At 66.5% G+C, this 114,943-nt stretch carries 102 protein-coding genes and 1 tRNA gene (2 of these 103 only partly in view); 36 read left to right on the forward strand and 67 right to left on the reverse strand.

Annotated features, from left to right (window positions below):
* The 3 genes from PFY01_RS12025 to alr form a co-directional block, all read left to right on the forward strand.
* Positions 1-363 carry the 3' portion of a hypothetical protein gene (locus PFY01_RS12025; protein WP_271041440.1) on the forward strand. The gene continues 114 nt to the left of window position 1, outside the view, so only the last 363 of its 477 coding nucleotides appear in the window; its start codon lies off the left edge, out of view; its stop codon occupies positions 361-363.
* 111 nt (positions 364-474) lie between these two features.
* Complete coding sequence (locus PFY01_RS12030) at positions 475-1,965, forward strand: replicative DNA helicase (protein WP_055808408.1); 1,491 nt, start codon at positions 475-477, stop codon at positions 1,963-1,965.
* A gap of 38 nt (positions 1,966-2,003) precedes the next feature.
* On the forward strand, positions 2,004-3,050 hold the full coding sequence (gene alr, locus PFY01_RS12035; RefSeq protein ID WP_271041441.1) for an alanine racemase: 1,047 nt from the start codon (positions 2,004-2,006) through the stop codon (positions 3,048-3,050).
* On the opposite strand, the gene PFY01_RS12040 is transcribed toward alr, so the two are convergent.
* On the reverse strand, positions 3,044-3,691 hold the full coding sequence (locus PFY01_RS12040; protein ID WP_271041442.1) for a Yip1 family protein: 648 nt from the start codon (positions 3,689-3,691) through the stop codon (positions 3,044-3,046). The two genes, alr and PFY01_RS12040, sit on opposite strands and share 7 nt — an antisense overlap.
* A gap of 172 nt (positions 3,692-3,863) precedes the next feature.
* Here PFY01_RS12040 and radA point away from each other — a divergent pair, with 172 nt between their 5' ends.
* From radA to PFY01_RS12060, 4 genes are read left to right on the forward strand one after another with little or no spacing between them, the layout of a single operon-like run.
* On the forward strand, positions 3,864-5,234 hold the full coding sequence (gene radA, locus PFY01_RS12045; protein WP_055754949.1) for a DNA repair protein RadA: 1,371 nt from the start codon (positions 3,864-3,866) through the stop codon (positions 5,232-5,234).
* A 31-nt stretch (positions 5,235-5,265) separates the two neighbouring features.
* Positions 5,266-5,862, forward strand: coding sequence for a CvpA family protein (locus tag PFY01_RS12050; RefSeq protein WP_271041443.1), 597 nt, complete (start codon positions 5,266-5,268; stop codon positions 5,860-5,862).
* 26 nt (positions 5,863-5,888) lie between these two features.
* A complete protein-coding gene (gene purF, locus PFY01_RS12055; RefSeq protein ID WP_271041444.1) occupies positions 5,889-7,394 on the forward strand; it encodes an amidophosphoribosyltransferase in 1,506 nt (501 codons plus the stop codon).
* A 56-nt stretch (positions 7,395-7,450) separates the two neighbouring features.
* Positions 7,451-8,203 (forward strand): SDR family NAD(P)-dependent oxidoreductase, encoded by a 753-nt coding sequence (locus PFY01_RS12060; protein ID WP_271041445.1) that lies wholly within the window; start codon positions 7,451-7,453, stop codon positions 8,201-8,203.
* Here PFY01_RS12060 and PFY01_RS12065 read toward each other — a convergent pair.
* The 8 genes from PFY01_RS12065 to PFY01_RS12100 all read right to left on the reverse strand — a co-directional run bounded on the left by PFY01_RS12065 (position 8,200) and on the right by PFY01_RS12100 (position 14,922).
* On the reverse strand, positions 8,200-8,685 hold the full coding sequence (locus tag PFY01_RS12065) for an NUDIX hydrolase (protein WP_271041446.1): 486 nt from the start codon (positions 8,683-8,685) through the stop codon (positions 8,200-8,202). The two genes, PFY01_RS12060 and PFY01_RS12065, sit on opposite strands and share 4 nt — an antisense overlap.
* A gap of 4 nt (positions 8,686-8,689) precedes the next feature.
* A complete protein-coding gene (gene der, locus PFY01_RS12070; RefSeq protein WP_199060368.1) occupies positions 8,690-10,309 on the reverse strand; it encodes a ribosome biogenesis GTPase Der in 1,620 nt (539 codons plus the stop codon).
* Positions 10,310-10,340: 31 nt separating this feature from the next.
* On the reverse strand, positions 10,341-11,723 hold the full coding sequence (locus PFY01_RS12075; protein ID WP_088582173.1) for a PQQ-binding-like beta-propeller repeat protein: 1,383 nt from the start codon (positions 11,721-11,723) through the stop codon (positions 10,341-10,343).
* A 26-nt stretch (positions 11,724-11,749) separates the two neighbouring features.
* Positions 11,750-12,550, reverse strand: coding sequence for a tetratricopeptide repeat protein (locus tag PFY01_RS12080; protein ID WP_271041447.1), 801 nt, complete (start codon positions 12,548-12,550; stop codon positions 11,750-11,752).
* Positions 12,551-12,629: 79 nt separating this feature from the next.
* Positions 12,630-13,466, reverse strand: coding sequence for a 3-methyl-2-oxobutanoate hydroxymethyltransferase (gene panB, locus PFY01_RS12085; RefSeq protein ID WP_271041448.1), 837 nt, complete (start codon positions 13,464-13,466; stop codon positions 12,630-12,632).
* Between the two features lie 69 nt (positions 13,467-13,535).
* A complete protein-coding gene (locus PFY01_RS12090) occupies positions 13,536-13,952 on the reverse strand; it encodes a hypothetical protein (RefSeq protein WP_017506107.1) in 417 nt (138 codons plus the stop codon).
* Complete coding sequence (locus PFY01_RS12095) at positions 13,942-14,499, reverse strand: RNA polymerase sigma factor (RefSeq protein WP_055808384.1); 558 nt, start codon at positions 14,497-14,499, stop codon at positions 13,942-13,944. Before PFY01_RS12095 ends, PFY01_RS12090 begins: the two co-directional genes overlap by 11 nt.
* Positions 14,500-14,523: 24 nt before the next feature.
* Complete coding sequence (locus PFY01_RS12100) at positions 14,524-14,922, reverse strand: DUF6249 domain-containing protein (protein WP_055808381.1); 399 nt, start codon at positions 14,920-14,922, stop codon at positions 14,524-14,526.
* Positions 14,923-15,097: 175 nt separating this feature from the next.
* On the opposite strand from PFY01_RS12100, the gene PFY01_RS12105 reads away from it, so the two are divergent.
* Together PFY01_RS12105 and PFY01_RS12110 are read left to right on the forward strand one after the other, a co-directional pair.
* Entirely contained in the window at positions 15,098-15,337 is a 240-nt protein-coding gene (locus PFY01_RS12105) for a DUF2188 domain-containing protein (RefSeq protein ID WP_055808379.1), read from the forward strand.
* Positions 15,338-15,344: 7 nt separating this feature from the next.
* On the forward strand, positions 15,345-16,154 hold the full coding sequence (locus tag PFY01_RS12110) for an endonuclease/exonuclease/phosphatase family protein (protein WP_271041449.1): 810 nt from the start codon (positions 15,345-15,347) through the stop codon (positions 16,152-16,154).
* On the opposite strand, the gene PFY01_RS12115 is transcribed toward PFY01_RS12110, so the two are convergent.
* The 5 genes from PFY01_RS12115 to PFY01_RS12135 form a co-directional block, all read right to left on the reverse strand.
* On the reverse strand, positions 16,147-16,494 hold the full coding sequence (locus PFY01_RS12115) for an ArsC family reductase (RefSeq protein ID WP_271041450.1): 348 nt from the start codon (positions 16,492-16,494) through the stop codon (positions 16,147-16,149). The genes PFY01_RS12110 and PFY01_RS12115 overlap by 8 nt on opposite strands.
* A gap of 62 nt (positions 16,495-16,556) precedes the next feature.
* Positions 16,557-17,624 (reverse strand): sensor histidine kinase, encoded by a 1,068-nt coding sequence (locus PFY01_RS12120; RefSeq protein ID WP_271041451.1) that lies wholly within the window; start codon positions 17,622-17,624, stop codon positions 16,557-16,559.
* Between the two features lie 31 nt (positions 17,625-17,655).
* The gene (locus PFY01_RS12125) at positions 17,656-18,591 is read right to left on the reverse strand and encodes a winged helix-turn-helix domain-containing protein (protein ID WP_091746100.1); all 936 of its coding nucleotides are present in this window, start codon (positions 18,589-18,591) and stop codon (positions 17,656-17,658) included.
* 373 nt (positions 18,592-18,964) lie between these two features.
* Positions 18,965-19,681, reverse strand: coding sequence for a hypothetical protein (locus tag PFY01_RS12130; protein WP_271041452.1), 717 nt, complete (start codon positions 19,679-19,681; stop codon positions 18,965-18,967).
* Between the two features lie 55 nt (positions 19,682-19,736).
* Positions 19,737-22,355, reverse strand: coding sequence for a TonB-dependent receptor plug domain-containing protein (locus PFY01_RS12135; RefSeq protein ID WP_271041453.1), 2,619 nt, complete (start codon positions 22,353-22,355; stop codon positions 19,737-19,739).
* Between the two features lie 171 nt (positions 22,356-22,526).
* Here PFY01_RS12135 and PFY01_RS12140 point away from each other — a divergent pair, with 171 nt between their 5' ends.
* Positions 22,527-23,615: an ABC transporter ATP-binding protein gene (locus PFY01_RS12140; RefSeq protein ID WP_271041454.1), complete on the forward strand. Its 1,089-nt coding sequence runs from the start codon at positions 22,527-22,529 to the stop codon at positions 23,613-23,615.
* A 153-nt stretch (positions 23,616-23,768) separates the two neighbouring features.
* Here the strand turns inward: PFY01_RS12140 and PFY01_RS12145 are convergent, their stop codons facing one another.
* From PFY01_RS12145 to PFY01_RS12195, 11 genes are all read right to left on the reverse strand, one after another.
* On the reverse strand, positions 23,769-26,984 hold the full coding sequence (locus tag PFY01_RS12145) for a discoidin domain-containing protein (protein WP_271041455.1): 3,216 nt from the start codon (positions 26,982-26,984) through the stop codon (positions 23,769-23,771).
* Between the two features lie 18 nt (positions 26,985-27,002).
* The gene (locus tag PFY01_RS12150) at positions 27,003-27,818 is read right to left on the reverse strand and encodes a carbohydrate ABC transporter permease (RefSeq protein WP_271041456.1); all 816 of its coding nucleotides are present in this window, start codon (positions 27,816-27,818) and stop codon (positions 27,003-27,005) included.
* Positions 27,815-28,759 carry a carbohydrate ABC transporter permease gene (locus tag PFY01_RS12155; protein ID WP_271041457.1) on the reverse strand — a complete coding sequence of 315 codons (945 nt, stop codon included), beginning with the start codon at positions 28,757-28,759 and terminating at the stop codon, positions 27,815-27,817. Before PFY01_RS12155 ends, PFY01_RS12150 begins: the two co-directional genes overlap by 4 nt.
* Positions 28,756-30,024, reverse strand: a complete 1,269-nt coding sequence (locus PFY01_RS12160; protein WP_271041458.1) for a sugar ABC transporter substrate-binding protein — start codon at positions 30,022-30,024, stop codon at positions 28,756-28,758. Before PFY01_RS12160 ends, PFY01_RS12155 begins: the two co-directional genes overlap by 4 nt.
* Positions 30,021-31,487 carry a glucoamylase family protein gene (locus tag PFY01_RS12165; protein WP_271041459.1) on the reverse strand — a complete coding sequence of 489 codons (1,467 nt, stop codon included), beginning with the start codon at positions 31,485-31,487 and terminating at the stop codon, positions 30,021-30,023. Before PFY01_RS12165 ends, PFY01_RS12160 begins: the two co-directional genes overlap by 4 nt.
* Before the next feature lie 75 nt (positions 31,488-31,562).
* A complete protein-coding gene (locus PFY01_RS12170; protein WP_271041460.1) occupies positions 31,563-34,583 on the reverse strand; it encodes a TonB-dependent receptor in 3,021 nt (1,006 codons plus the stop codon).
* A gap of 49 nt (positions 34,584-34,632) precedes the next feature.
* Positions 34,633-35,703, reverse strand: a complete 1,071-nt coding sequence (locus PFY01_RS12175) for a LacI family DNA-binding transcriptional regulator (protein ID WP_271041461.1) — start codon at positions 35,701-35,703, stop codon at positions 34,633-34,635.
* Positions 35,704-36,058: 355 nt separating this feature from the next.
* A complete protein-coding gene (gene mmsB / locus PFY01_RS12180) occupies positions 36,059-36,961 on the reverse strand; it encodes a 3-hydroxyisobutyrate dehydrogenase (protein WP_271041462.1) in 903 nt (300 codons plus the stop codon).
* Positions 36,962-36,989: 28 nt separating this feature from the next.
* Entirely contained in the window at positions 36,990-38,039 is a 1,050-nt protein-coding gene (locus PFY01_RS12185) for an enoyl-CoA hydratase/isomerase family protein (protein WP_271041463.1), read from the reverse strand.
* On the reverse strand, positions 38,036-39,172 hold the full coding sequence (locus PFY01_RS12190) for an isobutyryl-CoA dehydrogenase (RefSeq protein WP_271041464.1): 1,137 nt from the start codon (positions 39,170-39,172) through the stop codon (positions 38,036-38,038). Before PFY01_RS12190 ends, PFY01_RS12185 begins: the two co-directional genes overlap by 4 nt.
* Positions 39,173-39,179: 7 nt before the next feature.
* On the reverse strand, positions 39,180-40,682 hold the full coding sequence (locus PFY01_RS12195; RefSeq protein WP_271041465.1) for a CoA-acylating methylmalonate-semialdehyde dehydrogenase: 1,503 nt from the start codon (positions 40,680-40,682) through the stop codon (positions 39,180-39,182).
* Positions 40,683-40,793: 111 nt separating this feature from the next.
* Between PFY01_RS12195 and PFY01_RS12200 the strand changes: the two genes are divergently transcribed.
* Complete coding sequence (locus tag PFY01_RS12200) at positions 40,794-41,675, forward strand: LysR family transcriptional regulator (protein WP_271041466.1); 882 nt, start codon at positions 40,794-40,796, stop codon at positions 41,673-41,675.
* A 110-nt stretch (positions 41,676-41,785) separates the two neighbouring features.
* Positions 41,786-42,127 (forward strand): TonB family protein, encoded by a 342-nt coding sequence (locus PFY01_RS12205; RefSeq protein ID WP_091746061.1) that lies wholly within the window; start codon positions 41,786-41,788, stop codon positions 42,125-42,127.
* Between the two features lie 124 nt (positions 42,128-42,251).
* Here the strand turns inward: PFY01_RS12205 and PFY01_RS12210 are convergent, their stop codons facing one another.
* The 4 genes from PFY01_RS12210 to PFY01_RS12225 form a co-directional block, all read right to left on the reverse strand.
* Complete coding sequence (locus PFY01_RS12210; protein WP_420197073.1) at positions 42,252-43,517, reverse strand: PQQ-dependent sugar dehydrogenase; 1,266 nt, start codon at positions 43,515-43,517, stop codon at positions 42,252-42,254.
* Positions 43,518-43,555: 38 nt separating this feature from the next.
* Positions 43,556-43,981, reverse strand: a complete 426-nt coding sequence (locus tag PFY01_RS12215; RefSeq protein ID WP_066551114.1) for a DUF2231 domain-containing protein — start codon at positions 43,979-43,981, stop codon at positions 43,556-43,558.
* Between the two features lie 183 nt (positions 43,982-44,164).
* Positions 44,165-45,472 (reverse strand): pectate lyase, encoded by a 1,308-nt coding sequence (gene pelA, locus PFY01_RS12220; RefSeq protein ID WP_271041468.1) that lies wholly within the window; start codon positions 45,470-45,472, stop codon positions 44,165-44,167.
* 30 nt (positions 45,473-45,502) lie between these two features.
* Positions 45,503-46,900 carry a glycoside hydrolase family 28 protein gene (locus PFY01_RS12225; RefSeq protein WP_271041469.1) on the reverse strand — a complete coding sequence of 466 codons (1,398 nt, stop codon included), beginning with the start codon at positions 46,898-46,900 and terminating at the stop codon, positions 45,503-45,505.
* A 228-nt stretch (positions 46,901-47,128) separates the two neighbouring features.
* Here PFY01_RS12225 and PFY01_RS12230 point away from each other — a divergent pair, with 228 nt between their 5' ends.
* Positions 47,129-49,321: a glycoside hydrolase family 88 protein gene (locus PFY01_RS12230; protein ID WP_271041470.1), complete on the forward strand. Its 2,193-nt coding sequence runs from the start codon at positions 47,129-47,131 to the stop codon at positions 49,319-49,321.
* Between the two features lie 109 nt (positions 49,322-49,430).
* On the opposite strand, the gene PFY01_RS12235 is transcribed toward PFY01_RS12230, so the two are convergent.
* The 6 genes from PFY01_RS12235 to guaB all read right to left on the reverse strand — a co-directional run bounded on the left by PFY01_RS12235 (position 49,431) and on the right by guaB (position 58,028).
* Positions 49,431-52,292, reverse strand: a complete 2,862-nt coding sequence (locus PFY01_RS12235; protein WP_271041471.1) for a TonB-dependent receptor — start codon at positions 52,290-52,292, stop codon at positions 49,431-49,433.
* Positions 52,293-52,588: 296 nt separating this feature from the next.
* Positions 52,589-54,151, reverse strand: coding sequence for a glutamine-hydrolyzing GMP synthase (gene guaA, locus PFY01_RS12240; protein ID WP_271041472.1), 1,563 nt, complete (start codon positions 54,149-54,151; stop codon positions 52,589-52,591).
* Positions 54,148-54,861 carry a 5'-methylthioadenosine/S-adenosylhomocysteine nucleosidase gene (locus tag PFY01_RS12245; RefSeq protein ID WP_271041473.1) on the reverse strand — a complete coding sequence of 238 codons (714 nt, stop codon included), beginning with the start codon at positions 54,859-54,861 and terminating at the stop codon, positions 54,148-54,150. Before PFY01_RS12245 ends, guaA begins: the two co-directional genes overlap by 4 nt.
* On the reverse strand, positions 54,858-56,159 hold the full coding sequence (locus tag PFY01_RS12250; protein ID WP_271041474.1) for an RsmB/NOP family class I SAM-dependent RNA methyltransferase: 1,302 nt from the start codon (positions 56,157-56,159) through the stop codon (positions 54,858-54,860). Before PFY01_RS12250 ends, PFY01_RS12245 begins: the two co-directional genes overlap by 4 nt.
* Positions 56,160-56,168: 9 nt before the next feature.
* Positions 56,169-56,564 carry an MAPEG family protein gene (locus tag PFY01_RS12255; protein WP_271041475.1) on the reverse strand — a complete coding sequence of 132 codons (396 nt, stop codon included), beginning with the start codon at positions 56,562-56,564 and terminating at the stop codon, positions 56,169-56,171.
* Positions 56,565-56,570: 6 nt separating this feature from the next.
* Positions 56,571-58,028, reverse strand: coding sequence for an IMP dehydrogenase (gene guaB / locus PFY01_RS12260; RefSeq protein ID WP_271041476.1), 1,458 nt, complete (start codon positions 58,026-58,028; stop codon positions 56,571-56,573).
* Between the two features lie 127 nt (positions 58,029-58,155).
* Here guaB and PFY01_RS12265 point away from each other — a divergent pair, with 127 nt between their 5' ends.
* Positions 58,156-58,701 carry a DUF2061 domain-containing protein gene (locus PFY01_RS12265; RefSeq protein ID WP_271041477.1) on the forward strand — a complete coding sequence of 182 codons (546 nt, stop codon included), beginning with the start codon at positions 58,156-58,158 and terminating at the stop codon, positions 58,699-58,701.
* Positions 58,702-58,705: 4 nt separating this feature from the next.
* Here the strand turns inward: PFY01_RS12265 and PFY01_RS12270 are convergent, their stop codons facing one another.
* Positions 58,706-59,416 (reverse strand): RlmE family RNA methyltransferase, encoded by a 711-nt coding sequence (locus tag PFY01_RS12270; protein ID WP_055753232.1) that lies wholly within the window; start codon positions 59,414-59,416, stop codon positions 58,706-58,708.
* Between the two features lie 72 nt (positions 59,417-59,488).
* On the opposite strand from PFY01_RS12270, the gene PFY01_RS12275 reads away from it, so the two are divergent.
* The 3 genes from PFY01_RS12275 (at position 59,489) to PFY01_RS12285 (ending at position 62,221) form a co-directional block, all read left to right on the forward strand.
* On the forward strand, positions 59,489-59,950 hold the full coding sequence (locus PFY01_RS12275; RefSeq protein WP_017504078.1) for a peptidylprolyl isomerase: 462 nt from the start codon (positions 59,489-59,491) through the stop codon (positions 59,948-59,950).
* Between the two features lie 128 nt (positions 59,951-60,078).
* Positions 60,079-61,176, forward strand: coding sequence for a glycosyltransferase family 4 protein (locus PFY01_RS12280; RefSeq protein ID WP_271041478.1), 1,098 nt, complete (start codon positions 60,079-60,081; stop codon positions 61,174-61,176).
* The gene (locus PFY01_RS12285; protein WP_271041479.1) at positions 61,169-62,221 is read left to right on the forward strand and encodes a glycosyltransferase family 4 protein; all 1,053 of its coding nucleotides are present in this window, start codon (positions 61,169-61,171) and stop codon (positions 62,219-62,221) included. Before PFY01_RS12280 ends, PFY01_RS12285 begins: the two co-directional genes overlap by 8 nt.
* On the opposite strand, the gene PFY01_RS12290 is transcribed toward PFY01_RS12285, so the two are convergent.
* The 7 genes from PFY01_RS12290 to PFY01_RS12320 form a co-directional block, all read right to left on the reverse strand.
* Positions 62,167-63,378: a glycosyltransferase gene (locus PFY01_RS12290; RefSeq protein WP_271041480.1), complete on the reverse strand. Its 1,212-nt coding sequence runs from the start codon at positions 63,376-63,378 to the stop codon at positions 62,167-62,169. The two genes, PFY01_RS12285 and PFY01_RS12290, sit on opposite strands and share 55 nt — an antisense overlap.
* Positions 63,375-64,562 carry an O-antigen ligase family protein gene (locus tag PFY01_RS12295; RefSeq protein WP_271041481.1) on the reverse strand — a complete coding sequence of 396 codons (1,188 nt, stop codon included), beginning with the start codon at positions 64,560-64,562 and terminating at the stop codon, positions 63,375-63,377. The genes PFY01_RS12290 and PFY01_RS12295 overlap by 4 nt, the downstream gene beginning before the upstream one ends.
* A gap of 35 nt (positions 64,563-64,597) precedes the next feature.
* The gene (locus PFY01_RS12300) at positions 64,598-65,512 is read right to left on the reverse strand and encodes a glycosyltransferase (RefSeq protein ID WP_271041482.1); all 915 of its coding nucleotides are present in this window, start codon (positions 65,510-65,512) and stop codon (positions 64,598-64,600) included.
* Positions 65,509-66,657: a UDP-galactopyranose mutase gene (glf, locus tag PFY01_RS12305; RefSeq protein WP_271041483.1), complete on the reverse strand. Its 1,149-nt coding sequence runs from the start codon at positions 66,655-66,657 to the stop codon at positions 65,509-65,511. Before glf ends, PFY01_RS12300 begins: the two co-directional genes overlap by 4 nt.
* Positions 66,641-67,894 carry an oligosaccharide flippase family protein gene (locus PFY01_RS12310; RefSeq protein ID WP_271041484.1) on the reverse strand — a complete coding sequence of 418 codons (1,254 nt, stop codon included), beginning with the start codon at positions 67,892-67,894 and terminating at the stop codon, positions 66,641-66,643. Before PFY01_RS12310 ends, glf begins: the two co-directional genes overlap by 17 nt.
* Positions 67,895-67,995: 101 nt before the next feature.
* Entirely contained in the window at positions 67,996-68,409 is a 414-nt protein-coding gene (locus PFY01_RS12315; protein ID WP_066626091.1) for a DUF2177 family protein, read from the reverse strand.
* A gap of 11 nt (positions 68,410-68,420) precedes the next feature.
* On the reverse strand, positions 68,421-69,446 hold the full coding sequence (locus tag PFY01_RS12320; protein ID WP_271041485.1) for an SAM-dependent methyltransferase: 1,026 nt from the start codon (positions 69,444-69,446) through the stop codon (positions 68,421-68,423).
* Between the two features lie 344 nt (positions 69,447-69,790).
* Here PFY01_RS12320 and PFY01_RS12325 point away from each other — a divergent pair, with 344 nt between their 5' ends.
* Together PFY01_RS12325 and PFY01_RS12330 are read left to right on the forward strand one after the other, a co-directional pair.
* Entirely contained in the window at positions 69,791-70,516 is a 726-nt protein-coding gene (locus PFY01_RS12325; protein WP_017504088.1) for a CoA transferase subunit A, read from the forward strand.
* A 2-nt stretch (positions 70,517-70,518) separates the two neighbouring features.
* Positions 70,519-71,175, forward strand: coding sequence for a 3-oxoacid CoA-transferase subunit B (locus PFY01_RS12330; RefSeq protein WP_271041486.1), 657 nt, complete (start codon positions 70,519-70,521; stop codon positions 71,173-71,175).
* Between the two features lie 20 nt (positions 71,176-71,195).
* Here the strand turns inward: PFY01_RS12330 and PFY01_RS12335 are convergent, their stop codons facing one another.
* The gene (locus PFY01_RS12335) at positions 71,196-71,975 is read right to left on the reverse strand and encodes a hypothetical protein (protein WP_271041487.1); all 780 of its coding nucleotides are present in this window, start codon (positions 71,973-71,975) and stop codon (positions 71,196-71,198) included.
* A 76-nt stretch (positions 71,976-72,051) separates the two neighbouring features.
* Between PFY01_RS12335 and trmFO the strand changes: the two genes are divergently transcribed.
* The gene (trmFO, locus tag PFY01_RS12340; RefSeq protein WP_271041488.1) at positions 72,052-73,446 is read left to right on the forward strand and encodes a methylenetetrahydrofolate--tRNA-(uracil(54)-C(5))-methyltransferase (FADH(2)-oxidizing) TrmFO; all 1,395 of its coding nucleotides are present in this window, start codon (positions 72,052-72,054) and stop codon (positions 73,444-73,446) included.
* 19 nt (positions 73,447-73,465) lie between these two features.
* Here trmFO and PFY01_RS12345 read toward each other — a convergent pair whose 3' ends face one another.
* Complete coding sequence (locus tag PFY01_RS12345; RefSeq protein WP_271041489.1) at positions 73,466-74,671, reverse strand: MFS transporter; 1,206 nt, start codon at positions 74,669-74,671, stop codon at positions 73,466-73,468.
* Between the two features lie 66 nt (positions 74,672-74,737).
* On the opposite strand from PFY01_RS12345, the gene PFY01_RS12350 reads away from it, so the two are divergent.
* Positions 74,738-75,229, forward strand: coding sequence for a MarR family winged helix-turn-helix transcriptional regulator (locus PFY01_RS12350; protein ID WP_039245510.1), 492 nt, complete (start codon positions 74,738-74,740; stop codon positions 75,227-75,229).
* 1 nt (position 75,230) lies between these two features.
* Here the strand turns inward: PFY01_RS12350 and PFY01_RS12355 are convergent, their stop codons facing one another.
* Entirely contained in the window at positions 75,231-75,866 is a 636-nt protein-coding gene (locus tag PFY01_RS12355) for a squalene/phytoene synthase family protein (protein ID WP_271041490.1), read from the reverse strand.
* Positions 75,863-76,804, reverse strand: a complete 942-nt coding sequence (locus tag PFY01_RS12360) for a polyprenyl synthetase family protein (protein WP_271043061.1) — start codon at positions 76,802-76,804, stop codon at positions 75,863-75,865. The genes PFY01_RS12355 and PFY01_RS12360 overlap by 4 nt, the downstream gene beginning before the upstream one ends.
* 198 nt (positions 76,805-77,002) lie before the next feature.
* Between PFY01_RS12360 and PFY01_RS12365 the strand changes: the two genes are divergently transcribed.
* From PFY01_RS12365 to tgt, 3 genes are all read left to right on the forward strand, one after another.
* Positions 77,003-77,761 (forward strand): tRNA1(Val) (adenine(37)-N6)-methyltransferase, encoded by a 759-nt coding sequence (locus PFY01_RS12365; RefSeq protein WP_271041491.1) that lies wholly within the window; start codon positions 77,003-77,005, stop codon positions 77,759-77,761.
* 63 nt (positions 77,762-77,824) lie between these two features.
* Positions 77,825-78,298 (forward strand): hypothetical protein, encoded by a 474-nt coding sequence (locus PFY01_RS12370; RefSeq protein ID WP_161638665.1) that lies wholly within the window; start codon positions 77,825-77,827, stop codon positions 78,296-78,298.
* Positions 78,299-79,411, forward strand: a complete 1,113-nt coding sequence (gene tgt / locus PFY01_RS12375) for a tRNA guanosine(34) transglycosylase Tgt (RefSeq protein WP_271041492.1) — start codon at positions 78,299-78,301, stop codon at positions 79,409-79,411. It begins immediately after the preceding gene.
* A 3-nt stretch (positions 79,412-79,414) separates the two neighbouring features.
* Here the strand turns inward: tgt and PFY01_RS12380 are convergent, their stop codons facing one another.
* Positions 79,415-79,954, reverse strand: coding sequence for a hypothetical protein (locus PFY01_RS12380; RefSeq protein ID WP_271041493.1), 540 nt, complete (start codon positions 79,952-79,954; stop codon positions 79,415-79,417).
* 112 nt (positions 79,955-80,066) lie between these two features.
* Here PFY01_RS12380 and PFY01_RS12385 point away from each other — a divergent pair, with 112 nt between their 5' ends.
* Positions 80,067-82,496 carry a PAS domain-containing protein gene (locus PFY01_RS12385; protein ID WP_271041494.1) on the forward strand — a complete coding sequence of 810 codons (2,430 nt, stop codon included), beginning with the start codon at positions 80,067-80,069 and terminating at the stop codon, positions 82,494-82,496.
* 44 nt (positions 82,497-82,540) lie between these two features.
* On the opposite strand, the gene PFY01_RS12390 is transcribed toward PFY01_RS12385, so the two are convergent.
* Positions 82,541-82,617 (reverse strand) — tRNA-Lys (locus PFY01_RS12390).
* Positions 82,618-82,711: 94 nt separating this feature from the next.
* On the opposite strand from PFY01_RS12390, the gene PFY01_RS12395 reads away from it, so the two are divergent.
* From PFY01_RS12395 to PFY01_RS12410, 4 genes are all read left to right on the forward strand, one after another.
* Positions 82,712-83,794, forward strand: a complete 1,083-nt coding sequence (locus PFY01_RS12395) for a CaiB/BaiF CoA transferase family protein (protein ID WP_271041495.1) — start codon at positions 82,712-82,714, stop codon at positions 83,792-83,794.
* A 73-nt stretch (positions 83,795-83,867) separates the two neighbouring features.
* The gene (locus tag PFY01_RS12400) at positions 83,868-84,131 is read left to right on the forward strand and encodes a hypothetical protein (protein WP_271041496.1); all 264 of its coding nucleotides are present in this window, start codon (positions 83,868-83,870) and stop codon (positions 84,129-84,131) included.
* 44 nt (positions 84,132-84,175) lie between these two features.
* Entirely contained in the window at positions 84,176-85,966 is a 1,791-nt protein-coding gene (locus PFY01_RS12405) for an autotransporter assembly complex protein TamA (RefSeq protein WP_271041497.1), read from the forward strand.
* Positions 85,963-90,198: a translocation/assembly module TamB domain-containing protein gene (locus tag PFY01_RS12410; protein WP_271041498.1), complete on the forward strand. Its 4,236-nt coding sequence runs from the start codon at positions 85,963-85,965 to the stop codon at positions 90,196-90,198. The genes PFY01_RS12405 and PFY01_RS12410 overlap by 4 nt, the downstream gene beginning before the upstream one ends.
* 21 nt (positions 90,199-90,219) lie before the next feature.
* On the opposite strand, the gene arsC is transcribed toward PFY01_RS12410, so the two are convergent.
* Both arsC and PFY01_RS12420 read right to left on the reverse strand, forming a co-directional pair.
* Positions 90,220-90,561 (reverse strand): arsenate reductase (glutaredoxin), encoded by a 342-nt coding sequence (arsC, locus tag PFY01_RS12415; protein WP_271041499.1) that lies wholly within the window; start codon positions 90,559-90,561, stop codon positions 90,220-90,222.
* The gene (locus tag PFY01_RS12420) at positions 90,561-91,103 is read right to left on the reverse strand and encodes a hypothetical protein (protein ID WP_271041500.1); all 543 of its coding nucleotides are present in this window, start codon (positions 91,101-91,103) and stop codon (positions 90,561-90,563) included. Before PFY01_RS12420 ends, arsC begins: the two co-directional genes overlap by 1 nt.
* Before the next feature lie 96 nt (positions 91,104-91,199).
* Here PFY01_RS12420 and PFY01_RS12425 point away from each other — a divergent pair, with 96 nt between their 5' ends.
* From PFY01_RS12425 to PFY01_RS12445, 5 genes are read left to right on the forward strand one after another with little or no spacing between them, the layout of a single operon-like run.
* Positions 91,200-92,450: a hydrolase gene (locus PFY01_RS12425; protein WP_271041501.1), complete on the forward strand. Its 1,251-nt coding sequence runs from the start codon at positions 91,200-91,202 to the stop codon at positions 92,448-92,450.
* 1 nt (position 92,451) lies between these two features.
* Complete coding sequence (locus PFY01_RS12430) at positions 92,452-93,459, forward strand: arginine N-succinyltransferase (RefSeq protein ID WP_271041502.1); 1,008 nt, start codon at positions 92,452-92,454, stop codon at positions 93,457-93,459.
* The gene (gene astD / locus PFY01_RS12435; protein WP_271041503.1) at positions 93,456-94,871 is read left to right on the forward strand and encodes a succinylglutamate-semialdehyde dehydrogenase; all 1,416 of its coding nucleotides are present in this window, start codon (positions 93,456-93,458) and stop codon (positions 94,869-94,871) included. Before PFY01_RS12430 ends, astD begins: the two co-directional genes overlap by 4 nt.
* Positions 94,868-96,205, forward strand: coding sequence for an N-succinylarginine dihydrolase (gene astB / locus PFY01_RS12440; protein WP_271041504.1), 1,338 nt, complete (start codon positions 94,868-94,870; stop codon positions 96,203-96,205). The genes astD and astB overlap by 4 nt, the downstream gene beginning before the upstream one ends.
* Before the next feature lie 25 nt (positions 96,206-96,230).
* Positions 96,231-97,499, forward strand: coding sequence for an MFS transporter (locus tag PFY01_RS12445; protein ID WP_271041505.1), 1,269 nt, complete (start codon positions 96,231-96,233; stop codon positions 97,497-97,499).
* 6 nt (positions 97,500-97,505) lie between these two features.
* On the opposite strand, the gene phhA is transcribed toward PFY01_RS12445, so the two are convergent.
* Both phhA and hspQ read right to left on the reverse strand, forming a co-directional pair.
* Positions 97,506-98,381, reverse strand: coding sequence for a phenylalanine 4-monooxygenase (phhA, locus tag PFY01_RS12450; protein WP_271041506.1), 876 nt, complete (start codon positions 98,379-98,381; stop codon positions 97,506-97,508).
* A gap of 55 nt (positions 98,382-98,436) precedes the next feature.
* Positions 98,437-98,745 (reverse strand): heat shock protein HspQ, encoded by a 309-nt coding sequence (hspQ, locus tag PFY01_RS12455; RefSeq protein ID WP_271041507.1) that lies wholly within the window; start codon positions 98,743-98,745, stop codon positions 98,437-98,439.
* Positions 98,746-98,890: 145 nt separating this feature from the next.
* On the opposite strand from hspQ, the gene PFY01_RS12460 reads away from it, so the two are divergent.
* Positions 98,891-99,991, forward strand: a complete 1,101-nt coding sequence (locus PFY01_RS12460) for a Ppx/GppA phosphatase family protein (RefSeq protein WP_271041508.1) — start codon at positions 98,891-98,893, stop codon at positions 99,989-99,991.
* Here PFY01_RS12460 and PFY01_RS12465 read toward each other — a convergent pair whose 3' ends face one another.
* The 5 genes from PFY01_RS12465 to gyrA are packed head-to-tail and all read right to left on the reverse strand — an operon-like array spanning position 99,992 to position 105,967.
* Positions 99,992-100,873, reverse strand: coding sequence for a peptidylprolyl isomerase (locus tag PFY01_RS12465; protein WP_271041509.1), 882 nt, complete (start codon positions 100,871-100,873; stop codon positions 99,992-99,994).
* A 26-nt stretch (positions 100,874-100,899) separates the two neighbouring features.
* On the reverse strand, positions 100,900-101,763 hold the full coding sequence (locus tag PFY01_RS12470) for a peptidylprolyl isomerase (protein ID WP_271041510.1): 864 nt from the start codon (positions 101,761-101,763) through the stop codon (positions 100,900-100,902).
* Positions 101,764-101,776: 13 nt separating this feature from the next.
* Complete coding sequence (gene coaD, locus PFY01_RS12475; RefSeq protein ID WP_017504115.1) at positions 101,777-102,262, reverse strand: pantetheine-phosphate adenylyltransferase; 486 nt, start codon at positions 102,260-102,262, stop codon at positions 101,777-101,779.
* A 53-nt stretch (positions 102,263-102,315) separates the two neighbouring features.
* On the reverse strand, positions 102,316-103,155 hold the full coding sequence (locus PFY01_RS12480; RefSeq protein WP_271041511.1) for an aminotransferase class IV: 840 nt from the start codon (positions 103,153-103,155) through the stop codon (positions 102,316-102,318).
* A gap of 34 nt (positions 103,156-103,189) precedes the next feature.
* Positions 103,190-105,967: a DNA gyrase subunit A gene (gyrA, locus tag PFY01_RS12485; protein WP_271041512.1), complete on the reverse strand. Its 2,778-nt coding sequence runs from the start codon at positions 105,965-105,967 to the stop codon at positions 103,190-103,192.
* Between the two features lie 122 nt (positions 105,968-106,089).
* Here gyrA and PFY01_RS12490 point away from each other — a divergent pair, with 122 nt between their 5' ends.
* A complete protein-coding gene (locus PFY01_RS12490; RefSeq protein WP_271041513.1) occupies positions 106,090-106,665 on the forward strand; it encodes a superoxide dismutase family protein in 576 nt (191 codons plus the stop codon).
* 39 nt (positions 106,666-106,704) lie between these two features.
* Here PFY01_RS12490 and PFY01_RS12495 read toward each other — a convergent pair whose 3' ends face one another.
* The 9 genes from PFY01_RS12495 to PFY01_RS12535 all read right to left on the reverse strand — a co-directional run.
* The gene (locus PFY01_RS12495) at positions 106,705-107,238 is read right to left on the reverse strand and encodes a DUF1003 domain-containing protein (RefSeq protein ID WP_271041514.1); all 534 of its coding nucleotides are present in this window, start codon (positions 107,236-107,238) and stop codon (positions 106,705-106,707) included.
* A gap of 29 nt (positions 107,239-107,267) precedes the next feature.
* On the reverse strand, positions 107,268-108,206 hold the full coding sequence (locus PFY01_RS12500; protein WP_271041515.1) for a DMT family transporter: 939 nt from the start codon (positions 108,204-108,206) through the stop codon (positions 107,268-107,270).
* Between the two features lie 118 nt (positions 108,207-108,324).
* A complete protein-coding gene (gene ssb / locus PFY01_RS12505) occupies positions 108,325-108,822 on the reverse strand; it encodes a single-stranded DNA-binding protein (protein WP_017504124.1) in 498 nt (165 codons plus the stop codon).
* A 168-nt stretch (positions 108,823-108,990) separates the two neighbouring features.
* Positions 108,991-109,413 (reverse strand): hypothetical protein, encoded by a 423-nt coding sequence (locus PFY01_RS12510; protein WP_271041516.1) that lies wholly within the window; start codon positions 109,411-109,413, stop codon positions 108,991-108,993.
* Positions 109,413-110,084, reverse strand: a complete 672-nt coding sequence (locus PFY01_RS12515) for a hypothetical protein (RefSeq protein ID WP_271041517.1) — start codon at positions 110,082-110,084, stop codon at positions 109,413-109,415. The genes PFY01_RS12510 and PFY01_RS12515 overlap by 1 nt, the downstream gene beginning before the upstream one ends.
* A gap of 82 nt (positions 110,085-110,166) precedes the next feature.
* A complete protein-coding gene (locus tag PFY01_RS12520; protein WP_271041518.1) occupies positions 110,167-112,872 on the reverse strand; it encodes a transcriptional regulator in 2,706 nt (901 codons plus the stop codon).
* Positions 112,873-112,932: 60 nt separating this feature from the next.
* Entirely contained in the window at positions 112,933-113,811 is an 879-nt protein-coding gene (locus PFY01_RS12525; RefSeq protein ID WP_271041519.1) for a flagellin, read from the reverse strand.
* Positions 113,812-113,946: 135 nt separating this feature from the next.
* Positions 113,947-114,171 (reverse strand): hypothetical protein, encoded by a 225-nt coding sequence (locus PFY01_RS12530; RefSeq protein ID WP_271041520.1) that lies wholly within the window; start codon positions 114,169-114,171, stop codon positions 113,947-113,949.
* Between the two features lie 136 nt (positions 114,172-114,307).
* A protein-coding gene (locus tag PFY01_RS12535) for a flagellin (protein WP_271041521.1) crosses the window boundary here: on the reverse strand, positions 114,308-114,943 show its 3' portion. It continues 132 nt past the right edge of the window; only the last 636 of its 768 coding nucleotides appear in the window; the start codon falls outside the window, past its right edge; the stop codon is at positions 114,308-114,310.

Below are 114,943 nucleotides of genomic sequence, written 5' to 3' on the forward strand. Positions count from 1 at the left end.
CCGGGCGACGGCGTCGTTCCCGACGCAATGGATCGCCTTTCCCCGTTCGTCCTGGCGGCGATGGGTTTTGCCGTAATGGCCGTCGAGGCGGCCGTCTTCACGCTGCTTCCGGCCGAACTTTCTAGGCGGTTCTTCAAATCAGTCTGGCCCGGCCTGGCGCTCGGCGGCGGCACCTATATCGTCGGCATCCATTGGGACAACGGCTGGCTGGGATTGGCGACATCCGCTTGGATCTGGATAGTCGTGACGACGGCGTATCTGTTGGATCGGCCGGGATCCTTTTTTCACGCCAGCGTTCAAGCCGTCGGGCTGAAGTGGGTCTTCTGGAGCTTTGCGCTGACCAGTCTTGTGTCGGCCTCCTGACGCGAGCCCATTGAGGAATTCCGGTTCGTCCCCAAGGCGGCGCGATCTGTCCACGGTCCAGGCGGCGTCCGCGTCTGACGCAAGGGCGTGAGAGGGCTAAAGCGTTAATCGATGAACGCCTTCGCCCCCATGCCCTTCTCGTCGTCTCCGCTGGACTCCGGCGGCGTCACTTCGATGCCGCACAATCTGGAGGCCGAGCAGGCGCTGCTGGGCTCGCTGATGTTCGACAACGCCGTGTTCGAGCGGTTGAACGACCGGCTGCGCGGCTCGCACTTCTACGAACCCTTCCACCAGCGGCTGTTCGACGCGATCGAGGACCATATCCGCCAAGGCTTGCTGGCCGAGCCCACCATTCTGATGGAACGGTTCAAGCAGGATCCGGCGTTCCAGGAGTTTGGCGGCCTGCGCTATCTCGCCGACCTGGTCGACCGCGCGCCGCCCGCCGCCAATGCGCCAGACTACGCCCGCGTCGTTTATGACCTGGCGCTGCGCCGCGACCTGATCCGCATCGGCGGCGACATGATCAAGGAGGCGCCCAATCCGGAGACGCCCGCCGACGAGCAGATCGAACAGGCCGAACAGACCCTGTATTCGCTGGCTGAGACGGGCAAGCCCTCGTCCGGCTTCGTCAGCTTCTCCAACGCCTTGTCCGGCGCCGTTCAGATGGCGGCCGAAGCGTATCAGCGCGAAGGCAAGCTGGCCGGCCTCGCCACCGGCTTGAACGATCTGGACCGCAAACTGGGCGGCCTGCACCCGTCCGACCTGCTGATCCTCGCCGGCCGTCCGTCGATGGGCAAGACGGCGCTCGCGACCAACATGGCCTTCAACGTAGCGCGCGCCTATCAGTGGGAGCCGACGCCAGAGGGCCGCAAGACGGTCAACGGCGGCGTCGTCGCCTTCTATTCGCTGGAAATGAGCGCCGAACAGCTGGCGATGCGTATTCTGGCCGACGCATCCGGCGTGTCGTCGGATAAGCTGCGCAAGGGCGAGATCGACGCTGCCGACTTCGGAAAGTTGCGCGACGCCGCGGTCGAGATCGGCGAAAGCCCCCTCTACATCGACGCCACCGGCGGCCTGTCCATCTCTAAGCTCGCGGCCCGCGCGCGCCGTCTGAAGCGCATGGAACATGGGCTGGACCTGATCATCGTCGACTATCTGCAGCTGGTTACGACCGGCAACAGCGGCGGCCAGAAGAACCGCGTGCAGGAGGTGTCCGAAATCACCGGCGGGCTGAAAGCCCTGGCCAAGGAGTTGTCGGTGCCGATCATCGCCTTGTCGCAGCTGTCGCGTCAGGTGGAACAGCGCGACGACAAACGCCCGCAACTGTCGGACCTTCGTGAATCCGGCTCGATCGAGCAGGACGCCGACTGCGTGATGTTCGTCTATCGCGAGAGCTACTACTTGGGCCGCGCCGAGCCGCGCGAGGGGACCGAGGAACACCTGCAATGGCAGCAGGACATGGACCGCCTGCAAGGCCAAGCCGAGGTCGTAATCGGCAAGCAGCGTCACGGCCCCATCGGCATCGTCAAACTCGCCTTCGACGCCGACACCGTCCGCTTCGGCAACCTGGCGCACGGCTATGAGGAAGTCAGCTACGAGTAGCCTCTTCCATCGGCGCGGTGTTGGCGCATAAGGACGCCATGACCGCATCGACCCCCGCCGTCCTCTCCGTCGATCTGAACGCCCTGGCGCGCAACTATCACACGCTGGAGGCCGTCAGCGGCCAGCCGGTGCATCCGGTGGTCAAGGCGGACGGCTATGGACTGGGCGCGCAGGCCGTGGCGACGCGGCTGATGGCCGAGGGGGCGCGGACCTTCTTCGTAGCGCGAGCGGCGGAGGGCGTGCGACTGCGGGCGGCCTTGGGCGCCGACGGTCCGGTGATCTATGTGCTCGACGGCTGTCACGGCGACGATGCGGCGATGCTCAAGGCGTCGGACCTGCGGCCCGTGCTGAACCATCCGGCGCAGATCCAGGCCTGGAGGGCGGCGGGCGGCGGGACCTGCGGCCTGCAGATTGACACTGGCATGAACCGGTTGGGTATTCGGCCCGAGGACGCGCCCGAGGCGTTCGACGGCCTGGCTCTGGTCCTGACCCACCTCGCCTGCGCCGACGAACCGGCCAATCCGATGAACCGGCGCCAGCGTGACGCCTTTGCGGGCGTGCTGGATCGCTATCCGGGCGTGGTCCGGTCGTTCGCCAACTCTAGCGGCTGTTTCCTGGGCCCGGACTTCGCCTTCGACACGGTGCGCCCCGGCATCTGTCTTTACGGCGGCGGCCCAGAGGGGCGTCCCGATCCCCGCATCGCGCCGGTGGCCACGCTGACGGCCGAGGTGCTTCAGGTCCGCCACGTGCCGGCGGGCGAGAGCGTCGGCTATTCGCGTGGCTACATCGCCGAACGCCCGATCAAGGTCGCCACCGTGGCGGCCGGCTATGCGGATGGTTTGCTGCGCGCCTACTCGCCCGAGGGCGTCGTCTGGATCGCCAACGAGACCCGGCCGCTGCTGGGTCGGGTCTCGATGGATGTCTGCGCGGTGGACATCACCGGCCTGGATGTCGCGGTCGGCGATCCGGTCGAACTCTTCGGCCCGAACCGCCTGTTGGACGACGCCGCGGCCGCAGCGGGGACCATCAGCTATGAGCTGCTGACCTCGATCACCCCCCGCGTGCCGCGCGTCTATTCTCAGTAGCCGGCGCCCATTCCGGCGAGACCGGCCATGCCGACCGATGCGGCGACGAAGCTCATCGAAATGGCTCCAACGATCGCCGAGATGATGAAATACATCACGACGCCGGCGATCACCGTCACGATGAAATAGCCGACCTTCTTGTCTTCCGGCACCTTCATCAGGATCGGCAGGCCGACGAACAGCAGATAGAAGCTGTAGAGGCCCAGGATGGCCAGAATGCCCAGCATCGGGATCAGGCCGAAGACGCCCGCCAGCCAGGCGCCGGTCCAGGAATAGACGGCCAGCTTCATGGCCTGAACCTTGTTGGCCGTCCCGCCGAAGTTCGGCGCCAGCGCATTGATGATCAGTCCCAGGAGAAAGACCCCCAGCAAGGACATGCCGTAGCTGACGAGCGCCACGACGATCGCGCCGACGATCGACAGCTTCATGCCCATGATCGGCATCAACTGCCCGCCGAGCAGTGAACAGACCGGGCCGATCGCCGCCAGGATCATCGCATAGCGGGTGAACAGGCTTTTGGTCGTGGCGAACTCGCCGTCGATCTTGAGCCATTCAGACTTGGGTTGCAGCAGTATGCCCTTGACCCGCGCGACAAGGGCCGGATCGACAGCGGGTTGGGAGTGGGTCGTCGGATCGGTCATGACAGGCCTCGGCGAGAGAAGATGGGCGGATGTTGACGTTGCGTCGCTTCAAGAAGCAAGGGTGTGCGACACATTCTCAATACTTCAATATGGCAAAGGTTGCGCCTGCGACCGAAACTGTCGTGAGCCGACGCCATGTCCGGCGCGACCTTTCGATCTGCTAAGGAAGCCCATGGCTCGCGATTCCGCCCTCTACGTCTGTCAGTCCTGCGGCTCGGTTCACAGCAAGTGGTCGGGCCAGTGCGGCTCCTGCGGCCAGTGGAACACCCTTAGCGAAGAGAGCCGCTCGGCCCCGCCGGGCGCGATCAAGCCGTCGGCGGCGGCTTCGGCCCGTACGCGCGGCATTCAATTCGAAACCCTTCAGTCCGACACGCCAGAGCCGCCGCGCATCACGACGGGCGTGGCCGAGTTCGACCGGGTCTGCGGCGGCGGCGTGGTGCCCGGCTCGGCCATCCTGCTCAGCGGCGACCCCGGCGTCGGCAAGTCTACCCTGTTGCTGGAGGTCGCAGCCAAGGCGGCGCTGCGCGGATCGCGCGTGGCCTATATCTCGGGCGAAGAAGCCGTCGAGCAGATCCGCGCCCGCGCCAAGCGGATGGGTCTGGCGGACGCGCCGGTCAATCTGGCGGCGGCGACGGCGCTGCGTGAAATTCTGGGCACGCTGAAGCGCGAACAGTTCGACATCGTCATCGTCGATTCGATCCAGACCCTGTGGTCCGACGTCCATGAAAGCGGCCCCGGCTCGATCACCCAGGTCCGCGCCTGCGCCGGCGAGATGGTGCGTCTGGCCAAGTCGCAGGGCGTCGCGGTGGTCCTTGTCGGCCACGTCACCAAGGACGGCCAGGTCGCCGGCCCTCGCGTGGTCGAACACCTTGTCGACGCCGTCATGACCTTCGAGGGCGAGCGCGGCTATCCGTTCCGCATCCTGCGCGCCGGCAAGAACCGCTTCGGCGCCACCGACGAGATCGGCGTGTTCGAAATGGGCGACGCCGGCCTGCGCGAAGTCGCCAATCCCTCCGCTCTTTTCCTCGGCGAGGGCAAGGAGCGCGCGCCGGGCGCCGCCGTCTTCGCCGGGATCGAAGGTTCGCGTCCCGTCCTGGTCGAGATGCAGGCCCTGGTGTCAAAGTCCGCCTATGGCACCCCGCGCCGCGCCGTGATCGGCTGGGAGACGGGACGTCTGGCCATGGTGCTGGCCGTGCTGGAGGCCCGCTGCGGCTTCGGCTTTGGCGATCAGGACGTCTATCTGAATGTCGCCGGGGGCCTACGCATCAATGAACCGGCGGCCGACCTCGCGGCGGCGGCGGCGCTGATCAGCTCGGCGACCGGCGTGTCCCTGCCCCAGGGCTGCGTCGTCTTCGGCGAAATCGGCCTGTCGGGCGAGGTCCGCAGCGTCGGCCGCGCCGAGGCCCGGCTGCGTGAAGCGCAGAAACTGGGTTTCGATCAAGTTCTGAGCCCGACTTTGACCGCCAAGACCAAGGGGGTGAAGGTGACATCCGTCACGCGCCTGACGGATGTGGTCGAACGAATCTCGCAGAACCGCTATTAGACCCTCGTAGCAACCGCAGGATCCCGCACGCGTGACCGGATACGACGTCTTCGCCATCGTGGTGATCCTGTTTTCCGTCGCCGCCGGCTGGGTGCGCGGCGGGGTGCGCGAGGTCATCACCCTGCTCAGCGCGACCCTGGCGGCCCTTGTCGCCCTGATCGCCCTGCCCTGGACCGCCGGCGTCACGCGCGCCTTCGTCGATCCCGAGTGGGCCGGGTCGATCCTGGCCGCCGTCCTGACCTTCTTCGTCGTCTATTTCGGCCTGCGCCTAATCGGCTCGATGATGTCCAAGAGCGCCAAGGACCATCCGCATCTCGGCGTCATCGACCGCATCTTCGGCCTGTTCATCGGCGGCATTCGTGCGCTGGTCCTGATCGGCGCGGTGCATCTGGTCATCGTCGCAGCCCTGCCGGGCGAGCGCACGCCGCTCTGGCTCGGGAGAGCGGCCCTCTATCCGGTCAGCGCCATGGGCGCGCGGATGATCCAGATCGTCCTGCCCAGCATCGGGCGCGGCGCCGACGCCATCACGCCTGTCGTGGATTCGTCCGTACGCCGGGGCTTTTCGGACGACGAAGCCTTGCCCCCGACGCAATCAGAGCCTAACTCGCGCCGCGAAGCCGCCCCTTAAGTTTCCCCGGTCATCGGAGCCCCACGATGCGCCACCATATCGCCGATCCCGTCGTTCACCGCGAGCACTGGCGCGAGCCGGAGGATGACCAGCTCCGTCTGGAATGCGGCGTCTGCGGCGTCTGGGGCGCGGACGAAGACGAAGGCTCTTCCGTCGTCGCCCTGGGTCTTCACGCCCTTCAGCATCGCGGCCAGGAAGCCTGCGGCATCGCCAGCGTCAAGAACGAGCGCTTCTACACCGAACGGCACCAGGGCCTGGTGGGCGAGGCCTTCGGCGGCGCCGACCTGATGACGCGGATGCCCGGCCGCGCGGCCGTGGGCCACACCCGCTACTCCACCGCCGGCGGCAGCTTCCTGCGCAACATCCAGCCGATGTTCGCCGATCTGGACCAGGGCGGCATCGCCATCGCCCACAACGGCAACCTGACCAACTTCAAATTCCTGCACGCCCAGCTGGTCAGCGAAGGCGCCATCTTCCAGTCGACCTCGGATTCCGAAGTCATCCTCCACCTGATCGCGCGCAGCCGCAAAGCCAAGATCGTCGATCGCTTCACCGACGCCCTGGCCCGGATCGAGGGCGGTTACGCCCTGGTGGCCCAAACCCGCACCAAGATGATCGGCGCGCGCGACCCCCTGGGCATCCGCCCGCTGGTGCTGGGCCAGTTGGGCGACGGCTGGGTTCTGGCGTCCGAGACCTGCGCCCTGGACATGATGGGCGCCACCTTCGTGCGCGATGTCGAACACGGCGAGATCGTCGTCATCGACGACAGCGGCCTGCGCTCGCTCAAGCCCTTCCCCGCCCGCGCGGCGCGTCCCTGCCTGTTCGAATATGTCTATTTCTCACGCCCGGATTCGGTCGTGAACGGCCGCCCCGTCTATGAGGTCCGCAAGGAAATGGGTCGAGGCCTCGCCCGCGAACTGGGCGTCGAGGCCGACATCGTCGTGCCTGTGCCCGATTCCGGCGTACCCGCCGCCCTCGGCTACGCCCAGGAAAGCGGCATTCCCTACGAAATGGGCATCATCCGCAGCCACTATCTGGGCCGCACCTTCATCCAGCCCAGCCAGGGCGCCCGTCAAAAGGGCGTGCGCATGAAGCACAGCCCCAACAAGTCGGCCTTGGCCGGCAAGCGCGTCGTGCTGATCGACGATTCCATCGTGCGCGGCACCACCTCGCTGAAGCTGGTTCGCGCCGTCCGCGCCGCTGGCGCGACCGAGGTCCACCTGCGCTCGGCTAGCCCGCAAATCCTGTTCCCCGACTTCTACGGCATCGACATGCCCGAGCGCGCCCAACTGCTGGCCGCCAACAAGACCCTGGAAGAGATGCGCGACATGCTGGAAGTTGATTCGCTCGGCTTCCTGTCCATCGACGGCCTCTATCGCGCCATGGGCGAGACCGGCCGCAACCCCGCTGCCCCGCAGTTCACCGACCACTATTTCACCGGCGACTACCCCACCCGCCTTTTGGATCGCGAGATCGAGGAAGGCGGACGCGAGTTCGGCGCCAAACAGCTGTCCTTGCTGGTCAGCGCCTAGGGCGAAACCTGAGCGCGGGCCTTGGCTTGAGGGTCAAGGCCGCGCTATCAGCGGCCATGTCCGAACTTCCCCTGAACGACCGTATCGCCCTCGTCGTCGGAGCCTCGCGCGGCATCGGTTATGAGAGCGCCCTGGCCCTGGCCAAGGCCGGCGCCCACGTCATCGCGACGGCGCGCACCCAAGGCGGTCTGGAAGAGCTGGACGACGCCATCTTCGCCGCCACCGGCCGCCATGCGACCCTGATTCCGTTCGATCTGGTGGACGGCGGGGCCATCGACCGGCTGGGCGGCGCCATCTTCGAACGGTTCAAGAAGCTGGACATCTGGGTCCATTGCGCCGCCACCATGGGCCCCTCGGGCCTGACGCCGGTGTCACACGCCGACCCGCGCGAGTTCGCCAAGGTCGAGAAAACCAACTTCACCGCCGTCTATCGCCTGATCCGCTCGCTCGAGCCTCTGTTGCGCGCCTCCGACGCCGGCCGCGCCATCCACTTCACCACCAGCGTCGCCAGCGCGCCCAAGGCCTTCTGGGGCATGTACGCCGCGACCAAGGCGGGCGCCGAGGCCTTGGTGAAGGCCTGGGCCGACGAGATCGAGAGCACGCCCGTCCGCGTCAGCATCGTCGATCCCGGCCGCATGCGCACCGCCATGCGCGCCCAGGCCTATCCGGGCGAAGACCCGTCCGTCCTGCCCCACCCGTCCGAAATCGGCCCTCTGGTCGTCGAACTGTCGAACGGTGCCGCTAGGCCTCCGCTGACCATCAAGTTCCGCGACTGGACCACCGGCCCCTCGGTCGACGCCTTGATCTAACGATCGCCGATCAGCGGCAGGCGGAGCGAAGTCAGAATTTCCGCTAGTTCCGCCGGCCAGATCGTCTCCTTGGATTGGCGGATGTCGTCGAGGCTCCACCAGCGGTGTTCGGTCAGAACCCGCTGCTCCTCGTCCGTCCAGCCCTTGGGCGACAGGACGAAGTCGTCGGTGCGCAGCAGGAAGAATCTCTGATCCACATCCGCCATTCGACCGTCAGGCAGGCGGAAGCTGACGCGGACCTGGGCGACCTGCGGGCCGGGGTCTTCGACGACCAGGCCCGTCTCTTCGAACAGTTCGCGGCGCGCGGCGTCCTCGAAGGTCTCGCCAGTTTCGCACCCGCCGCCGGGCGTCGCCCAGAAGGCTGTGCCGGCGAGCGGTCCTTCGGAAAACACGAGGTGAAACAGCAGCACCCGCTCCTGCCCGTCCAGGATCAGCCAACGCGAGGTGGGCCGGGCGGGAAGCGCGCTCTCGGCCTCGCTCACGCCGTCACTTCTTGGCGCCGCCCTTTTGGCCCGTGCGGATCCGGCCCGAACGCGACACCTGGCGGGCGCCGCCACGCGCGCCCTTCTGAACCGCCACGGACGAACCGGCCTTCTTCGACGCGCTGGATTTCAGCCCGCCCAGAACCTTGGGCTGGGCCTTGCGGGTCTTCTTCTGCTCCAGCGCCTTGCCGGGCAGTTTGGACAGGGCCTCTTCCTTCTCGGCCTTCTTGACGCGGCGCGGCGCGGTCTTGGCGTCGCCCTTGTAGCGTTCGGGCCCGGACTTGGCGCCGCCCTCGGCATAGGGGTTCACGCCGCTGGACTTGACGTTCAGTCGGATCGGCGTGCCCGGCAGGTCGAAACTCTCGCGGATCGAGTTGACCAGATAGCGTTTGTAATGTTCCGGCATCGACTCGGCGCGGTTGGCCATAAGCACGAAGGTCGGCGGGCGGGCCTTGGTCTGGGCGATGTATTTCGGCTTGATCCGCTTGCCGTCCACGGCGGGGGGCGGGTGACGCTGGGTGGCCATGGACAGCCAGGTGTTCAGGTCCTTGGTCTTCACCTTGACCGACCAGGTGTCATAGGCCTGAAGCACCGCCGGCATCAGCCGTTCGACGCCGCGTCCGCTGTGCGACGACAGGGCCACGAAGGGCGAACCCTTCAGCTGCGGCAGCTTGTCCTCGGCCATGCCCTTCAGCTTGGCCATGCGGGACTGGGGCTCGTCCTCCAGATCCCACTTCGACGCGACATAGACCAGGGCACGGCCCTCGCGCTCGACCAGATCGGCCAGTTGCAGGTCCTGGGTGTCGAAGGCGTCGTCTTTGTCCATCATCAGGATGACGACTTCGGCGAAGGTGATGGCCCGGATGGTGTCGGCGACCGACAGCTTCTCCAGCTTCTCCTGCACCCGCGCCTTGCGACGCATGCCGGCCGTATCGACCAGGCGGATGTTCTTGCCCTCGAACTGCCAGTCGACCGAGATGGAGTCGCGGGTGATGCCCGCTTCCGGCCCGGTCAACAACCGGTCGTCGCCGATCAAACGATTGATCAGCGTGGACTTGCCCGCATTGGGCCGGCCGATGACGGCGATGCGGATCGGCTTATCCGGCTCGTCGATCTCCTCGACGAAGATGTCCTGCGAGGCCGCGACGATGGCGGCGTACAGATCGGCCATCCCCTCGCCATGCTCGGCCGAGATGGCGACGGGTTCGCCGAAGCCCAGGGCGTGCGCCTCGCCCACGCCGCCGCCGCTTTCGCGGCTCTCGGACTTGTTGGCCAACAGGATGATCGGCTTGTGCACTCGGCGCAGGCGCTCGGCGAATATCCGGTCCAGCGACGTCACGCCCTCGCGGGCGTCCATCATGAACATGACCAGTTCGGCGTCGTCCAGTGCGGCCTCGGTCTGCTCGCGCATCCGGGCTTCCAGGCTGTCGTCGGTGACGTCTTCGTATCCCGCCGTGTCGATCAGCGTCAGATCCATGTCGCCGATGTTGCCGTCGGCGTATCGCCGGTCGCGGGTCACGCCGGGGCGATCGTCGACGAGCGCCAGGCGCTTGCCGACGAGGCGGTTGAACAGTGTCGATTTGCCCACATTGGGGCGGCCGACGATGGCGACCTTCAGAGCCATGTCGGCCTTCTAGCTTAGTTTGGGCTGAAAATCAGCGGATACAGATCAGTTGGCCGTTGTCGGTCAGCACATACAGCGCGCCGTTATAGGCGGCGGGCGCGATATAGGCCGGCGCGCCCAGCTTCAGCGTCGTCTGCGCCACGCCGGTCTTCGGATCGAAGGCGACGGCTTCGCCGAACGAGTTGACCATCACCAGACGGTTGGAGGCCAGCAGCGGTCCCGACCATTGCGGGCGGATGGTGCGACGGCCGAAGGTCAGGAAACCGCCCTCGCGGCGCTCGCGGCCCTCGTTCAGTTCGCGCGTCCAGTAGATCTGGCCCGTGTCACGGTTGGCCGTGATCAGCTGACCCGACTTGGACACCACGAAGACAGCGTCTCCGACCGGCAGGGGCGCGTTCACGCCCGTCACCGGCAGTTGCCACTTGGGCTGGCCCGAACGCAGGTCCAGCGCCGACATCACGCCCGAGTGGCTGACGCCATAGACCATGCCGCGGCTGATGACCGGACGGCCCGCCACATCGCGGACTTCCGACAGGGCGCTGGTGCGGCTGGTGCGCGACAGCGTCTCTTCCCACACCGCCTGGCCGTTCAGGGCGCTCAGCGCGACCAGCTGGCCCGAGGCGAACGGGGCCACGACGGTCGTGCCGCTGACGGCGGGGCTGGAGGCGCGCATGACGCGCGCCGGCTCGGCGATGCCGCGATAGGTCCAGTCCTGGGCGCCGGTGTTGGCGTCAAAGGCGAACAGCTGGCTGTCCACGTCCACGACGAAGACCCGGTTGCCCGAGACGGTCGGGGCGCCGTGAATCGGGGCGTCCACCTGCTGGGTCCAGACCACCGCGCCGGTATTGGCGTCCAGCGCCGTCATCGAGCGATAGCCCGACGAGACGAAGACCTTGCCGCCGCCGACGGCGACGCCGCCGCCGAAGCCGCCGTTGCGGTCACGATCGGCGTTCTTGACGTTGGCCTTCCACAGGATCGCGCCGGTGTCGGCCGAAACCGCCGAAACGGTCGATTCGCCGTCCAGCACGAAGATCTTGCCGTCGGCGGCCACGATCGGGGCCATGACGTTGCCGACGTGGGCCGATCCCGAACCGACGCCCCGCTTCCAGGCGATCTGGAAGTTCGGCGCCGCGATGACATGCTCGACCAGATTCTCGGACGTGCCGCCCGGCTGCGTCCAGGCCGTCACGGCCTGCGGACCCGGCAGGAAGAAGTCGCGGCCCGACAGGGCGGCCGATGGCGACAGGCTCTGTTCGAACTCCAGCACCGAGATGCGCTGGCCGGCCGAGGCGGTCGCGCCGGCGTCTTCCTTGCCGCCGCCCAGACCGAACGGCAGGTTGCGGCGCACGGTGCCGCAGGACGCCATCGTTGCGGCGACGCCGCAGATCAGCGCGACTTTCAGAACTCGGTTCATCGGGGGCGTCCTGTAAGGGCTCGTCACTATTGGGCGGCCGGCGCGGCGGCGGGAGCAGCTTGGGCCGGAGCAGCCTGAGCCGGAGCAGCCTGGGCGGCCGAGGGCGTCATCGCGTTCGCAGCACCGGCGGCCGGCGGCGTCGCCTTGGCGGCGGCGTCGACGATGGGCTTGATGGCGGCTGCGGTGCCGGCGTCGATGGATTCCACGGCGATCTGGGCGCGCTGACGGATCGAGTCCGGCACGTCCTGACCCAGTTGCAGCAGCACGAAGGCCTCACGTGCTTCCTTGGTCTTGCCGTGTTGCAGGCGCGCCAGGGCCAGGGCTTCCTGGGCAAAGGCGTGCAGGGGGCGCTTGTCTTCGGCCAGCGGCGTCAGGCGCTTTTCGATCTCGGCCAGCGGCGCGGTATCCATGACCAGGAAGGCGGCTTTCAGGGCGGGCGGGTCCGACAGGATCGGATCGCTGGACGCCTTGGCGGCTTCGTCGAACAGGCGGACAGCTTCGGGGAACTTGTTGGCGCTGACGGCCAGGCCGGCCTGCTGCTGCAGGGCCAGGACCTTGTAGGCGCCGTTGCCTTCCTTGATGGCTTCCTCGAAGGCGGCGCGGGCGTCCATCGGCTTGTCGGCGCGCAGGGCCTCCATGCCGCGATCATAGGCCTCGGCGGCCTTGGCGGCCTTGTTGGAGTTCAGGCTGTCCCAGCCCCACCAGCCCAGGGCGCCGATCAGGGCGACGACCAGCACCACGCCGAAAACGGGCAGCCAGGTCTTGGCCAGGCGCTTCAACTTGTCGGAGCGAAGCTCCTCCTCGACCTGCTCGAAGACATCAACCACTGAAACGTCGCCCCAAAATCGCGAAATGCAAACCGGCGCGGACCCTAGAAGGTCGGCTCCCCGCCCGCAACGTCGTCCGTTACTGCGAAGCCGGCTTTTTCGAGAAGTAGGTCTCGACTTCGGCAGGAAAACGGCGGGTTTTCACATCGCTGGCGAAAGCGGCCGCCGCCCGGTCGATCTCGGTGCGCAGATCGGCGTATTTGCGCACGAACTTCGGGGTCCAATCGAACATGCCCAGCATGTCGTTGACCACCAGCACCTGGCCGTCGCAGGCGGCCGAGGCGCCGATGCCGATGGTGGGCGCGTCGATCGTCTCGGTGATCTCGCGCGCCAGCGATTCGGCGACGCCCTCGATGACGATGCAGAAGGCGCCGGCCTCGGCGACGGCCTTAGCCTCGGCCAGCACCCGATCGCGCTCGCTGTCGGTCCGGCCCTTGGCCTTGAACCCGCCCTCGGCCAGGATCGCCTGGGGGCGCAGGCCGACATGGCCCATGACCGGAATGCCGCGCTTGACCAGGAAGGCGACGATCTCGGCCATTTCGATGCTGGTTTCCAGCTTCACCGCCTGGGCGCCCGTCTCCTTCATCACCCGCACGCAGTTGGCGTAGGCGACCTCCTTGCCGCCTTCATAGGAGCCGAACGGCATATCCACGACCACCATGGCCCGTCTGGCGCCGCGCATGACGGCCTGCCCGTGCAGGATCATCATCTCCAGCGTTACGCCCACGGTATTGGGCAGGCCGTGAACCGCCATCCCCAGGCTGTCGCCGACCAGCAGCACGTCGCAGTGCGGGTCCAGCAGGGCCGCCATCGGCGCGTCATAGGCCGTCAGGCAGACAATCGGCTCGCCACCCTTGCGCCCCGCGATATCGGGCACGGTGATGCGTTTGACGCTCTCTTGGGTATGGACGGACATCGCCGGGCCTCCTGACGTGAAGGGGTCAGATAGGCCCCTGCCCCGCCGGTGTCACCCTTGCCGCCGCGCTCAAACGTCCTGCGACAGCTTCGCCACGCCCGCCGCCATCAGGGCGACCAGGGCGCCGGCGACGATCCAGAAGGCCATCATGCCCGAGCCGTTCATCACATCCAGCGACCCAACGCCCAGACCTTGCAGGCCCAATCCGTCCAGGCCCGACTGCGCCGCACCCTGCGCCGTGGCGGCCGCGGCCCTCAGGCCTTGCGCCAGGGTCGTATCGCCGTCGGCGGTGAAGTTGATGTTCACCCCCTCGCGCACCGCCAGCACGCCGCCGATCAGTCCTGCCGCCGTCAGGGTCAGGGCGCGCCAGCGCGACCGCGTCTCCATGCGTGCCTGGACCGTCGCCAGAAACAGGGCCTCGTCCGGCAGGCTCGGCGCCTGGGCGAACAGCCTTTCGATCATCGGATCGAATTCGTCAGCCGACATGGACCGACCTCCCGCCTGAGCCGTGCGCCGGTTGAAGCCGCGCACGGAGTTTATCCAGACCACGTTTGACATGCGATTTCACCGTGCCAAGCGGCAAATTCATGGCTGCCGCGATTTCCGGATGCGACATCCCCGCGCCGTGGCACAGGGAGACGCAGACACGCTCGGTCTCGCTGAGCGTCTTCAGCGCCTCATCCAGGTCCATCAGACCGCCGCGGTCGACGACCACATCCGCCTGATCGGCCTCGATCTCGGCGACGTAGCGCGCCTCCTTGGCCACCCGCTTCAGATAGAGCCGCGCGGCGATCTTCTTGATCCATCCCGCAAACGTCCCCTGACCGCGAAACTCAGCGCAGCGCTGGAACCCTTGCAGAAAGGCGTCCTGCGCCACGTCGTCGGACAAGGACGGCGTCGCCCCCATCCGGCGCAGTAGCCCCCGCACCGCCGACCCGTGCCGACGCACCAACTCGCCATACTCCCGCCGACCGCCGGCCGCCGCCTGGGCGGCCAGCTCCACATCGTGGAAGTCTCTCAATGATTTGACCATGACGTTTCCCCCTTCCGGCGGACGTCAGTCTTTGTTCGGGTTGAAGAAGCCCAGGATGATGAAGGCGACGCCGATGGCTGCGGGAATACAGGCGATGCCCAGCAACGCGCCCTGGCCATTGCCGCCCCAGACGTGCGTCGTGCCCTGAACGACGATGCCGAACCCGGCGATGCCGATGCCGCTCGCCAAGCTGAGCACGCCCTTGCGAATGTCCTTGCTGCGCGACGGCAGCCCCTTCTGCACATCCTTGGTCATGACATCGAGCAGTTCGGGCGGCAGCTCCTGACCCTTATCGACGGCGAGACGCACGGTCTCCTGCATGTCGCGCTTTTCGCGGTACTTCAGGAAGGTGGGGCCGAAGACGATGGCCGTAATCGTGCCGAAGACGGCGAAGATGGCGAAGATCGGAATGAAGTCTTCCATGTCGAGTATCCCTTGAACCGTTGCAGCAGCCTGATGCGGCGGCCTTCTGATCACAAGAGGCTGGCCGACGCCTCAACGGATGCGCGGCGTTAGGTGAAATCTTCGTAAGGTCGCCGTTTCGGCCGCCGTCGGTTCGGTCTAGGGTCCGGTGTCATCAATCTCAGGAGCGCGTCCCATGGCCCATGTCACCTATCGCATCGTCGAGCATGACGGCGGCTGGGCCTACAAGTCCGGCGACACCTATTCCGAGACCTTCGCCACCCACGACGACGCCAAGGCCGCCGCCGTGCGCGTCGCGCGCGAGCAGCGCGTGCCGGACCAGACCGCAGCGATCGAATACGAGACCGCCGCCGGCGAATGGGTCACCGAAAGCGCGGACGGCCACGACCGACCCTCCACGGACGTCGAGGGCTGAGGCCGAGATGATCCACCGTCGCACTCTGCTGGCCGCCGCCGCCCTCGCGCCGCTGGCAGGCTGCGCCACGGCCCCAAAGGCTAAGACGCCCACAGAGCTGAAGCTCGTCACCTTCAACATCTGGCACAACATGGGCGACTGGGCCGCCCGTCGTCCGCTGCTGGTCGCCGCGCTGAAGGCCCAGGACGCCGACGTCATCGCCCTTCAGGAGGTGCTGGAGGACGCCAATGTCGGGCTTGAGAACCAGGCCCGGATGCTGGCGCGCGAGCTGGGCGGCTATCATATCGCCTTCGTCTCGACCGACGCCGAGGGCGCCCCGCGCCGTTACGGCAACGCCCTGCTGACCCGCCTGCCGGTTCTGGCCGAGGCCTCGACCAAGCTTGAGCCGCTCGACGATTTCCGCACCGCGCTTCGCCTTCGCGTCGCGGTCCAGGGTCGCCCGGTCGATGTCGTCGTCACCCATCTGGCGTGGCAACAGGACGCCGGCCCGGTCCGCGCCCGCCAGATCGCATCCCTGCTCGGCTGGCTGCCGCAGGACGGCACGCCCCTGATCGTCATGGGCGACTTCAATGCGACCCAGGAAGATTCCGGCCTGGCGACCCTGACCGGCCCCCGCTTCTTCAGCGCCCTGCCCCGCGGTTCGGTCACAACCACCCTGAACCCGGCCAAGGGTCACCCCGAGCGTGTCATCGACCATATCTTCGTCGAACAGGCCGCCTTCACACCCGGCGAGGCCCGCCGCTTCGGGGATACGCCGACCAACGGCGAATATCCGTCCGACCACTTCGGCGTCGTCGCGACCGTCCGGCTCAGGTAAGCGCGGCCGCGTAGGTCTCGGGCTTGAACCCCACCAGCCGCCGATCCCCCAGATCCAGCACCGGCCGTTTGATCATCGACGGCTGGGCCGTCATCAGCGCGATCGCTTTCGCCTTGTCGATGTCCGCCTTGTCGGCATCCGGCAGCTTCTTGAACGTCGTCCCGGCCCGGTTCAGCACCGTCTCCCAACCGTGCTCGTCGATCCACTGGCCCAGCCGCCCCGCATCCACCCCGGCCTTCTTGTAGTCGTGGAAGACATAGTCGACCCCCTGCTGCTCCAGCCAGACCCGGGCCTTCTTCACCGTGTCGCAGTTGGGAATGCCGTAGAGGGTGTAGGTCACGGGTCTCTCGAAGGTCGTGGATCAAGCGGATCCAGCCGCTTTCGCGCCCTCTCAAGGCATCGTCAACTGTCGGTCAGACGCGACGCCGGCGCTGTGAATGTCGCCGAGAACCCCTCCACGCCATAACGAAGATTCGCGCCGCCGCACCCCAGCAGGCCTCTCGCGAGCAGTTTGACGCCAAAGCCGGTCTTGAGCGGCGGATGGGCCGGCGCGCCGCCGCCTTCGATCCACGTCAGGACGAGTTGCCCCTCATCCAGCCGCCAATCGACCGAGACGCGGCCGCCGGGCTTGGCGAGGGCGCCATGCTTGAACGCGTTCGTCGTCAGTTCGTGGATGATCAAGGCGACCGTCTGCGCCACACGCGGCGACAGGTGCACCGAGGGCCCCGAGATGGAAACCGGCCTGCGCACCAGATTACCCACCGCTTCGCGGACGATCTCACCGAGGTCGCCGCCATTCCAAGCCTTCTCATCCAGCGTCTGCTGGGTCCGGGCGATGGCGTTCAATCGCTCGTCAAAACGCTCCAGCACATCGCGATCGACGCCCGACAAGGTGCTGCGGGCGACCGCTTGAACCAGGGCGAGCGTGTTCTTAACCCGGTGGCCGCATTCATCGACCAGCATCTGACGGTGTTGTTCGCCTCGCACCCGCTCGGTCGTTTCGATGGCGATATTGAGAATGCCGACGATCGCGTCGCCGTCCCGCACGGGGCTGTAGGACAGCACCCAGCAGGTGTCTTCCGAATAGCCGTTTCGAACCATCGTCAGCGGCAGGTCTTCCAGAAAAACGGTTTCGCCTGCCAGCGCGCGCTCCGTCAGAGGGCGCAAATCGTCCCACACCTCATGCCAGACCTGGTCCAGAGGACGGCCCAGGGCGCTCGGATGCTTTTGTCCGAGCAGCGGAATGTAGGCGCCGTTGTAGAGCAAGGTGCGCTCCGGGCCCCACATGACGCTGGCCGCGAAACCCATTCCCATCATCATGTCATAGGTAATGCTCAGCGCGGGCGACCAATCGCGCTTTGGCCCAAGGGGCGTCGTCGCCCAGTCGAACGCATCAATAAGGGCTGGCATCGGTGCGGCCCCTGTTGACGACGGCATTCGACGAGCAACCGACGAATGCAGCCCCAGCATCAATCTGTGATGCGAACCTCATCATCGTCGTTCAGAACAATCGAATGGTTTCGCTTGGCCGATCGACGATCACGCCCGCGACATAGAGTTTCCGAACCAGTTGCTGCGTGCCGAGGATCGTCCGGCTTTGGAAATCGAGCCAGTTCGCGACCAGGGTCTGATCCGGCAGATTGATGTCTCTCTTGCCCGCGACCCGGATGACCAGGCCTGCCTTTTCAAGCTGACCCAGGTGCCGGCGAACCGTTTCGTCGTCCATTCTGGCGGCCTTGGCGACCTCGATCACGCTCACCGGCCCGAACGGCGGGTTCAGGGGGCCAAGACGGCCGGCGTCCGGCTCCTGAACAACCCTCAAGGCGCTTCCGGTGAGATGCGACAGCCAAAGAAGGACGTAGTGCGTCGTCAGGCTGATTTCGGGCTTCAGCGATCGGGCGTGCTGGATGCCTTTCAGGACGTGCGCCGTCATCAGCCGCGTCGCCAAGCCTGCGACAGGCCAGACTGGGGTGACGACCCGGTCGCCGTCGCGGGCGCCGCATGCATTCAGAATCGCCAGCCCATCGACGAACTCCACCGTGGCCAGAAGGAAGGCTTCCATCGCGGACTTGAATGGCTTCGACTGCGACACCTCGGCGCGCAAGACGAAGCCGCCGTCGGTCCGCACCAGCACGCCACGCTCCACCAATCCCGCCAGTTTGGTGCGTGCGCTCTCGCGCGGCACGCCCAGGGACATGGCGATGCTGATTGCATTCACAGGCCGCCGCAGGGCGTTCGGCAAAATGCCGGCTCCAATGGAAGAGTCGCGTGTCGCGCCTTCGTCGTCGGCGCCTCTGACGTTTGCATCCACGACGCCCGCGGTCAGCAGGGCGGATATCAGATCCTCGTCGATCCAGGTGCGGGATGCGGCGATGAAATCGAGGGTCAGCTTCGTATTCAGCCAAGCGACCTGAGCGGCTTGTAAACGCAGAGACATTGCAGACCATCAGAGGCTTCAGCGAACACTGTCGCCCTCGCTCGCGCCCCTGTCGACAAGGCAACTACCGAAAATGAGGTTTCGAGACAGATGCGGAGCGACGACCGATCCACACTCAGAGGCGCCCACCCTTGCCGTCATTGTTAGCCGACAAATCCCCTTTAGTGTCGGGCGCTTAGAGACGGCCTTCGTCAATCGACCTGACGCATCCCCGAACGGGATTATGATGTCGACGGGTCTTTGAAAACAGCAGCGCTCAGGAATTGCACCACCTTGCACTTTGCACGCCTTTTTCCCGCGCCGTGCAATTTCGCTCGGTCGCTGACTTCAGACGAATTAGACGAATTAGACGGTGTTTTTGTCAGGCGACCGTCTAGGCCGCGAACCCGGCGAAGACGCCGATGACCATCACGATAAAGGTCGCAACGACGCTGGACAGACCGATGGCCGTCATCACGACCAGGCCCTTGGCCAGGCCGGGAACTACGCCCCGATACCACCGTCCCCGCCCCATCCGCATGAAGGCCACGATGCCCAGCGCCAGCGTCAAAAGGCTGCACGCCGCAGCCAGCGGGCCGGGGCTGAACATGAACCAGGCCAGCGGCAGCATCGGCACGGTCCAGGCGTTCAGATAGGCGAAGGCCGCGCGGAATCCGCATCTCAGGCCCAGGTCCTCGGCGTCCCACAGGCGAAACAGCGGCATGGCCGCCAGGGCATAGAGCGGCGCCATGATCGGCACGGCCACCAACGACATCCAGCCGTCGGCGTCGGACATGAAGGCGTCGCGCGACTTGCCCGCTTCCTGAAGCAGGGGGTTCAATACGTCAGCCGGCATGCCTTCCAGGTAGAAACTCAAGCCCCCGCGCAAAAACACGATCAGCATCAGGATCGCGTTCAGCGCCAGATACAGCTTCAACGGCTTGGCGTAACGACCGCCCCCGGTCGGCCCCTCGATCATCCAGGCCTGCAACACCAGACGCGGGCGCACCAACAGGTCGCGCCCGGTGCGGACCTCGGCGCCGCCGAAGCCCAGCATATCCTCCGATGCATCCTTGAACGCCTGCTTGCGCGTGGTCTCGCCGTCGGTCATCGGATTCTCCCCAGAGGGGATGCATACACCGCCCGATTGACCGCGCAACCGCCGATCAGAACCGCTTTGTCAGGCCGATGCTGACCACCCGTCCGCGCGGATCCGCCACGACCGGGTCATAGCCCAAGGCGAACTGCGCCAGCGGCGGGGCCTTATCGGCCACATTGACAACCCCTATCGACAGATCCAGGTCAGCGCCGATCGCGCGGCTGTAGAGCAGGTCGATCGTCGTCTGGCTGGCGATGCTGGCGTCGGTGATGCCGCTGCGGTCGTTGGCGTATCCGTCGGTGTAGTGGACCAGGGCCGTCACCGCATGCGCCCCACTGTTCCAGCCCAAGGCGAACTCCCCGCGATTGCGCGGCAGGGACCGGCCGATGTTGTTCAGGTTGGTCGAACCGACGCCCGACACCTTCGCGGCCGACGCGTCCAGCCGGATGTCATAGGCGTCCACATAGGTCCAGGTCGCCGAGGCCGTCGCCTCCCCGCCCCACAGGCCGCGCCGATAGCGGGCCGACAGGTCGATCCCTTGGGTCTCGATGGACGAGGCGTTGACGAAATACAGCTGCACGAAGGTCAGGGCGCCGCTGGGCGAGCGGGTGATCCGGCTTTGGGCCTGCGTGCCGGTCCGCCCCGCCGCCGTATCGGCCGCCGCCTGGTTGATGATGGCCTGGGCCGACTCCTTGACCACCTGGTCAGCATAGTCGAACCGCCAGGCGTCCACGCCCAGTTCCAGCCCGTTGATCGGCGTCCAAACTGCGCCCAGGTTGAGGCTCTCGGATTTCTCAGGCTTCAGGTCGGCCCGGCCCGAGGTCAGGGTGTTGACGAAGACGAACGCGCCCCGGTCGAACACCGACGGCTGCGACGCCTGCGCTCCCGACTGGGCATAGACCGACGGCGCCCGGAACCCCTGCCCCCACGACGCGCGCAGGGCTAGGGCGTCAGTGACGTCCCAACGGATCGCGGCCTTGGGGCTGAAACGACCCTCGTTGCCGTCATAGGATTCGTAGCGTCCGGCCAGCTGCGCCTCGATCCGGTCGCCCAGATGGAGGCGGGCTTCGGCAAAGGCGGCCAAGGCTTCCTGATCGCCCTCGAAATCCGGCGACACGCCCGCCGTCAGCAGGTCGCCCCGGTTCACCAGATCGCTCCAGTCGTGACGGAAGCCGCTGCGGCGATATTGGGCGCCCACGGCGACATCGACCGACCCGCCGGCCCAGGCCAGGGCCTCGCCGCTGGTCGAAGCATCCGCCGTCGCCAGGGTCGCCGCGCCCCGCAGGCCGGTCGAGCCGATCAGGCTGTCGATCAGGGCGGCGCTGTTCGCCGTCCCGGTTCCCAGATAGGCGCTGCCAAACGGGTTCAAATACTGGCAACCCCCGACGCCGGGCGTGCCCGTCGCGGCATTGCAGCCAGCCCCGCCCAGGCCGTTCAGCGCATTCTGCAAGGCGCTGCCGATGGTGTCGGGCTTGTCATAGGCGACGTGCTGACGGCTGCTGGTCGCCGACAGGTTCCAGGTCCAGCCATTGCCGAAACGCCCATCCAGCCCGGCGGCCAGGCGCCATGTGCGATAGTCGAACTCGGCCTGCGACGCGCCGGCCTCCGCCCCCAGCAGCCGCCCCCGAAACAGGACCGCCTCGCCGAACGGATTGTCGGGATGGGTCGCCGGCACCGTCAGCGACCGCGCCAGGATGGGCAGAGACGGCGACTGGCGCGCGATGGTGTTCGTCGCCGACCACGCCCCTTGCAGCGACAAGGTCATGTCGCCCACAGGTCGTCGGTAATCCGCGAACAGCTGCGTGCGCGTCTCCTCCGGGACCAGATCGAAGAAGTCCGAATAGTCCAGCCGGCAGAAGGCGTCCGTGGGCGAGTTCAGATAGGCGCTGCCGAACGCCGGATTGCCGCACGCCGGGTCGGGCGAAAAACCGTTGCGGCTGGGTCGGAAATAGGAACCCGGCTGGCCATAGCTGGTTACGGCCGTCCAGGCGGCGCGGCCATAGCGTTCGGCCTGGGTGAAGTCCCGCTCGTCGGAACCCAGGGCCGAGCGATGGAAATGCGAAGCCGCCAGCGTCAGGTCGCCGCCCAGCAGGCCGAACCCGCCGAGCGCCTCGATCACGCTCTCTTCCGACCCGTCGGCGACGGCGTATTTGGCGCTGATCTCGGGACGGTCCACGCCCCGCCGGGTGATAAAGTTGACCACGCCCGCCACTGCGTCGGAGCCATAGACCGCCGAGGCGCCGTCCTTGACCACCTCGACCCGCTGAAGCGCGATCATCGGAACCAGGGAGTTGATGTCGACGAAGCCCGAGCCGTCCGTCGCCACCACGGCGCTGTTGGTCCAGCGCTGGCCGTCCACCAGAACTAGGGTCGAGCCGAGGCCGAGATTGCGCAGGTTGAACTGCGCCGTGCCCGAACTCTGCGGCTGGTTCAGCTGATCGACCTGGGCCTCCGAACCCGAGTTGGCCGTGACCAGCCGGACCAACTGAGACGCATCGGCGATGCCGGCGGCGGCGATTGTTTCGCGGGCCACAGTCTCTACCGGGGCGATCCGCTCGCCGCCCGCGATCCGGGAGCCGGTGACGACCACATCGTCCACACGCGACGCCTGCTGGGTCTGGGCGGCCGCAGCCGTCGCCAGCCAAGCGATCGAGGCTGTCGCCATCAAGAAGTTGCATTGCGTCATTCGGATGCTCCCCGCGATTGGCAGCGGCTTCTATCCAGCGCTTCGATTTTGCGAAAGCCCAATTTTGCAGTTTTGCAATTTCAGTTGGCGGCAAGACATCGCGCACCATTGATCCCGTGATGTAACCGGTTACGGTGCGGCAAAACAGAAACGGTCAGGAAAGCAGGAAGCATGGCGAACGTCCGTCTGGTCGACGTGAAAAAGGCGTTCGGCGCCGTCGAGGTGCTGAAGGGCGTCGATCTCGAGATTGCCGACGGCGAGTTCGTGGTCTTCGTCGGCCCGTCGGGCTGCGGCAAGTCCACCCTGCTGCGCACCATCGCCGGTCTGGAAGAGGCGACGACAGGCCAGGTTCTGATCGGCGACCGCGTGGTCAACGATCTGTCGCCCTCCGACCGCGGCATCGCCATGGTGTTCCAGTCCTATGCCCTCTACCCGCACATGACGGCCTATGAGAACATGGCCTTCGGCCTGAAGCTGGCCAAGACGGACAAGGGCGAGATCGACCAACGCGTCCGCGCCGCCGCCGAGGCGCTCAGCATCACCGACTATCTGGATCGCAAGCCCAAGGCCATGTCGGGCGGCCAGCGCCAGCGCGTCGCCATCGGCCGCGCCATCGTGCGCGAGCCTGAGGTCTTCCTGTTCGACGAGCCACTGTCGAACCTGGACGCCGCCCTGCGCGTTCGGATGCGCTACGAGTTCGCGCGGCTGCACGCCGAGCTGAAGACCACCATGATCTACGTCACCCATGACCAGGTCGAGGCCATGACCCTGGCCGACCGGATCGTGGTGCTGAACGCCGGTCGGATCGAACAGGTCGGCGCGCCCATGGACCTGTACGAACACCCCGCCAACCTGTTCGTCGCCGGCTTCATCGGCAGTCCGAAGATGAACCTGCTGGCCGCTGAGATCGTGGAAGCCTCGGCTGCTGGAGCTACGGTGAAGACGTCCGCAGGCGAGACGATCCGGGTGTCGGTTGACGCCGCCTCGGCCAAGCCGGGCGATGCCGTCACCTTGGGCGTCCGTCCCGAGCATCTGACCACGACCGGCGACGGCGATGCGCTGACCGCCGAGGTCATGTTCGTGGAAACCCTGGGTGCGACGACCATGGCGCACCTGAAGCATCCAGCGTCCGAAGACACGCTGACGGTTCAGCTGGCGGGTGAACTCCGCGCCAAGGCGGGCGAGCGACTGATGCTGCACGTCCCCGCAAAACAGGCGCACCTGTTCGACGCGGACGGCAAGGCGTTCCAAAGACTCTGATCCCTCTCCCATTGGGAGAGGGCTTGAGCGCCCGAGAGCGTAGCGAACGGTTTTGCGCGAAAGGGTGGGTCGGTGAAGCGACTTGGCCCACCGGCCGACCCTCATCCGGCCCTTCGGGCCACCTTCTCCCACTGGGAGAAGGGAAGGTTTTCGTCAGCGCAACTCGACCCGCCGCGCACCCGCCGGTATGGCCAGTTCAGCGCCCACCCACGCCGCCACGCGTCCATCGATGCGGACCCGCTCCGGACGCCCCTGCCCCGCCGGCCATTGCAGCACGAACCCGCCCGGCGGGGTCGCCTCGCCGCCCAAGGTCAGCACATACCCCTGCCGTTCCTTGCGATAGCCATAGGTCAGCGGCCCGTAGGCGGTGCGCAGATCCCGCACCCCGACACCCTCTGCCGTATCCAGCCAGGCCTCCGGCACCCCCGCCGCAAGCACCAGGGAATGGTCGCGGTCCCGCTCATAGGCAAACAGGTCCAAGGCCGAGCGGATATAGTCCGAGCTGATCCAGGCGTGCGGCATGTCGCCGATGAAGCGTGGCTCGCGCTTTTCCCGCCCCACCACCTCGGCCCAGCCGTTCCAGGCCTTGGGCCTGCGGTCGGCCATCAGGAAATCCAGCACATCCAGCGCGCGGTCCTTCTGACCCAGCCGCACATAGGCGCCGACCAGCCGCCATTCGTAGGGGGTGTAGTCCTTCCACGCCGTGCGGTTGGTCAGACGGTTCTGGAAGTTTTCCCAGTAGCGATCAAAGGTTCGCGCCAGAAGCTCGGGCGGCAGATTATCCTGTTCGCCCGCTGGAGACAGGGCGATGGTGGTCGAGGTGGCGTCGAAATCGCCCCGGTCCGCAGCGCCGGCGATCCAGTCAATGCCATGATGGGCCGCCGTCGCCGTGATCGACGCCCGGATGTTGGCGGCGAACTGATCGCGCGCCTGCGCATAGCGGACGGCGGCGTCCGCATCGCCCAAGGTCTCGGCGATGAAGACCGCATCCTTATAGCCCAGCAGCCCCCAGAAATCGTCCCAGTAGGAATAGGCCGCCTTGTCCGAATAACCCTCGTGGCTGATCGTCGGCGGCAAGAGGCCGTACAGGTAACGCTGGTCCGGCGCCTGGAAGGCCGCCGTCCGGGTCGAGGCGCGCAGTTCGTCCATATAGGTGATCGCCTTCTGCACCTGCGGCCAGACCTGGCGCAGCAGGGCTTCGTCCCTGGTGTAGCGATAGGTCTCGGCGGCCAGGAAAACGAATTCGCCGTGGCTGTCGTTCTCAGGCACCGGATCGGCGCCGCGCGCATCGACGCAGCACGGGACCTTGCCGTTCTCGAACACATAGGGGGCGTACCAGCGCAGATAGTCGGCCGAATGCTCGGCCATGCCCAGCCGGTTCAGCCCCTCGGCCATCATGGCCCCGTCGCGGATCCAGGAGCGGTTGTAGCTGCGCGTGCCCGGCTGCAGGATCGGCCCCTGACGCGACATCAGCATATGGGCCAGCGAAGATTTCAGCGCGTCCTCGATCCGCTGGGCGGCGGGCGGCAGGGTCAGATCCACCCGATCCAGTTTCGCGCGCCATTCGGCCGCCAGCCGGGTCTCGACCGCCTCCAGCACAGCCCCCGCCTGCCCCACCGGCTCGGGCGCCAGATCCTCGCCGGACAGTTGCGAGACCCAGCCGACCGTGCGCGTCTCTCCGGGCTGCAGGGTGACGTCATAGGTCATGGCGCCGGCGGCCAGGCCGGTCGCGTCCGTCGTTGTCAGGGCCTCGACGGCCGGTCGCCGCGCGGACGGTAGGATCAGGGACTGCGGATCGCTGCCGGCGTCGAAGGTCGCCAGCGTGACCTGATCCGGGGTCGCCAGCGGCTGCACCCGCACCGTGTCGTTCAGCTTTAGTTCGGCGCCGTCCCAGCCGATCGTCTCCACCGGGCTGACGCCGCCGGGAATGGCCAGGAACTGACGCGGCGCATTCACCTGCATCGGGCGCGCGGCCAGGGCCAGGGTCAGAGTGCGCGGCCGGCTGGAGGTGTTGGTCAGGTCGTAACGGCCCCACAGTTGCGCCTGATCGGCCGGTCCGTCGGCGAAGCTGGTGATCTTCAGCGTCCAGTCGTCGGCGGCCCAGGTCACGGACGGGATCGGCAGGTCGCCGTCCTTCAGCCCCTGTTCGATATTGACGTCGGCCCAAGTGATCAGCCGGCCGTTGTCGACGACGAAGGGTTCGATACTGGGTCCGGCGCGGCGCAGCTCGATGGCGCCGTCCTCGCCGATCAGGCCGCTCTCGCCGCCTCCATCGACACCGACCAGGGTCCAGTATGACTGCTCGCCGGAGAAGCCGCGCGGATAAAGGCCGCGCCGGTTCTCCTTGGCCACCGCCTCAAGGAACACTGTGGGATCTGCGCCGAAGGCCAGCGGTTCGACCTCGATCTCGTTCAGGGCATAGGTCGTCGCCTGGGTCGCGCCCAGTCGTTGGCCCGCGCCGGATGAACCAACCACGTCCGGCGCCGGAGCGGGCTTCAGCGGTTCCAGTCTCAGCCAGCGCGCCGTCGCCTCGGGCGTCATCAGCCAGTCAATGCCGCCATTGCCGCCCGTGACTGTCGTCAGCGGCCGCCAGTCGCGTCCGTCCAGAGAGGTGGAAACGCGATAGTCGCTCGCCGCCCCCCGCTCGCCCCACCGCAGGGTCAGGCCGCCGAACTCGCGCTCGTAGCCCAGGTCCAATGTCAGGGCCGACGCCTCCCCCACCGGCGGGGTCCAAGCGGTCTTGGGGTCCAGATCGACGGCGTTGGCGGCGGTCGATTCCGTGCGTCCATCGCTGGCCACCGGCTGGGGCGGAACCGGGGGATCGACCGGCAGGGCGCGCAGGGTCAGTTCGTCGATCTCGACCGAGCCTTTGCCACCTTCGGCCGCGACCACGACGAACTCGACCCGCTCGGCGCGACGCAGAATGGTTTCAGGGCTTGGCCCCCAGGCTTTGGAGACCTGACGGCGTTTGATGACGAACTTGGTCCAGCCATCGGGAAAGTCGTAGCGGGCCGTCTGCTTCCACCAGACATTGTCGGCGGAGGCGTCGGTCAGCTTGACCTCGAAGGTATTGGTCGGCCCGGCGCCCCGCACCCAGAAGCTGATCTCGTAGTTGTCGGGCAGTTCGAACGGCAGCGGCCGGCTGAGCACCGCATAACCCGCCTTGCCGTCGAAATCGTAATCGAGCCGCACCGCTTTCCCGTCATGGCCGGCGACGGCGGAGACGGCGGCGTGAACGTCGGTCGAGGCGCTGGCCTCCCACCGCGCCGCGTCGTCCATGCTGTCGAGGACGCGCGTCTCCTGGGCGACGACGGGCGCGGCCAGGGCGAGGGTCAGGACCGAGGCGGCGGCCAGCAGGAGATTACGCATCGAAACTCGCAGTTCTGGTCAGCCCTTCACGCTGCCCGCGAGCATGCCGCGGATGTAGTAGGGTTGCAGGGCGAGGAAGAGGATCAGCACGGGTGCGACCGTGACGACGGCGCCGGCCATCATCAGTTCGATGTCCTGCACATGCTCGCGCGACAGGGCCGCCAGCGCCACCGGCAGGGTATAGTTCGACTGATCCGTCAGGATGATCAGGGGCCACAGGAAGTCGTTCCAGCTGCCCAGGAAGACGAACAGGCCCAGTGTCACGATGATCGGCTGCAAGGTCGGCAGCACGACGCGGCGGAAGATCTGGCCCTCGCTGGCGCCGTCGATCCGCGCGGCCTCCAGCATCTCGTCGGGAATGCTCAGCGCATACTGGCGCACCAGAAACAGGCCGAAGATCGACGCCAGCCATGGCACCAACGCCCCGGCGTAGGTATTCACCAGCCCCATCCCCTTCAGCATCAGGAACAACGGCAGGGTGCCGATCTGGGCCGGCACCACCAGGGCGGCGACCAGGAACTGGAATAGCCGCTCACGCCCGGCGAACTTCAGCTTGGCGAAGGCGTAGCCGGCCGGAACCGTGAACCCCAGCGCCAGGATGGTCGCCAGTGTCGCCAGGGCGAAGCTGTTCCAGAGATACCGCCCCATGCCTTGGTTAAGGAACAGGTCGCGATAATGCTCCAGCGTCCAATGTGACGGCAGCAGCGGCGGCGGGAAGACGGCCGCCTCGCCGGTCGCCATGAAGCTGACCGACACCATCCAGACCAGCGGGAACAGGACGATCAGGGCGATCAGCGCGACGGCGAGGTTGAGCAGGATGGCGCGGATTTTCATTGATACGCCCCTACGCGCTTGGCGACCGCCAACTGGACCAGGGTGATCGCCAGGATGCACAGGAACAGGACGAAGGCGACGGCGCTGGCGGAGCCCAGGTTCCACCATTTGAAGCCCTCTTCGTACATGAAGTAGAGCACCGTCACCGTGCTCTGGGCCGGTCCGCCCTGCGTCATCACATAGGGTTCGGCGAACAGCTGGAAGAAGCTGGCGACCGAGATGATCGAGACCAGCAGCATGGTTGGAGCGATGGCCGGCAGGGTCACATGGCGGAACTGCTTCCACGACCCGGCGCCGTCGATGCGCGCGGCCTCGTACAGATCGTCCGGCACGGTCTGAAGCACCGCCAGGAAGATCAGCATATTGTATCCGAAGATCTTCCAGACCACGAACATCAGGATCGCCGGAATGGAGGTCGATGGGTCGCCCAGCCAATCCACGGCCGGCAGGCCGAGACTCTCCAGCCCCCAGTTGATGACGCCGTAGCGGGTGTGCAGCAGATAGCGCCAGACCACCGCCGTCGCGACCAAAGTCGTGACATAGGGGGCGAAGAACATCACCCGCCAGATCGGCCGCCACTTCACGACCCGCGCGTTCAGGATCACCGCCGCCGCCAGGGACGCGGCGATGGACAGGGGCACGCCGAGGACGGCGAAGGTCAGGGTGTTCTTCATCGCCCCCCAGAACAGGGGATTGGTCAGCAGCCGCTCATAGTTCTGCAAGCCCACGAAACGCAGGTTGTCCAGGTTCGCCAGGGCGTAGATGTCGAAGTCGGTCAGGCTGAGCAGCAGGGCCGCGATCACCGGAATGGCGAAGAACAGGCCGATGGCGAGCATGGCCGGGGCGACGAAGGCCCAGGCGGCCCGCTCGCGCGCGCCGCGTCCACGCGACGGCTTAACGCTGGCCCCCGCCTTCGACAATGTCGGATCGGCGACGGTCATACGGCCCTGCCCTGTTCCATCATCCAGCGGCGTTTTTCCAGCAGGCGATCGGCGCGACGGTCGATCTCGGCGGCGGCGGTCTCAGGCGTATATTCGCCACGCACCATCCGTTCGGCGACGATCTGCATCTCCGTGACGATCCGCTCCCATTCCGGCACCTTGGGCACGGCCTTGGCGCGCGCCAGCTGGCCACGAAACGGCGCCAGCATGGGGTCGCGCTCCACGCCCGCGATGTCCCAGGCGCTCTGGCGTGCGGGCAGATCGCCGACGATGGTATTGAACCGGGCCTGCACCGCCGGTTCGGACAGATAGCGGACCAGGGCCCAGGCCGCCTCCTGGTGCGGGGAGGATTTGAAGACCGCCAGGCTGGACCCGCCCGGCGCCGAGGCACCTAGGCCGTTCGGTCCCGGCACGCCCGCCGTGGCCCAGTTCGGCTGGAACGACGCGGGCAGCTTGCTGCGGAAATCGCCCACGCTCCACGGGCCCGAGAAGTAGAAGCTGAAATAGCCCCTGGCGAACTCGGTCCAGACGTTGGAAATCTGGGTCGACGAGGCCAGCGGCGCCAACTGCTCGTCGAACAGGCTGCGGTAGAAGGCCAAGGCCGCGACGAAGCCGGGGTTGGAGAAGTTTCCGCGCGTATCCCGATCCCTCAGCAGCGGCTCATCGATCTGAAGCCCGAAGGTCAGAAGCTGCTCGAACTCGTTCAACGGCAGCAAGATGGCGTAGTTGTCGCCGGCCGCCACACGCTTGATCGCATGCATGGCCCGCTTCCACTCGGCCCAGTCTTCGGGCGGCGCGTCGAAGCCGGCCCGCGCCAGCAGATCCTTGCGATAGAACAAAAGCCGTGTGTCGACATACCAGGGTGTGGTCATGGCGCGGCCGGCGATTTCGTTGGTCTCCAGCACCGCCGGAAACTGATCGGTCAGCAGGTTCGCGGCCTCAGCCGGGGTCGGCGACAGGGCGCCGATGGCGGTCAGCTCCGCCACCCAGGTATTGCCGATCTGGCTGACGTCCGGCAGCGAGGCCCCGGCATAGGCGGTCAGCAGCTTTTCGTGCGCGGCCGTCCACGGCAGGGGCTGGACCGAGACGCGGACGCCCGGATTGCGGCGCTCGAACTCGGGCATCAACTGGCCCACCGTCCCACCCTCATTGCCCATGGCCCAGAAGCTCAGCACGGTCTCGCCATCACGGCGCGGGGTGCAGGCCGCAGCCGCCCCTCCCGCCATCAGGGCCAGCGCGCTGCGTCTGTGGGCCGTCAAACTCATCCGTTCATCCAGCCGCCGGTGAAGCCCGCGATGTCGAGCGCGCGGCGGATATTGGGCTCGCCGCGCATATAGCGCCAGACGAACTCGGACCTGTGGTTCTCGGTCATGATGACGATCGGCCCCTGGTCGATGCCCAGATAGTCGCCGTCCACCCAACCCACGCCGTCCACGATCTTGCCGTGCTGCAGCGGTCCGTCGCGCACCGTCAGTGTCGGATTGAAGCTGTCGAGGAAACCCCACTCGGTATAGACGCCCGCGCCATAGCGCGCCTTCATCGCCTTGACGCAGGGCACGACGATCTCGGGCGCGAAGGCGATGGAGCTGGCCGCCGCCGTCGGCGCGATGGTGCCGTCGTCGCGCTCGCCCGGACCGCGAGCGGAATAGCTGAAGAACTCGCGCTCCTTGCCGTCGATGATCTGTTTGAAATCGCCCGGCCCGTCGCAGGCCGTCAGGCCCCAGACCTCGGACGAATAGCCCGCCCAGCCGCCCGGATTGTCGTGAGCGTACTTCTGCTGGGCGTAGACGGCGCGGCGGCTGTTTTCGAAATAGTCCAAGTATTCGCCCAGCTGGGCCGACTGCCCCCGCATCCAGGCGTCCTGAATGCCGCGGAAGTCGATGAACATATGGCTGTACTGATGCCCGAATATGGGCGCGAAATTCAGGTGCCAGCTGCCCCAGCGATCGGTCCAGCTCTCGTCGTAACTGGCCGCCCATTCGTGCCAGACATTGACCGACACCGGATGGGTCGGGCTGCCGATGGCCAGCAGCAAGACCAGCATCCCTTCGTTGTAGACGTGCCAGTCGGACGGAATGAAGCCGCTCTCGGGGTGCCAGCCCATGGTGATGCGGTTGTCGCGGATCACGGCCCACGGCCATTCGATCCGTTCATAGATGGCCTGGGCCTTCTGACGGATTTCCGCCTCGTCCTCATGACGGCCGTCGAAGTAGCGGGCGGCGAACAGCATGCCGCCGATCAGCAGCGCCGTGTCGACGGTGGAGAGCTCGTTCTGCGCGAAACGCAGCCCGGTCTCCATATCCAGGAAGTGGTAGAAGAAGCCCTTGTACCCCGCCGTGCCGCTGGCCTCCGGGCCCTGCGGCAAATCATGGAAGAAGCGTAGCGTCGTCAGGGTCCGCTCTCGCGCCTCGGCCCGGCTCATCCAGCCGCGCTCGACGCCCACCGGCCAGCAGGTCAGGGCGAACCCGACAGCCGCCACCGAACAGAAGGACGGCGTCGGCCAGCGATCCGGCGTCAGGCCGGTCTTGCGATCCGTGACCTTCTCGAACCAACGGAACGTCCGCTCCTGAAGCTCCTCGATCTCCTGATCCAGCCGCATCGGCCGTCTCTGCGTCCCATTGACCGCCCCCGTCGCCGCCGCCTGCTGCGCCGCCGCCATCACCGGAAATCCAACGGCCAGAGTCGCCGCGCCTGTGGTGGTCCGCATCAGGAAGTTTCGACGATTCATGGGCACGCTCACTGGGTCTCAATCGAAAAAGAAAGGCCGCCTCGCAACAAGCACGAGGCGGCCCAGGCTCAGGATTTAGAAGGCGTAGCGGGCGCCGATCTGGAAAGTCCGCGTCGGGAACAGCACTGAACTCGGGCGGCCAAAGTTCGGGTTCGGGTTCGTCGCCGAACCCGTGCCACCGTCAAAGCCATTGTAGTTCTTGAAGTTGAACACGTTGATGGCGTCCACATAGACCGACAGCTCACCAGCGCCCGGCACGTCGAAGTTCTTCGTCAAACGGAGATCGAGGTTCCGATAGGCGAAGGCGTTCGGCAGGAAGAACTGCTCCTTCTCCGGATAGGCGCCATAAGGGCGATAAACGAAGTTGGCACCGCGTCCGTCAAACACATCAAAGGGCGTGCCGGAACCCAAGGTCAGAATGCCGGACAGCTGGAAATCGAGCGGCAGATCAACGATGCCGTTGGCCACGATACGATGACGTTCGTCGTTTGCCGACGAACGCATCGGCGAGCTTTCCACCGAGAAGCAGTCGAAGCAGAAGTTGTCATTGCCGCCGTTCTGTTCCGCCTTGGACAGCGTATAGGCGATGTTGACGCCCCAACCGGAGTCACGCGTGTAGCCCTTGTCCAGCTTGACGTAGAGCGCCTTAAACGTCCGCTCCTTGTTGTGATCGGACACCAGATATGAGCGGTAGGGGTTCGTGCCGCCCGGGCCGCAGAAGCCGCCGTTGTCGCCGAAACCATTGCCGTCATTGCCGCGCGTTGGTTCACGGCAGCGGTTCAGATACTGCCAGGTGAACTCGTTTTCGGTCTTGCCGTAGGCGAGGGTGAACTCGGTCTGCCAATCGCCGACCCTTTGACGCACACCCAGGTTGAACTGATCCGTGCGGGGCGGTTCGAAGTCGTTCTTGAGCAGAAAGGCTTCACCCTTGGCCGGGATGTTCGCCAGGATGGCGTCAAGTCCAGCCGTGGTCTCGTAGGACGCATTCCACAGGATCGGATCTGCCGAGCTTCCGTCCGCCACGCCGGCCGGGCGCCCTGTAGTCGAGAAGAAGACGTTTTGCGTGAAGTCGAAAGGCTTGGCCAGTTCGTCGAAGGCGAAGTTGAACTGCACGCGATCATAATAGCGACCGGCGCCGCCGAACAGAACTGTGCTGCGATCGCCGAAGACATCATACGAGAAGCCAATGCGAGGCTGGAAGGCCTTTTTGAACGGGTCACGATTGTCGCCGGTCGAGATGTAGTCGTTGATGTGGAACCAGCTCGGCGCATAGCCGGCAGGCTTGCCGCCATCGGTCGAAGCGATCCACTGGTTGAGCCCTGCGACCACCGAAGCGGGCGTGACATACTTCTTGTTATCGGCGTTGGTCTCGTAGTCCCAGCGCAGACCCAAATTCAGTTCAAGCTTGTCCGTGATCTGCCAGTCGTCCTGCGCGTACAGGCCGATGACGGTGTTGGTCAGGTCAACCGTGGGGAATTCGTTGCCCAGTTGAACACGATACGGGACGGCGGCATTGCCGCTGGCTGTGCCGTTTAGGTCATAGAAGAACTCGGGATTACGGCCGAACTCCTTGACGACCTCATAGTCTTGGCGGCTGACCTTGGCGCCCAGCTTGATCGTGTGATTACCGTTGAACTGGATGTCGTTGAACGTCAGATCGTTGCGGATGGTCAGCGCGTTGTCGCTGATGTCCTGACGGCTGCCGGATCCACCAATGTTCAAGATGGAGACGCCGCCGAACGGATCATAGCCGTTTTCGAAGATGCGATAGCTCCGGCCGATCTGGTCGAAGTTCACAGCGGTCGGGTTGTAATTATAATTGCGGTAATCGACTGCCAACTCGTTCAGGAAGCCGTCGCCCTGCCATTGATAACGTAGATTGGCGCTCTTGGTCGTCTGCTGCAGACCGCTTGCGCGTTCGATGGAGTTTGCGCCGCCGACGCCCGTCACATCTGCTTCGTCTCGATAGGTGACGCTCAGATCAATGAGATGCCCCTCTGCCGGCTGGAAGCTCAGTTTGCCGAAGTAAAGGTCTTCCTCGAACGGCGTGGCGAAGGTGCCGATATATTGACCGAACTGACCGACATAGGCCGGGTTCTGACGGCCTAGCGTCACGGCAGCTGCGCGATTTTCTTGCTTGTGCTCATAGCTGCCGAAGAAGTGCAGCTTGTCTTGAATGATCGGCCCGCCCAGAGCGGCGCCGTATTGCTGAACTTCGAGCGCGGGCTTTTCACGGCCTGCCGCACGCGAAAACTCGTCTTGCTTGATGAAATCTTGGTCCCGATAAGTGCCGAAGATTTCGCCGTGGAACTCGTTGGTGCCGGAGCGCGTCACGGCCGTGATGATGGCTGACGAGGCCTGCTCGTATTCAGCCTTGAAGTTCTGGCTGACAACGCGGAATTCCTGGACGGCCGCCTGCGGGAACGGATTGCCGCGGCTGTCGTCCTGACCGACGATGCCCCCGGCGATAATGTTCGACTTCAGGCTGGCGCCGTCGATGAAGGCGTTGACGGATTCCGCCCGCTGACCACCGGCGGTGATCTGAACTTCGGACTCGTTGGTTCCGACCCGCACGCCCGGCGCCAGAGCCGCGAAGTTTAGGAAGTTGCGGTTGATCTGTGGCAGGGTTTGGATTTGCTGGGTCGTGACGTTGGTGGCGTTCTCAGGCGTGCGCACCTCGACCAAGCGACGCCCGGTCACGACGATGTCGCCCAGGTTGGCCGCACTGGCGTCAGCCGCGCCGGCCGCTGCGCCTGCCACGGCCAAATCCAGGTTGCCGACCTGGCCGACGCCGATGGAGACCGTGTCCGACGCCGTCTCATTTTCGGCCGTCGTCGCCGTGATCTCATAGGTGCCGGGACGCAGGCCCGACAGTGTATAGCCGCCCTGCGCGTTCGCCGTGGTGCGGCTGGTGAAGCCGGAGGCGACGTTGCGGGCGACGATGGTGGCGCCGGCCTCGACCGTTGCGCCGTCCGTCACATTGCCTCGGATCGTCGAGGTCGCGACCTGCGCCCGCGCGCCGCCGACGACCGCCATGCTGATGGCTAGCGCCGATGCGGCGGCCAAGGCGGCCTTACGCGTGTTGAACCGGGTCATCCTGGGCTCTCCCCTCCTGATGGGATCGGTTGTCAGCGACATGGCTGGCCTACCCTTTGTTGAACCTGGCGGACGATGCCGCCGCGGTGGACTGGCGTTCGACCAGGATCGGCCGAACGATTTCGCAAGCGGTGTCCGGAGCCTCGGCGCTGTGGCCGGACTGGACCAGGCCGATCAGGCGTTCGACGCCTCGACGGCCGATTTCCGCAATGTTGACGCGCATGGTGGTCAGCGCGGGCCGCATCAGGGCGGCGATGGGCACGTCGTCGAAGCCGACGACGGCGATGTCTTCGGGGCAGCGCACGCCCGCCTCCTGGAAGGCCAGCAAGGCGCCGACGGCCATCATGTCGTTGGCGGCGAAGACGGCGTCGGGCCGCTCCGGCATGGCCAGCAGTCGGGTCGCGGCGCGGTGGCCCGAGGCCTGGGAGAAGTCGCCCTCGACGATGATCGGGGCATGACCGTCCAGCGCCGCCGCATAGCCGGCCGCGCGCGTGTCGGCCTCGACGTTGCCGGCGGCGCCTCGGATGTGGGCGATGCGGCGACGGCCGATGGATTTCAGGTGTTCGACGGCGCCGACCGCGCCGCCGTGGTTGTCGATGACGATGGAGGCCCGGCCCGCCTCGGCCGCGCCGCCGTTCATCAGCAGGACCGGCATTCGCCCAGCGAACTCCGACGTCAGGTTCGCCGCGCCCAGATGCGGCGACAGCACGATCATGCCGTCCACTCGCCCGCGCATCGACCGGACGGCGGCCAGAGTATCTTCGACGCCGTCATGCGAGCTGGAGACGATCAGATGCTTGCCGTGCGCCCGCGCGGCCAGGTCCATGCCCCGGATCAGCTCCGAGAAGAACTCGCCGAACAGATCCGGCAGGATGACGCCGATGGTGTCGTTCTTGCTGGTCGACAGGCTGCGGGCGCCGAAGTGCGGGACGTAGCGAAGGTCTTCGACCGCATCGAGCACGCGCTGGCGCGTCGCGTCCGAGGTGACGCCCAAACCGTTCAGCACGCGAGAGACCGAGGCCACCGACACCTGGGCGCGCTCGGCCACGTCGCGCATGGTGGCGGCCTTGGCGAAGGGCGGACCCTCCTGCCGTGCAGACGCAGCGCTGGGCGCGGCCATGTCCAATCGGATTCTCCCTGCTCCCTACCGTCCCGGCCCCTTCTCGAAGATCCGTCGATAAGCGATGTAAGCGGTTACATGACACAGGAGCAATGTGCGCCGCAAGCACCGTTCAGCCGCATTTCAGGCGATTTTCGATCTTTGCTAGAGCCGCCTCAACGGTCAGCGAGAGCTAAGTTACTGCTTTGACTTCACTCTTCTCAGGCTCATTCCGGCGAACGGAATAAGGCGAACACGGCAGGCGCGCGCCTTGGTCGCACCAGCCGTAGCGATCAGCGTCGCGGCCGCGGCCGCATACGAAAAGGCCCGCGCCGCCGAAGCTGCACGGGCCGCAATCACAATGCGAAAGAAGAATCTATGCCGGGTTAAGCTCATCCAGCTTGCCGCGCAGCATCTGCAGCATGGCGGAGAAATCGCGGCCGCCGTGCCCGATCCCGTCGAACAGGGCGTAAAGCGCCTCGGCCTGTGCGCCCAACGGCGTCGAGGCACCGGATTTCGCCGCCGCGTCCTGGGCCAGCTTCAGGTCCTTCAACATCATGGCCGTGGCGAACCCGCCCTGATAGTCGCGGTTGGACGGCGCGGTGGGCACCGGGCCAGGCCAGGGATAGTAGCTGGTCACGCTCCAGCATTGGCCCGACGACTTGGACGCGATCTCGAAGAATCGTTCGGGATCCAGGCCCAGCTTCTCAGCCAGGGCGATGGCCTCGCAGGTGCCCAGCATGGAGATGCCGAGCAGCATGTTGTTGCAGATCTTGGCCGCCTGCCCCGCCCCATGATCGCCCGCGCGGATGGTGATGCGGCTCATCGGCTCCAGCGCCGCCTCGACGCGGTCGAAGTCGCCCTCGTCGCAACCGACCATGAAGGCCAGCGTGCCCGCATCCGCCGCCGCGGTGCCGCCTGACACGGGCGCGTCGGCAAAGGCGTAGCCGGCCGATTTGGCAAGACCGGCGACCTTGCGCGCCGTCTCGACGTCGATGGTCGAACAGTCGAGCAGCAGGGCGGTCGACGGCGCCGCGCCGATGATCTGTTCGGAATAGACCTTCAGCACGTGCGGCCCGGCCGGCAGCATGGTGATGACCACCTCGGCGTTCTTGACCGCATCGGCGACCGATCCAGCCGCGACGCAACCGGCCGTCACCGCCCGTTCCAGCGCCTGCGCCGACAGATCGAAGGCGGCGACCGCATGGCCTGCCTTGGCCTGGTTCGCGGCCATGCCGCCGCCCATATTGCCCAGGCCGATGAAGGCGATCTTGGTCATGGTGTCTCTCCCTTTGTCGGCGCCGTGGTCAGGCCAGCGGCGTCCATTTTTCATTATCCGGCAGCGGCGCGAACAACGCATCCAGCGTCTCGTCGGTAACGCCCGACAGGTCCGCCGGGGACCATTTCGGCGCATTGTCCTTGTCCACGATCACGGCCCGCACGCCTTCCTGGAAATCTTGGGTGCGCACCACGCGGCCGCCCAAGGCGTATTCCATCGCCATATTGTCGGCGAAGCTGTTCAGCGTTGCGCCCGTGCGGATCTGACGCAGCGAGACTTTCAGCGACTGTGGCGATTTGGTCTTCAGGGTTTCCAGCTGCTTCAGCGCCCAGTCCGTGCCGTCCGCCTCAAGCGCCTGGAAAATCTCCTCAACCGTGTCGAAGGCGAACAGCCGGTCGATGAGCTCGCGGTGCTGCATCAGCGACGACGGGCCGGGATCGCTAGCCCAAGCATCGGCCTCCGCCTTTGGATCATGAGGATGGTAGCCAATCGATTCAATCAAATCGATCAGATCGCTGGTCGCTACAAAATGTGTATGGATGCCCAGGGCCACTGTATCGGCCGCCTTCAGCCGCGCGCCTGTCAGCGCCAGCCAGACGCCGGTCTGTCCCGGCAGTCGCGGCAGGAACCAGCCGCCGCCAACGTCGGGGAACAAGCCGATTCCGGTCTCGGGCATGGCGTAGGTGGTGCGCTCGGTCGCCACACGAATGTCGGCCGGCTCGGAAATGCCTACACCGCCGCCCATGACGATGCCGTCCACAATGGCGATGATCGGCTTGGGATAGTCGAACATCAGGTGGTTCAACCGGTACTCGGCCAGGAAGAAGGCCTTGGCCTCCGACGCATCGCCAGCACCGCTTTCGGCGATCATGCGAATGTCGCCGCCCGCGCAAAAACCCCGCTCGCCGGCGTGGTCGATCAGCACAGATTGGACGGTTGCGTCGCCGCTCCAGGCCAGCAGCGCCTCCGTCATCGTCTCGCACATCGCCCGGTTCAGCGCATGGATCGCCTTTGGCCGGTTGAGCGTGATGCGACCGATGCCATTTTCGATGCGGGTGATGACTTCGGCGTCGCTCACTTGGTCATCTCCCGTGCGATGATCACCCGCATGATCTCGTTGGTGCCTTCCAGAATGCGGTGAACCCGCAGGTCGCGCACGATCCGTTCCAGCGGATAGTCCTTCAGATAGCCATAGCCGCCGTGCAGTTGCAGGGCCTCGTCGGCGATCTGGAAACAGGCGTCGGTGGCCAGGCGCTTGGCCATGGCGCACCACTTCGTCTTTTCCGGATGGTCGGTATCGATGGCCCAGGCGCCGCGCAGCACCATCAGTCGCGCCGCCTCCAGGTCCGTGGCCATGTCCGCCAGTCGGAACTGCAGCGCCTGGAACTCGCCGATCGGTCGGCCGAACTGTTTGCGGGTGGCGACGTACTCCTGCGCCGTCTCCAGCGCCAGCCGCGCCCCGCCCAGCGAACAGGCGGCGATGTTCAGCCGACCGCCGTCCAGACCGGCCATGGCGTAGCGAAAACCCGCTCCCTCCTCGCCCAGAAGATTGGCGACCGGCACGCGGCAGTCGTCGAACTGGACGATGGCGGTCGGCTGGGCGTTCCAGCCCATCTTCTTTTCCTGCGCGCCGAACGACAGGCCGGGGGTGCCGGCCTCGACCACGATCGCGCTGACGCCCTTCGGACCCTCGCCGCCCGTGCGGACCATGGCGACATAGACGTCGGACGTGCCTGCGCCGGAGATGAAGGCCTTGGACCCATTCAGCACATAGTGGTCGCCGTCGCGCACGGCCGTGGTCCGCAGCGCCGCTGCATCCGACCCCGAGCCCGGCTCGGTCAGGCAATAGGAAGCGATCTTATCCATACCGACCAGCGACGGCACGAACCGGCCGCGCAGGTCGTGCGACCCGAAGCGATCGATCATCCACGTCGCCATGTTGTGGATCGAGATGAAGGCCGCCGTCGCCACGTCGCCTCGCGACAGCTCTTCGAAAATCACCGCCGCCTCGACCCGGCCGAGCGCCATGCCGCCGTGCTCCTCGCCGGTGTAAATGCCGCAGAAGCCCATCTCGGCCGCCTGTTTCATCACCTCGACGGGGAAATGCTTGTCCTCGTCCCAGCGGGCCGAATGGGGCGCCAGTTCGGCCTCGGCGAAGGCGCGGGCGGCGTCCTGAATGGCGCGCTGATCGTCGTTGAGAGCGAAATCCATGTCGGCCTCAGCGCATCGTCGGAATGACGAACGAGCTGTCCGAATGCTCCAGCGCCGAGTCCGGCCAGCGGGCCGTCACGGTCTTGGTCTTGGTCCAGAAGCGGACGCCCTCCATGCCGTGCTGGTTGATGTCGCCAAAGGCCGAACGTTTCCAGCCGCCGAAGGTATGGTAGGCGACCGGCACCGGGATCGGCACATTGATCCCAACCATGCCGACATTGACCCGGGCTGCGAAGTCGCGCGCCGCGCGGCCGTTCTGGGTGAAGATGGCGACGCCGTTGCCGTATTGGTGGTTCGACGGCAGGGCCAGCGCCTCCTCGAACGTCTCGGCGCGGACGATCTGCAGCACCGGACCGAAGATTTCCTCCTGATAGGACGACATCTCGGGCTTCACATGGTCGAACAGCGACGGGCCGATGAAATAACCCTTCTCGTGACCTTGCAGGCTGAAGTCGCGACCGTCGACGACCAGTTCGGCACCTTCCTGCACGCCCTTTTCGATCCAGCCCGCGACACGCTCGCGATGCTGAGCTGTGACGACGGGGCCATAGTGGGCGCCCGCATCGGTCGAGACGCCGACCCGCATCGAGGGGATTTCGGCGACCATCCGCTCGCGCAGTTCGTCGGCCGTCTTCTTGCCGACCGGCACCACGACCGGCAGCGCCATGCAGCGTTCGCCCGCCGAGCCATAGGCCGCGCCGGATAGATCCTTGATCACCTGATCCATGTCGGCGTCGGGCAGGACGATGCCGTGGTTCTTGGCGCCGCCCATGGCCTGGACGCGCTTATGATTGGCGGCGCCCGTCTGATAGACATAGTGTGCGATGTCGGACGAACCGACGAAGCTGACAGCGTGAACCAGCGGATGGGTCAGGATGGCGTCGACCGCTGCCTTGTCGCCGTGCACCACGTTCAGCACGCCATTCGGCGCCCCCGCTTCCAGCATCAGTTCGGCCAGACGCACCGGCACCGACGGATCGCGCTCGGACGGCTTCAGCACGAAAGTATTGCCCACGGCGATGGCCACGCCGAACATCCACATCGGGATCATGGCCGGGAAGTTGAACGGGGTGATGCCCGCCACCACGCCCAGCGGCTGGCGCATCGAATAGACGTCGATGCCGGGGCCGGCGCCTTGGGTGTATTCGCCCTTCAGCGCGTGCGGGATGCCGCAGGCGAACTCGATCACTTCCAGGCCGCGCTGGATGTCGCCCTTGGAGTCGGCGATGACCTTGCCGTGCTCGCTGGACAGCAGTTCGGCCAGTTCGTCCATCCGCGCCTCGACCAGGCGTTTGAAGTCGAACATGACGCGTGCGCGGCGCTGGGGATTGGTCGAGGCCCAACCGTCAAAGGCGTTCTGCGCCGCCTGGACCGCACGATCGACCTCGCCCGTCGTCGCCAGTTGCACGCGAGCCTGTACATCCCCGGTGTTGGGATTGAACACGTCGCTGAAGCGTCCGGACGCGCCGTCGAAAGCCGCACCGTCGATGAAGTGGCTAATGTCGCGCATGGCCTGGGTGTCCCTGTTGGTTCTTTTGTTGCGGCTATGGCTATCACCCCTGCGCGCGGGTCGATAATGCAAAGTTGCAGGCAACATTCTGCGTTTTTGCAAGATGACTAGATGGCCATGTACGACTGGGACGATCTTCGCATCTTCATCGCTGCGGCGCGCGCAGGCTCGCTGGGCGGCGCGGCGCAGCGATTGGGCGTCGACGCCGCCACGGTCGGGCGTCGGGTCGCCCGGCTGGAAAGCGCGCTGAAATCCACCCTGGTTGTCCGCTCGACCACCGGGCTTCAGCTGACCGCCGCCGGCGCCCAGCTGCTCGATATCGGTCTGGAGGCCGAAAGCGCGATGGAGGCCGCCGGCCGCGTGACCCAGCCCGACGCGCCCGCCGGTGTGGTGCGCGTCAGCGCGTCCGAAGGGTTTGGCGTCACGCTGATGGCCCCCGCCCTGCCCGCGCTGCGTCTGGCCCATCCGGGCCTCAGAATCGAGCTGGCGGCCACCTCAGGCTTCCTGTCCCCGACGCGCCGAGAGGTCGACATGGCGATCACCCTGGCCGCGCCGCACGCCGCACGCCTGATCGTCGAGCCGCTGACGCCGTATCAGCTGGCCCTCTACGCCTCGCCCGGTCACCTTCACCGCAACGGCGTTCCGAAGACCGTCGAAGACCTGAGCCGCTTCGACATCGTCGGCTATATCGACGATCTGATCTACGCGCCCGAGCTCCGCTATCTTGACGAGGTCCAGCCAGGCCTCGCGCCCCACGTCGCCTCGTCTTCGATCCGGGCGCAGTGGGAGATCATCGCCGCCGGGGGCGGCGTCGGCGTCCTCCCGTGCTTCCTGGCCGAGGGTCTGGTGCGCGTGCTGCCGTCGATCCTGATCGAACGTCGCTTCTGGCTAGCCACCCACCGCGACGTCCACGACACCGCGCGTCTGCGCACCGTGCGTTCGTGGCTGAAGACCCTGTGCCAAGAACAACAGTCCAGCTTGAGGCCATTCTGACTTCGGCAGAGAAATCGAAGTGTGGTGCGCCGCACACACCCACCCGTTTTTGAAAGTTCGGGGAACGGAGGCCTCGTTCAAATCTTAATAGAAGACGAACGAGGCCTGCCATGACACTGACCTTCAGCCTGACATTGATGACGGCCCTGCTGGGCGCCCCGACTGGACCGCTGCTAAAGGATGCGGCCTTGTACACTGCGCCTCAACCCGCCATCGAACGCGCCGTCGCGCCCAAGGCCGAGAGCACCGACCGCTTCAGCGTGCGGCTACGTTGCACCGCCTTGGCGTCGGGCCACGTCACCGACTGCGTCGTGCTGGAAGAAAGCCGCCCGGGCATGGGCTTTGGCGAAGCCGCCTTGGCCCTAATGAATGGCGCCGAGGTCACGCCGATCATGGATCGCGGCCGCCCTGTCGACGCCCCCTTCGAACGCACCATCGACTTCACGCCGTAGGCCACAGCTCAGCCCCGTATGAAAAGTCCCCGGTTGCTCGCAGCCGGGGATTTTTCTTTTTCAGCTATGTGTCGAGGACAATAGCGACTTCCCTCGCCCTTGCCGGGCGAGGGAAAAAGCCGGCCTATCGCGCAGGCGCGATGCGCCACACCGTGTTCGACAGGTCGTCGGCGACGAACAGCACACGCTTGTTCCCATCGAACGCGACGCCGACAGGACGCCCGCGCGCCTTGCCGTCTTTCAGGAAGCCGGTGGCGAAATCGACGGGCTGCCCCGCCGGACGGCCGGCGTTGAACGGCACCCAGACAACCTTGTAGCCGGACGGATCCTGGCGGTTCCAACTGCCGTGCATGCCGATGAAGGCGCCATTGGCGAACGACCCGCCGAAGCCGCCATTGCGGGCGAAGTCCAGGCCCAGGGCGGCGACGTGCGATCCCAGGGCGTAGTCCGGCCGAATGGCCTTGGCGACCATCTCGGGGTTCTGCGGCATCACGCGCGGATCTCGGTTCTGGCCCCAGTAGCTGTAGGGCCAGCCGTAGAAGGCCCCGTCCCGCACCTGGGTCAGATAGTCCGGGACCAGTTGCGGCCCCAGTTCGTCCCGCTCATTGACGACCGACCACAACAGATTGGTCGTGGGCTCGATGGCCAGCGCCGTCGGATTGCGAATGCCGGTGGCGATCGTGCGCCGTGCGCCGGTCGCCCGGTCGATCTCCCACACCGTGGCGCGCTCTTCTTCGACCGCCATGCCGCGCTCGCCGATATTGGAGTTCGAGCCGGTGCCGACGTACAGCTTCGATCCGTCCGCGCTGGCGGTCAGGGACTTGGTCCAGTGGTGGTTGATGCGCGACGGCAGCTCCGTCACCCGCTCGGCGGGCGTGGCGATGCCGGTCTGGCCCGGCTGGAAGGCGAAGCGAACCAGCGCACCCTGTTCGGCGACATAGAGATAGCCGTCGATATAGGCCAAGCCGTAGGGCGCATCGAGGTTGTCCACCAGAACGGTCCGCAGTTCGGGCGTGCCATCGTTGTTCGCGTCACGCACCAGGGTGATGCGGTTGCCGCCTTTGATCTTGGTATTGCCCTGCTTCTTGATGACGCCGGCGATCACATCCTTGGGCCGCATGGCGGGCGCATGGCCGCCGCGCCCCTCGGCGATCAGGACGTCGCCGTTAGGCAGGACCAGCATCTGACGCGGAATTTTGAGATCCGTGGCGAAGGCGGTGATCGTAAAGCCCTGCGGCACCGTCGGCGTCTCGCCGTTCCAGCCTGCCGGCGGGCTGATCTTCATCGGCGGCACAAGCGTTTCGTTGACTTTGGGCAGGTCGGGCGTCGCGCCAGTCTGATTCAGTTTCGGATCGCTGGCGTTGCCGCAAGATGCGACCGTCAGGGCCATGGCCACGGTGGCGGCGCTGGCGGCGAGCAGGTTCTTGTTCATCGGACGCTCTCCCGCGCGGCATAGGCGGTCCAGCCGGCGACCAGGACCAGGATTGTGCAGAGGATCGACAGGATCAGACCGAATGCTCCGACAGAGCTCCAGGCGTCCTGGCTGTGTTTGAAGGCGTTCACCAGACCCAGCACCCAGGCCAGCGCGAGCGCGACCAGATGCACCGTCGCCCGCCGTGACCGCCCGTGGCGCAGGCCGACGACGAAATCAAAGATCGAAAACAGGCCAGCGAGACCGCCGAACACCAGCGCTCCCGTGATCAGCCAGGCGGAGAAGTTCGTCCACTGGACCTCTGCCGTTTTCAGATAGGCGATGTCGGTGAACAGGGCGAAGGTGAACAGCGCGATCGGAAACGCCAGCAATAGCCAATGCAACGGTCGAACGACCGCATCCTTCAGTCCATGGGTGCTCATGCCAGCCCTCTCCGTAAAGTCTGGCTTGGCTAACCGTCTGAACGGAAAATGGTTCACCGGCTTTCGCCGTGCTGACCCAATAGCGCCGGAGCCAGGGGCGCGTTCTCACCGTTAGTGGCTCACAAACCAATGTTGCAGACGCGCCGCCAGACCGCGTCGACAATACCGATCAGCGTCCCGGATTCACCCGGCCCGATTGGACCAATCGGCGTAGAGGTCCAGCGCCTTCTGCGGCGATGAAATCCACCAGGAATAGCCGTTGCGCCTTCCGATAGAGATTTCATTGACGTCGTCGTGGATGGTCTGATCCTTGTCGCCGAAGATCGGACGCCCGGTCACCAGATCGTAGTTGCGGGACCAGATCGGACCCGCACCGGCCTTGTCGATCAGCTTGCGTCCGTCGTCGGTCATTTCGAATGACTTGTCATAGACACGCACCGCCCGAAGCCATTCGGCTGCGCCGCGAACGGCGGCCTTGATCTCCGGCGACGGGTTCTCCTCGCCCATCAGGAAGATCAGGATATCGGTTGTTTCGCCGCTTGCGATGGATCGCGGCTCGTAGTTCCGAGCGCTTGTTGGCACCAGCCGCATGGGCTCGACCTGCTGTGGCCAGCCCAACAGGCGATCCCCTTGACGCACCTGGGCCGCGAGGATCACCTCGATCGCCTTCCGGGTCGCCTCGGCCGCCCGTGTCTCCAGCTCAGCCGGCACGAAGTCGAAGCCCTCAGCGCCATGGGCGACATCACGAAGCAGCATGGCCGCGTTCGCCACCGCATTGTCATTGAATGTGATTGAGTCGTGGAAGCCGCCTTCAAGCGGCCAGATCTGAGGCCAGCCGCCATTGGGATACTGCGCGTTCAGAAGATACCGCACGCCTCGGATCACGCTGGCGCGCCAGGCGTCGCCGTCGCGTCCGGACGCGTGCGCGGCGACCTTGGCCAGAAAACGCATTTCCGACCACGTCGCCTCGTTGTCCAACGTGCCGACGAAGGTCCAGAAGCGATCCGCCGGCGCATCGAAGTTCGCCGGGTTCTGCTCCATGGTTTCGGCATCGTTGGAGAACCGCTGACCCGGCAGGCGCGCAATGCTGCGATCCTGGTTTTTGCTCCATCCGCCGGCGGGCGTCTGGAAACTGACGATCGCATCCGCGACCGCCCGGGCTTCGGCTGTGGCGTACCATTCGGCAGGCCGGTCCAGCGGCATGTTATAGTGGGCGGGTCCGACGGCCTTGGGCGGCGGCGGCGGAGCAACTCCGGCGGGAAGCTCGGCCGCGAGCGCAGCGCGGTCGGCCAGATGCTGGGCTTGAGAGCGTGCCAGATACTCGGCCCAAGGACCACGCTCCGCGTCGGGCAAGGCGCCGATCCTGTCGCTGGTGAGGCCCACCGCCGGCGTGTTCAGCCGCAGGACTTCAGCCTGGGCGGCGCCGGAAACGCCCCCCACAAGCGCGACCGCGCCAAATGCCAGGATCGAACAGGCGGAAGGGATTTTCATCGCGCTAACTCCCAAAACTTTTTTGGTTTTTCATGCTTGTCTGAATCGCAGGCCAGTGACGCCGGACGACTCGGTCACCTTGGGGCCTTGGCCGTCCAGGGTGTCGATGTTGCAGTCGCGGAAGCGCCAGTTCTCGGCATTGGCGATGGTGCCCGCATCCTGCACATCCCAGTCCAACCGTTCGAAAATGAAGTCTTTCAGCGGCGCTTCAGGATAGGCGGCGGCGGCGAATCCGACTTTGCCGCCGACGGCCTTGATGTTCGACAGGCGAACATTGTGGATACGGGGAATGCCCTGTTCGCGCGGCACGGGCGTGGCGAGCGCGCGCCAGTAATCCGGCACGTCCGCGATGCCGTCCGGGATCTGGGCGTAGCTGTAGTTTGGGTACCAGTTCAGGTTCACCTGCATCAATGTGCGCACGTCCTGCAGATGGATGTCGCGCAGGCGGATGTTGGAGATCACGCCGCCGCGTGTGTGGCCTGATTTGAAGAAGATCCCCAGCGGCACCGGATACTCGATCCTCAGCCCAGAGACTTCGATGTCGTCAAATCCGCCAGATGTCTCCGATCCGAAGGTCATCCCGGCGAGGGCGTCACGGACGATGCAGTCGCGAATCTTCACCTGACGGCACGCCCGGGCTACCCGCAGCCCGTCCCAGTCGCGTCCGGCCTTGATGCAGATCGCGTCGTCGTTGACCGACAGGTCGCATCTCTCGACCAACACCCGCTCCGATGAGTCGATGTCGATGCCGTCCGTCGAAGGGCCGCGTCCGCCGATGTTATTCCTGATGATCAGGTCGGCGACCTTCACGTCCCGCGAATAGCAGACGTGGACGGTCCAGAACCCGGATCGCGCCAGGTTCAGACCGGAAACCTCGACCTGCTGTGAATCGTAAACGTGGATCAGACGCGGACGGCGGCAGTCGTAGTCGGCAGCCCATCGCAGATCGCGCGGATCATAATCGCGTCGCAGCGCCCAATAGGAGTCCCAGAAGACCTTGCCGTCGCCATCGACAAGACCCTCACCCGTGATCTTGGCGTTCTGTTGCTGATAGACATTCAGCAAGCCGGCGGGCCAGTCCATCTCAACGCCTGCAATACGCGTGCGAACCATCGGATAGGCGGCCAGATCCCGAACGCCGCGCAGGGTGGCGCCGCGTTCGATCGACAGGGTCACCCCCGACTTCACGAATAACGAGCCTGACAGGTACAGACCGGGCTTCAGGACCACGACCCCTCCGCCCTGCCCTGCCGCTGCGTCGATGGCGGCCTGGATAGGACGCGTGTTGATGGCGACCCCGTCACCCACCGCGCCATAGTCGGACGCGTCGAACGTGCGCAAACGGCTAGACTGCGCAAACGCCGGCGTCGCTGGAGTCAAGGCGCTGACGACCCCCAGTTGCAGCAGCGTGCGGCGATCGGCGCGCATCTAGATTTCCCACATTCTGTTCTTTCGTCTCACAATAGTGGACGATATAAGACTGGCAAGAGATACCAACAGCTGATCGTCACAAATTGACACCGGTTACGTTGCGGCTCGCTATCCAAGTGGGCCACCAACCATCATGCGCCGCCCGGAGCAGCGCCGGAGGAAAACATGGCCCTGCCAACCCGACCCTGCCTTGGCTTGATTTCAGTCCTTATGAGCTCGGCCGCCATGTCCGGCCCCGTTCTAGCGCAAACGGTCGCAGCCTTGCCGCCGGGCGTCGAGGCTGAATGGCTGGCTCAACGCGACCGCCCCGCGCTATACACCGAAGTGGCAGGCGTGCCGTCTCGCGAGAGCACGATGGCGGCTGTCGAATATGTCGCCTCCTCGCAAATCGCAGCCATGGCCGCCGAGCCGCTCGCCTTATCGACGGGCAGCAACCTGACGCAGATGTCGTCGAACTGGGTCGCAGCCACCTTTTACGTCGGCGCTTCGCGGCTTGCGCGCGTGTCGGACGATACGCGGACGCTGCGTTTCTTGAGCGCCGTGGCCGATCACTACAACTACAGTGTACGTGGCGCGCGGTCGGGCAAGACGATGCTGAACGCCGACGATATCGCGATCGGCGATCTCTACGAAGAACTATACGCGCGTCGTGGACAGGAGGGCGTGCTGATGCCGCTGCGTCAGCGGCTGGACTGGCAGGTCCCCTATCTGGCCCGGGCGGAAGACACACCCGCGCTCGTCTGGTGGTGGGCCGACGCCCTCTATATGGCGCCCCCGGTCTTCGCCCGGATGACCGCGATCACGGGCGATCCAAAATATCTGAACGCCGCAGATAAGGAATGGCGACGCACAGCGGCGCGGCTGTGGGTCGAGGACGAAAAGCTGTTCCTGCGCGACGAACGGTTCAAGGACGAGAACCATCGTGACGCTGACGGCGACCGAATCTACTGGTCGCGAGCCAATGGCTGGGTCATCGGCGGTTTAGTAAGATGGCTGGAGTCCGTGCCAGCCGATTTCGCCGGCCGCGCCTTCTATGTCGATCTCTTCCAGAAGATGGCCGGCAGGGTCGCAGGACTTCAGCAGGAGGACGGACTGTGGCGCGCCAGCCTTCTGGACCCCGAAGCCTATCCCGAGGCTGAAACCTCAGGCTCGGTCTTCTATGTCTACGCCCTGGCCTGGGGGATCAATCACGGCCTTTTGGATCGCGACACCTACCTGCCGCATGTGTTGAAGGGGTGGGCCGGCCTGAACCGCCATGTCCTTGCGAACGGCTTGGTGGGCGCAGCGCAGAAGACCGGCGATCAGCCCGTGTCGACCGACCCTGAGGACGTCGGCCTCTATGCTTCAGGGACCTATATTCTGGCCGGGCTGGAAGTCGCGTCGCTGAATGACCCAGTTCGCTCTCTGCCATTGGCGGAACCCACGCGCGACACGGCCGAAGTGATCGCTGCGACCACACCTGTCCCGCCCGCCCCCGTGACGGTCGTCGGCGCCGAAGAAATACGCCGCCGAGACGCCGAAATGCGTGCGACCTCGGCGCTCTCCTACGATCCATCCGCTCTGAATCGACCCTCGACCATCGAACCGCTGGAGCCGCCGCCGGAAGATCAGCGGCGACCGCGCGCCGTCGCCCGCTTCGCGCCGGATCGTTTGGATGATCTGCTATGGGAAAACGATCGCGTCGCTCATCGCATTTACGGTCCCACGCTTGAAGCGCGCGAGGCGCCCTCTGGCTCGGGCATCGATGTGTGGGCCAAACGTGTCCGCTATCCCTTCATGGACCGCCAGTTGAAGTTCCCGAACTATCACGTCGATCGCGGTGAAGGCCTGGATTATTACGATGTGGGACGCGGCAGAGGCGCCGGGGGTCTGGGCATCTGGTACGACAACAAGCTCTGGATCAGTCGCAACTTCTCCACCTACCAGATCGACAAAACCGGCGGCGATGAGGCGCGGTTTAGCGTGACCTACCGTCCTTGGCCTGTCGACGTCGTGCGCACGGTTTCAGAAAGGCGTGAGTTCAGCCTTCCGTTAGGCTCCAACTTTACGCGAATGACTTCCACTCTGACCTCGAACTCCGACGCACCGCTGATCGTCGCGATCGGCATTTCGAAGCGCAGCAACGACAACGGACGAGGCTTCGTCACGCACGACGCCGCACACGGGCGTCTGATGTTCTGGGAGCCTGAAAACCCCGAGCATGGCTCGCTCGGCATCGCTCTGGCGGTTGATCCCGCAACGGTCGAAGGCTTCACCGAAGACGCCGACAACTATCTGATCCTGGTGCGGGTCACGCCGGGTCAGTCGTTCACCTACTACATGGGATCGGCGTGGGATCGCGGCCTGGACTTCGCCACGCGCAGCGCCTGGGAAGATTTCGTCGCAAACCAAAGGTTCGACTTCCGCCAAGGCAACTAGTCAGCAGGCGAAAATTCTCTCGCCGCGTCGCGCAGTTCGGCCGATGTCAAAAGAAAGGCGGCGCCGGTTATACCGACGCCGCCTGTCTTATCTCGCCGATCTGTTGGGATCAGAAGCGATACCGCGCGCCAATGTAAACCTGGCGGCCAGTGTGGTGATAGACATAGGTGCTGTCACGCGGCAGGCCGATGTCGCCGTGGTTCTGACGGTTGGCTTCGTCGGTCAAATTCAGCCCCTCGACAGAAACACTGAGGTTATCGGTCAGGTTATAGGATGCTGAAGCGTCGATCGTCGTGGTTTCGGTCTTGCCCTGATACGGGATCAGGCCCGTGGCGCCGTTTGAACCCGGCACGTTCTGGAAATAGGTGTCGCGATAGGCCGCCGACACACGCGCATTGAATTTGCCGTCGTCATAATACAGCGTCGCGTTCCAGGCGTTTGGCGACAGATTGACTAGGTCCGCTGTCACGAAGGCCGCGCAGGTTGCGGTGACGCAGTACTGAATCTCGGATTCAACGTGCGTGTAGTTCAGCTGCGTACCGATATTCGACAGCAGGCTGGGCAGGAAGGAGAACGTCTGCTGATAGCTGATCTCGAAGCCTTTCAGCGGGCCGCCCGGCGTGTTTGTGGGCGTGCTGAACTGATAGATGTCGCCGGCAGGACGACCGCCCGCCGGGAAGGCCACAGGGTTCAAGGCCGTCAGTTGGCTGTACGACAGCGGTTCGGTGGTCGTCTGCACATAGGTCGAGATGTCCTTGTAGAAGTAGGCGAAGGACAGCAGAGCTTCAGGCGCGAAGTAATATTCAACCGACAGGTCGTAGGTCGTCGCCCGATAGGGTTCCAACTCGACATTGCCCAGCGACGCCGTATTCGTCGCCGCCCCGGCTGCACTCAGCGTGAAGACCGGAACCAGACTCGTGACAGGCGGTCGCGCCATGACCTTGGCGGCGCCCAAACGCACGATCAAATCCTTCATCGGCTCGATCGACACGTTCAGCGACGGTAGGGTGTCGTCGTATTCGTTCTCGCCCCGGACCGGCGTCGCAACACCACCGACGTTCGAATAACCCAAGGCGTCGACCTCGGTCTTGACCTGACGCACACCGACGTTGCCTCGGAAGGGCACACCCATGATTTCCGTGTCCCAGTCGGCCTGCACATAGGCGCCGGTGTCGGTCTCGGTCACGTCACGCCAGTTGCCATAGGTGGACGGATTGCCGTTCAGGCCGATCAGTCTGAAATCACCGCCTGCTACGCCCGTGTCGCAGTTGCAGTTGTAGTTCCAGACTGTTTGCAACGCAGCCAAATCCGGCCGAACCCAGCTGGTCGCAGCGCCTGACGGTAGATCGAGATTGCGACCGAACCCGCTCAGCAAATTGGTGACCGAAGCCATGCTCGTGCCCGCCGGCAGCGCTGGCGAACCGTTGGCGTTGTTTGGGCGCGCGAAGGCGCGGCTGCTCGACTCGTATTCCTTGCGGCTGACGCCCGCTTTCAGTGTGAGCCAATCGCTTACGTCGAAGGCGAAGTTGGCCTCACCCGTCGTATAGACGTTTTCCTGGAAGTTCGAACTGATGCGCAGCTCCGAGCGGGGCTGGGCGCCCGTAGGCCCGACGACGCTCCACTGTGTGGGGTCGGCGACATTGAAGCCCCAGTTGATCGCCGGCAGATTGCGGTTCTGACGGAAGTCATAGGAATAGCCGTCGACGTTCTGGCGATCGATGATGGCGCTGACCTGGACCGGGTTGGCGAAGCTGGATTCCGCGCGACCGATCAAGCCGTCGAACCGCAGCCGATCCGAAAACTCGTGCTCGACCCCAAAGGTCATCTGCTTGAATTCGGTCTCCAGCTCGTCGAACCGCTGCTCGCTGCGGATGTCCATGTCGTCGAGCTGGGCATAGATCATCTCGCCCGTGTCGGGATCGATCTCAAAGCTCATGATGTCGACCTGCGGCTTGCCGCCCTGATCGGCGCCACGGCTGAGCGACCAGGCTTGCAGGAAGTTTTCGCTGCGCGTCGAATCCAGCTTCGAGTACAGCATGTCCATCGTGAACAGGGTCGGACCGTTGCCGGGCCGGGCTTGCACCGACAGCGTCGCGCCCAGACGTTCCTGGCTGTGCTCCAGGCTGCCATAGCGCGGGATGCGAGGGTGGTAGGTGCGCGCGGCGTTCGGCAGGACAGCGCCATTCTGGAAACCGCCGTCGGCGCTGGCAGGTCCCCAGCGCACCGAGCTGAAACCTTCCTCCAGACTGTCGCGCTCGCTGTAGGCGATCGAGAACAGAGCGCCGATCTGGTCATCCGCCCAGGTGTTCGAAATCAGACCGGCGAAGCGCGGGCTCCAGTCCTGCGACAGATCGTTGTAGCCGTACTGGCCAGACAGCGCGCCCTGGAAGCCCATCTTGTCGAATGGACGGCTGGTGCGCAAATCGACGGTCGCCCCCAGCGACCCCTCTTCCGTCTCGGCCGAGGCGGTCTTGCGCACCGTGATATTGTTAAAGAGCTCTGAGGCGAAGACGTTGAAGTCAAAGCCACGACCGCGATTCACCCCGCCCGACGAGTCGGTGGCGCCGGTCGATGCCTGGGCCTCGATGCCGTTGATCCGCGTGCGGGTAAATTCCGAGCTGAGCCCGCGGACGGTGATCGACCGGCCCTCGCCCGCATCGCGGTCGATCGAGACGCCGGGAATGCGCTGGATCGACTCGGCCAGATTGGTGTCGGGGAAATCCGCGATGTCCTCAGCTGAAATGGCGTCGACGACGCCAGCTTCGCGGCGTTTGATGTTCAAGGAGTTCTGAAGGCTGGCCCGGAAGCCCGTGACGACGATATCATCGACTTCTGCAGCGTCATCCGTCTGAGGCGCAGCGACCTCGACCGTTTGAGCGGCGGCGTCATGCGCCATCATGGCGAGAGCTAGGGCTCCCAGCGACGCGGTGGCGACCAGGGCGTGGCGCGCAAATTTGTGGCGTTGGATCATTCTAGTCTCTCCTCCCAAGTGTTGCGCATCAAGGATCGAACGCCCTCGTTCACGCCTCCCGCTGCTGACGGGAAACACCGGTGTCAAAACGAGTTAGCCGTTTGACTGCTACCGGTGTCATTCCTGTTTAGTCATATTTGGCCGCGACTCGCAAGCAGGCGACGATCCTGGTAGCGGATTTGTAATCTCGTCGAAGAGCGTGGGTTAAGCGGGAAAGTAGGTGCAACCTGCACGCCGGCGCACTGTGCGGTTTCGAAGAATACCTGCCACTTGAAAGAACCGACGGACGTCCTGCCCTATTCCCACTCGATCGTCCCGGGCGGCTTGGACGTCACGTCGTAGACGACGCGGTTGACGCCGCGCACCTCGTTGATGATGCGGGTGGCGGTCTTGGAGAGGACGTCCCAGGGGAACTGGTAGAAGTCTGCGGTCATGCCGTCGGTGGAGGAGACGGCGCGCAGGGCCAGGACCTTTTCATAGGTGCGGGCGTCGCCCATGACGCCGACGGTCTTGACCGGCAGCAGCACGGCGAAGGCCTGCCAGATCTCGTCGTAGAGGCCCGCCTTGCGGATTTCATCTAGATAGATGGCGTCGGCCTGTTGCAGGGTCTCGACGGCATCCGGCGTGATCTCGCCGGGGATGCGGATGGCCAGGCCCGGTCCGGGGAACGGATGGCGGCCGACGAAGGCGTTGCTGAGCCCCAGTTCGCGGCCCAAGGCGCGAACCTCGTCCTTGAATAGTTCGCGCAGAGGCTCGACCAGTTTGAGTTTCATATAGTCCGGCAGGCCGCCGACGTTGTGGTGGCTCTTGATGACGTGGGCCTTGCCGCTGGAAGAGGAGACGCTTTCGATCACGTCCGGATAGAGGGTGCCTTGCGCCAGGAATTCGGCGCCCTCGATCTTGGCGGACTCGCGATCGAACACCTCGATGAACAGCCGGCCGATGGTCTTGCGCTTGGTTTCGGGGTCCGAAATCCCGGCCAGCTCGCTCAGGAATTCCTTCGACGCATCAACATGCACCAGCGGGATATTGTAGTGCTCGCGGAACAGGGTCGTGACCTGGGCGGCCTCGTCCTTCCTCAACAAGCCGGTGTCGACAAAGACGCAAGTCAGTTGATCCCCGATGGCCTCATGGATCAGAACGGCGGCGACCGAGGAGTCAACGCCGCCCGACAGGCCACAGATCACCTTGGCGTCGCCGACTTGTTCGCGGATTTGGGCGATCTTTTCGTCGCGATAGGCGGCCATGGTCCAGTCGCCCTTCAAGCCCGCGATCCCGTGGGTGAAGTTCTTCAGCATCTGATGGCCGCGCGGTGTGTGCATCACCTCGGGGTGGAACTGCACACCGTAGAAGCGACGGGCCTCGTCGGCGATCACCGCATAGGGTGACCCCTCGGACGAGGCGACCACGTCGAAGCCTTGCGGAATGGCGACGATCTTGTCGCCATGGCTCATCCAGACCTCTTCGTTCTCGCCGACGGGGGCCAGGTCGGCCAGCAGGGGCGAGGTCTTCTGAACCGTGATCTCGGCGCGGCCGAACTCGCGGGTATGGCCGCCCTCGACCTTGCCGCCCAGTTGCTCGCACATCGTCATCTCGCCGTAACAGATGCCCAGCACCGGCACGCCGGCCTCGAACACGCCCTGCGGCGCGCGGGGACTGCCCTCTTCATGCACGCTCTCGGGACCGCCCGACAGGATGATGGCCGCCGGGTTCATGGCCGTCAGAGCTGCCTCGGCCTTCCGGAACGGATGGATCTCGCAATAGACGCTGGCCTCGCGCAGGCGCCGCGCGATCAACTGCGTCACCTGGCTGCCGAAGTCGACGATGAGGACCTTTTGGTGGTCTTGCGGCGTGGTCATGACGTGATCGAATCCGGGGCAGGAAGATGGGCGGGGTCTTGGCCGGGCGGGGCCGATATTTCAAGGGCGGGGAGCTCAAGAGCGGCGGGGCCGTCGGCCTCCAGCAGGGCGATCAAGCGATCCAGGGCGACGGCCAGGGTCTCGTCCACATGATGCAGGGTCGAGGTCCAGTCCTCCAACGCCTTCAACTCGGCGCGACCGTCCGACACGCCGCGCAGGGCGATCAGGGGCACACCGAAGGTCTGGGCGGCGCGGACCAGGGCCCAGGTCTCCATGTCCACCATCTCGGCGTCGATGGCGTCATAGGCGGCGCCGGAGACGACATTCGCACCCGTAGAAAGGGAGGCCGTCGGCACGCCGGGGATCGGGCAAGGCAAAGACAGGACGGCGGGCTGGTCCAGCAACGGCGTCACGCCCTTCGGAAAACCGAGCGGGCTGGCGTCCATGTCGCGATAGGCGACGGACGAGGCCTGATAAACCGCCGCATGCTCCAACACCCGCGACCCGCACGAGCCCACCGATACGATCAGATCCGGCAGATCGTTCGCCGCTTCCAGCCGCGCCAGGGCGGCGCCCAGGCTCACGGCGGCCTCCACCGGACCGACGCCGGTCATCAGCGGCGTGATCCGGGCCTGAAGGTGCAGGCCGTATTCCGCAGGCGCGGCCATGACGTAGAGCAGCGAAACCCCGCCATGCCGCGCCAGCTTCATGCCGCGCGCTCGTAGACGGCGGCGAAGAATCCGTCGGTGTCGGCCGAGGCTGGCGACAGCCGAAGGCGCGCCCCGGACGCCAGCTCGGCGAACTTCGCCTGAGCCGCCTCGGTCAGTTGCGGCGCCGACAGGACATCGGCGACGGCGACCGGGCGGAAGTCGGGATTGGCGGCCTCGAAGGCGTCCACGCTGGCCTCGTTCTCGCGCGCCAGCATCGAGCAGGTGACATAGACCAGACGACCGCCCGGCTTAACCAGCTTGGTCGCCTGGCTCAAAATACGCACCTGCAAGCCGTGCAGCTTTTCGACCTCCTCGGCTGTCAGCCGCCAAGCATCCTCGGGCCGACGACGCCAGGTGCCAGATCCCGAACAGGGCGCATCGACGAAGACCAGATCGGCCTGCCCGTTCAGGTCTTCCAGACCGCCGCCGTTCTGACCGATCAGGACCAGATCCGCCTCGACGCCCGCGCGTTGTAGACGCGGGCGGATGTTCTCCAGACGCTTGTTCACGACATCTGACGCGACCAGCTTGCCCTGTGCGGACATGGCCTGCGCCAGACCCAGCGTCTTGCCGCCGCCGCCGGCGCAGTAATCCACCACCGTCATGCCGGGTGCGGCGCCCGCCAGCCAGCAAACCACCTGGCTGCCTTCGTCTTGGATTTCGAACCGACCGGCCTTGAAGCCTTCCAGCGCCTGGATGTTGGGCGGCGGTTCCGACGGCACGCGCAGGCCGACGGCCGACCAGGGCGTGCGCGACACGTCCAGCCCTGCGGCCTTCAGTTCGGCCTCGACCTCATCGACCGTGGCGGCCGCATCATTGACGCGCAGGTCGATCGGCGCGCGCGGCGCCATCAGGGCGTGGGCTTCCTCGGCCCAGCGGTCGCCGAAGGTGGCCTTGAAATCCTCGACCACGAACTCGGGCAGGCCGGCGGCGACCCAGCCCGGCAGTTCGCCCTGACCGGCCGTGATGCGGCTGCGCTCCTGTTTGGACAGCGGGCGCGGACCATAGCCGTCACCGGAATGCAGGGCCTCGATCTCTTCCAAGGACAGGCCGTCGATGGCGTGCAGCGAACCGATGACCAGAGCCCGACCGTCTTCACGCCCGCCCATGATCCACGACAGGCGGCCGCGCGCGCGCAGCACCTTATAGACCCTATCGGCGATGGCGCGCCGGTCCTTGGACCCGGCGTAGCGGTTGGCCGTGCCCCAGGCCTTCATGACGGCCTCGGCCGGTTGGCGGCCTTGGGCGATGGAGTCCAGGACGGAGGCGGCGGCGGCTAGGCGAGCGGCTGGGGTCAATTCAGGCTTTCAAACGAAGAACAGGGACGCCAGGACCATGACCAGTCCCGCAAGCGAGACCACCCAGACCAGCGACCGGATATAGGGAACGCCGAAGGCGTAGAGCGGCACATAGAAGACCCGCGCCCAGAAATAGAGCGCCGCGCCCCACACCGTCAGGGCGCTGGACGCGCCGATGACGTGAGCGATCAGCACCGCGCCGATGAACAGCGGCAGGGTTTCGTACAGATTGGCCTGGGCGCGTTCGAGACGGCCGGTCAGCGGCTTCTTCGCCTCCGGCGTCTCGTCGCGCGGACCCGCATTCCATTTCGAGCCGAACTCGGCCGTCCGCGCCCCGGCGGGCAGGAAGATCTGAACCAGGGCGAGGATCAGCGTCAGGGCCAGATAGGTGAGTTCGGTCGTCATGGTCGCCTACCCCTGCCGATAGTTGGGTGCTTCACGCGTGATCATCACGTCGTGGACGTGGCTTTCACGCAGACCCGCACCGGTGATGCGCACGAAACGGGCGCGCTCCTGGAACTCAGGAATGGTGCCGGCGCCGACATAGCCCATGGAGGCACGAAGACCGCCGACCATCTGGTGCAGAACCGGGCTGATCGGGCCCTTATAGGGCGTCTGACCCTCGATGCCCTCGGGCACCAGCTTCTCGGACGAGACTTCCTTCTGGAAATACCGGTCCGCCGAGCCGCGCGCCATGGCCCCCACCGAGCCCATGCCGCGATACGACTTGTAGCTGCGGCCCTGGTACAGGAAGACCTCGCCGGGGCTTTCGTCGGTGCCGGCGAACATCGAGCCCATCATGGCCACGTTGGCGCCGGCCGCGATGGCCTTGGCCAGGTCGCCCGAGTATTTGATGCCCCCGTCCGCGATGACCGAGGCGCCCGTGCCCCTGGCCGCGCGCGCGGCGTCCATCACCGCCGTCAGCTGCGGCACGCCCACGCCGGCGACTATGCGGGTGGTGCAGATGGAGCCGGGACCGATGCCCACCTTCACCGCATCCGCGCCTGCGTCGATCAGGGCCCGCGTCGCATCATAGGTCGCGACATTGCCGGCGATGATCTGTAGCCGGTTGTTCTCGCGCTTGATCCGCTCGACCACCTGGGCGACCGAGGCCGAGTGACCGTGGGCGGTGTCGATCACGACCACGTCGCAACCCGCTTCGGCCAGAGCCATCGCCCGCTCGTAGCCGGCGTCGCCGACCGTCGAAGCCGCCCCGACCAGCAGACGCCCCTGGTCGTCCTTGGCCGCGTGGGGGAAGGCCTGGGCCTTCTCGATGTCCTTCATGGTGATCAGGCCGACGGCCCGATAATCCTCATCCACCACGATGACGCGTTCGATCTTGCGGGTCTTCAGCAACTCGCGCGCTTCATCGCGGCTGGCGCCCTCGCGGACCGTGATCAGGTCGCCCGTGGTCATCAGCGAGGCGGCGGTGACGTTCAGGTCGCTCTCGAAGCGCATGTCGCGGTGGGTCAGCATGCCGACCAGCTTGCCCGTCGCCGGATCCACGACGGGGAAGCCGGTGATCTTCTTGCGCGCCACGATCTCGCGCACTTCGCCCAGCGTCGTCTGCGGGCCGACCGTCACCGGATTGACTACCATCCCGCTCTCATAGCGTTTGACGGCGCGGACCTCGTCGGCCTGCTCCTCGATGGTCATGTTGCGGTGCAGAACGCCCAGACCGCCGGACTGGGCCATGGCGATGGCCAGACGGCTTTCCGTCACCGTGTCCATGGCGGACGACAGCAGCGGGATGTTCAGTTTGATGTCGCGCGTCAGCTGGGTCGAGACATCGACCATCGCCGGCATGAACTCGGATGCGCCGGGTTCCAGCAAAACATCGTCGAAGGTCAGTCCTTCGCGTATCTCCATAGGGAGTCTCCGTTTTGCGGGCCGCGTATAACGGGATGCGGGGGTCGGGGGCAAGGCCGATTGCGGTTATAGGCCTGATAGATTTTATTGCTTTGCAACCCGCAGGGCCGCTCACCATTCTCTCCGCATGGTCGGCGTCATCCTCAGCACCGCGCGCAAACTGGCTCTGAAGATCGCCAGCTATGGCGTCATGCACCTGATCGTCGCCATCCTGGTCGCCTTCGCCATCACTCGCGACTGGCGCATCGCCCTGGCCGTCGGCATGGTCGAGCCGATCTTTCAGACCATCGCCTACACCGTCCACGACCGCATCTGGCACAAGGTCGAGCGGCGTCGCATGGCCTCCAATATCGAGGAGGCGACAGAGGCCTTCACCGCCCGCCTCGACATCATGTCGCCCGAGGAACAGCGCCGCTCGCACGACGCTCATCACGGCCACAGCCACACCCTGCCCCGGTCGTTCAAACAGATCGCGCTGAAGACCGTCACCTACGGCGTCATGCATTTCGCCGTGGCGGTCGCCGTGGCCTACGCCCTGACCAACGACATCCGCACGGCGCTGACCATCGGCATGGTCGAGCCTCTGGTGCAAACGCTCTTCTTCGCCCTGCACGACCGCATCTGGTCGCGCCTGGAAGATCGCAGAGCCCGCGCGAGCGCAGCCGCCGCCTGACGCGTCAGCGCTTGTTCAGCGCGACCAGAAACACCTCGGCGCTGTCCTTCCGGCTCGACGCCGGCTTGACGTATTTCACCGTCTCGAACTCCTCGCGCAGCCGCGCCAGAACCCCGCCCGCGTCCCCGCCCTGGAAGTTCTTGGAGACGAAATTTCCGCCGGGCCGCAGCGTGCGGATGGCGAAGTCGGCGGCGATCTCGATCAGCGCGATGATCTTCAAATGGTCCGTCTGGCGATGTCCGACCGTATTGTGCGCCATGTCCGACAGCACCAGGTCCGGCGCCCCGCCGATGGCGTCGATCAGCTGCTGGTCCACACCCGGATGGGTGAAATCGGCCTGAAGCAGGGTCGCGCCCGGGATCGGCGCGATCATCAGCAGGTCGACGCCCGCCACCGCGCCCGCCCCCCGGTTTAACGCCACCTGGACCCAGCCGCCGGGCGCCGCGCCCAGGTCGATGACCTTTGACCCGCGCTTGATCAGCCGGAACTTGTCGTCGATCTCGATCAGCTTGAAGGCCGCGCGCGAGCGCCAGCCTTCGGCCCGCGCCTTTTCAGACCATTTGTCCGACAGCTGGCGTTTGATCCATTGCTGGCTCGACATCGACTTGGTGTCGGCCGTCTTCATCTTGGTGCCCATGCCGCGTCCGGCGGCGGTTCCGCCGGTGGGCGGTTTCACCATCCGGCGGCGCTCTTGGGGCTTTTCGTCTTCGCTCATCGTTCCCACATAGCCCCGACCGGCGTTGCGGGCTATGTCCCGCCTCAAATCAACCCAAAGAGGACGACCGACATGGCCGACACCCTGACCTTCACCCTGGACACCGGCGACGGCGAAGCCCGCGACGTGGTTATCAAGCTGCGCCCCGACCTGGCCCCCGGCCACGTCGAACGCATCACAGAGCTGGCCAAGGAAGGCTTCTACGACGGCGTGGTCTTCCACCGCGTGATCCCGGGCTTCATGGCCCAGGGCGGCGATCCGACCGGCACCGGCACCTCGGGCTCCAAGAAGCCGAACCTGAAGGCCGAGTTCTCGGCCGAGCCGCACGTGCGCGGCGTCTGCTCGATGGCCCGCACGTCAGACCCCAACAGCGCCAACTCTCAGTTCTTCATCGTCTTCGACGACGCCACCTTCCTGGATCGCCAATACACCGTCTGGGGCCAGGTCGAATCGGGCATGGAACACGTCGACGCCCTGCCCAAGGGCGAGCCGCCGCGCAGCCCCGGCAAGATCGTCAAGGCGACGGTCAACTAAAGCGAAAGCGGCAGAGTTGGACTTCGTCCAACTCGGATTAGATTTCGCGCAACGAGAATGTGCGCAATCTTGACGTTTCTCGATGATGGCTTTCAGTTGCAACGCTGAGCCATCGTCGGGGGACGACATTGCGCATTCTTCTGGTCATCGAGCCGTCCGGCGGCGGCTCGGGGCGTCATGTGGTCGATCTGGCCCGCGCCCTGATCGGAAGCGGCCATCAGGTATCCCTGATCTGGTCGCCACGCCGCGCCGAGCCTTGGTTTCCGGCCGCAGTCGCCGCCCTTCCCCTCCACGCCAATGAACGCTTGCCGATGAGGCGCAGCGTCGGACCGTGGGACGTCGCCGCTCTTCACGCCCTGAACCACCTGATCGCCCGCCTCGGCCCGTTCGAGATCGTTCACGGCCACAGCGCCAAGGCCGGCGCACTGGTCCGCCTCGCCCACGCGCCCGGCGCCGCCAGGATCTACACCCCTCACGCCCTGCCGATGATGGGCCCGGCCAGCCTGACGACGATCATCGCCGGCGCAACCGAGGCCTTGTTGGCCCGGTCCGGCGACGCCATCATCGCTGTCTCCGAGGAAGAGGCCGCCGTCGCCCGTCGCTGGGGGCTCGGCGGAAACCGCTTGCACATCGTTCCCAACGGCTTGGCCGCGCCGCCCGCCAACGATCGTCTCGCGGCCCGCCAAGCCCTCGGCATTCCGGACGCCGCTCTGGTCATCGGCTTCGTCGGCCGGTTCTGCACCCAGAAAGACCCCGTCCGGTTCGCCAACGCCGTCCGCCGGGCGAATGCCATCGATCCGCGCATCACCGGCGTCATGATCGGCGATGGCGACCTGGCCCCGTCGGTCAGGACCGCCGCCGGCGACGCCCTACGTCTGCTGGGCGCACGCGACGCTGCGCCGCTGATGGCGGGCTTCGATCTTTTCGCCATGACCAGCCGTTATGAGGCCGATTCCTACGCCATGATCCAGGCGGCCGCCCTGGGTCTGCCGATCGTCTGCACCGATGTCGGCGGGATCGGGCGTCTGATCCAGGCCGGCGCGCACATCGACCGCCTACCCGTCGACGCTTCCCCCGATCACCTGGCCGAGGCGATGCGCGCCGCGCTGGCCAGCCGCGTCGTTGCCCTGCCGATTACGCCGGGCCTGCTGTCCGACTCACGCATGGCCGAACAGACCGTCCGGATTTACCGCGACGCCTTCGCCCGCAGACGCCTGGGTGGCTGAGCCCGTCTTCATCAACGGCCGCTTCCTGACCCAGCCGATGAGCGGGGTTCAGCGCTATGCGCGTCAGATCGTCCGCGCCCTGGACCAGCGCCCCGGCGCCGCCGACCGTTACGTCCTGCTGACGCCCCCCGGCGCCGATAACCTAAACCTGCTCAACATCCCGACCCGCACGATCGGGCGCGTGGGCGGCCACCTTTGGGAACAGACCGCCCTGGCTTCTGCCGCGCGCCATGGCCGCCTGCTTTCCTTAGGCGGTTCGGGCCCGGTGCTGCACCGTCGCCATGTCGTCGTCATCCACGACGCCGCCGTCTTTCGTCATCCTGAGCATTTCCGAACAGGCTACGCCGCCTTCCACCGCGCCCTGAACAGAATCCTGGCGCGCCGGGCGCGGCTGGCGACCGTCTCCGAGTTTTCCCGGCGCGAGTTGGCCTCGGTCCTCAACCTGTCGCCCGACAGCATCGCTGTCGCCCCGAACAGCGCCGACCATCTTCGCATCGTCACGCAAGACCCCGCCGTCATCGAAAGCCTAGGCCTGACGACCCGTCCCTACTTCGTGGCCTTGGGTAATCTGACGCCGAACAAGAATCTCGCCGTCGCCATCCACGCCCTGTCCCATCTTGCAGACCCCGCCGTTCGACTGGTCCTCATCGGCGACCGACCCGCTGTCTTCGACCGTTCCACCTTTCCGGCCGACCCGCGCCTGATCTTCGCCGGCCGTCGCTCGGACGCAGAAATCGCCGCCCTGCTCGGCGGCGCGCGCGCCCTAGACTTTCCCAGCCTCTACGAAGGCTTCGGCATTCCGCCGCTGGAGGCGATGACCCTCGGCTGTCCGGTCATCGCCTCCGACATCCCCGCCACGCGCGAGGTCTGCGCCGACGCCGCCCTCTATTTCGACCCTGCCGACGACGCAGCCCTGGCCGCCCATATGGCTGAACTGCTCAGCCGACCGGATGACGCTCGCCGCGACGCCGGCCTTCGCCGCGCCGATCATTATGCTTGGTCACGCTCGGCCGAAGTCATCGAAGCCCTTCTGCTCAGCACCTGACGATAGACGGCCCTGTGCGCCTCGACGATCGACGCCTCGGTCCAGGCCGGCGCTCCAACCGCCGCGAAACGCCAGCGTCCCGGCTGGTCCACAGCCGCCTGCATCGCCGCCGTCAGCGCGCCTGCATCCCCCGGTTCGATCAAAGCTGACATGCCCGCCCCCTGCGCCGCCTCCGGCAAGCCGCCGATGCGCGAGGCGATCACGCCCAGCCCCTGCTGAACCGCCTCCGCGACGCTGCGTCCAAAAGGCTCGGCCCACACCGCCGGCGCGACCAGCACATCCACTCTGGGCCAGAACGCCTCCGCCTCCACCTGCCCCAGCCAGACGATGCGCGGATCCTCATACGCACGCCTCAACGCCTGCACGTAATCCGCCTCGCCCTGCCCGGCGATATTCAGCGTCCAGTCGCCGCCCAACCCTTTCGTCGCCGCCAGCAGAACCTCGATTCCCTTTTCCGGCTCGACCCGCCCCAGAAACCCGAACCGCATCGTCGGCGCCTCGACCAAGGACGGTTTCGGCGCGATCGCCGCCGCACCCGCGGCATTGCCGATCACCGACCCTGGCGTCCGCCGAAAATAGCCGGCCGCCCAATGCGTCTCCAGCAAAGGCCCGCTGAGGCCGATGACATGATCCACCCCTTGCGACCGTGATCGGTTGCCCGCCGTCAGCAGAACACATGATGCACACCGCCGCTCGCAACGCTGCCCGCGTCGAAACAGCGACGCCCGCGCGCACAGCATCGACCAGTCCCTCAGCGTCTGCACCAGCGGCAGATCCCGCCGCGCCGCCGCGCGATAGACCGACAGCGAAAACCCTGTCGTCAGGTGCAGATGGATCAGATCCGGCCGCACCCGCGCGACCGCCCGATCCACCGCCTGATCCATCAGCGGATTGGCCGCCTCCAGCCCATGCCAAACCGCGCGCCGAACTGCCGATCGCCGCGCGCCCTCATAGGGCCAGTACAGGTTTCGCAACGGCAGCCGCTGCACAGGCACGCCGTCGATCCGTTCGTTCACCGTCTCGCGCCTCGTCGTCAGCGACAGCACCGACGCCTCCACGCCCGCCCGCCTCAACCCCTGGGCTAACTGCGCCACGCTGCGTTCCGCCCCGCCGACCTGCGCCGGCGGATACAGGGTGTTGACGATCAGCACCCTCACGGCGCAAGCGGCCTTCGCCAGGCCAGGGCGCCCACCAGACAGCACAGGAAGACCATCCCCACCCCCTGCGTCAGGTCCTCGCCGAACATCGCCGCCAGCACATAGGCCGACAGCGGCGTCAGCGCGTCCAGCCGCGCCGCCGACGTCAGATGCAGCCCCAGCAGCACCAGCGCGCTCACCACACCCGTCGTCCGCGCCGTGAACAGATAGCCGTTGTGACTGACCGACAGCGCCCGGAACGCCCCCATGTCGTCCGCCGACGACCACCCCGCTCCCATGGGCCGCTCCACGACCAGATTGACGGTCCGCCTCCAGGTCAGAATCCGTCCGGCCAGATTGTCCCGCAGCGCCGTCCTGTCGAACCGTCCCGCGAACCGGCCGCCGTCGAGGTCGATCCGCCCCTCCTGCAAAGCCGCCACGCCCGCCGCCAGCACGCAGACCGTCAGCGCCACGCCCAGCGGCCGAACCCGCTCGCGCCAACGCCAACCGACGACCATCCTCGCCAGCCCCGCCAGCATCGCCGCCATCATGCCGCCCCGCGACAGAGTGCTGACGAACCCCAGAACCGCCACGCCGACGCCGCCCCACGTCGTCCCTCGCCGCGCCCAGCGCCGTCCCGCCAGCATCACGCCTGCTGGGACCGCCAGTCCGATCATCGCCATCGCCGCATTCGGATGTTCGGCCAAGGTCGTCAGTCGCACCTGGGCGGCCGTGGTGGTCACCATCGCGCGCGGCGACGCCAGCCCCACGGCCTGCAAAGGCTCCAGCCCGACCAGCATCGCCAGCCCATAGGTCGCCAGATGACACGCCGCACCGGCCAGCACGGCCCAGAGGAACAGCCGCCGCCGTCCTTCATCTCTCAGGATCAGGCTCGCAACAGCCGGCGCCGACAGCGCCGAGGCGATCCACCGAAACCAGAAGGCCGCATCCCCGACGTTCAGCCGATCGCCGACCGGCGCGACCTGAACCAGCAGCGTCATCACCAGAAAGCCCGCCGCGACCACGCCCGATGCCCTCAGAACCGGCGCCATGCCTCGCCACGTCACACCTACCAGCGGCAAGGCGACCGCGAGCGCCAGATCCCCCAGCCGCGGCCCGCTGACCTGCCCCGGCGTCAGAAACAGCGGCAAGGTCACGCCCAGGCCGAGCAGACCCAACGCCACCCGCTCATAGGCCGCGCGCACCTGCGACCACCGCAGCGTTCCACGCCGCGATGCGCTCAGGACGGCCTGCAATGCTCGACCTCGGGATCGAACCGCGCCCCGTCCACCACGCCCGCGACCAGCACGCCAGCCTTGCGCCAGCGTCCGCCCAGCGCCAGCCGCCCCGCAAGCCTCAGCCGTGATGCGGCATAGCGCAGCGCAGAGCGCCGTCCCTCGTGCCGCCGCTTGGCCAGGATGACGTTGCGCGTCAGATAGCGATGCAGCCGCTCGCGCCGCGCATCCGGCTCAGTCTCGATGGTCAGCCGTCCCGGCGTCGCGCGCACATGCTCGGCGCGGCTGGCCGCAACCAGATAGCCCGGCTCGTCGCGCGACAGCCGCAGCGTATATTCCGTATCGTCGCCCCAGATGAACATGGGCGCCAGCGGCAGGCCGTGCCGCATCACCGCCGCCCGGCTGACCAGGACCGACACGAACGTCGCCTGCCGCACCGGCGCCATACCCTGCTCCAGCCGCTCGCCCCAGGCCGGATAACCCAGCACATTTTCGCGCCGGTCGATCTCGGGCGTATTGGTCAGATGCCCCTCAGGCGACCGCACGCTGGAACACAGGAAGGCCGCAACGACGCCCTCATCCGCTAGCCCCGCTTCCGCCGCCAGCAAGGCCTCCAGCGCATCCGGCGCCGCCAGCACGTCGTCGTCCATCAACCAGACCCGGTCAGCCCCCGCCTCGATCGCCGCGCGGATGCCGGCGTTGAAGCCGCCCGCCCCGCCCGTGTTCACCGGCATCCGAACCACCATCGCCTGCCCCGCCCAGGCGTCGGCCAGCATCTCGGCGGTGCCGTCGTCGCTGGCGTTGTCGACCACCACCACCCCGTCGCAATGCCGCGTTTGGGCGATCAGGTGCGCCAGACATTGCTCCAGCAGGGCGCGCCGGTTCCACGTCACCACCACCGCCCAAACCGACTTGCTCATGCGGCCATCCGGGCGATGGCCGGCGCCAGCGATTTCTTGACCAGGCTCAGCGCCCGCCCGACCGCCTGGTCCATGTTGTAGTACTGAAAATCGGCCAGCCGCCCGGCGAACCACACCTTGCCCGCCAGCGTCGCCGCCATCGCGCGATACTCCCCCGCCAACGCGCGCGACGCCTCCGTCAGGATCGGATAATAGGGGTCGTTCACGCCCGCCTCATAAGCCATCGGATATTCGGTCACCGTCGCCGTCGTCGGCCCGCCCTCGCCGGTCAGGTGGCGGAAATCGGTGATGCGCGTGAAGTCGAAGTCGTTGGGATAGTTGACCGTCCCGACCGGCAGCCCCTCCCCGGCATCCACGACCTGATGGTCGAACCGCACGCTGCGATAGGGCAAGGCCCCGACGGACCGGCCGAAATAGTCATCCAGCGCGCCGCAATAGACCATCCGGTCCCACGCCCCCGCCCCCACCTGATCCATCGGCGTGTTCAGCGACACCGTGATGTTCGAATGGTCCAGCATCCGCGCAAACAGCGCCCCATAGCCGTCGCGCGGCATCGCCTGATGGCGGTCGACGAAATAGCGGTCGTCCCGGCTGACCGCGATCGGCACCCGCGCGGTGACCGAGGCGTCCAGCGCCTCGACCGGCAGGCCCCATTGTTTGGCGGTGTATCCGGCGAACACCTTGTCGAAGACATAGTCCCCCAGCCGCCTCAGATCCGGATCGTCCCCCGCCTGTCGCAGATCATGGATGCTGGGCCGCGCCCCGAAACCAAACCGCTGGACCAGGGCCTGCGTCATCCGCTCGGCCATCGCGGCGGGAAACAGCGTCTCGATCGAGTCCAGATTGAATGGCAGCGGCACCCTCCGCCCGTCCACCTGCCCCTGGACCCGATGGGCGTAGGGCCGCCAGGCCGTAAACTGGCTCAGATAGCCGAAGATGCGCGCGCTGTTGGCGTGGAACACGTGCGGGCCGTAGGGATGGATCAGCCGCCCGCCCGCATCGCGCCGGTCGTGCGCATTGCCGCCGACGTGGTCGCGCCGATCGATCACCAGCACGGTCTGGTCCAGTCCGCGCGCCAGTCGTTCGGCGACCACCGCCCCGGTGAAACCAGCGCCGACGATCAGCCAGTCATATCGCCGGGACATCGCGCCTCCCGCCGGCCAAGAACAGCGCGCCCCAATGCGCCCTCAACCCGATCAGGCAGGCCACGACCACCGCCGCCTCGCCGATGATCCGCGCGCCCGCCATCCCGACCGCGCCAAGGCCGGGCGCCAGCACCACCGCCGGGCCCAGCGTCGCGACACAACCCAGCGCCACGATCAGCGCGAACCGTCCATCCATCCGCAGCGGGTTCATCAGATGCAGCCCCAGCACCTGGCTGACGGCCACCAGCGGCAGCACCCAGACCAACATACGCAGCACCTCGACGGCGCCCGCAAACCCCGGCCCGAACAATAGACGGGTCAGCAGCGGCGCCGCCAGCGTCAGCGCCGCCGCCAGCAGCACGAACGCGCCGGTCGAGGCGGCCAGCGTCCACCGCGCCGTGCGAAACGCCGCCGCCGAATCCTGTCCCAGCAGTCCGGCGACCCGGGGCGCAATCAGGCCTGCCAGCGGCCGCATCAGCGACCCGGACGCCGCGACCAGTCGGCCCGCCGCCCCGTAAAGCGCCGCCTGCGCCGGCCCGGCCAGCGCCGCGACAACCAGAACGCCCGCCCCCGTATAGGCGACGATGACCGCTCGACTGGCGAACAGTGGCCCGCCCTGGATCAGGGCGCGCCTCACAAAGCCCCGCTCCGGCGCTTGAACCCTCTGCCGTCGCAGCAGCAGGACGCCGGTCGCGGCCAAGCCCGCCCAGACGCCGCCCGCCTGGACGGCCATCACGCCGCCGACGCTCAAGTCGGGCAGCGCCAGCACGAGTCCCGTCGCGGCGATAGCGAAACCGACCTCCAGCATCGCCGCCGGACCGGAATCGCGAATACCCTGAAAGAACCACAGCAGGCTGGCCCCCTGCCCAATCCCCAGCACGACCGCCATGGCCACGACGCCGCTCGCCCCGTCCAGAACCGGATTGAAGGCCGCCAGGCCGACGCCGACGGCGGCGGCGGGCAGGATCAGCACGCCGCGCATCGCCAGGGCCTGACCGACCAGGACGCCGCGCCCTTCGACGGCTCCGGCGATGTCGCGCGGCCCCGAGAGCGACTGCCCGTAATCGACCACCACCGACACCACCAAGGCCAGGGCGATGGCCGAGGCGAATACGCCGAACCCTTCCAGCCCCAGGCGTCGCGTCAGAACCGGATAGAGCAGCAGCGGCGAGACATAGCGGGCGACGTGCGCGCCATAGACCCAGCCCGCATCGGCCGCGCCCCGCGCCGACAGCAATCGGTGCCTGCCATCCCCCAACTGTCGCCCCCGCGATCAACCCTGGCGCGAGCTTTAGACACGCAAGGTCGCAATCGCAAGCTCGGGCTCAGCCGGGCGGCTCAGCCGAAACGGCCCTCGGCCCAGCGCGCGGCGAAATAGCCGCCGGTCGCCGACAGCATTGTTAGGGTCGTGCCCCAGATCAGGTCGATGATCGTCAGCTTGGTCTGCCACACCGCCAGCGTCGCCTGATTGGTCAGGTCGTAGGTGGCGTAGGCGACGAAGCCCAGGGCCGCCCCATTGATCGCCGCCCGCGTCCAGTTCCCCTCCTTCAGGGCCGGCGCAATCGCCAGGAACACGGTCCCGGCGATGGAGATCAGGTAAAAGGCCACCGCCGCCTTCATGTCTGGCTTGTCGGCCATGATCGGCCCGATGACGGGCTTATACAGCCGGTTCGTCATGGTGGTCAGCCAGACGAAATCGATGGCCGCAAAGGTCAGGCCGGCCCCGAGATAGGCCGCGACATATTTGATCATCCTCGTCTCCCTTAAGCCGGCTTCAGTCGATAGTGGCTGACCGCCCAGGTGCGGCCCTCGTCGTTTCCGAACAGACCCGCCGTCGCCAGATAGAACCGCCGCCAGCGACGGGTCCAAAGTTTGGCGTCGTCGCCATAGGTCTCCCGCATCAACACCGCGATCCGCGGGGCGTTCCGGTCCATGTTCGCCAGCCAGTCGTTGGCGGTCTTCGCATAGTGACCGCCGTTCCAGGTCCATTCCTGCTCGACCGCGAACAGGTCGGGAAACTGCCGGATCAGGCCATGGCTGGGCATGACCCCGCCGGTGAAGAAGTGTTGCGCGATGAAGTCGCCGCTATCGGTATGGTCGAACCGATAGGGCGCGTCGCGGTGCGTGAAGACATGGATGAACATCCGCCCCTCCGGCGTCAGCCAGCGTCTCGCCTTGGTCAGCAGGGCGCGCCAGTTGGCCATATGCTCGAACATCTCGACTGACACGATGCGGTCGAACCGCTGCTCGGTGTCGAAGGCGTTCATGTCCTGGGTGATGACCGTCAGATTGGTCAGGCCCCGCGCCGCCGCCTGCGCTTCGATATGGCCGCGCTGGCCGTGGCTGTTCGACACCGCCGTGATCTTCGAATTCGGATAGGTCTCGGCCATCCACAGCGACAGCGAGCCCCAGCCGCAGCCCATTTCCAGGATCGTCTGACCGTCATTCAAATCGGCATGGGCGCAGGTCTCGGCCAGCGCCGCCTCCTCCGCCTGATCCAGCGTCTCGCGGCCCGTGGGATAGAGGCAGCAGGAATATTTCAGCCGCTTGCCCAGGCACAGCTGGAAGAACTCGGGCGGCAGTTCGTAATGCTGCTGGTTCGCCGCGTCCGTATGTTCGGCGATGGCGCGCTGGGCCATTTCGCGCGCAAAGGCCGCCTCGTCATGCGGCCCGTCGCGATCCAGTCGCTTTCGGGCTTCCGTCACCAGGCTGTCGATCGCCGGGCGCGTCACGAAGTCCGGGAACGGCGCGTCCTGCAGCTGGCGAATGGCGACATTGGTCAGGTTCATCGGCGTCCTCGATCGTCGGATCTTGCTGCAGGCTTGACTGCAATACGACGTCTCGGCCCCGATGGATGCCTGATGGATATCTGACCCCCTTGAACACAACCCAAGCGATGCCGACATCAGCCTCCCGCGACGATCGATTCCGTAGAAAGTGCACCAACTGCACTCTCTTTTTCGAACCCCGCTCGCCATCGTTTCAGACGAATTAGACGAATTAGACTCTGTTTTTCGCCTTCACCGTCTGAAATCGCCGCGTCGGATCGACGCCGCGTCTTGCCCCCCGCCCGCCCCCGCGTTAGGCGTGGTCAAAAGCCGATATTCATCAGGCAGTGAAAAAAGGGAGAGCGATGGGAAAGATCTACGCTGACGTCACGTCCGCGCTGGAGGGCCTGACCTTCGACGGCATGACGGTCATGTCTGGCGGCTTCGGCCTGTGCGGCATCCCCGAGAACCTGATCGCCGCCCTGCGCGACAGCGGCGTCAAGGGCCTGACGGTCATCTCCAACAACGCCGGCGTCGACGGCTTCGGCCTGGGACAACTGCTCGGCACCCGCCAGATCGCCAAGATGATCAGTTCTTACGTCGGCGAGAACAAGGAGTTCGAGCGCCAGTATCTGGCCGGCGAGTTGGAGCTTGAGTTCAACCCGCAAGGCACCCTGGCCGAGCGCATCCGCGCCGGCGGTGCCGGCATCCCCGCCTTCTTCACCGCCACCGGCGTCGGCACCCTAGTCGCCGAGGGCAAGGAGGTCCGCAACTTCAACGGCCGCGACTATGTCATGGAGACCGGCCTGGTCGCCGACCTGTCCATCGTCAAGGCCTGGAAGGCCGACGAGCGCGGCAACCTGGTGTTCCGCAAGACCGCCCGCAACTTCAACCCGATGATGGCCACGGCCGGCAAGGTCACGGTTGTCGAGGTCGAGGAGATCGTCCCCGTCGGTTCGCTGGATCCCGACCACATCCACACGCCGGGCGTCTATGTCGACCGCCTGGTCCAGACCGTGTCCGAAAAGCGCATCGAACAGCGCACCGTCCGTCAACGTGCCGCCGGCGCCGCCGCCGGATCGGAGGTCTGATCATGCCCCGCACCCGCGAACAACTCGCCGAACGCGCCGCCCAGGAACTGCAGGACGGCTTCTATGTGAACCTGGGCATCGGCATCCCGACCCTGGTCGCCAACTACATCCCTGCCGGCATGACCGTGACCCTTCAGTCCGAGAACGGCATGCTGGGCATGGGCCCCTTCCCCTATGAGGGCGACGAGGACCCCGATCTGATCAACGCCGGCAAGCAGACGATCACTGAGATCCCGGAGTCGTCCTACTTCTCCAGCGCCGACAGCTTCGCCATGATCCGTGGCGGCCATATCAACCTGTCGATCTTGGGTGCGATGGAAGTGGCCCAGAACGGCGACATCGCCAACTGGATGATCCCCGGCAAGCTGGTGAAGGGCATGGGCGGCGCCATGGACTTGGTTGCGGGCGTCAAGCGCGTGGTCGTCGTCATGGAACACGCCAACAAGCACGGCCAGTCCAAGGTCCTGAAGGAATGTAGTCTGCCCCTGACCGGCACCGGCGTCGTCAGCCGCATCATCACCGACCTGGCCACCTTCGACGTCAAGCCCGACGGCGCGGGCCTCGAGCTGATCGAACTGGCCGACGGCGTCACCCTCGATGAAGTCGCCGCCAAGACCGAGGCGGCCTACACCATCGCAGCGGACTTGCAGGCCGCCTGATAAACCTGCGCCGCTCTGGTCTACCGGGGCGGCGCAGGCTCCAGCCGACGATAGGCGGCGCTCACAAAGGCCATCGTCAGCGGAGCCTGCAAGCCTGTCAGCACGACGGCGAAGACGATCCAGCCCGCCGTGCCAGACATAAGGCCCGCGCCCCACAGCAACACCAGCGCGATCTTCGGCGCCGCCGTAAGGACAAGCCCAACCAGCAGGGACCAGAAGCCGCCGCGCGCGATGCTCATGCTCTGCAACGACACAATCTGCCCACGCCCGATCGTCGCCGGTGCGAACAGAGACAGGCGCACCGCGAAGGCGATGACGGCGAACAGGGCGAAGGCCGTGACGACCGCCAGCAGGATCAGCTTCCACGCCGGCCCCACCGCGCTCCACTGGCGCATCTCGATGGCCTGGGCGTTTAACTCGGCCATGCCGAACACCGCCAACAGGACCAGGGCCACGACCGAAAGGATCATGGCGAGAAAGATTGCGCACAGCAGGCCCGCGCCCAGCAGCCGCCCCTCCGGTCGTCCGAACTGCAACCCAAGCGGCCCCAGTCCCAGCCGCCGCGCCCCGGCCAGATCGTCGGTGATGGCGATCCGCGCCAGCGCGCCCGCCAGCACAAGGGTTGAGATCAGAGCGCATGCCGCCCAGATCAGGCCCGTACGACCCGCCGCCAGCGGCTCCACGCTCCAGACCACGGCCGCCAGCACGATCGCGCCGCAGGCCCCGCGCCACAGGCGAGGCAGGGCGCGGACCGCCGCCGACAGCGTCTCGCCCAGTCGCAAAATCCGATGCTCGCTCAATCTACGCCCCCGATGACCGGCGGCGGATATAGCAGGGGGCCATGACACCGCGCCACCCGCCCGCTAGAAGGCCGCGATGAGCGCTTCCCCCTCTCCTTCCCCCATCCACGTCATCGGCGGCGGCCTGGCCGGCTCCGAGGCGGCCTGGCAGATCGCCCAGGCCGGCGTGCCCGTCATCCTACACGAGATGCGCGGCGTGCCTGGCGTCAAGACTGACGCCCACCACACCGATGGCCTGGCCGAGCTGGTCTGCTCCAACTCCTTCCGCTCGGACGACTGGCAGTTCAACGCGGTCGGCCTGCTGCACGCCGAGATGCGGGCGCTGGATTCGGTCATCATGGCCTGCGGCGACATCAATCAGGTGCCGGCCGGCGGCGCCCTGGCCGTGGACCGCGACGCCTTCTCCCAGGCGGTGACCGCCAAACTGACCGCCCACCCCTTGGTCACCATCGTGCGCGAAGAGATCGCGGGCCTGCCGCCGCAGGCGTGGGACAATGTCATCGTCGCCACCGGCCCCCTGACCTCACCTGCCCTGGCCGACGCCATCCTGAAGGCGACGGGCGAGGAGTCCTTGAGCTTCTTCGACGCCATCGCCCCCATCGTTCACGCCGACTCGATCGACTTCGACATCGCGTGGCGTCAGTCGCGCTATGACAAGGAAGGTCCGGGCGGCGACGCCGCCGCCTACGTCAACTGCCCGATGGACAAAGCCCAGTACGAGGCGTTCATCGACGCCCTGCTGAGCAGTCCCAAGGCCGAGTTCAAGGACTGGGAGCACGTCCCCTATTTCGACGGCTGCCTGCCCATCGAGGTCATGGCCGAGCGTGGTCGCGAGACCCTGCGGCACGGCCCGATGAAGCCGGTCGGCCTGACCAATCCGCGCGACCCGCTGGTCAAGGCCTACGCCATCGTCCAGCTGCGCCAGGACAACGCGCTGGGCACCTTGTTCAACATGGTCGGCTTCCAGACCAAGCTGAAGCACGGGGCGCAGGCCGAGGTCTTCCGCATGATCCCCGGCCTGCAGAACGCTCAGTTCGCGCGTCTGGGCGGTCTTCACCGCAACACCTATCTGAACAGTCCCCAACTGCTGGACAAGCAGCTGCGGCTGAAGGCCATGCCACGCCTGCGTTTCGCCGGCCAGGTGACGGGGGTCGAAGGCTATGTCGAGAGCGCGGCCATGGGCCTGCTGACCGGCCGTCTGGCCGCTGCGCAAGCGCTGGGTCGCGACCTGGCCCCGCCGCCGCCCGAGACCGCCATGGGCGCCCTGGTCGAGCACATCACCGGCGGGCATCTGGCAGGATCGAAGTTCCAGCCGATGAACATCAACTACGGCCTGCTGCCGCCGCTCGAGGCGCCCAAGGTCGATGAGGCGGGCGTCAAGATCCCGCTGAAGGAACGCGGCCGGGCCAAAAAGCGCCTGATGAGCATCCGGGCGATGGAAAGCCTGAAGGCTTGGCGCGACGCGGGCTGATTTCTGAGGGCCGGGCCGCTCAGCGCAGCTTGGACAGGCCCGGCCGGAACCCCAGCGTCATCACGCCCAGCAGGATGACGCCCACGCCCATCAGCACCCAGGCCTGGGTCAGGTCGGCCATGTTGTCGCGCAGCAGGCCGGCGCCCAGCGGCGAGAGGCTGGCGATGATGTAGCCGCCGCCCTGGACGAAGGCGAGCAGATCCCCGGAGCGCGCGGGATCGTCGATCTGGTCCATGGCCAGTATCAGGCTGAGCGGGAAGATTGCGCCGATGCCGAGGCCCAGGACGATCACGATCGGAACGGCCATGCCGAGGGGCGCGACCACGAGACCGGCCAGACCCGCCAAGGCCAGAATCAAGGCCGTAAGGATCGGTCCGCGCCGATCCGGGAAGCGCCCGATGGTCAGCGACACCAGCAGGCCGGCCGTCACCTCCGCAGCCGTCATGCCGCTGAGCAGATAGCCGGCCGTGGCCCTCGGCTCGCCCAGGTCGATGTAGAAGGGCGGCAGCCAGGCCAGTATCAATGTATAGGCCGAGGTCCCCAGGCCCATGATCAGGATCAGCCGCCACGCCCGCCCCTGACGCCAGAAGGGCAGCTCCGGGGCCGTCGCCTCGACCACTGCGGCGCGGTTCGGCTCTTCGGCTGCGGGGTCGCGTGACGCCGCCAGCCAGACCAATGCTGCGACAAAGGCCGGCGCGCTCCACAGCGCCAGCGTCCCGGCCCAGCCGATCGTCTCGGCCAGACCGGCCGCTGTGGCCGCCGCGACGGCGGCGCCGGCCATGATGCCGGTGGTGTAGAGCGCCATGACCGTGCCGAACTGCGCCGGAAACGCCCGTTTGATGACGACCGGCGCCAAGGCCTGCATCAAGGCGACGCCGACGCCGACGACCACGGCGCTGGCGATCAGGCCGGTCGCGCCGGTCAGCACCACCCGCACCAGGCAGGCCGCACCGATCAGAAGCGCGCCCAGCAAGATCCCGCGCCGCTCGCCCAACCTCCGACGCAGCGGGCGGATCGACAGGGCGCCCAGACCGATCATCAGCACGGGCAAGGTGGTCAGCAGGCTGGCGGCGGTCGAACCCATGCCTGTCGCACCCTCGATCAGATCAAGCAGCGGCCCCACCGCCGCCATCGCCGGCCGCAGATTCAGCGCCAGGGCGACGATGGCCGCCAGCAACAGCAGCGAGGCGCCGCGCGCGGGCGTGGCGTCAGATCGTGCGGTCATAGTGGGGACTCCGACTAAAAATCGCGCTAGTCTCTCGACCTCAAGTATCTCGATGTCAAGATAACCATGCCCGATAGAGCTTCTCGCGCCGCCGCCCAATGGGCCGTGCAACGCCCCGACCTGGACATGCTGCCGATGGAAGTGCTGGGACGCCTGAACGAGGCGTCGCAACTGGTGATCCGCGAGCGCCAGACGCCGCTGTTCGCGCGCTATGGTTTGCAGCACGGCGAGTTCGACGTGCTGGCGACGCTGCGCCGATCTGGCGAACGCGAGGGCCTGACGCCGACCGCGCTGTTCGAGGCGGCGATGATGTCTTCCGGCGGCATGACCGCGCGGATCGACCGGCTGGAAAAGGCGGGCTGGGTCGAGCGGCGCCCGCATCCCAGCGACCGACGGGCGACTCTGGTTCGGCTGACGGACAAGGGTTTCGACCTGATCGAGACAATCATGCCCAGCCATCAGGAGACGGCCAAAGAGGCCTTAAGCGGCCTGTCGCGAGAGGATCAGAAAACGCTGAACGCCCTGCTGACCCGCTTGATCGCCGGACTGAACGGCTAGGTCAGATCCGGCCGCGCAGCACGGCCCAGAGCAGGCGCAGCCGCTTCAGCGGCTCCGGCCGGTCCGGATCGGTCAGGGCCACGTGAGCCACGGCCGGGAAGCCGGCAGGCGGCAGGCGTTTCAACGCCCCATTGGCGGCGGATTTCAGGGACGCCGCCTCCTGGCGGCGGCCGGTCTGCGTCAGCCCCCAGACGCGGGCCGCATCCGCCACGGCGGCGTCATGCCCCTGCCCTGCCAGCACACGTGTCGCGACCTGCATCGGGCCGATGTAGAAGGCGTCGAGATCGTGCGGCTGTTCGCGCACCCGGCCGATGTGGGCGTCGATCAAGGCGTCGAACGGCGCACGGTCCAGGCCGTGGCGCGCGACAAGATCGGTCAGCGCCTCCAACACCGGGTGGCCCTTGCGCGGCACGCCGGCGAAGACGCCGTCCATCTGTTCCGCCCACCAAGTATAACGCATCTCGGCCAGCAGCGGCTGGGTCACGCGCGTGGGGATGGTCATCAGCTCGGCTTCGAAGGCGTAGAGCGTGATCAGGTCAGCGCGGGCGCGGTCGTCCGCGACCAGGCGGCTGGACAGCCAGCGGTCGAGGTCGGCGGTGCGGACCTGTTGGTCGAGCGTATCCGCAGTCTCGGTCAAGCGGCGCGCGACACCGCGAAATCGGCCAGATCTTCCAGCGCGGCGCGCCAGTCGCTGGACGGCAGGACCGACAGGGCCGCCTTGGCCTGATCGGCATAGTCGCCGGCGAGGTCCAGGGTCGCGCCGATAGCGCCCGAGCCGATGATCAGTTCGCGGGCGCGGGTGAAGTCTTCGGGCGTCCGCTCGCCCTTGGTCACGGTGCGTTCCCAGAAGGCTTCCTCGCGGCCGCGCGTGCGAGCGACCGCCAGAAGCAGCGGCAGGGTCGCCTTGCCCTCGTTGAAATCGTCGCCGGCGTTCTTGCCCAGGGCCTCGGCCGTCGCGTCGTAGTCCAGGGCGTCGTCGGCCAGTTGGAAGGCGATGCCGAGCGCCATGCCGTAGTCGCGCAAAGCCTTGATCGCGGCCGGATCGGCGCCGGCGCCCACCGCGCCCGCCTCGGCGGCGGCGGCGAACAGTTCGGCGGTCTTGGCCGAGATGATCTGCAGATAGGTGGCCTGGTCCAGATTCAGATCGTGGGCGCGCGTCAGCTGCAGCACCTCGCCCTCGGAGATCACCCGCGACGCCTCGGCCAGAATGCCCAAGGCGCGCATCGAATCCGTCTCGACCATCAGTTCGAAGGCGCGGGCAAACAGGAAGTCGCCGACCAGGACGCTGGTCGGGGCGCCCCAGATCAGGTGGGCCGCGACCTTGCCGCGACGCAGTTCGGACGCATCGACGATGTCGTCATGCAGGAGCGTGGCGGTGTGGATGAACTCGACCGCGGCGGCCAGCTTGCGCGGCGCTACGATGTCGTCCGTCGCGCCCACGGCGCGCGCCGCGGCGACGGTCATCAGGGGGCGCAGACGCTTTCCACCCGCCGAAACCAGATGTTCGGCCAGTTTCGGGATGATCGGCACGTCCGACTGCATCCGATCCAGGATCAGGGCGTCCACGGCCGCCATATCGACCTCAGCCAGCCGGACAAGGGCGTTGACGTCCCCCTTCGGGCGGTGAGCGGCGGCGATGGCGACGTCCAAACGAATACTCTTTCACTGGCGCGGCGGGCCGCGAGAATGGCTTTTTGCGGCCGGGCCGGCTTGCCCCCGCGAGTTGCGGCGCACAATGATGTTCGACCCCTTGAGGGTCAAGGAGATTGAGGCTTGGAGCCGGTCGAAACCCTGTCGACAACGATCGTCGAGAACGGCCTGTTGAACGGCCGGGTGCGCTTGCGTCAACCCGCACGCGGCTATCGCGCCGGGATGGATGCGGCTTTGCTGGCGGCGGCGGTCCCGGCCGAGGCGGGCCAGAGCGTGATCGAGGCGGGCTGCGGAGCGGGTGCGGTCCTGATGCAGATCGCGGCGCGACGGCCCGGCGTGACCCTGACGGGCGTGGAGCGCGATCCGGTGATGGCGGCGCTGGCGACCGAGAATGCGACGCTGAACGGCGCAGCTGGATCAGCTATGATTCGTCAGGGCGACGTGGCGGCCGGGTTTCGGGCCCTCGGCGTGGAGCCAGCCGACTGGGCCATATCCAATCCCCCCTTCTTCGATGACGCCACGGCGTTGCGCGCCCCGGCCGAGAGCAAGCGGGGCGCCTGGATGGCCGACGACGGGCTGAAGGCGTGGACCGATTTCCTGTTGAAGGCGGTGAAGGAAGGCGGGCGCATCGTGGTCGTTCACCGCGCCGACCGACTGGCCGATCTGCTGGCTCTGCTGGGCGAAAAGGCGGGGTCGTTCGCCGTGCGGCCGATCCATCCCTTCGCGGACGAGCCGGCCAAGCGGGTGCTGGTGCACGCCATCAAGACCGGGCGCGCGCCGCTGCGACTGCTGCCGCCGCTGATCCTGCACGATCGCGAGGGCGGCAAACACACCGCCCAGGCCGAGGCGATCCTGCGCGGCGAGGCGTCGCTGGGATGGTGATCGGGTGGTCAATCGCGACCGGAACGCCTAAATGCCGCCTCCTGACGAAATCGAGCCCGCCCCGTGTCACCCGACGACCTTCCGCATGATCTTCAAGACGGCCTGATCGCCGTCGGCGAGGCCGCGCGCGACCTGCGCGAGCCGTGGTGGATCTTCGGCGGGGCGGCCATGGCGCTCTATGGCCTGACCGACATCCATGTGCCCGACATCGACGTGCTGTGCGCGCCGCGTGATGCGCGCAGCCTGCTGGGCGCGTTGGGCGGCGTGGTGATACCCGATCCGGGCGAAGGTCTGTTCCGCTCCGCCGTCTTCGGGCGCGCGCCGGATCAGCCGATCCTGGTCGAGGTCATGGCCGATCTGGAGACACGCGACGGCGGCGACTGGACGCCAGTCGCCTTCGGCTCGCGTCGCCGCGTTTTCGTTGAGGACACGCCCCTGTTCGTCCCGGACATCCGGGACCACATCGCCCTGTATCGCCTGTTCGGCCGCCCCAAGGATCTGGCGCGCGTCGAACAGCTTGAACGACTGATCGCCTGAATGCCTTTCCCCTTCCAGATTTCCGCCACCGAGGGCCGCGCGCGCACCGGGGTACTGAAGACCTCGCGCGGCGACATCCGCACCCCGGCCTTCATGCCGGTCGGCACCGCCGCCACGGTCAAGGCGATGACGGTGGATCAGGTCAAGGCGACTGGCGCCGACATCCTGCTGGGCAACACCTATCACCTGATGCTGCGCCCCGGCCCCGAGCGGATGGAGCGTCTGGGCGGGCTTCATACGTTCATGGGCTGGGACAAGCCGATCCTGACCGACAGCGGCGGGTTCCAGGTCATGTCCCTGGCCGGCATCTCCAAGGTGAAGGAGGAGGCCGTAACCTTCTCCAGCCACATCGATGGCTCCAAACATGTTCTGACGCCTGAGCGGTCGATCGAAATCCAGGCCGACCGAATCGGCGCCGACATCTCGATGCAGTTGGACCAGTGCGTCGCCTATCCGGCCGAGAAGGACGCAGCCAGAAAGGCGATGGAGCTGTCGATCCGCTGGGGTGCGCGGTCCAAGGCCCGGTTCGGCGAACGTGAAAACCAGGCCCTGTTCGGCATCCAGCAGGGATCCACCTTCGAGGACTTGCGCCGCCAGTCATCGGAACAGCTTCAAGAAATCGGTTTCGACGGCTACGCCATCGGCGGTCTGGCGGTCGGCGAAGGCCACCAGGCCATGTGCGAGGTGCTGGACTATGCGCCCGAAATGCTGCCGGCCGACCGTCCGCGCTATCTGATGGGCGTGGGCAAGCCGGTCGACCTGGTCGAGGCGGTGTATCGCGGCGTGGACATGTTCGACTGCGTCCTGCCGACCCGCGCCGGCCGTCACGGTCAGGCCTGGACCTGGGATGGCCCGCTGAACCTGAAGAACGCCCGTTTCGCCGAGGATCAGGACCCGCTGGACCCGACCATCGACGGCCCGTCGTCGCAGTATTCGAAGGCCTATTTGCACCACCTGATCCGCGCCGACGAAATCCTCGGGAAGGTGCTGCTGAGCTGGCACAACATCGCCTTTTATCAGGCGCTGACGGCGGCCATGCGCGCGGCGATTTCCGAGGGCCGGTTCGAGCAGTTCAGGCGCGACTTTCACGCCCGCCACACGTCGAACGGCTGACGCCTAAGGGTGCGGTCTGAACCAGCTGGGCGCCGCCGGCGGTGCGCAGTTCCGCTGCATACCCATGCCCTTCAGAAAGGCGCGGCGCATCCGGCCGGACTGGATGGCCGATTGAACGTGCTTTGAGTGCTGTTCAGCGCCGCTCAGCCGGCGGATCCAGTTGCGACCGGGAATAAAGTCGGTCGTCGTGTCACGAATGGCGTTCAGCGCCGCCCTGGCCGCCGCATCCGCCGCCCGCTCGCTGAGATAGGAGCCGTCCTGACGCGGCGGTTCGTCCGTATCGGGTCCCAGCGCCTCGTCCAACCGTGCGACTTCTGCGCCGATGGTCGTGCACTGATTCAGATTGCGCAGGTCGTAGGGATTGGCTTCGGCTTGCAGCAGCACCGTCGGGATCATCTGACGACGCAGGTTGAAGTCTTCCAGCGGCGCCGTCGCCGCCGCCGCAAAGCCCGCCCCGACCTGTTCGCCGCCGCCCATCGCCGACCGACCGGCATTGCAACCGGAAAGCGCAACAAGACTGACTGCGAGAAGAAGGCGTTTCATGGGTTGGCTTAGACCACGCCTAGGCTGGCGATTAAAGCGTAGCGGCGGAAGCGGTCGGTAACGAAGAATTCTCTGATTTTAGGTCACTTTGACCGGTCGTTGGAGTTCGGTCGTGCCTTACATCGCCAAGAGCCTGGAAGCCCTGGACGCCCCTGCTGGTCCGTTCCAACGTCTTACGGAACTGGCCTGCACGGTTTTCGATGCGCCCGCCGCCGTCGTCACCCTGGTCAGCGGCGACAACGCCGTCCTGTGGTGCAGCGATCGTGAACTGGTTCGAAGCCTGCCGCGCGAACGCACTCTCGGCGACCGTCTGCTGCGCCAGGGCAAGGGCGCCGTCCTGGTGGTCGAAGACGGCCTGGCGGACCCCGCAGCGCGCAATCATTTCCTGGTGGCGCCCCCCTACAATCTGCGTTTCTACGCCGGCGTGACGATCTGCGGCCCGGACGGTCAGCCGCTGGGCGCGTTCGGCGTCATGGATCGCAAACCCCGCCCTCACCCCTCCGACGCCCAGATCGCAACGCTGCGAACCTTGGGCGCCATGGCCGAAGACATCATCGCGTCGTTGGAAGTCGGTCGCGTCAGCGATGAGCGCCACGGCACGCTGGAGCTGATTGAAAACATGGCCGGGGTCGGTCATTGGCGGTTGGAACTGGCCAGCGGCAAGGTCCACTGGTCCGACGAAGTGTTCCGCATCCACGGTCTAGATCGCAAAACCTTCGATCCGCAGGTCGATTCGGCCATCGATCGCTATCACCCCGACGACAGGCCCGGATTGTTGGTGGCGATCGCACACTCGGCCGAAACCGGCGATGGCTACAAAATGCGTCTTCGGCTGATCCGCGCCGATGGCGAGGAGCGTGCGGTTCTGACCCAGGCGCGCGCCGAACGTGACGACGCCGGGGTCGTGAAGGTCCTTTACGGCGTGTTTCAGGACATCACAGACCAGCAGGCCCAGATCGCCCGCGCTCAGCGTGACGAGGCGCGCTATCGGCTATTGGCTGAAAACGTTGGCGACGTGATCACCCGCGTTCGCCCGGACGGCACCAGCAAATACATCTCGCCGGCGATCGAAAGCCTGCTCGGCTGGACCACCGAAGAGATGAACGGCCGGCCCATGGACTATGTCCATCCTGATGATCGGGAGATGGTGACCCGGGCCGTGCTGGGAACCATCCACACCAAGGAGCCGTGCCGGCTGGAGCACCGCGCCCTTCATCGCGACGGGTCGATCGTCTGGGTCGAATGCACCTTCCGCGCCCTTGCTGCCGAAACGGGCAAGCCGTCGGAGGTGGTGGTGGTCATCCGCGACATGACGGATCGCAAGATCCTGGCGGACGAACTGGTCACCGCGCGCGACCGGGCCGAGGCGGCGGCGGCCGCCAAGAGCGAGTTCCTGGCCAATATGAGCCATGAACTGCGCACGCCTCTGACCAGCGTCATCGGCTTTTCGAACCTGCTGAAGGCCAGCGAGGCCTTGCCCGAGGCCGAGAAGGGCTATGTCGCGCGCATCGCCACGGCCAGCGAAGCCCTGCTGTCGGTCATCAACGACGTGTTGGACTATTCCAAGCTCGAAGCCGGCATGATCGAGCTGGAGCCGCAGCGGTTCGACCCGGCCGCCCTGGCGCACGAGACGGTCCAGATGATGGAGGCCCAGTGTCTGGCCAAGGGTCTGGCGCTGCACGTCAACTTGTCGCCGGACATGCCGGATCGCCTGATGGGCGACCAGGCCCGTCTTCGACAGATCCTGCTCAACCTGCTGGGCAATGCCGTGAAGTTCACCAGCCAGGGCTCGGTCAGTCTGTCGGTCGGCGGAGCTTTGGAGGCAAACGGCGCATGGCGTCTGACGGCCGAGGTGACCGATACCGGCATCGGCATGAGCCCCCAGACCCAGGCCCATCTGTTCGAACGTTTCTCGCAGGCGGATCGGTCGACGACCCGGCTCTACGGCGGCACCGGCCTTGGGCTCGCGATCTCGCGGCGACTGGCGCGGGCGATGGACAGCGACATCGTCGTCACGAGCCAGCCCGGCCTGGGATCGACGTTCAAGGTGACCGTCCCGCTGCACATCGCCGAGGGCGGATCGGAGGCCGAGGGACCGCGCCTCAGCGTGATGCCCGAGGGCCGCGTGTTGATCGCCGACGACGCACCGGCCAACCGCGAACTGATCAGCGTCATCCTTGTCGGCATGGGACTGGAGGTCGCTACCGCCAGCGATGGGGCCGAAGCGGTGCATGCGGTGCAGTCCGAAGTCTACGACCTCGTCCTGATGGATATGCAGATGCCGGTCATGGACGGCCTGACGGCCACGCGTGAGATTCGCCGTATCGAGCAGGGCGGCGGACGCCGACTGCCGATCATCGCCCTGTCCGCCAATGTTCAGCCGGACCAGATCCAGCTGTGTCGCGACGCCGGCATGGACGACCACCTGGCCAAGCCGCTGCAACTGCCGGCCCTGGTCGCCACCCTGTCGAAGTATCTCGACAAGTCGAACGCTCCGATCGCGGCAGATGCGACTGCGCCGGGTCGCTTTGCGACCCACTAACCCAAGTCCCAGACAGCAAAAAGCCCGCCGAAGCGGGCTTTAAATGGTACGTCCTCTCGGGCTCGAACCGAGGACCCTCTGATTAAAAGTCAGATGCTCTAACCAACTGAGCTAAGGACGCACCGCGCGACGTCCGGGCTGGCCCGAACCGTCGAAGGGCGCCTTCTGTTGTAATCCGGCCTTCCGGTCAAGACCCGGTCTGCTACTCATTGGGCATGAAACCGTTAAATGGCGTCCGCATCATCGAATTCGACGGCTTGGGTCCGGTCACCTTCGCCGGAATGATGCTGGCGGACCTGGGGGCGGAGGTGGTGCGGCTGACGCGCGACGCCTCGGCCGGACCGGCGGTTTTCGACGAGGTCGGAGGCGAGGTGCTGCATCGGGGACGAGCGGCCGTTCCGGTCGATCTGAAATCACCGGCCGATCGCGAGCGCATCCTGCAGCTGATCGATGGGGCCGACGCGGTGATTGAAGGTTTTCGACCCGGCGTCATGGAGCGGCTGGGCTATGGTCCCGACGCCCTCCAGGCGCGAAAGCCCGCGCTGGTGTTTGGACGCGTGACGGGGTGGGGCCAGACGGGGCCGCTAGCGAATGTAGTCGGGCATGATCTGAACTACATCGGCCTGTCCGGAGTGTTGCATGCCATGGGCGAGGCGGATCATCCGCCCTCCCCGCCGTTGAACCTGGTCGGAGATTACGGCGGCGGGGCCATGCTGCTGGTGGTCGGAGTGCTGGCCGCGCTGGTGGAGGCTAGGTCAACGGGCAAGGGACGCGTGGTGGACGCCGCCATGACGGACGGGGCGGCTCTGCTGGGCGGTCTGTTCCAGGCCTTGCGGGGTCGGGGGCTGTGGAGCGACCGGCGCGGAGCCAACCTGCTGGACGGGGGCGCGCCCTTCTATCGCTGCTACGCCTGTCGCGACGGCGGGTTCGTGGCGGTGGCGGCGCTGGAGCCGCGTTTCTACGCTGCGCTGCTGGCCGGCCTGGAGATCGATCCGGCTGACGCGGTTCAATACGACATCGCCGCCTGGCCGGCCCTGCAAGCGCGGTTTGCGGCCTTATTCGCAAGCAGAGACCGCGATGACTGGAGCGCCCATTTCGCCGGGACGGAAGCCTGCGTCACGCCCGTGCTGAGCCTGGCCGAGGCGCCGGATCATCCGCACAATCAGGCGCGTGGAACATACCACAGCGGCCTGCCGCAACCCGCGCCCCGTTTCGACGGCGTAGTTGCTGCGCCCTCCCCCAAGTCCGAACTGACCTTGGATCAAATGGTCACAAAATGGTCCGATCACGCAGGATGACCGACGCAGATTTCGGCGCTAAGGGAACAGCTTAGCGCGACAGGCGTTTGGTCGGCGGAGACCGGGGACTTTCATGACACGCTCGATTTTTGTCTTGGCCGCCGCCGCTAGCGTGCTCGCGTTGTCGGCCTGCGACGACCGTCCTTCGCGCTCGGACGACGACTATCGAGAGATGTCGGTCGAGCCGGCGCCTCCGCCGGTCAAGGAAGACACTCCCCCGCCTGCGCCAGAGGTTCAGGACCCGACGCCCACGCCCCCGCCGTCGACGACGCTTCCGCCTGAGGAACGCACGTCTGAACAGTCGGTCCAGCCCGAGAGCGAGACGCTGTTCTACTGACGAACAGGTTTGCCGGGGGGCGTCCTTTTGACGAAAGATTGAGTTTGACGTTCAGGCCTACCCTGCTGGTCGCCCTCGCGGCGTTTTCGGCCTGCGCCCATGCAGCGGCGGCGGAACCCCGCGCGCAGATCCGGGGCGACATGGACGGCGATCTGCGGCGGGCGCTGGAGCGGGCCGTGGGCGAGGTGGACGGCGCGCCGGCCAGCCGCTTCGAGGCGCGTCGTCGCGCCGAGAGCGCCGTGACCTCGGCGACCGCCCTGCTGCGGTCCGAAGGCTACTATCAACCGGTCGTCGAAGACATCGTCGAGGGCGAGGAGACGCCGATCGCGGTGGTTTCGGTCGAACCGGGGCGCCGTTTCCTGCTGACCGTCCCGACGATCCAGTGGGCCGACCCCGCGCCTGAGGCCGAGGCGGCGGACAAGGCCAAGACTGCGATCGCGCTGAAGGCGGGCGATCCAGGTAGAGCGGCAGACGTCATATCCGGCGAAGGTCGGGCCGTGGCGGCGTTGGTACGTGACGGCTATGCCGACGCCAAGGCCAATCCGCGCCGTGTCGTGGTGGATCACGCGGCCTTCACCGTCGCGCCCGAGTATCGCATCGCCTCCGGCGCGCTGGTGCGTCTGGACGGCGTGCGCCTGACCAGCCAGGGCCGCACCAATCCCGCCTGGGTGGCGGGCCTGGCGCCGTGGAACGAGGGCGATCGCTACGATCCCGAGATGGTCGCGGAGCTAGAACGCCGGCTGCTGGACACCGGCGTCTATGACGGCGTCAGCGTCGCGCTGTCGCCGCTGGACCAGATCACCGCCGACGGTCATCGCCCGGTCGTGGTCAGCCTGCAAGACCGCCCCCGTCGCGTGCTGGAGGCCGGCGCCACCTGGTCAACGGCCGAGGGCGCGGGCGTGGACGTGATCCAGACCCGCTACAACCGCTTCGGCCGCGCCGACACCCTGAGGCTTGAAGCGCGACTGGCCGACATCGACAGCCGGATCGGCGCCGACCTGTCCCTGCCCCACTGGCGCCGACCCGGCCGGACGCTGAAGCTGGGCGCGGCGGTCGTAAACGAAGACACCGACGCCTATCTGCGCACCGCCGTGGTTCTGTACGCCGACCTGCAACAGCGGATCGGCAAGACCTCCTATTTCAACTACGGAATCGGGCTGGACGCCGGGCGCTACAGCGAGACTCGCTACGACTTCACCACCCTGCCCCCGCAGCGCGTGACCTTCGACCGCGATCTAGCGATCATCACCGCGCGGACCAGCGCCTATATCGACCGCTCCAATGATCCGCTGAACCCGACCAAGGGCTGGCGGGTCAATCTGGCGGTTCAGCCGACGGCGGTGACCGGCGAGAGCAACATCCTGTTCCTGCGCACCGAAACGCAAGGCACCGCCTACTTCCCCGTCGCGGGTGATCGCACCATCCTGGCCGGGCGCATGAAGATCGGCTCTATCGTCGGCGGCAGCGAGCTGAACGTGCCGGCCGACCGTCTGTTCTATTCCGGCGGCGGCGGTTCGGTGCGGGGCTATTCGTACCAGAACGTCAATCCGCAGCTGCCGGACGGCACGCCGCGGGGCGGTCTGTCGCTGTTCGAAACCTCGTTCGAGGTGCGCCAGTCGATCGGTCAGAGCTTCCAGGCAGTCGCCTTCGTCGATGCCGGGTCCGTGGGCTTCCAGGAGACGCCGAACCTGACCAACATGCGCTACGGCGCGGGCGTGGGGGTGCGCTACATGCTGCCGTTCGGACCGATCCGGGCGGATGTCGCCATGCCGCTGAACAAGCGTGAGGGCGATTCCGCCTTCCAGATCTACATCAGCATCGGGCAGGCGTTTTGACCGATACACCGCCCGAAACCACGCCTGAAGACACGACGCCCGCCAAGGCGGCGCGGCCCGCAAAGCCGCGTCGCGGGCTGCTTAGACGCATCGCTCTGGGCGTGGGCGTGGTGCTGGCCGGACTGCTGGTGCTGATCGCCGCCGCCCTGGTCGGAGGGCGTTACTACATCGCCTCGGACGGCGGTCGCGACATGGTTCTGCAACGGCTTCAGGACCTGAAGATCAGCCGCTACGGCCGGCTGAAGGTCTATGGGCTGAAGGGCGATCTGCTCAGCGACTTCACCATCGACCGCATCACATTGGCCGACAGTCAGGGTATCTGGCTGGAGGCGAACAACCTCAGCATGGACTGGTCGTATCTGGCCCTGCTGGGCCGCAGCTTCCATGCAAACGACATCAAGGCCGAGACCATTCGCGTCCTGCGTCGGCCTGTGGTCGAGCCGCCCACTGGCGAACCGCCCAGCCCCCAGCCGATCTCGGTCCGCATCGACAAGTTCGCGGCCAACATCGAACTGATGGAAGGTTTTTCCAAGGAATACGGCCGTTGGAGCCTGTCGGGGAACGCCAGCCTGCCACGCGCCGGGGCCAAGAGCGCGATGGTCAACGCCGACAGCCTGAACCGGCCGGGCGACTTCCTGCGTCTGGCGGCGACATTCGGGGGCAAACTCGAAGACACGCGCCTGAACCTGCGCGCCAATGAGGCTCAGGGCGGACCGCTGGCCGGCGCCTTGGGCTATTCGCCGGATCAGCCGTTCTCGGCGGTCGCGGTTCTGAACGCCGATGTGGTCAATGCGCGGGTCCAGACGGGGCAGTTCGTCCCCCTGATCGTCCAGGGCCATTTCGGCGACAAGGGCTCTCGCGTCGCGGGCTTCGCCGACTTCAGCAACTCGGACCTGCTGGCGCCCTTCGTCACCAAGATCGGCCGCACCGCGCGGTTCGGCTTCGCCATGGTGCCGACGCCGGACAAGGCCAGCCAGGGCGTGGCGTGGAAGCTGATTTCCGACAATGTCCAGTCCGAAGCGCGCGGCCTGATCCGCAACTCCGACCGCAGTTCGCCCGACGGAATCAGTCTGAATATTCAGACGGCCTCGCTGAGCCGGCTTGTCGGGTCCGATGTGGCGGGCCCAGCGGCCTATTCCGGCCTGTTCAAGGGTGACGCCCAGACCTGGACGCTCGATGGCCAGGTCACCCTGCTGAACGCCAATGTCGCCAGCTATCGCGCCACGCGCATCGCCGGACCGTTGAACGTCGCGGTCAAGAACGGTCGCATCGATCTGGACGGCGACATCCGTGCGAACGGCGGATCAGGCGAAGGCATCATCGGCGGCCTCTTGGGTCCCGCCCCGCGCGTGCAGATGAAGGCGGCGCGGATGAAGGACGGCGCCATCCTGCTGACCAAGGTCGATTTGCAGGGCCAAGGCCTGACGCTGAACGGCTCGGGCTCGCGCAATCTGCTGGGCGGGATGAACTTCCGCGGCGAGGCGCAGTTGACCGACGCCAGGCGCGTGCTGCCCGACGCGCGCGGCGCCTTCGGCGGCCCGATCCGGGCTTCGTCGGCGCGGGCCGGCGCTCCGTGGGTGCTGAACTTCGACGGACGGGGCCGCAATCTGACGGTGGGTCTGGACGAACTGGATCGCCTGCTCGGCAAGACCCCGCGCCTGCAACTGGCCGGCAAGCTGAACGGCGGACGCATCGAGGTCGAGCGCGGCGAACTGACCGGCGCGGCTGGGCGCGCGGGGGCCAAGGGCATCATCGAAACCGCCGGCAAGCTGAGGCTGGCGCTGGACTGGAACGCGCGCGGCCCGTTCGCGGCCGGGCCGGTCGAGATCGGCGGCGACATGAATGGACGCGGCGCCCTGACCGGCACACTGGCCCAGCCGCGCGTCGATCTGACCGCCGGCTTCCAGCAGGTCACGGCCGGCGCCCTGACGCTGAACAACGCCGACCTGACGCTCAGCTTCCGCAAAGGGGCAGATGCATCTGACGGCCGGATTTCGGTGGTCAGCGGCTCGAACTATGGTCCGGCGCGCGCCTCGGGCAACTTCTTCTTGGGCGGCAAGCGCATTCGGCTCAGCGATCTGGACGTGGACGCCGGCGGCGTGACGGCCAGGGGCGCCATCGCCCTGTCCGACAGCATTCCGTCCAGCGCGGACCTGACCTTCTCGGCGCGCGCAGGGGCATTCCTGGCTTCGGGCGAAGCCAACGGACGGGTGCGGCTGACTGACGGCGGCGGATCGGACAGCGCCATTCTGGACGTCAGCGGTCGCAACGTCCGGCTGGCGGGTCAGAGCTGGATCATTCGCAATCTGGATCTGGACGGGCGCGGCACGCTGAACAACCTGCCCTTCACCCTGGCGCTGGACGTGGGCGGCCCCAACCCGGCCCAGTTCAACGGCACGGGCGTCTATTCGCGTCAGAACACGACGCACGGTCTGACGCTTCGCGGCGGCGGCCGGGTGCGCGAGGTGGCCTTCACGACCCGCAGCCCGGCCGCGATCACCCTGACCGGCGCCACCCGCACGGCGCATCTGGATCTGGGCGTGGGCGGCGGCGTGCTGCTGGCCGACCTGCGTCAGGATGCGCGCGGCGCCGCGATCCAGGCCGACCTGACGCGGGTCGATCTGGGCTCGATCTCTCCCGAACTGCGCGGCAGCGTGACGGGTCAGGTCGCCCTACGTGGCGCCGGCAGCGATCTGTCGGGTACGGCCAATATCGCGCTCCAGAACGTGCGCAGCATCGATGCGCCGCGCGGCCTGGCCGTCGATGGGCGCGTGGACGCGACCCTGGCGGGCGACCGGCTGAGCATCAAGGCGACGGCGGTCGACGAGGGCGCGGTTCAGGCCTCGGCTGACGTCGTCCTGCCGGTCGAGGCCTCGGCGGCGCCGCTGCGGCTAGCCATCGCTCGGACGCGCGAAATGTCGGGCCGGGTGTCGATCAACGGTCAGATCCAGCCGATCTGGGACCTGTTCCTGGGCGGCGACCGCAGCCTGGCGGGTCAGGTGGCGGGTCAGGCGACGATCGGCGGGACGCTGAACGCACCGCGTCTGAACGGCCGGTTCGATCTGAGCCAAGGCTCCTATCGCGAGAACGCGGTCGGCCTGGTGCTCAGCGACCTGACGCTGCGGACCCGGTTCGACGACACAGCCGCCCAGATCGAAACCTTCACGGCCAACGATGGCAAGGGCGGCACCGTGTCAGGCCAAGGCCGCATAGGCCTGCGCCAAGGATCGGGATCGAACGCGCAACTGATGCTGAACCGCTTCCGGGTCATCGACAACGATATCGCCGAGGCGCGCGCCTCGGGACCGATCACCATCGTTCGCGGCGCCGACGGCAATATTCAGCTGGGCGGCCGGATCGACATCGACGAGGCCAAGATCGAACCGGAACTGCCCGGCGCGACCGGCATCGTCTCGATGGACGTGGTCGAGATCAATCGTCCGGGCGGCGATCCGGAGGAGACCGAGCAGAAGGCGCGCGGCCCGCAGATCGGCATGGACATCGTCCTGCGGTCCAGCGGCGGCAAGGTGCGGGTCAACGGGCGCGGCCTGAACGTGATCCTGGACGTGAACGCCCGGGTGCGCGGCACGATCGCCCAGCCGCAACTGACCGGCACGGCCAATGTGGTGCGCGGCGATTATGAGTTCGCGGGCAAGCGGTTCGTGTTCGACGACACCGGACGTGTCACCCTGTCGACCGATCCCAAGCAGATCCGTCTGAACCTGGCGGCGACGCGAGAGGACGCGGCCCTGACGGCCTCGATCAACGTCACCGGAACGGCCGCCGAACCCAAGATCGCCCTGACCTCCACCCCATCCCTGCCCCAGGACGAAATCCTGTCGCAGGTGCTGTTCGGACGGTCGGCGTCGCAGCTGTCAGCGTTCGAGGCGGCGCAGCTGGCGGCCGGGGTCGCGGCCCTGGCGGGCGGCGGCGGGTTCGACGTGATCGGCAACCTGCGCGAACTGGCGGGGCTGGACCGGCTGTCGTTCGGCGGCGACGCGTCTGCGGTGACGGTTGCGGGCGGTCGCTACATCACCGACGACGTCTATCTGGAGGTCATCGGCGGCGGTCAGAACGGTGCGGCGGTCAAGGTCGAATGGCAGCCCCGGCGCAACGTCGCCATCGCCTCGCAGTTCGGCGGCCAGGGTCAGACCAGCCTGTCGATCCGCTGGCGTCACGAAAGCCGAGAGGCGGGCGACCGTCGTCCGAACCGGGGCGGCCGCAACCGCTAGGCCGCCCCGCCGGATCTGTGGCTAGAGAACGTCCAGCACCCGCTCCACGGGTCGGCCGATGACGGCGCCCTTGTCGGTTTCGATGATCGGACGTTCGATCAGAATCGGCTGAGCGATCGCTGCAGCCAATATGGCTTTGTCATCCGCGCCGGCGTCCAGCAGAACCTTGGCGTCGGCCTCCTTCTTACGCAGCAGGCCGGACAGACCGACGTCGGTTCTGGACGCCAGACGCTCCAGCGTCTCTTGATCCCAGCCTGTCTTCAGATATTCGACCACCGTTGGTTCGACGCCCTGCTCGCGCAGCAGAGCCAGGGCGTTGCGCGACGTGCTGCATTTCGGATTGTGGTAGAGGACGACCGACATCACGCCTCCTGCTTCAGGCGATACAGCAGCATGGCGCCCTGCAGCGATGCGACATAGATCACGCCCGACACGATCATGGCCGGCCAGGTCGTCAGATTGATCCACAGCGGAAGGTCCGGCGACGGCATGGTCCCCAGCAGCCGCATCCCAAGATTGGCCACCACGCTGTAGGCGATCAGCGCCAGCATGATGATCGGAATGGCGCGCGTCATCATGCGCCACTGAACCACCGCCACGACGCCGTAGAACAGGACGGAGAAGATCGCGCCCGAGGCGATGGCGAAGGGCCACATGACCTTCATCATCTCCTGCTGCATGGCCAGTTGATCGGACGACAGACCCATCTTGGCGTATTCCGCGCTCATTGCCGTCTGGAACCAGCCCGAGGTGAACATCCACCAGGTCGGGATCAGGCCGACGATCAGGGCGATGACCAGGCCGATCACCATCGAGCGCGCGGAACGCTGGGCCTCGGCCATGCCGCGCGGCAGCTTCAGCGGGTTCATGGCGCGGAGCCAGAGATCGATCGTGTTGCGTGTCATGGGGGCCCTCGTTTCGAGCGGAACCTAGCGGTGATCGGCGATGACTTACAGGCCCCGACCTTCACCTTTGGGGTCGAGGCGTCTAGGGTCCGGCCGATGCGGATTCTGACCTCGGACCAGGCCGTCCTCGACCACGTCGCCGCGCGACGCGAGACGATCATCGGCCGCACCATCGACTGGGCGAACATCAACTCCGGCAGCCGCAACGCCGCCGGGCTGAATGCTGTGCTGGATGTTCTGGAAGCGGCGGCGAGCGCCCTGCCCGCCGCCGTCGAACGCCTCCCGACGCAGGGTTCGACCACCGTCGCCGACGACGGATCGGTGCGGACCGAGGCCCATGCCGACGCGCTGAAGATCACCGCCCGGCCGGATGCGCCGATCCAGGTCGTGCTGACCGGCCACTATGACACCGTCTTCCCCGCCGACAGCCGGTTCCAGACCGTGACCACGCGGGCCGACGGCGCCCTGAACGGGCCGGGCGTCGCCGACATGAAGGGCGGGATCAGCGTGCTTCTGGCCGCGCTGGAGGCGTTCGAGACCCATCCCGACAAACACGGCGTCGGCTGGACCGTGCTGCTGAGCCCCGACGAAGAAATTGGCTCGCCGGCGTCTGCTCCGCTGCTGGCCGAACTGGGCGCGCGCGGCCATGTCGGCCTGACCTACGAGCCGGCGCTGGCGGACGGCACGCTGGCGGGCGCGCGCAAGGGCAGCGGCAACTATCATCTGATCGTGACGGGTCGCGCCGCCCACGCCGGCCGCGCCTTCGACGAAGGCCGAAATGCGGTGGCCGGCGCCGCCATCATCGCCGCCGCCCTGCATGGACTGAACGGTCAGCACGAGGGCGTCACCGTCAACGTCGCCAAGATTTCGGGCGGAGGCGCGCTGAACGTTGTCGCCGACAACGCCGTGGTGCGGTTCAACGTCCGGGTGCCGGACAAGGCGGCTGCAGACTGGATCGACGCATCCGTGCGGGCCATCGCCGCGACACCGCCGTTCGAGGGCCTGACGCTGGATCTGCACGGCGGCTTCACCCGTGCGCCCAAACCGATGGACGCCGCCCAGACCGCCCTGTTCGAGGCGGTCAAGGAAGCGGGCGCCCTGCTGGGCCAGCCCATCGCCTGGAAACCGTCGGGCGGCGTGTGCGAGGGCAACAATCTGCACGCCGCCGGCCTGCCCAATATCGACACCCTGGGCGTGCGCGGCGGCGACATCCATTCGGATCAGGAGTTCGCCTGGCCCGACAGCTTCGTCGAACGCGCGCAGCTGAGCGCCCTGATCCTGTGCAAGATCGCGTCGGGTGAAATCGATGCGGCCAAACTGAAATCCCTGCGGATGGAAACCCTGTAGAATGCTCGTCGTCCGTCCCGCCGGCCCCGCCGATCTCGATCATCTGCTGGAACTGGCCATCCTGTCCGGCCCCGGCTTCACCAGCCTGCCTGAGGACCCCGACGCCCTGGCCGATCGGCTGGAGCTGAGCCAGGCAAGTTTCGAAGGTCGCGTGCCATGGCAAGAGGCCTGGTACACCCTGATGCTGGAAGACGGCGACACGGGTGACATCGACGGCGTCGGCTCGGTCAAGGCGACAGTCGGACTGAAGCGACCCTTCTTCTCGTTCCGCGTCGTCAACAACACCGTCCAGTCGCCTTCGCTGGGGGTGAAGCTCGATCACCAGACCCTGGTTCTGGTCAATGAATGCACGGGCTGGACCGAGGTCGGTTCGCTGTTTCTGAAGGCGGATCGGAGAAAGGGCGGCGCGGGCCGTCTGCTCAGCCAGTCGCGATACATGCTGATCGGCGCCCAGCCCGAGCTGTTTGCCGACAACGTGTTGGCGGAGTTGCGTGGCGTCTTCACGCCCGACGGCGCCTGCCCGTTCTGGGACCATGTGGCGCACAAGTTCTTCCCGATGGAGTTCGACCACGCCGACCGGATGACCGGCTCGACGGACAAGCAGTTCATCCTCGACCTGGCGCCGCGCCACCCGATCTATACCGAGTTGCTGCCCGAGCCGGCCCGCGCGGTGATCGGCAAGGTCCATCCGCAAGGCGTGCCGGCCATGGCCCTGCTGGAAAGCGAGGGCTTCCGGCCCAATGGTCTGGTCGACATCTTCGACGCCGGTCCGACCGTCGCCTGCGGGCGCGACAATATCCGGACCGTGCGCGACGCCCGGCGCCTGACGGTTCAGATCGTCGAGGGGGTTGAAGCCGAGTTGCCGGCCCTGATCTCAACCGACAGCGTCGCCGCCTTCCGCGCCGTTCGCGCCAAGGTCGACATCGATGGCGACGCCGTTCGCCTGACCGCCGAAACCGCCGCCGTGCTCAAGGTGCGCGGCGGAGACACTGTGCGAGTAAAATCATGACCCGTTTCACCTCCACCGATCCCGCCACCGAAGCGACCAACTGGGAGGGCGAGGCCGCCAACCCGGCCCAAGTCCAGGCCGCAGTCGACGCCGCCCGCGCCGCCTTCCCCGCCTGGGCCGATGCGCCGCGCGCCGAACGAATCGACGCGGTGAAGCGCTATCAGGCCGTCCTGAAAGATCGCGCGCCGCAGATCGCCGAGGCCATCGCGCGCGAGACCGGCAAGCCGCTGTGGGAAACCAAGACCGAGGCCGCCGCCATGATCGGCAAGGTGGACATCTCGATCCGCGCCTATGACGAGCGCACCGGCGAACGGACCAGCGATACGGCGTTCGGCCGCGCGACCCTGCGGCACCGTCCGCACGGCGTCGCGGCGGTGCTTGGCCCGTTCAACTTTCCCGGCCATCTGCCGAACGGCCATATCGTCCCGGCCCTGCTGGCGGGCGACACGGTCGTCTTCAAGCCGTCGGAAGAAACGCCCCTGGTCGGTCAGGTGATGGCCGAAGCCTTCGCCGCCGCCGATCTGCCCACCGGCGTGGTCAATGTGGTCCAGGGCGGTCGCGAGACCGGGGCGGCCCTGCTGGACGCCGGTATCGACGCCCTGATGTTCACCGGCTCGGGCGCGGCGGGCGCGCATTTCCGCAGAAAATTCGCCGACGATCCGCATGTCATCCTGGCGCTGGAACTGGGCGGCAATAACCCACTGGTCGTGTGGGACGCAGCGGATGCAGAGGCCGTCGCGGGCATCGCGGTTCAATCCGCCTTCATCACCACCGGCCAGCGTTGCTCGTGCGCGCGTCGCCTGATCGTGCCGGAAGGACCGCAAGGCGATGCGATCATCGAAGCCATCGCCGCCCTGTCCGATCGGCTGATCTTCGGCCCGTGGGACAGCGATCTCGAACCTTATGCCGGCCCGCTGATCTCGGCGCGTGCCGCCGAGGCGGCGCTGAAGGCGTTGCAGGACCGGATCGACATGGGGGCCAAGGTCATCCGCGCGTCGGGGCCGGTCGCCAATCTGCCCGGCGCCTTCGTCAAACCGGCCATCATCGACGTGACGGGGGTCGATGTGCCGGACGAGGAGATGTTCGCCCCCTTCCTGTCGGTGACGCGCGTCGCCTCGTTCGACGCGGCGATCCAGGCGGCGAACGCAACCCGCTACGGCCTGTCCGCCGGTCTGGTCAGCGATGATCCGAAGAACTGGGACCACTTCATCCGCCGCATCCGCGCCGGCGTGGTCAACTTCAACCGCCCGACCACCGGCGCCGCCGGCGACATGCCGTTCGGCGGCTTGGGGGCCAGCGGCAACCACCGGCCCAGCGCCTATTACGCTGCTGACTATTGCGCCTATCCGGTCGCCAGTTTCGAGGCCGACGCCGTCGCCAACATCGAAGGCGAGATCAAGGGATTGCGATGATCAGCGCTGTGGAGGCCAACGCCGACGGTCTGATCGGGCCGACCCATTCCTACGCTGGTCTGTCTCCGGGCAATCTGGCCTCCAGCCTGAACAAGGGCGAGGCGTCCAATCCACGCGCGGCCATGCTTCAGGGCCTCGACAAGATGAAGACGTTGGCGAACCTGGGCCTGCCCCAGTTCGTCCTGCCGCCGCATGAGCGGCCGAACATTCCCTTCCTGCGGACCCTGGGCTTCGCCGGCTCGGACGCCCAGGTCCTGGAGCGAGCCTGGCGGAGCGCGCCCTCGTTCGCCGCCGCCGCCTGCTCGGCCTCGCCCATGTGGGCGGCCAACGCCGCGACCGTGACGCCCAGCGCCGACGCCGCCGACGGCCGGGTGCATTTCACGCCGGCCAATCTGCACACCAATCTGCACCGCAGCCTGGAGCACCGGCAAACGAAGCGCGCGCTGAACGCCCTGTTTCCCGACGCCAGCCGGTTCGCCGTCCATGACGCCCTGCCCGCGGTCGCGCACCTGGCCGACGAAGGCGCTGCAAACCACGTTCGCCTGTGCGCCGAGCATGGTGGTCGGGGCGTCAATCTGCTAGTCTGGGGTCGCGAGGCGTTCGAGCCTTGGGACGGCCCCTTCCCCGCCCGCCAGACGCGCGAAGCGTCGGAAGCCATCGTGCGCCGCCACGAAGCCGGACGGCCGATCCTGGCCCAGCAATCCCGCGCCGCCATCGCCGGCGGCGCCTTCCACAACGACGTGGTCTGCGTCGGGGCGCTGGAAACCCTGTTCTTCCACGAGTTGGCGTTCGAGGACACGGCCGCAACCCAGGCCGCCATCCGCCGCGCGGCCGATGGTCTGTTCGAGCCGATCTTCGTCGAGGTCTCCTCCGCCGACCTGCCGTTGGCCGATGCGATTTCGAGCTATCTGTTCAACTCCATGCTGATCCAGGTTCCGGGCGAGGATCGCCTGACCCTGATCTGTCCGACCGAGACCCGCGACAACCCGCGCAGCCATGCGGTGGCGCAAGCCTTGGCCGCCTCCAACGGTCCGATCGGCAAGGTGCAGTATGTCGACGTGCGCCAGTCGATGCGCAATGGCGGCGGACCGGCTTGCCTGCGCCTGCGTGTCGTGCTGACCGAGGCCGAACTGGCTGCGACCAACCCGGCCATGCGCCTGAGCGACGATCTGCATGCACGTCTGTCGGACTGGGCCGGGCGCTGGTACCGCGATGAACTGCGCCCCGCCGATCTGGCCGATCCTCACCTGCTCACGGAAAGCCGCAGCGCGCTGGACGAGTTGACGACGATCCTGAACCTCGGAACCGACTTCTACCCCTTCCAGAGAGGCTGATCCGGCCATGATGACCGCAGCGCCCATGAGCCCCGCCCGCCGATTGAGAAATATCGTCGGCGGATCGGCCGGCAATCTGGTGGAGTGGTTTGACTGGTACGCCTATGCGGCCTTCACCCTGTATTTCGCCCCCGTCTTCTTCCCCAGCGAAGACCCGACGGCGCAACTGCTGAGCGCCGCCGCCGTCTTTGCGGTGGGCTTCTTGATGCGGCCTATCGGGGCATGGATTATGGGGGTCTATGCCGACCGCAAAGGTCGCAAGGCGGGGTTGACCCTCTCGGTGACCCTGATGTGCACCGGTTCGCTGATCATCGGCGTGACGCCCGGCTATGCCACGATCGGCCTGGCGGCGCCGGCGCTGCTGCTGTTCGCGCGGCTATTACAGGGGCTGAGCGTCGGCGGAGAATACGGATCCAGCGCCACCTATCTGTCCGAAATGGCCGAGCCGCATCGCCGAGGCTTCTGGTCCAGCTTCCAGTACGTCACCCTGATCTCGGGTCAATTGATCGCCCTGGTGCTGTTGATCGTGCTGCAGAACACGCTGAGCGAGACGGCGCTGGCCTCGTGGGGCTGGCGCATTCCCTTCTTCGTCGGCGCGGGCCTGGCGGTCGTCGTCTTCTGGCTGCGTCGCCGGCTGGACGAGACGCATAAGGCGACCGAGGCCAAGGACGCCCCGAAATCCAGCGCTTTGCAGTTGATCCTGAAACACCCGAAAGAGGCGTTGATGGTGCTGGGCCTGACGGCCGGCGGCACCTTGGCCTTCTACACCTACACGACCTACCTCCAGAAGTTTCTGGTCAACACGAGCGGGTTCTCCAAGAACACGGCGACTGAAATCAGCGCGGCGGCCTTGTTCATCTTCATGCTGCTTCAGCCGGCGGTCGGCGCGCTTTCGGACAGGGTGGGACGGCGTCCCGTGATGATCGCTTTCGGGGTGCTCGGGGTGTTGTGCACCGTGCCGATCATGACAACCCTATCGACGGTCGAGAGCCCTTTCATCGCCTTCCTCCTGGCGCTGGCTGGGCTGGTTATCGTGTCGGGCTACACCGCGATCAATGCGGTGGTGAAGGCCGAGCTGTTCCCCGCCCACATCCGCGCCCTCGGCGTCGCTCTGCCTTACGCCATCGCCAATGCGGTGTTCGGAGGCACGGCGGAATATGTGGCGCTGTGGCTTAAGGGCGCGGGCGTCGAGAGCGTCTTCTTCTGGTACGTGACCGGGATGATCGGGCTGTCGCTGCTGACCTTCATCCGCATGCGCGACACCAAGCACAACAGTCTGATCACGCACACCTAACGCCGATCAGGCCGCGAACCGCCCGCCGCGCTGGGCGTAGGCCTGGGTGCCGCGGGTGAAGAGCTGGTCGGTCGGCAGGACGGTTTCGATGGCGAGGTCGTCCTTGCCTTTCAGCGCCGCATAGACCGGCCCGAAGTCCTTGAGCGTCTCGTCCTTCAGGGCTTCCAGGCTGTCGATGACGAAATAGACCTGCTGGAAATCGTCGATCCGGTAGAGCGTCCGCATCACCCGCTCAAGGTCGAACCCCAGGCGGTTGGGCGACGGATCGTCCAGGGCAAAGACGCTCTCGGTCGCCGAGGAGACGATGCCGGCGCCGTAGATGCGAAGGCCGTCCGCCTCCTTCATCAGGCCGAACTCGACCGTGTACCAGTACAGGCGCGCCAGGTTCGGCAGCATGCCCAGGCCGGCCGCCCGCTGTCCGCCCTTGCCATAGGCCTCCATATAGGCGGCGAAATCGGGGTCGGTCAGCATCGGCACATGGCCGAAGACGTCGTGGAAGATGTCGGGCTCCTGGAGGTAATCCAGCTGGTCGGGTTTGCGGATAAACTGGCCCGAGACGAAGCGGCGATTGGCCAGATGGTCGAAGAAGACCTCGTCCGGCACCAGCCCGGGCACGCAGACGACGGTCCAGCCCGTCAGGGCCTGAAGCTTGGGATTGATCACGTCGAAGTCGGGAATGCCGCCGGCGTTCAAATCCAGCGCGTCCAGTCCCCGCATGAAGGCGTCGCAGGCGCGACCGGGCAGGATCTTCATCTGCCGGGCGTAAAGCGTTTCCCAGGTCTGGTGCTCGACTTCGGTATAGGCGGCCCAGTTCTGGGGAATGGTCCAGTCGGCGGCCGCGCCCTCGGGCGGCTTTTCGAAGACGTGTTCGAAGTCGGACATGGCGTATTCCTCTTTTGCCGTCATCCTAGCCCGGAGCCGCCATGGCTTCCAACCGTCAGTGAAGACGTTCGTGCAGCGGAGCGTGGTGGCCCATGCCGTCGGTGGTGAACCACCGCTCGGCGTCATCGGGCAGCAGGACGGAATCGCCGTCTTCCAGAGCGCCCTCGGCGGCGTAGGCGACAAAGCCGCCATCCTCGCCCAGGGCGAAGACGCGGTAGAAGGGCTGGTCCGGTCTGACCAGGCCGCTTTCACCGGCCGGTCCCTCATAGGCGTGATCGACATCCATTACGACGCCACGAAAGGCGTCGTCGCAGTGGCGGACAATCTGGCCGATGGCGAAACGTGCGGTCTGAATGCGGGTCATCGCACGTCATACGATTCAGCGCATGACCCTAATGCCTGCCGGTCTGTTCATCTTCCTGACAGAATGGCTTGGCGCGGACGATCTTGACGGGTTAGGCTGACCAAGACGGGCGCCGCTTTGGACCGCCCACAACGGATGACGGCCCATGCCGGAGACCCACGGCGCGCCCCGACGGCGCGACGAGCGGTCCCAGCCTCCCCGTTCGCGGGATGCGTCGGGTCGAGATGCGCCGCTGTATGGCGCGCTCGATCTGGGGACCAACAATTGCCGGCTGCTGATCGCGCGGCCGTCACGCGAAGGCTTTCGCGTGGTCGACAGCTTTAGCCGCATCGTGCGGCTGGGCGAAGGGCTGTCGCGGACGGGCCTTCTGGACCCGCGCGCCATGGACCGGGCCTATGACGCCCTGGCCCTGTGCGCCGAGCGGATCGTCAGGAAGGGCGTCGACTCGGCGCGACTGAGCGCCGTCGCCACACAGGCCTGCCGCGCGGCCGAGAACGGCGCCGACTTCATAGACCGTGTACGCAAGGGCACGGGCCTGCGCCTGCGGATCATCGATCCCGCCGAAGAGGCGCGGCTGGCGGTCGAGGGATGCCTGAACCTGATCGACCCCAAGGCCGAGGCGGTGCTGGTCATCGATGTCGGGGGGGGCTCGACCGAGATGTCGTGGCTGAAGCGCAGCGGGACCGACTGGACGACCACCGCCTGGATGTCGGCGCCGGTGGGGGTCGTGACCCTGGCCGAGCGGCATCCCGAGCCCCCGAACTCCGGCGGGGATTGGTACGAGGCGATGGTCGCCGACATGGGCGCGGCCATTGCAGCGGGCGGGATCGTCGATGAACCGATGCTGGACCTGTTCCGGCAGAACCGGGCGCATCTGGTCGGCACCTCGGGTGCGATCACCAGTCTGGCGGGCATTCACCTGAATCTGTCGCGCTACAATCGCGACCGCGTCGATGGCTTGTGGATGACGCGCGCGGACTGCGAGGCGGCGGCGGATCGCCTGAAGGCATTGGGGCCGGACGGCCGGGCGCGCGAGGCCTGCATCGGTCCCGATCGGGCGGACCTCGTTTTGGCGGGCGCCGCGATCCTGGAGGCGGTCCAAAGGGCTTGGCCGTCGCAACGGGTGCGGGTCGCGGATCGAGGCCTGCGCGAAGGCCTGCTGCTGCAACGGATGCGCGAAGACAAGAAGCCGCCGAGGGGACGGCGTCGTCGGCGCGGACGAGGGCGGCCGGCCTCCGCCGCCTGATCAGGCGGCGGGCGTGACGCGCACCGGCAGTTCGATATCGCAGACCGAGAAATCCGCGCCACGCGCCTGACGCGCCTGCTGCGCCAGGGTCTGGAAGGTGGCGGAGTTGGTGTTGAGCACGGCGGCCGTCGGACGTTCGGCTGCGGGCAGATCCGACGCCACGCGAACGCGGGTCATCTGATCCGGTCCCTGGACCAGACCATCCGGCGTGTCGCTGGCCTTCAGCGCTCGCACGACGTCCAGGCCGGACACGACCCGGCCCCAGACGGTGTAGCGCTTGTCCAGGGCCGGATAGGCCTGACGCATCAGGAAGAACTGGCTGTTGGCGGTGTCATTGCCCTCGTCACGCGCCATGCCCGCGACGCCCGGGCAATACAGGGCCCAACCGTGGACCTTCTTGTCGCTGGTGCCGGACATCAGGGCGTCAGGCTGGGTCTGGACCGGGATGGAATCGACAAAGCCGACCAGGGCGCCGACCGGGGCCGCCACCGGAGTGAAGGCCATGTCCGCGCCACGGCGGAAGGTGAACTCGGCTTTCAGGTCGGGATACCAGCTCTGCCCCTCGCCCGTGCCCAGCGGATCGCCGGTCTGGGCCATGAACCAGTCGATCACCCGGTGCCAGACCAGGTTGTCGAAGAAGCCGCGCGACGCAAGTAGCTTGATGCGTTCGACATGGGCGGGCGCGATCTCGGGCGTCAGTTCAACCAGAACCCGCCCCTTATTGGTGTCGATGACCAGCAGGTTCTCGGGCGCGATGGTCCTCCATTCACCGGGCGGCGGCGGAGGCGCGGGAACGGCGGTCGCGTCTTGCGCCAGGGCGGCGCCCGCCGTCGCAGCCAGCACGGCCGCGGCCATCGCCATCGCCATCGTTCGTATCGTCATCGTCCCCTCCCCCGTCTGCGAAAGCCTCAGCCACCCGTCACTTCGGCGACTGGTTGAACATCGCAGACGCTAAAGGCCGCGCCGCGCGCGGCGCGCGCCGCAGCGATCCGTTCGGCGAAGGCGGCGCTGCCGGCGTTCAACACGCGCACCGTCGGACGCTCGGCTTCGGGCAGGGCCGAGGCCATGCGGACGCGGGTCATGGTGTCGGGATCGGTCACCTTGCCGTCCTCGGCGTCAGAACCCTTTTTCAGCTTGCCGATCACGTCCAGGCCGGACACCACGCGACCGAAGGCAGTATAGATACCGTCCAACTGTTCTCGCGCGCCCATCATCAGGAAGAATTGGCTGTTGGCGCTGTCTGGCGAACCCGAGCGGGCCATGCCCAGCACGCCGGGGCAGAACAGGCCGTGGGCGTCGACCTTGAAGTCGGCGGTGACCATCATCTGGGCGTCGGGTTGGGTCTGGACCGGCAGATCACCGACCAGACCGCGCACGCCCGCGCCCACGCTGGGAACGGCGACAAAGCCGGCGTCGCGTCCACGACGGAAGCTGAACTCGGCCTTCAGGTCCGGCAACTCGCTGCCGCCCTCACCCGTGCCCTTCGGATCGCCGGTTTGCGCCATGAAATCAGGGATGACGCGATGGAACTTCAGACCATCGTAGAAGCCCTGGTTGGCCAGGGTCCGGATGCGTTCCGCATGGTTGGGCGCGGCGACGGGGATCAGTTCGACCAGCACCCGGCCCTTCGACGTATCGATAACGAGCAGGTTTTCCGGCGCGATGGCGCGCCAGTCGGACGCCGCCGGCGCCGTTTGCGCCACAGCGGGGGCCTGGGCTGCTCCAGCCGCGAAAAGAGCCGCGAGGGTCGCTGCGATGATGGCCTTACGCATGGTCTTGTCTACCCTAACCGTTCTTGACCTTGGCCCGCACGCGCTCGGCGATGGCGGGGCTGACGAAACTGTCGATCGCGCCGTCCAGCCGGGCGATCTCTTTGACGAGCCGCGAGGCGATGGCCTGATGGCGCGGATCGGCCATCAGGAATACGGTCTCGATGTCCTGATTGAGGCGCTGGTTCATGGCCGTCATCTGGAACTCGTATTCAAAGTCGGCGACGGCGCGCAGACCCCGGATGATGACGCTGGCGTCCAGCTCTTCGGCGAAATGCATCAGCAGTGTCGAAAACGGCTGGACCACGATGTCGCCGCCGAGGGGCGCCATCTCGGCCTTCAGCATCTCGACCCGTTCGGCGGTGGAGAACAGCGGCCCCTTGTCATCGTTCTGGGCCACGCCGATGACCAGTCGGTCCACCAGCTTCAGCGCGCGCTTGATGATGTCGGTATGCCCGTTCGTCACCGGGTCGAAGGTGCCCGGATAAAGTCCGATGCGCATGCGTGTCTCCCCGGCCTGTCGCGTGGCGTCAGCGTCGTTTAGCAGGTGCGAAATCAGCGGCCTAGCCGGCTGACGCCATCGTCATCGTCACGATCCGCGATGGGCTGGGGCGCCTGGGCGCTCCCGGCCGCTTCGACCTTGGCGAGCAGGACCGGATCATTGGCGAAGGCGACATCGTCGATGGCGGTGATCGGACAGACGGGCGTGGCGCTGTTGCACAGGAAAGCGCCGTCGAAGGCGCCGATCTCATCGAGACGGATCGGTCGCGTTTCACTGGTCAGCCCGACCTCGGGCAGCCCGCGCGTGATCATGGCCTGGGTCACGCCCGCCAGCATCGGGGCCTGGGGCCAGACGATCCGGTCGCCTTGGACGAAGCCGATGTTCCACAGCGTGCCCTCTGACACCCGCCCTTCACCATCCACAAACAGGGCGTCGTCAAACCCGGCGGCGCGCGCGGCGCGGCGCGCGCGAATCAGGCCGAAGGTGGCGAGATGCTTCAGATGCGGCGCCTCGCGCTCATAGGGCATAGCGGTAATCCGCACCCGGTTCGCCAGCGGCGGTGGCGCAGGGGAGACACTGGTCATCACCTTCGGTCGGCCGACATAGGTCGGGTTGCGATGGCCGATGTCGGGCGAGAACAGGTTGACGCGCAGCCAGCAGGCATCATGACCGGCGACGGCCAGCGCCATCAGACGCCGAAACTCTGCCTCGCCGGGGCTTTCGCCGAACAGTTCGACGGCGGCCTGCTCCAGACGCGCGAGGTGGAGGTCGAGGCCGCGCGCGGCGCCGTCCTCGACGCGGAAGGAGGTGTAGGCGCCGTAGTTGACCAAGGCCTGGTGCGCCAGGTCGTCAGGCGTGGCGGGAAGGCCGTCGATCAGAAACGTCGCGCTCAAACGACCCTCCCCTCTCCCGCTGGGCGGAGGCGGATCAGACCTCGCCGCCGTCTTCTCCGCCGACATCGGCATCATCTGCGCCGCCGCTTTCCGGCAGACGTTCAACCGAGACGACCTTCTCGTCCTTGCCGGTGCGGAAGATGGTGACGCCCTGGCTGGAGCGGCCGACGATGCGGACCTGATCGATGCGCGTGCGGATCATCTGACCGCCCGAGGTGACCAGCAGAAGGTCGTCCGTCTCCTCGACCGGGAAGGCCGCCGCCAGACGCGTGCCGGCGCGACCGCCCAGGCCGTGGGCCGTCAGACCCTGACCGCCACGACCGGTGCGGCGGTATTCGTAGGCCGAGGATCGTTTGCCGAAGCCGGTTTCAGTGACCGTCAGGATGAACTGTTCGGCGGCGCCCAGTTCGGCGATCCGCTCGACCGTCAGAGCCGCATCCGCGACCTCGTCTTCGGCCTCGACTGGGGCTGCGGCATCCTCTTCCGCTTCCGCGCCGGCCAAGGCCTTGCGCATCGCGTTGGCGTGTTTGACGTAGGCGGCGCGTTCTTCCGGCGTCGCGTCCACACGGCCCAGGATGGCCATGGAGATGACCTCGTCGCCGTCCTGCAGCCTCACGCCCCGGACGCCGGTCGAATCCCGCCCCTTGAACACGCGCACGTCGTCGGCCTTGAACCGGATCGCGCGGCCCAGCGCCGTGGTCAGCAGCACGTCGTCGTCCGCCGTGCACAGGCCGACGCCGACCATGCGGTCAGAGCCTTCCAGCTTCATGGCGATCTTGCCGGCGCGGTTCACGGTGGCGAAGTCCGACAGCTTGTTGCGCCGCACGTCGCCCGAGCTGGTGGCGAACATGATGTCGTAGTCGCCCCAGGTCGTCTCGTCCTCAGGCAGAGGCAGAACGTTCATGATGCTGTCGCCCGGCTCGATGGGCAGCAGATTGACGAAGGCCTTGCCCCGCGATTGCGGATTGCCCAGCGGCAGGCGCCAGGTCTTGAGCTTGTAGGCCTTGCCGTTGGTGGCGAAGAACAGGACCGGCGTGTGGGTCGAGGCGCTGAACACGCCTGTGATGGCGTCCTCGTCCTTCATCGACATGCCGCTGCGGCCCTTGCCGCCGCGATGCTGGGTCCGATAGGCGTTCAAGGCCACGCGCTTGACGTAGCCGCCGTGGGTGACGGTGACGACCATGTCCTCGCGCGGGATCAGGTCCTCGTCCTCCATCTCGCCGTCGCCTTCCCCGATCAGGGTACGGCGCGGAACGGCGAACCGGTCCTTCACGTCGATCAGGTCATCGCGGATGATGGCCAGGACGTTCTTGCGGTCCGACAGAATGGTCAGGTGGCCCTGGATAGTGTCGGCCAGGCCGTGCGCCTCGCCGAAGATGTCGTCGCGGCCGAGCCCCGTCAGGCGCGACAGGGTCAGAGCCAGGATGGCCCGGGCCTGTTCGTCGGTCAGACGGATCTTGTCGCCCTCGACGATGACAGTGCGCGGGTCGGCGATCAGCTCGACCAGGGCCATCATGTCGCCCACGGGCCAGGCCTTGGCCTGCAGCCGCTCGCGCGCCTCGGTCGGATCGGCCGAGGAGCGGATGATGTGGATCACCTCGTCGATATTGGCCACGGCGACGGCCAGACCGACCAGGACGTGGCCACGGTCGCGGGCCTTGTTCAGCTCGAACTTGACGCGGCGAACGACGACTTCCTCGCGGAAGTCGAGGAAGATCTGCAGCAGTTGGCGCAGGCCCATCTGCTCGGGTCGGCCGTGGTTCAGCGCCAGCATGTTGACGCCGAACGAGCTCTGCATGGCTGTATAGCGCCACAGCTGGTTCAGGATCACGTCGCCGGACGCGTCGCGCTTCAGCTCGATCACGATCCGCATGCCTTGGCGGTCGGATTCGTCGCGAACGTCGGAAATACCTTCCAGCCGCTTCTCGCGCACCATTTCGGCGATGCGTTCGATCAGGGTCTGTTTGTTGACCTGATAGGGCAGTTCGGTGACGACGATGGCCTCGCGGTCCTTGCGGATCTCCTCCACCGAGGCGCGGCCGCGCACGACGACCGAGCCACGACCGTCGCGCAGGGCGTTGCGCGGCGCGGTACGGCCCATGATCTCGCCGCCGGTCGGGAAGTCCGGGCCGGGCACGATGTCCAGCAGGGCGTCGTCGGTGACGTTCGGATCATCCAGCAGGGCCAGGGCCGCATCGACGACCTCGCCCAGATTGTGCGGCGGAATGTTGGTCGCCATGCCGACGGCGATGCCGCCCGCGCCGTTGACCAGCAGATTGGGAATCCGGCTCGGCAGAACGACCGGCTCCAGCTCCTTCTCGTCGTAGTTCGGCTGGAAATCGACCGTGTCCTTGTCGATGTCGGCCATCAGGGCGACGGCGGCCGGGGCCATCCGGGCTTCGGTGTAACGCATCGAGGCGGGCATATCGCCGTCGACCGAACCGAAGTTGCCCTGGCCGTCGACCAGCATCAGCCCCATCGAGAACGGCTGCGCCATCCGCACAAGGGCCATATAGACCGAGGCGTCGCCATGGGGGTGGAACCGGCCCAGCACGTCACCGACCACACGAGCGCATTTCGAATAGCTGCGCTCAGGCGTCATGTTCAGATCGTGCATCGAATACAGGATGCGACGGTGAACCGGTTTCAGCCCGTCCCGGGCGTCAGGAAGCGCGCGCGAGACGATCACGCTCATGGCGTAGTCGAGGTACGAACGCTTCAGTTCGTCCTCGATCGTGATCGTGGAAATGTCGGAGCCGCCGCCTCCCGGAACGATCGGAGATGCGGCGTTTTCGTAGCTGTCGTCGGTCAATGAAGCGTGGCTTTATGCGGCCGGAATCGGAACGTGATCCGCTGTGACGATTTCTAGCATTCCAGGGCCTCGGTGGCAAAGCGACGTCGCCGTGAAAGCCCGTCTCTGAAAGGACTTTCGACATGCGCGCCACCCGCCTCGCCGCCGCCCTTCTCCTGGCCTCCCCCTTGGCCCTGACCACCGCCTGCGCCGCGACCGGAAACGCGCCCCAGGCGGCCGTCGAACGCGCGCCCGTCGGCGCGACGGGACAGGCCGTTCTGATCAACGCCTCGGGCGCCAATATCGGCCGCGTCGACCTGCGTCAGGGGCCGACCGGCCTGCTGATGAAGATTGAGGCTTCGGGCCTGACGCCCGGCTGGCACGGCATCCACATCCATGCGACCGGCGAATGCGCCGCGCCCTTCACCTCGTCCGGGGCCCACATCAACCACGGCGAGCCCAAGGCTCCGCACGGCCTGCTGAACGCTTCCGGGCCGGACGACGGCGACCTGCCCAACGTCTGGGCCGGTGCGGACGGCAAGGTGAACACCGAACTGTTCACGACCCGCGCCCGGATCTCGTCCGAAGGCCCCGGCCAATGGCTGTGGGACGGCGACGGCTCGGCCATCATCATCCACGCCAACCCAGACGACCATTCGACCCAGCCCATCGGCGGCGCGGGCGACCGGGTGGCCTGCGCGGCGCTCAGCGCTAGCTGATCTTCTCTCCGAAACGGAAAGTGGCCCGCTGGACAGCGTTCAGCGGGTCTCTTTTTGCGCGAGCAGATGGCGGATCAGTTCGGTCTGCTCCTCTTGCCGTGCGGTCAGGTGTTCGACCTTTTCCAGCAGGGCCATTATCTCGATCTCGGCCTTCAGATTGACCTGATAGTCATTGCCCGCGTCCAGCCGATCCTTTGACGCCTGGCGGTTCTGGCTCATCATGATGACCGGCGCCTGGATCGCCGCCAGCATCGACAAGACCAGGTTCAGGAAGATGAAGGGATAGGGGTCGAAAGCTTCCTTGCGCAGCAGCAGGTTCAGCCCGGTCCAGATCGCCAGGAAGACGCCGAACGCGATGATGAACGGCCACGAACCGCCGAACGCCGCAACCCGATCGGCCAGCCGCTCTCCAAAGGTTTGGCGGTCGTCGAAGGTCTCGTTGATGTCTTCGGACACAGGGCGACGATCGGCGGTGCTCTGAACGACGACGGCTTCGTTCGCCGGAAGATCGTGCTTCGCCTTGCCCAGCCAGCGGCGGGAAACGTGGTCGGCGTCGAGGGGGGCGTGGTGCATGACGGGCTCCTGATACGATCAGGAACAGATCAAGCCTTGGCGGCCCCCGCACGCAAGCCCCGTTCGGCCAGGGCCACCAGGGCCACCCCGCCCATGGTGATGGCCGATCCCGTCAGAATCTGCGGCGTCAGGATGTCGCCCATGAAGCTCCAGCCGATGAACATCGACACCACCGGCGTGACCAGGAGATAGGGCGTCACCCGCCCCGCCTCGCGCCGCTGGACCAACCAAAACAGCAGGGTCGTCGCCAGCACGGACGATACGACGCCCGCCCACAGCAATGAGGCCCAGACCATGGGCGTGGCGCGCTTCACCGCCTCCCACTGGCCATGCTCGAACACCGCCGAGCCGAAGGCCATGACGGGAAAGGCCCCCAGCGCCAGCAGACCCTGCATCTTCAGTGGCGGGATGGAGGTGGTGCGACGCGCGACCACCGTGGTCACGCCCCAGGCGGCGCCGGCCGCGATGGCGACCAGAATGGCCTTCCAGTCCTGCAGCGCATGGGCGTCCAGCGTCATCCAAGCCACGCCGACAAAGGCCACGCCCATGCCGACCAAGGCCGCCTTGGACAGCCGCTCGCCCAGGATCAGGAAGGCGAACAGGGTGGTGAAGGGGATCCACAACTGGTTGGCCACGGTCACCGGGCTGACGTCTGTCGCCAGCCAGTAGGCGGTGTAGGCCAGGCCGTACTGGATCGGCCCGCCGATGATGACGATCAGCATCAGGCTCTTCCAGTCCGGGAACGGCGGCCGCACGAAGGCGATCAGACAGGCAGTGGCGATGCCGAACCGGATGGCGCCGACCAGCAGCGGCGACAACTCCTGCGTCGCCAGCTTGGCCCCGGCGTTGTTGACGCCCCACACCACGATGATCGCCACAATGGCGGCGATCTCCAGCCCTGTCAGGGCGTGAGGCCTCTTGGATAGGGGCGCGGGCGCAGGCGCAACTTCGGAACGAACGTCGGTCATGACCGCCCTATGGCACGGCGCGGCTGCCGCGTCGGCTCACTTTGAATGACCTCAGGTTTCCGCTCAGAAATCCGGCTTGGCGACCGCTCGCACCGATCGCCAAGCCAGGCACTCAGTCTTAGAACGGGATGTCGTCGTTCAGATCGTAGCTTTCCTTGGGGCCGCTCGGCTTGTTGGCGCCGCCGGTGGAGAAGCCCGAGGAATAGTCGTCATCGCCGCGACCACCGCCGCCGCCGTAACCACCGCCCGACGAGCCGCCTTCCGAGCGGCCGCCCAGCATGGTCAATTCACCCTTGAAGCGGCTGACGACGATCTCGGTCGAATACTTTTCGACGCCCTGCTGGTCGGTCCATTTGCGGGTCTGGAGCGCGCCCTCGATATAGACGGTCGAACCCTTCTTCACATAGTTCTCGACCACCTTGACGATGTTGTCGTTGAAGATGACGACCCGGTGCCACTCGGTCTTTTCCTTGCGCTCGCCTGAGGACTTGTCGCGCCAGGTCTCCGAGGTGGCGATGGAGAGGTTGGCGATGCGGTCGCCATTGGGCATGGAGCGGATCTCGGGGTCGCGACCCAGATTGCCGACCAGAATGACCTTATTGACGCTGCCCGCCATGGAAACTTCCTTCTTGTGTGAGGCGGCGACGACTTCGCCCGCCCCGTCAATTCAGTCCGATGTCTGACCGGGGCGACGGCTCATCGCCAGCCCTTTCGACAGCAAACCCGCTAAATCAGTGGATAAGCATTAACCGAATGTTCCACTTTCGTTCTGGTCACGCAAATCCTACTCCGCAGCGGGGTCGGCGGCGATGGCGATGGGACGACCCGTCTCGTCGCGCTGGATGGCGCCGGGGATGGCCAGACGGCCGTCGCCGGTGCGGGCCATGGCGAAGAAGCGGCTGCCGGTCAGGCTCTTGCCGATCTTGACCCCTTCGCGGTCGACGAAGATGAAGCGGCCCTGATAGGCGCCGGCGATTTCCTGGTTCGAACCGCCCATGCGTAGGAAGCGAAGGCGCATCTCCTCCAGCCGCGCGGCGCATTGTTCGAGCTGGGGCTGGTTGTCGGCAATTTTCTGCAGGCGCGGCGGCGCATTGTCCGGCGTCGCCACGAAGTAGCAGGCGCCCTCGGCGAACTCGTACTTGGGTTCGTTTGAGCAGGCGCCCAGCAGAGCAGTCCCGGCGATGGCGGCGAGGGCGACGAAACGCATCAGTTCATTCCCGTGAATTGGCAGTTGCGATCCTGCTCGGTCAGGGTCCTGAAACGGTTGTTGTCATTCGACTGTTCCACCCGGCGGGGCACCAGACGCAGGGTCGTATCGCCCCAGCGGCCGTATTGGGCGTCGCCCGGCCCGACGCAGGTTCCGGCGTAAAGCGCTTGAACGCACGCGTTCAAGCTCATGCTTGGCGACAGGGTGCGCCAATCGGAGCCGGTGTGGCGCAGGCAGGGGCTGCCGCTGGCCACGGGTGTGGGGCGCGGCGCAGGCGTCTGTTCGACGGAGGCCGGCGGCGGGGTCTGGGCCATCTCGACCGCGGGCAGTTCGGGCGGCGGGGCGAAGGCGGCGGTCGGGGCGGCGGCCAAGGCGCCTGTGGCGTCCAGCCCCACGTCTAGAGCGTCCGTCGCCAGGCCATTGCGCTGGGCGCAGACCGCCAAGGTCGCCATGCCGACGAACTGACCATCGACGAAGCAGCGCAGTTCCCGCGTCGGCTCCAGCGTGGGCGCCTCGGCCAGGTTGACCACCAGCCCGCCCTTGGACGCCGGCGGCGCTTCCGTCGTCTTGTCGCCGCCGCCCGCAAAGATCAGGGCGAGCACGACGGCGATGACGATCGCTACGCCGGCGCCGACCAACAGGATGACGCGGTTGTCTTTCGGAAGGGCCATGAACGGGCTTTCGCGGATGAGGAGGTCAATAACTCCGACCCGGCCTCGGGCGTCAACCGCCTTGACCCCGTCACTACCCCTATCAGGCCGTCAGGCGGCTGAGCGCGGCCTGATAGTTCGCCAGTTGCGTCTGCTGATAGGCGGTCGAGGAGCCGTTGCCGGTCTGGGTGTTGGTTATGCCGCCGGTCGAGGGCGCGAGGGAGCGGTAGGAGGACCGGACCGCCGTCATCGCCTGGGCCAGCGATTCGATCGCCGCCTTGATCGCGGCGGGATCGTTCAGGTTCAGCTTGTTCGACAGGTTCAGCCCATAGGTCTTGATCGCGTCCTTGTCCGGCTTCACCGGACCGACGAAGCCAGGCGTCAGGCCCAGCGCGCCCAGGGCGTCCTTGCCGATCGCTCCGGCGGAGATGACCGCGCCGTCCTTATTGGCCGCCGTCTTGATTTCCAGGCGCTGGACGATGGGTTTGGCCTTCAGGTCGGTGATGACCTTGGCTTCCAACTGGCGGCCAGAGGCGGCGTTGATCTTCTTGGCCAGGCTTTCCAGCGTGTCCTTGGCGTCGATAGTCACGGTGACGGCGCGGCCGCCGGCCGCAGGGCTGATCGAAAACTGATCGCCGGCGCGGGCTGAGGTGGCGACGGTCAGCAGCTTGGAATCCGCTTGCATGATCTGGCCCTGAGGCAGGCCGAGGCGGTCGAGCACGCTGGCCCCGCCCGCTGCGATGCTCAGGCTGGTCGGCTTGGCCTGATCGCCGTCCGCACGCCAGGTTCGGTTCGATTGGACCTGGCCCGTGGCGAGATCGATCTGGGCCAGATAGCCGGACGTGGGGTCGTCCTTGCCGGCGCCTTCCGCCCGGTTCGTGCCGGTGATCCAGACCTTGCCGTCCTTGATGGCGACGTCGGCAGCGGTGTCCGCGCCCGCCCCGCCGAAATAGGTCAGTTGGTCGCTCGCCGAGGCCTGAAGGTCCGCCGACAAGGTGGCGATGAAGACATCGCTGCCGCCGGCATGGGCGTTGGTCACCGTAGAGATATCGAGGTCGGTGTTTTCAGTATGGCCGGTCACCACGACCTTGCCGTTCTCAACCGATATGCCGGCGATCGCGCCGCTGGCGTAGCCAAGGTCACGCGTTGAAGCCAGGCTCGGCACGCCGTCGGCGTCCAGGGTGAAGCGGCGCACGACCGCCTTCCCGTTCTCGACGCCGGCCGTATAGAGGTCGTTTCCTGACACCGTCATGGCCTGAACGGAATCGTCGCCGCTGGTGCCGAACTGCACGGTCGCGACGTTCACGCCCACGTCCGGGCCGTTGATCTTTATCGGCTTTTCCTGGAAAGCCTGAAGATAGGAATCCCAGCCGCCCAGGGCCGCATTGCCCGGCATGGCCGATTTCGAGCGACCGGCGACATAGACCATGCCGTCGGCGCCGAAGCGAACTTCGGTCGCCTCATCGGCCGCCTTAGCCCCGCGACGCTGGGTCCACAGTTCCTGGCCTGAACTGTCGAAGACAGAGACGAAACTGTCGGCCACGGACGCGTTGTCGCCGCTCTTGCCGGGCTCAAGCGCCCCGGTCACGGATCCGGCCAGGGCGACCCGGCCGTCATCATCGATGGCAATGGAGAAGCCGTTGGCGCTGGAGGCGGCGCCGAGCAGCTTGGTCTGCATCAGATTGCCGGCGGAATCGTATTTCATCAGGGCGACATCGCGCGCGCCCTTGATCGGTTGACTGGCGTCGCCCGCCGTCAGTTCGGCGACGACCCAAACGGAGCCATCCGGCGCCACGGCGCTGGCCTTAACCGCGGCGACCCCGTCGGGCAGATCGGCGTGCCCCACCCTGCCCTCGCCCCAGAACGGATCGTCGACGCCCTGCTGGGCGGCCGGCGCCGCGCCGCCGTCGGCCTGGAACTTCAGCAGTTGGCCCGCCGTGCCGGTCTTGCCGACCCCTTGCGTCACATAGACAGCGTCGGAGGTGTCGACGGCCTGGAAGCTGATGGCTTCGCCGGTCCCGCCATTGACCTTCAACGCCCACTGATCCGGTCCGGCCGGCAGGGTGATGGTCTTGGTCCCGCTTTTGACCGTCTTCGGCTCGGCGGGGATCAACTGAGCGCTGATGCGAGTCGCGACGCCCGCGTCCTCCAGCTTGCCGTTCATATAGGCGGTAACATTGGCCAACGACCGATCGGTCGCCATCTCAGACAAGTCCATGGCGATCGCCTGCTCCCCGGCCGCCGTCTTGACGGTCACGGAGAACTTCACGTCTCCCTCGAACGCCTTAACCGAGGCGGTGGGGTCGCCGTCGTGGATGGGGGCGGTGACGAAACTGGTCGGCGCCCGTTCCAGCGCAAAGGTGCTCTTGACCGAGGTCTGGGCCACGCCCTGCACCAACCGCATGTCTTCGAAACTGGCGGTGCTCAGATAGGTCGATAATTCGGCCAGGCCTTCGCCGAAGCGCTTGGACACCAAGGCCGCTTCCGACGCGCTCAGCCCCATGACGCCAGCACGGTCGGCCAAAGCGCCCAGCGTGTTCAGGCCCTGATACAGGGCGAACATCTTGCGGTAGTCGGTGGAAGCGCCGGCCAGATCCAGGCTGACATTGCCCTCGTCGATCAGGCGACGGCCGCCCAGGGCCGCACGGACCAGGTCGCTAGCCTTCGCCGGTGTCGCCGTGGACGACCAGGGGGCCGTCGGTTGGGTCTTCTTGGTTTTGACGGCCGGGCTGGCGGTCGTGGCGGCGCCTGACGACGACGTCCCCGTCGTCGTTCCAAAAAGACCCAGCAGATAGCTGTTGTTGATCATTCAGACGGCTCCGACCCTATCGTGCGGCGGGCGTCGATAAGGAACCGTTAAGCTGTCGGATCAGCCCTTGAACAGCGACAGGATGACTTGCGGCGCCTGGTTGGCGATCGACAGGGCCTGAACGCCGAGTTGCTGCTGGACCTGCAAGGCCTGAAGGCGGGCGCTTTCCTTAGCCAGGTCCGCGTCGACCAGATTGCCGATGCCGGCCTCCAGCGCGTCCGACAGCTTGCCGACATAGGTGGTGTGGCGCTCAATCTGCTTAGACTGGGCGCCCAGTTCGGAAAGACGGGAACTCGAGGTTGCGATGGCGTTGTTGATCCGGTTCAGCGCGGCTTTTGCATCGGCCTCAACCAATAAGCTTGGCGCGTCAACAGCGGGCGTAGCCGAAGCGTCGGCCGCAAGCCCCAAGCCTGAAAGTGTCAGGTTTTGACGCTTCAGCTGGATATTCTCCTGGCCGTCCGCACTAGCGATAAAGTTCAAGTCCCCGAGCGGCGCAGGAGGTGTCGCGCCGTCCGTACGCCCTGCGAGAATGTTCTCACCATCAAAAATGGCGTTGTCTGCAAAAGACTGGATCGACAACAGAAGCGATTGAAACTCCTGGTCATACGATTTGCGAGTCGCATCGCTGGCGCTCGGGTCCGCCGCTGCGGTCGCCTTCTGCTTCAACTCGAGCAGGATGTCCGAGATCTGCTCGCCGGCCGCCAGCGACACGTCTGCGATGGACGTCGCGCGGTTCAGGCTTGTGGTGACGGCTTCGAGCGATCCCCGGTCGGCACGCTGCCCCTGAGCCACCGCCCAGACCGCGGCGTTGTCGCGCGCGCCCTGAACCTTCAGCCCCGTGTTCACCCGGCTCTGCGTCGCCGCCAACTGGTCGTTGGTGCGGTTTAGATTCTGCAAGGCGATCATCGCCGAGGTGTTGGTGTGGATGCTGGTGGTCATGGCTTCAAGCCCCCGGACGTTCTGTGGGCTACAGGGTTAACCATGAGTCGTAATCACATGGTTAACGCGCCGGAAACCATGATTGCGCCGTCCAGCGAGCCGGCGGCGTTGAAAAGTTTGAGCCCTCGCCGGTTGTCAGACGGCGGTATCGACCAGACGACCTCCACGATAGGTCGGGTCGCTGTTCAACTTCTCGACATCCTCGCGCGGCAACTGGCGGATCACCTCCCCCGTCACCCGGTCCAGAACCTTGTAGACGAAGCGGTTGTCACCCACGGCCTCGATGGTCAGTCGAAAGCGGCTGGCGTCTTCGGTGTCGTTTGCTGGTGTTCCAGCGGGAGCCAGACCTGAGGCAGTCACAGCGTTTTCTGGGGATCGGCTTACAGTAGAGACACTCGCGGCATTTTGGGTCATATCTGCCGCGCGGACCAATCCGCGCCCTTCTGAATATCAAAGAAGAGGCCGGGGCGGCCGATAACCGCCCCGGCTCAAGGCCTTATCGGAACAGGCCGAGCAGGATTTGGCTCGACGAGTTAGCGATCGACAATGCTTGCACGCCCAGCTGCTGCTTGGTTTGCAGGGCGGTCAGCTTGGCGCTTTCCTTGGCCAGATCGGCATCGACCAGGTTGCCGATACCGGCTTCCAAGGCGTCCGCCATCTTGCTTGTAAAGGTCGTCGAGCGTTCCAGCGACTTGGACTGGGTGCCCAGGGTGGCCAAGTCAGCCGTAAAGGCCTCAATGGCGGTCTGAACGTCTGCAGCCGTGGCGCCTGCAGGGGTCGCGTCCGACGGAGCGGCCACGCCGATGGTCAGAGCGGTCGCGGACGTGTCGGTGATGACATCGACCGAGGCCGTCCACAGATTCTGGCCATCGAAGTTGGCGCCGGCGAGGGCGTTGTCGATTTCCACCTGCAGAGCATCGAAATCGGCTTGCAGAGCGGTCGTCGTGGCTGTCGAACCGCCGGCCTCGATAGCAACGGCCAGCGACTTCATTTCAGTCAGGGCGTCGATGACGGTGTCACCGGCGGCCAGAGCCACATCCACAATCGATTGACCGCGTTGCAGCGACTGCTTGACCGAACCCAAGGCGCTCATTTCAGCGCGCTGGTTGGTGGCGATCGCGAAAATGGCGCC

The organism is Brevundimonas vesicularis (assembly GCF_027886425.1).
Lineage (GTDB): Bacteria > Pseudomonadota > Alphaproteobacteria > Caulobacterales > Caulobacteraceae > Brevundimonas > Brevundimonas vesicularis_C.

What these genes read in the sequence shown, in the direction of transcription:
- PFY01_RS12030 (WP_055808408.1), top strand. Translation starts at nt 475, where the DNA reads ATGAACGCCTTCGCCCCCATGCCCTTCTCGTCGTCTCCGCTGGACTCC.
- alr (WP_271041441.1), top strand. Translation starts at nt 2,004, where the DNA reads ATGACCGCATCGACCCCCGCCGTCCTCTCCGTCGATCTGAACGCCCTG.
- PFY01_RS12040 (WP_271041442.1), bottom strand. Translation starts at nt 3,691, where the DNA reads ATGACCGATCCGACGACCCACTCCCAACCCGCTGTCGATCCGGCCCTT.
- radA (WP_055754949.1), top strand. Translation starts at nt 3,864, where the DNA reads ATGGCTCGCGATTCCGCCCTCTACGTCTGTCAGTCCTGCGGCTCGGTT.
- purF (WP_271041444.1), top strand. Translation starts at nt 5,889, where the DNA reads ATGCGCCACCATATCGCCGATCCCGTCGTTCACCGCGAGCACTGGCGC.
- PFY01_RS12060 (WP_271041445.1), top strand. Translation starts at nt 7,451, where the DNA reads ATGTCCGAACTTCCCCTGAACGACCGTATCGCCCTCGTCGTCGGAGCC.
- der (WP_199060368.1), bottom strand. Translation starts at nt 10,309, where the DNA reads ATGGCTCTGAAGGTCGCCATCGTCGGCCGCCCCAATGTGGGCAAATCG.
- PFY01_RS12075 (WP_088582173.1), bottom strand. Translation starts at nt 11,723, where the DNA reads ATGAACCGAGTTCTGAAAGTCGCGCTGATCTGCGGCGTCGCCGCAACG.
- panB (WP_271041448.1), bottom strand. Translation starts at nt 13,466, where the DNA reads ATGTCCGTCCATACCCAAGAGAGCGTCAAACGCATCACCGTGCCCGAT.
- PFY01_RS12090 (WP_017506107.1), bottom strand. Translation starts at nt 13,952, where the DNA reads ATGTCGGCTGACGAATTCGATCCGATGATCGAAAGGCTGTTCGCCCAG.
- PFY01_RS12095 (WP_055808384.1), bottom strand. Translation starts at nt 14,499, where the DNA reads ATGGTCAAATCATTGAGAGACTTCCACGATGTGGAGCTGGCCGCCCAG.
- PFY01_RS12100 (WP_055808381.1), bottom strand. Translation starts at nt 14,922, where the DNA reads ATGGAAGACTTCATTCCGATCTTCGCCATCTTCGCCGTCTTCGGCACG.
- PFY01_RS12105 (WP_055808379.1), top strand. Translation starts at nt 15,098, where the DNA reads ATGGCCCATGTCACCTATCGCATCGTCGAGCATGACGGCGGCTGGGCC.
- PFY01_RS12110 (WP_271041449.1), top strand. Translation starts at nt 15,345, where the DNA reads ATGATCCACCGTCGCACTCTGCTGGCCGCCGCCGCCCTCGCGCCGCTG.
- PFY01_RS12120 (WP_271041451.1), bottom strand. Translation starts at nt 17,624, where the DNA reads ATGCTGGGGCTGCATTCGTCGGTTGCTCGTCGAATGCCGTCGTCAACA.
- PFY01_RS12125 (WP_091746100.1), bottom strand. Translation starts at nt 18,591, where the DNA reads ATGTCTCTGCGTTTACAAGCCGCTCAGGTCGCTTGGCTGAATACGAAG.
- PFY01_RS12130 (WP_271041452.1), bottom strand. Translation starts at nt 19,681, where the DNA reads ATGACCGACGGCGAGACCACGCGCAAGCAGGCGTTCAAGGATGCATCG.
- PFY01_RS12135 (WP_271041453.1), bottom strand. Translation starts at nt 22,355, where the DNA reads ATGACGCAATGCAACTTCTTGATGGCGACAGCCTCGATCGCTTGGCTG.
- PFY01_RS12140 (WP_271041454.1), top strand. Translation starts at nt 22,527, where the DNA reads ATGGCGAACGTCCGTCTGGTCGACGTGAAAAAGGCGTTCGGCGCCGTC.
- PFY01_RS12145 (WP_271041455.1), bottom strand. Translation starts at nt 26,984, where the DNA reads ATGCGTAATCTCCTGCTGGCCGCCGCCTCGGTCCTGACCCTCGCCCTG.
- PFY01_RS12150 (WP_271041456.1), bottom strand. Translation starts at nt 27,818, where the DNA reads ATGAAAATCCGCGCCATCCTGCTCAACCTCGCCGTCGCGCTGATCGCC.
- PFY01_RS12155 (WP_271041457.1), bottom strand. Translation starts at nt 28,759, where the DNA reads ATGACCGTCGCCGATCCGACATTGTCGAAGGCGGGGGCCAGCGTTAAG.
- PFY01_RS12160 (WP_271041458.1), bottom strand. Translation starts at nt 30,024, where the DNA reads ATGAGTTTGACGGCCCACAGACGCAGCGCGCTGGCCCTGATGGCGGGA.
- PFY01_RS12165 (WP_271041459.1), bottom strand. Translation starts at nt 31,487, where the DNA reads ATGAATCGTCGAAACTTCCTGATGCGGACCACCACAGGCGCGGCGACT.
- PFY01_RS12170 (WP_271041460.1), bottom strand. Translation starts at nt 34,583, where the DNA reads ATGACCCGGTTCAACACGCGTAAGGCCGCCTTGGCCGCCGCATCGGCG.
- PFY01_RS12175 (WP_271041461.1), bottom strand. Translation starts at nt 35,703, where the DNA reads ATGGCCGCGCCCAGCGCTGCGTCTGCACGGCAGGAGGGTCCGCCCTTC.
- mmsB (WP_271041462.1), bottom strand. Translation starts at nt 36,961, where the DNA reads ATGACCAAGATCGCCTTCATCGGCCTGGGCAATATGGGCGGCGGCATG.
- PFY01_RS12190 (WP_271041464.1), bottom strand. Translation starts at nt 39,172, where the DNA reads ATGGATTTCGCTCTCAACGACGATCAGCGCGCCATTCAGGACGCCGCC.
- PFY01_RS12195 (WP_271041465.1), bottom strand. Translation starts at nt 40,682, where the DNA reads ATGCGCGACATTAGCCACTTCATCGACGGTGCGGCTTTCGACGGCGCG.
- PFY01_RS12200 (WP_271041466.1), top strand. Translation starts at nt 40,794, where the DNA reads ATGGCCATGTACGACTGGGACGATCTTCGCATCTTCATCGCTGCGGCG.
- PFY01_RS12205 (WP_091746061.1), top strand. Translation starts at nt 41,786, where the DNA reads ATGACACTGACCTTCAGCCTGACATTGATGACGGCCCTGCTGGGCGCC.
- PFY01_RS12210 (WP_420197073.1), bottom strand. Translation starts at nt 43,517, where the DNA reads ATGGCCCTGACGGTCGCATCTTGCGGCAACGCCAGCGATCCGAAACTG.
- PFY01_RS12215 (WP_066551114.1), bottom strand. Translation starts at nt 43,981, where the DNA reads ATGAGCACCCATGGACTGAAGGATGCGGTCGTTCGACCGTTGCATTGG.
- pelA (WP_271041468.1), bottom strand. Translation starts at nt 45,472, where the DNA reads ATGAAAATCCCTTCCGCCTGTTCGATCCTGGCATTTGGCGCGGTCGCG.
- PFY01_RS12225 (WP_271041469.1), bottom strand. Translation starts at nt 46,900, where the DNA reads ATGCGCGCCGATCGCCGCACGCTGCTGCAACTGGGGGTCGTCAGCGCC.
- PFY01_RS12230 (WP_271041470.1), top strand. Translation starts at nt 47,129, where the DNA reads ATGTCCGGCCCCGTTCTAGCGCAAACGGTCGCAGCCTTGCCGCCGGGC.
- PFY01_RS12235 (WP_271041471.1), bottom strand. Translation starts at nt 52,292, where the DNA reads ATGATCCAACGCCACAAATTTGCGCGCCACGCCCTGGTCGCCACCGCG.
- guaA (WP_271041472.1), bottom strand. Translation starts at nt 54,151, where the DNA reads ATGACCACGCCGCAAGACCACCAAAAGGTCCTCATCGTCGACTTCGGC.
- PFY01_RS12245 (WP_271041473.1), bottom strand. Translation starts at nt 54,861, where the DNA reads ATGAAGCTGGCGCGGCATGGCGGGGTTTCGCTGCTCTACGTCATGGCC.
- PFY01_RS12255 (WP_271041475.1), bottom strand. Translation starts at nt 56,564, where the DNA reads ATGACGACCGAACTCACCTATCTGGCCCTGACGCTGATCCTCGCCCTG.
- guaB (WP_271041476.1), bottom strand. Translation starts at nt 58,028, where the DNA reads ATGGAGATACGCGAAGGACTGACCTTCGACGATGTTTTGCTGGAACCC.
- PFY01_RS12265 (WP_271041477.1), top strand. Translation starts at nt 58,156, where the DNA reads ATGGTCGGCGTCATCCTCAGCACCGCGCGCAAACTGGCTCTGAAGATC.
- PFY01_RS12270 (WP_055753232.1), bottom strand. Translation starts at nt 59,416, where the DNA reads ATGAGCGAAGACGAAAAGCCCCAAGAGCGCCGCCGGATGGTGAAACCG.
- PFY01_RS12275 (WP_017504078.1), top strand. Translation starts at nt 59,489, where the DNA reads ATGGCCGACACCCTGACCTTCACCCTGGACACCGGCGACGGCGAAGCC.
- PFY01_RS12300 (WP_271041482.1), bottom strand. Translation starts at nt 65,512, where the DNA reads ATGAGCAAGTCGGTTTGGGCGGTGGTGGTGACGTGGAACCGGCGCGCC.
- glf (WP_271041483.1), bottom strand. Translation starts at nt 66,657, where the DNA reads ATGTCCCGGCGATATGACTGGCTGATCGTCGGCGCTGGTTTCACCGGG.
- PFY01_RS12315 (WP_066626091.1), bottom strand. Translation starts at nt 68,409, where the DNA reads ATGATCAAATATGTCGCGGCCTATCTCGGGGCCGGCCTGACCTTTGCG.
- PFY01_RS12320 (WP_271041485.1), bottom strand. Translation starts at nt 69,446, where the DNA reads ATGAACCTGACCAATGTCGCCATTCGCCAGCTGCAGGACGCGCCGTTC.
- PFY01_RS12325 (WP_017504088.1), top strand. Translation starts at nt 69,791, where the DNA reads ATGGGAAAGATCTACGCTGACGTCACGTCCGCGCTGGAGGGCCTGACC.
- PFY01_RS12330 (WP_271041486.1), top strand. Translation starts at nt 70,519, where the DNA reads ATGCCCCGCACCCGCGAACAACTCGCCGAACGCGCCGCCCAGGAACTG.
- trmFO (WP_271041488.1), top strand. Translation starts at nt 72,052, where the DNA reads ATGAGCGCTTCCCCCTCTCCTTCCCCCATCCACGTCATCGGCGGCGGC.
- PFY01_RS12345 (WP_271041489.1), bottom strand. Translation starts at nt 74,671, where the DNA reads ATGACCGCACGATCTGACGCCACGCCCGCGCGCGGCGCCTCGCTGCTG.
- PFY01_RS12350 (WP_039245510.1), top strand. Translation starts at nt 74,738, where the DNA reads ATGCCCGATAGAGCTTCTCGCGCCGCCGCCCAATGGGCCGTGCAACGC.
- PFY01_RS12360 (WP_271043061.1), bottom strand. Translation starts at nt 76,804, where the DNA reads ATGGCGGCCGTGGACGCCCTGATCCTGGATCGGATGCAGTCGGACGTG.
- tgt (WP_271041492.1), top strand. Translation starts at nt 78,299, where the DNA reads ATGCCTTTCCCCTTCCAGATTTCCGCCACCGAGGGCCGCGCGCGCACC.
- PFY01_RS12380 (WP_271041493.1), bottom strand. Translation starts at nt 79,954, where the DNA reads ATGAAACGCCTTCTTCTCGCAGTCAGTCTTGTTGCGCTTTCCGGTTGC.
- PFY01_RS12395 (WP_271041495.1), top strand. Translation starts at nt 82,712, where the DNA reads ATGAAACCGTTAAATGGCGTCCGCATCATCGAATTCGACGGCTTGGGT.
- PFY01_RS12400 (WP_271041496.1), top strand. Translation starts at nt 83,868, where the DNA reads ATGACACGCTCGATTTTTGTCTTGGCCGCCGCCGCTAGCGTGCTCGCG.
- arsC (WP_271041499.1), bottom strand. Translation starts at nt 90,561, where the DNA reads ATGTCGGTCGTCCTCTACCACAATCCGAAATGCAGCACGTCGCGCAAC.
- PFY01_RS12420 (WP_271041500.1), bottom strand. Translation starts at nt 91,103, where the DNA reads ATGACACGCAACACGATCGATCTCTGGCTCCGCGCCATGAACCCGCTG.
- PFY01_RS12425 (WP_271041501.1), top strand. Translation starts at nt 91,200, where the DNA reads ATGCGGATTCTGACCTCGGACCAGGCCGTCCTCGACCACGTCGCCGCG.
- PFY01_RS12430 (WP_271041502.1), top strand. Translation starts at nt 92,452, where the DNA reads ATGCTCGTCGTCCGTCCCGCCGGCCCCGCCGATCTCGATCATCTGCTG.
- astD (WP_271041503.1), top strand. Translation starts at nt 93,456, where the DNA reads ATGACCCGTTTCACCTCCACCGATCCCGCCACCGAAGCGACCAACTGG.
- astB (WP_271041504.1), top strand. Translation starts at nt 94,868, where the DNA reads ATGATCAGCGCTGTGGAGGCCAACGCCGACGGTCTGATCGGGCCGACC.
- PFY01_RS12445 (WP_271041505.1), top strand. Translation starts at nt 96,231, where the DNA reads ATGAGCCCCGCCCGCCGATTGAGAAATATCGTCGGCGGATCGGCCGGC.
- phhA (WP_271041506.1), bottom strand. Translation starts at nt 98,381, where the DNA reads ATGTCCGACTTCGAACACGTCTTCGAAAAGCCGCCCGAGGGCGCGGCC.
- hspQ (WP_271041507.1), bottom strand. Translation starts at nt 98,745, where the DNA reads ATGACCCGCATTCAGACCGCACGTTTCGCCATCGGCCAGATTGTCCGC.
- PFY01_RS12460 (WP_271041508.1), top strand. Translation starts at nt 98,891, where the DNA reads ATGCCGGAGACCCACGGCGCGCCCCGACGGCGCGACGAGCGGTCCCAG.
- PFY01_RS12465 (WP_271041509.1), bottom strand. Translation starts at nt 100,873, where the DNA reads ATGACGATACGAACGATGGCGATGGCGATGGCCGCGGCCGTGCTGGCT.
- PFY01_RS12470 (WP_271041510.1), bottom strand. Translation starts at nt 101,763, where the DNA reads ATGCGTAAGGCCATCATCGCAGCGACCCTCGCGGCTCTTTTCGCGGCT.
- coaD (WP_017504115.1), bottom strand. Translation starts at nt 102,262, where the DNA reads ATGCGCATCGGACTTTATCCGGGCACCTTCGACCCGGTGACGAACGGG.
- PFY01_RS12490 (WP_271041513.1), top strand. Translation starts at nt 106,090, where the DNA reads ATGCGCGCCACCCGCCTCGCCGCCGCCCTTCTCCTGGCCTCCCCCTTG.
- PFY01_RS12495 (WP_271041514.1), bottom strand. Translation starts at nt 107,238, where the DNA reads ATGCACCACGCCCCCCTCGACGCCGACCACGTTTCCCGCCGCTGGCTG.
- PFY01_RS12500 (WP_271041515.1), bottom strand. Translation starts at nt 108,206, where the DNA reads ATGACCGACGTTCGTTCCGAAGTTGCGCCTGCGCCCGCGCCCCTATCC.
- ssb (WP_017504124.1), bottom strand. Translation starts at nt 108,822, where the DNA reads ATGGCGGGCAGCGTCAATAAGGTCATTCTGGTCGGCAATCTGGGTCGC.
- PFY01_RS12510 (WP_271041516.1), bottom strand. Translation starts at nt 109,413, where the DNA reads ATGCGTTTCGTCGCCCTCGCCGCCATCGCCGGGACTGCTCTGCTGGGC.
- PFY01_RS12515 (WP_271041517.1), bottom strand. Translation starts at nt 110,084, where the DNA reads ATGGCCCTTCCGAAAGACAACCGCGTCATCCTGTTGGTCGGCGCCGGC.
- PFY01_RS12520 (WP_271041518.1), bottom strand. Translation starts at nt 112,872, where the DNA reads ATGATCAACAACAGCTATCTGCTGGGTCTTTTTGGAACGACGACGGGG.
- PFY01_RS12525 (WP_271041519.1), bottom strand. Translation starts at nt 113,811, where the DNA reads ATGACCACCAGCATCCACACCAACACCTCGGCGATGATCGCCTTGCAG.